The sequence below is a fragment of the Aminobacter carboxidus genome (genome assembly GCF_014863355.1).
Taxonomy (GTDB): Bacteria; Pseudomonadota; Alphaproteobacteria; order Rhizobiales; family Rhizobiaceae; genus Aminobacter; species Aminobacter carboxidus.
In genome coordinates this window covers 1-103,998 of record NZ_JACZEP010000014.1, presented here as the reverse complement: position 1 = coordinate 103,998, position 103,998 = coordinate 1, and the positions used below count along the sequence as shown (strand labels likewise).

The window sequence follows — 103,998 nt, the reverse complement described above, 5'->3', positions numbered from 1 at the left end:
CATCGAACGAACGCGCCAAAGCCATTCACCACTGGGCAGCAAACTACAACCTAACGCGCCCACACTCTGCACTCGGCGGCATCAGCCCGTTCCAAAGACTGAACAACCTTCTTGGAAACGACAGCTAGGGCGCCCGGCGCGCCAGCGGCGCGAAGCTGCTCAAGCCGAGCCAGGCCTGCATGGCGCGGGCGATCTTGTCGTCGCCATCGAGTTCCAAGCGGCCGGAATCGAGTTCCTGATTGAGCTTGGACAGTCCCATCCAAACCGATGTCATGCTGCGCAGCGATCCCCTGACCTCGAGGTCGATATCGAAGCCCGGGTCGGAATTGCACAGGTCGACTGCACCGTCGGCGACCACCAGCCACCAATTCTGCTGCGCTTTCGCCACTTCGGGATACAGAAAGTGAATCGTGCAGCGTTTTGGCGGCAGGGGCTGCGGGTTGAGGTTGCGGCGCATGTCCCACATCAGCAGCGAAGGATCGAGATTCCTGAGGGTTAGCTGGGATTCGACCCAGCGATGGCCCCAGTCGCCAAGGCCGAGGATGATCGGCCGCAAATCCTCTCCGGCTTCGGTCAGCCGGTATTCGACGCTGCCCGCGCCGCCACGCTCGGTCTGGATCACGCCAGCGCGCTCAAGTTCCTTCAGCCGCTTGGACAGCAGCGCCGGCGACATGCGTGGCACGCCGCGGCGCAAGTCGTTGAAACGGCTCGACCCCATCAGCATTTCGCGCACGACCAGCGTCGTCCAGCGCGTGCACAGCACTTCCGACGCCATCGAAACCGGGCAAAACTGGCCGTAACCGCCGCGATCGCTCATCTCGCACCATTCGCAGGAGACCCGCGCCTTATAGCGCAAAAGCAGCATGCTCGCACCTAGCCCATAGGGACGACAGGCTCGGTTGGCGATTCAGTTCCTGAACTGGACCGGAGCGGCCGTTGGCGCGATCCTTGGGCCTGACCTGCCGGTCAACAGGAGACGACTTGATGAGAAGTCTTGATAACGCTGCGCTGGCACCTGCCGGCGTGACAGGTGCAATGCCGATCGATGTGGTCGCTGCGGCTCACGATCTGGTTCCGGCCCTTTCCGAGCGGGCACGGCAGTTTGACGAGGGCGACTTCTTCGTCGCCGACAATTATGCCCTCTTGAAAAAGGCCGGCCTCGCCAGTGCCGGCGTGCCGCTCGAACTCGGTGGTGGCGGCGCCGACATGGCCGAGCTTGCGGAAATGCTGCGCATCATGGCGCGTGCCTGCGGCTCGACCGCGCTCGCCTTTGCCATGCACACCCATCAGGTGGCCATTCCCGCCTGGCGCTGGCGCCACCAGAAGGTCGCCGCCGTCGAACCGCTGCTCAAGCGCGTCGCCGCCGAAAACCTCATCCTGCTGTCATCAGGCGGGTCCGACTGGATCGGCGGCTCGGGCAAGGCAGAAAAGGTCGAGGGCGGCTATCGCATCACCGCGCGCAAGGTTTTCACCTCGGGCGCTGCCTCTGGCGACATCCTGATGACTGGCGCGATCACTTGCGAAGCCGATGGCACTGAAAAGGTCATCCATTTCGGCGTGCCGATGCGAGCGCCCGAGGTCAGCGTTGCCGACAACTGGCGCACGCTTGGCATGCGCGGCACCGGTTCCAACGATGTCGTCATCGACGGGCTGTTCGTGCCGGACGCGTCGGTCAGCTTCTCGCGCGCGGCGGGTCACTGGCACCCGGTGTTCCAGATCATCGCCACCGTCGCCTTCCCGCTGATCTACGCCGTCTATCTCGGCGTCGCCGAGAGCGCGCGCGACATCGCCGTCGAGATCGCGAAGAAGAAGCCAACGAGCGAGACGGCGCTCAACCTCGCCGGCCGCATGGATACGGCGCTGCGCGCCGCCCAGATGGCTCATCACGCGATGATCGAGGAGGTCGGGCGCAACAGCCCGTCGGCGGAAAGCGTCAACGAGGTGATGATCGGTCGCGCGCTGGTCGCCAGCCACGGCCTCGAGGTCGTCGAACTGGCCATGGAACTTGCCGGCGGCTCGTCCTTCTACCGCGACAAGGGGCTCGAACGCCGCTTCCGCGATATGCAGGCCGCGCGCTTCCACCCGCTTCAGGCTGGCCCACAGGCGCAGTATGCCGGCGCCATGGCGCTGGGGCTGCCGATCGACACGATCTTTTGAGTCAACTCCCTCCCAGGACAGCCGGCCGCCGCGACTTATCGCGGCGGCCATATCCATTTCCAGCATCATTTCAGCACCCTTGACCCTCACGCGGCGTGAGGGACTACTCATCTGGTCCTGCGGAGGCATGGTCGGATGAAGGCGTATACTGTGGGTGAACTGGCGCGGCTTGCCGGCGTGACGGTCCGGACGCTGCATCACTATCACGACATCGGTCTGCTCAAGCCCGCGGTGGCGATGAAGGCCTGGGCGCGCCGCCAGGCCGCCTGAAATCGAAAGGGCAAGGCCTGCAGGCCTTGCCCTTTTTGGTTGCTGCAAGCTTGTTCCTAAGCTCAGAACAGTCCTTCGATCTGGCCCTGTTCGTTGAGGAAGATCTTTTCCGATGACGGTGCCTTGGGCAGGCCGGGCATGGTCATGATCTCACCGCAGATGGCGACGATGAAGCCGGCACCGGCTGCAAGGCGGACCTCACGCACCGGCACGACATGGTCGACAGGCGCGCCGCGCAGGTTCGGGTCGGTCGAGAACGAGTATTGCGTCTTGGCCATGCACACCGGCAGGTGACCATAGCCGGCGGCTTCCCAGGCATGCAGCTGGTCGCGCACCGACTTGTCGGCGATCGCCTCCGAGCCGCGATAGATGCGCTTGACGATGGTGTCGATCTTGTCGAACAGCTTCATCTCGTCGGGATAGAGCGGCGAGAACTGCGAGGCACCCGATTCAGCGAGCTGCACCACCTTGTGGGCGAGCTCCTCGATGCCGGCCGAACCCTTGGCCCAGTGCTTGCACAGGATCGCTTCGGCACCCATCGAAGCGACATAGTCCTTCATCGCCGCGATCTCGGCGTCGGTGTCGGAAACGAAGTGGTTCATCGCCACCACGACCGGCACGCCGAACTGCTTCACATTCTCGATGTGGCGGCCAAGGTTGGCGCAGCCCTTCTTCACCGCATCGACATTTTCCTTGCCGAGCTCTTCTTTCTTGATGCCGCCATTCATCTTCATGGCGCGCACGGTGGCGACGATGACCGCAGCTGCCGGCTTGAGGCCCGCCTTGCGGCACTTGATGTCGAAGAACTTCTCCGCACCAAGGTCAGCGCCGAAGCCGGCTTCGGTGACGACATAGTCGGCGAGCTTGAGGGCGGTGGTGGTGGCGACCACCGAGTTGCAGCCATGGGCGATGTTGGCGAACGGGCCGCCATGGACGAAGGCCGGGTTGTTTTCCAGCGTCTGCACCAGGTTGGGCTGGACCGCATCCTTGAGCAGCACCGCCATTGCGCCGTCGGCCTTGAGGTCGCGGGCATAGACCGCCGTCTTGTCGCGGCGATAGGCAACGATGATGTCGCCCAAACGCTTTTCGAGATCCTTGAGGTCGGTCGCCAGGCACAGGATTGCCATGACTTCGGAGGCAACTGTGATGTCGAAGCCGGCTTCACGCGGAAAACCGTTGGCAACGCCGCCGAGCGAGCAGTTGATCTCGCGCAGCGCCCGGTCGTTCATGTCCATCACCCGGCGCCACACCACGCGGCGGGTGTCGATGCCGAGCTCGTTGCCCCAGTAGATGTGGTTGTCGATCAGCGCCGACAAAAGATTGTGCGCGGTGGTGATGGCGTGGAAGTCGCCGGTGAAGTGGAGGTTCATGTCCTCCATCGGCACGACCTGGGCATAACCGCCACCGGCAGCACCGCCCTTGACGCCGAAGTTGGGTCCGAGCGACGCCTCACGGATACACACGATCGCCTTCTTGCCGATGCGGTTCAAGCCGTCGCCAAGGCCCACCGTCGTCGTGGTCTTGCCTTCTCCTGCTGGCGTCGGATTGATCGCGGTGACCAGGATCAGCTTGCCGTCCTTGTTCTTGCGTGCATTGGCGATGAACTCGGCCGAGATCTTCGCCTTGTCGTGGCCATAAGGCAAAAGATGCTCGGACGGGATGCCGATCTTGGCGCCGACCTCCTGGATCTGCTTCTTCTTCGCCGCACGCGCGATCTCGATGTCGGTCTTGAATTCGGCCATGACGGCTCCTCCGCAGTGTTTACGCTAATGACGTCGCCGCCTTCGCTGTCGCGGCCATAGAAGCGCGACATCGGCGTTTCTTGCCGTCTCAAAACAGCCGCCCAATGCACGGATTGCGACAGCGGCGAGAGAGCGAACAGGGAGCAGGGACTAGTGAGTAGGGGGCCGTGGGTGCACAGCGCGTTATCCCATGGCTCCCTATTCGCTACTCCCTATTCGCCATTCGCTACCTGCTCAGCACGTTGCTGATCTCGACCAGATTTGAGCGCACGCGCAGGATGTAGAAGCCCATGGTGATCAGGTGCGAGGGCATGAACCAGCCGTCTTCGGCGCCGTTGGAGACGATGAAGGGCTGGATGTTCAGCGCCGAGCGTGTCTGCTGTTCCATCGTGTCCCACAGATTGTCGAGATTGCGGGTGCGCAGCACGTCCTCGAAGTCGGCATGGGTCGCCTTGAGCAGGCCGTAATAGCCGTAGAGCTGGCCATAGGCGAACCAGAAGCGGTCGTCGGCGCGCGGGTCGAACCAGCCATTGTTGAAGTTCTCGGCCCGGTCCTTGAGAATCGCCGAAGTGGCGCCGATGTCGTTGGAGATGCGGTCGATGAACTGGATCAGATTGTCGGCGCGGGCGTCGAACACCGCCTGGCATTTCTCGAGGCGGCCGTTGAAATTGTTCAGGCTCTTGATCGCCGAACGATAGTAGCTTGGCGTCGGCGTCTTCGGGCCGAACGGGGTCAGGCCGAAATACCAGGTGTATTCGTCGAACTGCATGTTGCCGCGCGCATCCTGGAGGTCGGAATCGACCTGGCTGGTGCCGCGCACGCGGCCAAGATTGTCGGCGAGTTCCGTCGTCGTGCGGCGGATCGCCTGGTTGATGCCGCGCTGGAACGAGGCCTTGTTGTCGAGGAACGGCGTGTGATCCCACGGCAACCCGAACAGGCCGGTCTTGTAGAGGATCATCGACGAGATCCAGGCGTTCTCGTTGACGTTGAAATTGGTCAGTTCCGCCGAAATGTCGGCGATCGCCGAGCGGCCGCAGGTCTTGGCCGTGTCGGTGCCGGCGCCGGCGACGATCTGCTCACCGGCCGAAACGTTGCGGTTCTCGAAATTATGCTTGGCGACGTAGTCGGGATCGAAATTCGTCCAAGCCTGGGTGTTCCAGACGAAATAGCCATACAATGCCACCAGGCCGGCGATCGCCGCGCCAACCACAGCCTTGAGGATGAAGCCGCGCTGCAGGTACCAGCGGCCGAGCCACATGAACGGCCACAGCAATATGCCGATGACGAAGCCGAGGCCGCGGCCGATCAGCTGGAACATCCGGGTGAAGAAATTCACGATCGGATCAAGCATATGGAACCCCCTCAGTCGGTCAGGCCGTAGAGCTGTGCGCGGAACGCCGCCTTGTCTTTCAGATATGTGCTTTTCAGCGTGTCGACAACATTGGATCGCCAGGTCTCGTTGAGCTCTTCATAGTCCTTGTAGAAGCCCTGCTTGTTGAAGACGTAGCGCGAGACGAAGTCCGACGGCACGAATTCGGAGATCAGCCGGTTGGTCAGCCAGGCGTCGGGATGGTCGGTCTTGGCCCGAACCACCAGGAAGCGATGCAGCGGAAACACTTCTTCGAGCCTTAGCTGGCCGAGCTGGGCGATCTCGCGCTTGGCGGCGTTGAGGAAGGGGAAGTTGCCGTCGCGGTTGATGACATCGGCGTGGCTGTGGATCCAGGTCTGCAGCCAGACCTTGTCGACCTTGCCGATGTCGCGCTTCGGTTCGGCTTCGCGGATCAGCGCCCGCACCGCCATTTCGGCGCGGTGCTCGAGATAGCCGGAGCTTTCGATCCACGAGGCGCGCGGCAAATCGAGCCGCCCGGTCGAGGCCAGGAACTTGAACACCTTGTCGGCGTCCTTGATCGAGAGATAGCTCACCTGCCACGGTCGCGAGCGGCGGAAGCCGGGTGCCGACGGGTCGGAAATGACTGTCGTCACATCGGGATCGACAAAGACGTACAGTCCGCCGAAATGGCTGGTCCAGAACGCGTTGTGGCGAAAGATCACCTGGTCAGGCACCAGCGCGTTCTCGCGGATGTCGCCGCAGACCTTGGCCAGCTCGACCATGCGTTGGAGCATGGCGTCGTCGCGCCAGGCCTCGGGTTCCTGCTTGAGCTTGTCGACTAGCTTGCCGAGCTCGGCTGCCTTGCCCAGCACATCCTCGGCCGAAAGCACGCGGAACTCGACCTGGTTGATCGACAGCAGGTCCTCAATGTCCTCGACCTTGGACACCGAGTCCTCGATCTCGCCATAGATCACGTCCTTGATCGTCAGCGCGTCGATGGCACGCTGGTTCTTTGACATGAACTCGAACAGCAGCTGCGAGGTGTTGGAAAACGCCGTGTGCACCACCGGCAGGTCGATCTGCGACGGCGTCAGGATGATGAAGCGGCGGTTGATCTCGTTGGGATCGAGATACTGGTAGTCGCCGAGTTCCTCGGCGATCTCGGGCGAAAAGCCGGTTCGGTCGATCTCGAAACTCTTCAGCTTCGTCGGCTTGAGCCCGAACGCCGTCAGCGCCTTGTTGTAGCGGTCGATCAAATGCGGTTCGTCGACCGGAAGCAGTCGCCCGTAGATGAGTTCGTTGTCGCGGAGGAGGTCCATCTATTCCTTCTCCCCGTTTACGGGGAGAAGGTGCCCAAAGGGCGGATGAGGGGCGGCACCAAGTTTCACAGGTGATCCTCGTTCGAATGCGCAGGAAGAAACTTAAGACCCAGGGCAATTGTCTTGCTGTCGAGCCGACCGTCAAGCACGGCAACAATCGTGTCCAGCACCTGCTTGCGTTGCTGGAGCACATCGATGTGCCAAACTCTGATCACTGACCATCCGTTTCGATTCATAGTCTCGTCACGATGCGCATCCCGTGTGTCGTGCGCGTGTTGGCTGCCATCAACCTCGACCACGAGATTGGCTTCTCGGCAGGCGAAGTCAGCGAAATAGGGTCCGATTGGCATCGGGCGAATGAACTCATAGCCGTTCAAGCCCTTCGGGCACCTTCTCCCCGTGTACGGGGAGAAGGAAAGATCAAGCATTCCACAGCCCCTTGGACTTCAGCTCTTCCATCTCCTTCGCCGCGCGTTCGCGCAGCCTTGCGTCGCGGAGCAGCTTCGACACCGCAGCATCGTCTGATTTGTCGGAATAGCGGAATTCGCTATCGGCGTAGCGGTTGATCTCCTGCATCACCATGTCCATCGAGAACGGCCCGCGCAGCTCCTCGATCATCGCCTTTTTCTCGTCGTAGCCCTTGTGCATGAAGGCTTCGGGCTTTTCAAACCACTCGTCCGGCAGCTCGATGTCCATGGCGCGCATCTTGATCGCGTCGGTGACGTTCTTGATGGCGCGACCGGTGAAGCGCGGCTCGGCTTCCTTGATCATGTGCAGGTAGGTGCCGATATCGGCCAGCGTCTTGGGCGCGCCATTGTCCTTCATGAAGCGCTCGAACACCTTTTCCAACCCGTCTTCCTGCGGCTTGGCATGCTCCTCATAGGCTTCGGTCACGGCGCGCTGGATTTCCTGCGCGGCGTAAAGCTCATGTTCGCCCAGCGGGATCTTGTGGTTCTTGCCGGCGAGCAGGACGAAGATGTCGATGTAGTCGTCGCGCGTCTGCGGGCCGTCGACCAGCCAGCGCGCACCGGCGCGCTGGCGCAACGCGTCGTCTACGTTTTCGGGATAGTTGGAGAACATGCCGAACGAGCAATTGCCGCGCACAACGGTGCCGGCACCGGCAAAAGCGTCCATCAGGACGCCGGTGATTTCCTGCTGGCCGGCGGAAGCGCGGTCGTCGGAGCGCTTGGCCGCCACCTGGTCGATGTCGTCGACGGTGCCGAAGCCGATGGCGCGTGGGTTCAGTACGTTGTTGATGAACTGGCGGCAGTTCTGGCCCGATTTGCCCTGATAGGACGAGATCTGGTCGACGCCGAAATTCTCATAGGAGAAGGGATAGCCGGCGACCTGGCAGTAATTGTTGACGAGGCCGGCGATCATCTGGATCAGCGTCGTCTTGCCGGTACCTGGCGCGCCGTCGCCGATGAAGGTGAACAGGAAGCCGCCGAGCTCGACGAACGGGTTCAGCTCGCGCTCGAAATCATAGGCCATCAGCATCTTGGCGAGGCGGACCGACTGGAACTTGGCGATGTGGTTGCCGACGACCTCTTGCGGCTGCTTGAAGGTCATCACCAGCGGCTTCGACTTCTTGCCTGGGGCGACGTCGAAGCCGTCGAGGGTGAAGTCGTCGGCGTCGATGCGGATATGGGCATTCTCGAAGGCGCCGAGCCCGTCGAAACGGCCCTTGCGCTGGAGCAGGCCCTCGATCGCGACGCGCGCAAAGGCGCGGCCGCGGGTCAAAAGGTCGGCGTCGTCCTTGGCACCCGAAAGCGCCCGGTCGAGGCCCGAGACGATCGACTTGACGGCGTCCTGCGGCGTGTCGAACAGGAAGTCGGGCTCGTTGACGTCATTGGGCGCCTCGCCGTCGCTGTCGATCAGCTGGGCGAGGTAGGAGGCAAGCGTGAAGGCCGCGACATAGGCCGATGCTGACAGCAGCTTCTTGAAGTGGCTGGCCTCGTCGCCTTCGAGCGGGGCGCGCGCGTTCTTTGCCTGCAGCGCTTCGAGATCGGACGAGCGCGAGAAGATGTCGGAGACGGCAAGCGCCACCGCGATGCCGCGTCTGGCGCGGAACAACAGCGTGTGCTGCGGGATCGACATCAGCTGGTCGTCGGGGCGGATCGCGGTGACGGTCTTCTGCAGCTCGACTTCGCGCGTCTTGCGGATCGAGCCGGCCGACACCGTCGAAACGAAGCGGCGGTTGGTGCCGGCAAGGGCGGTGCCCGACTGGCCGGAGGAATCCTCCAGCACGACGATGCGGGTGATGAAGCTCTGCGCGGTGGCGCGATGCTTTTCGATGTCGGCTTCGGAAATCGTGGTCAGGCCGGTGTCCATCAGATTTCTCCCGCTATCGGTGCGTTAATCCTGCAAGGGCTTCCCCACTCCGCCTCGCCCCGCTCAGCACCTCTCCCCCCTTCGGAGGGAAAGCAAAGGCGCGGCGCTGGATGTCGGCATTTCCTCTCCCTCGTCGAACGGGGGAGAGGTGTCGAGGCGAAGCCGAGACGGAGTGGGGGTCGATGCCTTTGCCCTCAGACATCGCTAATCACCTGTCCCTTCGACAGGATGTGCACCTTGTAGCCCGCGAAGATCTTCTCGGCTTCGCCGGCGGCATACAGCGCCTGGTAGGCCTCGTGAGGGATCAGCGCGTGCTTCTCGTAGCTCGACACGCCCTGGCGTGCGGCTTCGAGATCGTCGGTGTTGATGAAGAATTCCTCGCTCGCCGGCTCGCTCGACCACAGCCCCTTGCGTCCGGGCTTTTCGGCCTTGGAGTAGACCTCCTGGATGGTCCAGGTCAAAAGCCAGGCGTTTTCGGCCTTGCGCACCTTGGACAGCACTTCGCTGACCGTCGAATTATGCTCGGTGATGCCGGCCGAATAGAACGGCCCCAGCACCATGCGCCTGAGCTGCTTGGGGTGCAGCTCGGGGAAATCCTTGTCGAGATTGGTCGCGACCGTCAGCGGCGATAGCGAGTAGGCCGAGTTCTTCTCGGTGAAATCGTCGAAGCGGTGGGCGAGTTCGGGATTGAGCAAGCCGTCAACGGGCAGCGGGATCTCGATCCCATCGTTGAGCTTGCCGCTTTCGGTGTCGACTAGCTGTTCGACCATCGCCTCGGAGGAATCCTCCACGGTCGCCATATAGATCAGCGGCAGGTTGGCGGTGCCGTCGAAGCTGCCCCAATGGACCAGGTAGTAGGGCCGCATCGACTTCGGATTGACCGACACCTTGGCCGTCTGCGCCAGGATGAACGGCGAGAAGGTTACGCCGTCCTTGACGTCTTCGAGATAGAGCCGCTCGGCCATCGAGCGCTGCAGCGCTTCGGGAAACTCCTTGTGGCGCAAGATGAAGTCGGCCATCTCCTCGCGCAACTCGCCCGATGGCGGAATGGAGGCCAGCCGCTGCGCAGCCGTCTTTCGGTCGTTTTCCAGTTCGAGCACGTTCTGGAACACCGGAAAGCCGCTTTCGGCGCGCGAAATCTTGAACGTCTCCATGAAGCCGAGCCGGTTGCGCCAGCAAGCGAAGGAGCGCTCCAGCCGCGAGATGTAGGCAGCCGCCACCTTGGCGACGATGCCGTGCCGGTAGAGCGGCGAGCGGTCGTCGCGCATGAAGATTTCGAGCCCGCTCAGCGCTGCCGCTATGGCGTCGAAATAGCGGACGGCGGGATCGTCGGTGGGGGTCATGCTGCCGTGCCTGCTGTGCTTGCGTTCCGTCCCACCCCCCTCTGTCCTGCCGGACATCTCCCCCGCAAGGGGGGAGATTGGCCTTCAGCTCGGCCTCGGCCAATCTTCGGCGTTCGAGAACTGGCAGGGCGGAGGTTGCAGCTAATCTCCCCCCTTGCGGGGGAGATGTCCGGCAGGACAGAGGGGGGTGTCATAGAGCGCGAAGCTTTTATCTATGTTGCCGTCTCAGCTCTGCACGTAATCCGAGGCGTTGTGCTTTTTCAGCACATCCTCGAAGCGACGGGCGAAGGCGTCGTCGGCCAGCTTCTTGCGGCGCTGGATGTCGGCGGTCGCCACCATGTTCTTCTCGTGCAGTTCAAGCAGGTCGCCAATGTGCTTCTGGGCGGCAGCACCGATGCCGGCCATGGTCTCCTCGGCGGTGTTGTCGACCTTCGAGCCCAGCGTGTTGATCTTGTGGGCCACGTCCTGCTGCGCTGCCGTCTTCAGCGAATCTTCGAGCGCCTTGTAGAGCACGATGCGCTGCTCGGTATCGATGGTCAGCTTGTTGATCAGCGTTGCCTGCGCCGCGATCTGGTTGTTGAGCGAATCGACGAAGGTCTGGAACATCGAGGTGTAGCGTTCGAGCGTCTGGCTTTCGGCCAGGATCTCCTGCTCCTTGGCCTGCTTCTCGTTGTATTCGGTGGCGAGCTTGGAGCGCTCGGATTCGAGCTCGGTGCGCTCTTTCTGGCTGGTCGATGCCGCGATCTTGTTTTCGATGTCGAGCAGCAGCGGGTTCAGTTCCTCGATGCGCTTCTGGGTTGCTTCGAGGTTTGACATCGTCACCTTGCGGCGCTCGATCACCTGGGAAAGGCTGGCCTCTGAGGTCTTGTAACGCTCGTCGAGCACCTGCTTCTGGGCCTTCAGGATACCGACGATGGTGTCGGACTTGACCAGCAGTTCCTGCAAGTTGCCCGCCAGCGACATGTTGCGGACGCGGTCGGTGCGCATGCGCTGCTTGCTCGAATCCGAGAAGATGCCGACGAAGGTTTCCCAGCCGGTGAAGCTCTTCATGCTCTCGAATTCGGTGCCGAATACGTTGGTGGCATCCTCGAGACCGATGATCAGGTCGGCGATGTTGCCTTCCATCACCTTCTGCTGCTTGAGCACGTCCTGGATGCGCGCGTTCTCGATGTCGAAGTCGGAGGCGCCGATCTTGGCGTCGGTCGTGGCAATCTTGTCGAGCACGGTGCCCGATTGCTCGATCTTGCTCCGCATGTCCTCCACGACCTGCTTGGTCTTGGCGATCTCGGCATCGAAATTCTGCAGCGTTGCCATACGTTCCTCCGGTGTCGAATGCGGGACAGTGCCGCCGAATATATGTGGCGCATCTTGCGATTGAAAGACGCTAGCGCCCGGCGAAAAGATTTAAGGTGAAGCTACTTAGCTGCGCGTGGCAAATCCGATGAAGTCGTCGGGCTGGGCGCGGCCCATCTCTTCTTCCCAGTGACGCCGGCATAGCGAGACATAGACGTCCTTGCCGATCGCAACCTGCTCGCCCTGGCGCGCCACTTTGCCGTCGGGGCCGAGGCGCACGACCATCGTCGCCTTGCGGCCGCAGCGGCAGATGGTGCGCACCTCGCGCAGGTCGTCGGCAATGGCGAGCAAGGCGCGCGAGCCGGAGAACAGATTGCCCTGGAAGTCGGTACGCAGGCCGTAGCACATGACCGGTATGCCAAGCCGGTCGGCGACGCGCGCCAGCTGCCAGACCTGCTCTTCCTCCAGGAACTGCGCCTCGTCGACGAAGATGCAGTGCACATTGGTGTGCTGGTGGTGCTCGGCGATGCGGGCATAAAGGTCGTCGCCGCTGCGGAACATCTCAGCACCCGCTTCGAGCCCGATGCGCGATGAGATGTAGCCGGTGTCGCCCTTGGCGTAGTGGCCGGCGACGAACAGCATCGTCGTCATGCCGCGCTCGCGGTAGTTGTAGGACGCCTGCAGCAGCATCGTCGTCTTGCCGGCATTCATCGTGGCGTAGTGGAAATAGAGCTTGGCCATGGTTCTTCTAATCAGAAGCCGTCGGGCGCGGGGAGGGGCCAGCCCTGCCATCCACCGCAAAAAACCTCTGCGATGTCGCTGATGGATCAGCCGGCGGCGTCTGTCGTTGCGTCATGTCACTTGAATCCAAAGGAAAATGGTGTTTGGCTCGCGACAAAGACGAACAACAACAATACCGCGTTGCCGTCAAAAATACGAATGGGAGATTCCATATGTCGCGCATGAAACTACTCGCCGCCGCAATCGGCGTATCGGCGGTCATGACTGCTGGTGCCGCCTTTGCGGGCGACGCCGAAAGTTGCAAGAAAGTGCGCCTGTCCGATGTCGGTTGGACCGACATTCAGGCCACCACCGGCGTCGCGTCGGTGCTTCTGACCGTGCTCGGCTACGAGCCGGAAGTCATCCAGCTCTCGGTTCCGGTCACCTATGCTTCGCTGAAGAACAAGGACCTCGACGTCTTCCTCGGCAACTGGATGCCGTCGATGACAGCCGACATCAAGGAATATGTCGCCGACGGCTCTGTCGAGACCATCGGCGAAAACCTGTCTGGCGCCGGTTACGGCATCGTCGTGCCGAGCTATGTCGCCGAAGGCGGGGTCAAGACGCTGACCGATCTCGGCAAGTTCAAGGACAAGTTCGCCGGCAAGATCTACGGCATCGAAGCCGGCAACGACGGCAACCGCATCATCCTCGACATGATCTCCAAGCCCGAGAACAATCTCGCCGGCTTCGAGCTGGTCGAATCGTCGGAAGCCGGCATGCTGACCCAGGCCGAACAGTCGATGAAGGCCAATGAATGGATCGCCTTCCTGGGCTGGACGCCACATCCCGTCATGGGCGCCATGAAGATCGCCTATCTCGATGGCATGGGCGACTCGGGCTTTGGTGCTGCCACCGTCAGCACCAACGTGCGCAAGGGCTACGTCGCCGAATGCCCGAATGTCGGCAAGCTGCTCGGCAATCTGAAGTTCAACCTGGAGATGGAAGGCACCATGATGGATGCCATCCTCAAGGGTGGCAACGCCAATGACGTTGCCAAGGACTGGCTCAAAGCCAACCCGGATGCGGCAACGCCCTGGCTCAACGGCGTCACCACCTTCGATGGTGGCGATGCTGCGGCTGCGGTGAAGGCTGCACTGGCGAGCTGATCTGCCGTTATTGCCTCAAAATGACATGAAGAAGGGCAGCCAAGCGAGACAGCTGCCCTTTTTCGTATCAAGTTAAGCGAGAAGCGCCGGCGCGACCGGTGCCTGCGTAAGCAATAGAGAGGGGACAGATGGATCCGGTATCGAACTTGCTGGCTGCCTACAAGATTCCGATCGGCCTGTGGGGCAAGGCGTTCTTCACCTTCCTGACCGACAACTTCAACGCCATCTTTCGCGGCTTTTCCAACGGGCTCAACCTGTTGCTCGACGGGCTTGTCGACGGGCTGCTGCTGCTGCCTCCGGTGGTGGTCGTGGCGCTGGTCGCGGCTCTCGCCTGGTATCTGCAGCGTTCGCGGGCACTGGCTATCGGCGTGGCGCTCGGTCTGCTGTTTATCATCAACCAGGGCCTGTGGAAGCAGACGGTCGAAACGCTGGTACTTGTCGTTGCCGCCGCCGCCGCCTCGATGGCCATCGGCGTCCCGCTCGGCATCTGGGCGGCGCACAAGCCCAAGGTCTACCGCATCATGCTGCCGGTGCTCGACTTGATGCAGACGCTGCCGACCTTCGTCTACCTGATCCCCGTGCTTACCTTGTTCGGCCTCGGCAACGCGCCTGGCCTCATCGTCACCATCATCTTCGTCATTCCGACCGCAGTGCGCCTGACACATCTCGGCGTCACCTCGGTGCCGACTGCGATCATCGAGGCCGGCCAGGCCTTTGGCGCCACCAAGCGGCAGCTGCTGTGGAAGGTCGAGCTGCCGGCCGCCCTGCCAACCATCATGGCGGGGTTGACCCAGTGCATCATGCTGTCACTGTCGATGGTGGTGTTCGCCGCCCTCATCGGCGCCGGCGGCCTCGGTACTGAAATCAACCGTGCGCTCGGTTCGCGCAAGATCGACCTCGGACTTGAAGCGGGCCTGGCGATCGTCGTGCTCGCCATCGTTCTCGACCGCATGACGCGCATCGGCGTGGGAGGCAAGAAATGAACGTTGCCGTCGATTTTAAGAATGTCGACATCGTCTTCGGTGCCGATACCACCACGTCGCTCGCCATGCTCGACAAGGGTGCCACCCGCGCCGAGATCCTCGAAAAGACCGGCAACGTGCTGGGCTGCGCCGGCGCCAACCTGACCATCAACGAGGGCGAGATTTCCGTCCTGATGGGGCTGTCCGGCTCCGGCAAGTCGACGCTGCTGCGCGCCGTCAACCGTCTCAACATCGTTTCGCGCGGCCAGGTCATGGTCAAGGACGGCGACAAGATGGTCGACGTCGTATCCTGCGACGAGGCTACTTTACGCCGCCTGCGCCAGCATCAGGTCGCCATGGTGTTCCAGCAGTTCGGCCTGCTGCCCTGGCGCACCGTCGAAGAAAACGTCGGCCTCGGCCTCGAACTCGCTGGCATGCCGGACCCCGAGCGCAAGGAGAAGGTCGGCAAGCAGCTCGACCTGGTCAACCTGACGCCATGGGCGAAGAAGTACGCCCATGAGCTGTCGGGCGGCATGCAGCAGCGCGTCGGCCTGGCCCGGGCCTTCGCCACCGAAGCGCCGATCCTGCTGATGGACGAGCCGTTCTCGGCGCTTGATCCGCTGATCCGCACCAAACTGCAGGACGAGCTTCTGCAGCTGCAGAAGACGCTGAAGAAGACAATCATCTTCGTCAGCCACGATCTCGAGGAAGCGCTCAAGATCGGCAACACCATCACCATCATGGAGGGCGGCCGCATCGTCCAGTCCGGCCCGCCCGAAGACATCGTGCTGCGCCCGGCCAACGACTATGTCCGCGACTTCATCGCCAATGTGAACCCGCTGTCGGTTCTGACGGCGTGGAACGTCATGCGCGACCGCCGCGACCTCGAAGATGCCGGCGAGGGCTGGCTCTGGCTCGACCGGCGCAAGACCACGCGCTTCAAGATCGATGCGCAGGGCCTTGTCGCCGCCGCCGAGCGCAACGGCCAGCCGGCCGTCTGGGTTTCGGTCGACGACATCGACAAGTCGGCCGACGAGACCTCGCATGTCTTCTGGGCCAAGCCCGGCACCTCGCTCAAGCTGGTCATGCTCGCCATGCATCGTTCGCAGACATCGCCGGTGGCGCTGTTCGACGACCAGTCCCGCTTCGTCGGCGCGATCGGCATCCGCGACGTGTTGTCAGCGGTGCTGAGGCGGTGACAGCTTTCTTCATCCCCGGGAACGGGGAGAAGGAAAGAAGCCTCACTCGTCATCACCCAGCAACTCGTTCAGCCTCGCCGCATAAGGCTGAACGGCGTCGACATAACGCGCGCCTTCGGCGCGCAGGGCTCGCGTCTCGGCGATCTTGGTTTCGACGAAGCTGCGCATCTCGGCCTTCTGATCGGCGTTCAGGTCGCTGGCGTCGACCTTTTCCGTCAGGCCCGAGAAGGTCGCCTCGAAGTGTTCTGCGGCGATCGTCGCGAGATAGCCGCGAAAGGTGGCGCCGAGCGCCTGCTTCCAGCTTTCCCTGTCGAAGCCGGCCTTGGCGATGCGGCCTTCAAGTCCGGCATCGTCGTCGAACCACTGGTCGGCTTCTTCTTCGTCATAGGCGAGGCGGCCGAGCTCCGGCTCAAGCTCGCCGAGCAGCTGCACCACCTTGCCGGCTTCTTCCAGCGTCAATGCGCGAGCCGGCAGCACCAGCGCGCCGAGCGCCAGGCTCGCTGCCAGCAGGCCGCCGGCAATGTGGCGTTTCAGGTTGGCGCTCATCCCATGCACTCCGTGTTCAGCGCCGTGTCGGCGTCGTTCTGCGCCTTGGCCTGAACCAGCGAGCCGCCGACCGAGGCCACCGAGCCGGCGATCGCGCCGCCGCGGCCAAAGCCGCCCAGGCCGCCGACCATCGACAGCGCGCCGCCGAGCATGGCGGCGTTTGTCTGCGCCTGGGTTGCCTTGCGCATGGCTTCCTCGCAGCGCTGTGCTGCTGTCAGTTTCTTGCCCTTGGGGGCCAGTTGCGCCGCGGCCTTTGGCGCGCCGGCTGTTTTGGTGGTGCTGGTTGTCGACGTCGTCTGGCTGCATGCGGCGAGCACGCCGCACATCATCAATGCAATCGCTCTTTTCATGGAACTCTCGATTTCGCTGGAGAAGGCGCGAACTCCGTAGGGCGGGCCATGCGCGGACCGTCGACTCTGCCCAGTCGACGGTCCGGCGATGGCCGGCCTCGCATGCCTTCGAAGAGCGCCCCCGCCCGTCGGATGCATCGGTCCGCCACGACGCTGCTTTACGACGGCGCAAAGGCGGTCGTCTTGGCGTGGGGCGCACAGACGCGGACTGGAGCGAACTGAGGTTGCGGTTGGTTGCGGTTACTGGCAGCGACGCAGCGCCGCGGCCTTGATCTCGGTCGGCGTGGCGCCGAAGCGCTGGCGGAAGACGCGGTTGAAATGCGACAGGTCGTTGAAGCCCGCATCGAAGGCGATCGCCGACACCGTTGCAGCGCCGGGCGCGTCGAGTGACTTGCGGGCGAGGTCGAGCCGAGCGTCACGCAGGAATTCGGAGAAGGTCAGCCCTTCCTGCTCGAACAGGCGCTGGATGTAGCGTGGCGTGATGCCTTGGCGTCGGGCAATGGCACCCACGCTGAGCTCTGGGTCGGTTAACTTGCGCAGCATCTCGGCCTTGACCAGTTCGAGCCGTGCCGCGCCCAGGCTCGGCCGCGCCTGCTCGGCAGTATCAGCGCTGCCGCCATGAATCACCAATGCGGCAAGATCGTAGAGGTGGCTGCCGGCCAGCCGACACCCGGCCTCGCCGTCTGGTGCCGTCGTCCGCAGCAGGTCGGCATAGCCTGACAGCAGGCCTACGCCCGCGGCACTCGCCGATATGTGGTGGAGCGCGCCCATTCGTACCCGCGGCGCAAGAGCCGCCAGCCGTGCCTCTTCGAACGACACCACCTTGAGCAATGTCGCGGGCAAGGCAAAGGCCATGGCGGAGGCCTCGTTGACGAGGGTGATGTCACCGGCCTTGATGAGGAGCGGGCTCTTACCTTCCATGGCCACCTCGTAGTCGGAGGTGTGGATGGTCATCAGGTAGTCCTGCCGGCCGTCCGCCGCCAACAGATCCTTGGGGCGTTCACCTAGTACCGCCGAATAGCAGGCGGTGCCCACCGTCGTACGACCGTCGAGAAAATAGGCCGACAGGTTGAAGGCGAAGCTGTCGGCGTCTTCAGGCCGGAAGCGCAGGCCGGCAACATGGCGGGCAACGAAATCGTGCAAGTAAGCCAGGCGGTCGCGCGGTGGTACGTCGTAAGTCGACAAGCGCTGCATCGAACGGTTCCGTCTCAGAATGCACCCGCCGGCTACCTATGCGGGAAGTGGGTTGCATGTTCAGCCTATGCGGGTTGTCGCATCCTTATTCACGGAACGGTTGTTGTGGTCAAGAAGGCGGCCGCCGGTACCTGCCAGCAACCGCCATTGCTACAGCCGCGATCAGATTTCGATGAACGGCTTGAAGCCGCCATAGATCATGCGCTTGCCGTCGAACGGCCATGACGCCGGATCGCCCTCCAGGCGCGGGTCGGCCATCACCTTCTTCATGATCTCGTCGCGTTCCTCGCGCGAGCGGTAGACGATCCATGAGAAGACGACAATCTCGTCGTCCGTGGCCTGTACCGCCCGGGGAAAAGAGGTGACTTCGCCATAGGGCACGTCGTCGGCCAGGCACTCGACATAGGCGATTGCACCGTGGTCCTTCCAGACCTCGCTCCCGAGGCGCGCCATCTCCTTGTAGGCTTCGATTTTGCCTTTCGGCACTGCGAGCAGGAACCCATCGACATAAGACATGCTTCTTCTCCTCGTGTTGTGACGTTGCAAGGACGAATGACGGCCGGCTGATCCTACAAAGCGGTCAAGATTTCTTGCAGGCGTCCTCCCGGACACAATGGCCGGGGAGGGCGCCGGTTCCGAAATCGTTGCGGCGCGCCTTGATCGACCTCATACTGCGACAACGTGAGCATGAGGCGAAATTGCCATGCCCGAGACGAGAGCGGTTCCACGCACCAAACTCCGACCCAAGACCGAGCGGCCGAAGCTGCACAAGGTCATCCTCGTCAATGACGACTTCACGCCGCGCGACTTCGTCGTCACGGTGCTCAAGGGCGAGTTTCACATGTCGGAGGATCAGGCCTACCGGGTGATGATCACCGCCCACCAACGCGGTGTCTGCGTTGTTGCCGTGTTCACCAGGGATGTCGCCGAGACCAAGGCCACCCGCGCCACCGAGGCCGGCAAGGCCAAGGGTTATCCGCTGCAGTTCACGACGGAACCGGAGGAGTGAGGCGTGCGCCGCTTAGCGACCACCAAACTGGATTTCGAGCAATGCCCGTTACGAGCTGAAGCGTAGGGCAGGGCGCCCGCAGGCTTGCGCGCCTAGGGCGTTGCCGGCTCCGTGCCCGAGGCCGGGCCGGCGTAAAGTTCGCGTCCCGCCCTGTCGCAGACACGGACCTGGTCCGGAACCTGCGGCATGGCGAGCGTGTGGAAAAGCGAGCCGGCGAGTTCGACGGCCGCCCTGAGATCCAGCGCTTCGAGCGAAACACGATCGAGCGTGGCGTGGGCGCCGTCTTGTTCGCGCAGGCGATAGAATTCGATGACGAAATTCACATCCGCCTCCAGGCGCCCGTGCGGACAGATCAGCCTTTCGGCTTGCCCTTGTAAGAAGAAGTCTCGGCCTGCTTGACCTGCGAGCCGAAGGCGGAAGCGGCTTTCACCTCGACCTTTTCCTTCTTGGGCTTCCTGGTTTCGCGGTTGCTGCGTTGCTGGCCTTTGGCCATGGTCGTGTCCTTCCTGTTGAGAAACGAGGCCTATTCGGCCACCGTTTCGACCCCCTCGAGATTGTCTTCCGTGGTGACCCGTTCGTGGTTTTCGCGGTCACTGCGGATGCGGTATTGCGGCGAGCCGTCCTTGGCCGGCAGCGTTGCCTTGACGTGGAAGGTTTCCACGTCCTTCACGGCCATGCCGATCCGGCTTTTGATCCGCACCATCTGGCCGATGGCGAAGCGATGCGACGGCTTTTCCACGCGTGGGGCCGACGCCGGCCCTTTTGTGAACCTGATCATGCGGCCTTTTCCTGGTCCTGCCGCAACGCGGCTTCGAGTTCGGCATAGTCGATGGCGAGAACCTGGCTGGTCAGCAGGTTGGAAGAGCGCGCGGGCAGGTGGATGTAGGTGGCGACGCGGCGGTAGGCGATCCACGAGATGCCGTCGATCAGTTCCTCGTCCTGATCGATGTCGTAGTCGCCTGCCGGCTGGGTCTCTTCAATCCCGCGCAAGGCGAACGGCCTGTCGAAGTGGACGGTTGAACGTTTGGTACGCCCGGTCATCAATACCTCCCGAAATGAACGAAAAGCGGAGCAATGCCCCGCTTTCCTCACTTCAAACCCGCTCGAAACAGACCGGATAGACGCTACCAGTACATCCGTGGTCAGCGTCCGTCGATCCGATCAAATGAAATCAGAGCAGCTGAAGATTGGTGGCCGACTCGCGGCCCTTGTTGTCGCGCTCAAGCTCGAAATTCAGCTTCTGGCCTTCGGCGAGGCCGGAGAAGCCTGCACGCTCAAGCGCGCTGACGTGGACGAACACGTCCTTGCCGCCGCCGGCCTGCTCGATGAAGCCAAAACCCTTCTGGCCGTTGTAGAACTTTACGGTTCCAGTGTTCATGTGAGTATCTTTCGAATGAGAAAAGTCGTCGCGCGGCAAGTATTGCCGCACATCAAAAAGATCGACGATTTGGAATGAGTTTGGCGGGTCGAGAACCTCTGACTCCGCGATAGCCAAGCTTGGCCCAAAAAACGATACGTTACTAGTAACCTCTAATTGCGGTTTATGTAAGGTGCTTTTTACAGGCCACGTTTTATTCCGATTTTTATTTTGGATCGTGCCCGTCTAGCAGCGGTCATGGAATGCTGATACGGTTTCAGCACTAGCAGACAATTGGCAGTTGCTTATCCGCAGGACCGTTTGGTTCTTCGCGACGGACTGCATTTCCCATGCGAGGACAAAGCCATGATATTCACGAGAAGGCCGAAGACCTCAGCCGTCAAGTTGCCTGTAACGCTGGTCAAGCCGGTCAAGCTGACCGCGCGCAAGGACGAAATCGCGCGCCTGCGGCTTGCCGACAGCGACGGCTCGCGACGCCGAGAGCTGCAAATGATGGAAGACAACCGTCTGCGTTGACGGACTTCGAGCGGCGCTGGAACAATATCCCGAAAAGCGGCAGCCGTTTTTCGGGATTTTGCTTTAGCAGCAGCGACAGCGCCCCATTCAACCGTAAATGAACTACCGCCCCTCGCGGTACCACATCGCGCCGAGCGCCAGCAGCAGCAGGCCGAGGCCGAGGAAGCCGCCGAACAGCGGCACGCGCGACACCGACTTCAGCACGCTGTCGTCAGTGGTGCGGAAGCCGAGCCAGTCGCGGCCGGAGGCCTCGGCGTTGCCACGCACCGGCACGACGCTTGGCAGCGAGATGTCGTTGGCCAGAGCCGTGATGCCTGTAGCGGCGAGGCGGCGCACGTCGCCGCCGGTTGCCTCGGTCGCCGGGCGCAGCACATTCTCCGTCGACACCACGTCGGCGAATTCAGGCGCGTTGACCGGCCCGACATGGGCGAGCGCGGTCAGATCGCCATTGCCGACCTGGTAGAGGCCGATTTCGCTGGTTTCGACGCTGCCGGTGAAGATGCCGGGCTCGCTCTTGTTCAGCTGCACGTCGAGCGTCTTGCCAGATGGCGTGATGATGCGGGCCGGCCCGGCTTCGTCGCGCATGGTCTGGCGGCGGATGTCGAGCACCATGCCGCGGCCGTCGGCGGTCAGGCGTTCTTCCTCGAGTTCGGGCTCCTTCATCAGCCAGTGCGCGATGCGGCGGTACAGTGAGACATGCGGTCCGCCGCCCTCGTAGCCGCGCGCCCACAGCCAGCCCTGGTCGGACAGGAACATGCCGACACGGCCTTCGCCCTTGCGGTCGAGCAGCAGCAGCGGCCTGTCGTCCGCACCCTTCATCACGACCTCGCCTTCCGGCTGCTCGATGCCGATTTGGCGGAACCAGCGGCTCCAGCGTGGCGGCTCCTGGGCCGAGCCTTCTAGACCACGCGTCACCGGATGGCGTTGGCCGAGATCGGTCAGGCGCGGATAGAACGCCTTTTCGATGACGTCGCCATTGGGCATGGCGGGCAGGGCGGAGATCAGTGGCGTGTTGGCGATCGACTGCTCGCCGGCATATTCCGGCCCGGCGGCGATCAGCAGCGCGCCGCCCTTTTCGACATATTCGGCGATGTAGTCGTAATAGAGGATCGGCAGCACGTCGCGGTGCTGGTAGCGGTCGAAGATGATCAGGTCGAAGTCGTTGATGCGCTCGACAAACAGCTCGCGCGTCGGAAACGCAATCAGCGACAGCTCGTTGATCGGCGTGCCATCCTGCTTCTCCGGTGGCCGCAGGATGGTGAAATGCACCAGGTCGACCGAAGCGTCCGACTTCAGCAGGTTGCGCCAGGTGCGTTCGCCGGCATGCGGTTCACCTGACACCAGTAGCACGCGCAGATTCTCGCGGATGCCGTCGACAAGGGCGATGGCGCGGTTGTTGGTGTCGGTCAGTTCGCCTGGAACGCGATCGATCGAAAGCTCGACGATGTTGCGCCCGGCACTCGGAATGGTGATCTGCAGCGACATTTCCTGGCCGATGAAAGCACGCTGCACCGACACCTGATTGCCGTTGATCGAGACACGCACGTCGACCGATCCGGCCTCGCCGCCGGTGTCGATCACCCGGTAGGTCATGTCGAGCGGCTTGCCGACGATACCGAAGCGCGGCGCGCTTTCAAAGCGGATGCGGCGGTCGCGTTCGTCCTCCTCGCCGGTAATCAGCGCATGCAGGGGGCCGGTAATCGCGGAGGCACCCGGCACATCATGCACCTGACCGTCGGTGACCATAACGGCTCCGCCGATACGCGATGGCGGCACGTCGCGAAACGCGCTTTCGAGTGCCGCAAACAGCCGCGTTTCGGTGCGGTCGTCGGCGGCGTCGGCACGGCCAGCCTCGACCACCCGCACCTCGAACTGCCGGAAGCGCGCCAGCCGCTCCTTGAGGCCCTCGACCGCAGCATTGGTCTGGGCGGTGCGGTCGCCGATGTCCTGGCTCTGGCTGCGGTCGACGACGATGGCAACTACGCTTTTCAGCGGCTCGCGCTCCTCGTCGAGGATCACCGGGTTGGCGAGCGCCAACCCCAGCGCGCCAAGCGCCACAAGCCGCAGCCAGGCGCCGCGCTGGCGAAACCACAGGCCGACAACCGCCAGCAAGACAAGGGGTACCAGCAGCGCGGCCAACAGCGGCCATGACAGCAGGGGTTCGAAGGCGACGGACCAGTTCATGCTATTGCCCCAGCCGTTCGAGCAGCACGGGCACGTGTACCTGGTCGGATTTGTAGTTGCCGGTCAGCATGTACATCATGATGTTGACACCGGCGCGCAGGGCGTAGACGCGCTGCATCGGATCCGAAGGCACCGTCGGCAGCATCGCCTCGCCGTTCTCGTCGATGGCCCAGGCCCCGGCGAAATCGTTGGCGGTGATCATGATCGGGGTCACGCCGTCGCCGGTCCGCACCGGCCGGCCCTCGGCGTTCGACGCTTCAAGCGAAGCCTCGACCCAAAGCGGGCTGCCGTTGAAGCGTCCGGGGAACTCTGGAAGGATGAAGAACGCCTTGGTCAGCACGTGGTCGGCCGGCACCGGCTCGAGCGGGGGCACGTTGAGGCTGGAGAGGATGTCGCGCAGCCGCTCGGTGGCGGGGCTCGCGGCATCGGCGCCAATGCCGTTGGCAAACTGGTCGCGAGTGTCGAACAGTACCGTGCCGCCTTGCTTCATATAGGCGTCGACGCGGGCGATCGCCGCCTCGCTCGGCATCGCGGCCACCGGGTCGATCGGCCAGTAGATCAACGGGTAGAAGGCAAGCTCGTCCTTGGCGATGTCGACGCCGGCCGGCTCGCCCGGTTCGAGCGCGGTCTTTTCGATCAGGAACTTGGTCAGCCCGGCGATGCCGGCGCGGCTGATCGCGTCGACCGAAGCTTCGCCGGTCAACACATAGGCGACGCGGGTGCGCGATATCGCTTCCACCGCCTCGATGTCGCCCGGCTTGGCGTCATCGGCTCTGACGTGATCCGTCTGCGACAGCAGCATCCCGAGGCAGAGCATCACCGAGGCTGCGGTGCCCGTCATGCGGGCGCGTCGGCCGCCGAGGCGCGAGAACATGCCGCCCATCCACAGCACGGCGAGGGTGTCGAGCGCCATCAATGCCAGAGCTGCTGCCACAAGCGAGCCTTTCAGGTCGCGCGATTCGTCAAAAGCGTAGCGTATATCGGTCACCGGAGCAGAAATCTGCGGCCGCACCAGCGGCACGAGCGCGCTGTCGGCGTTGAGCAGGTTGTGGGCAAGCACGCCTTCCTCGCCGCCATACAGGCCGGGAGGGTTTTCAAGCGTCACCGGCAGGGCGGCCGCACTTGCAAGCAGCGGCCGGGCATCCGGCGTCGGCGGCACGATGCGTCCCTCCGCCGAAATCATGCGGTAGGGCGCCAGCGACGCCGGTTGGCCTTCAACACTGGCATTCGCCGCGCCCTGGTTGCGCGACAGCTGCACGATGCGGCGCAGCATTTCAACGAAGCTGCCCGAGATCGGCAGGTTCGACCATGTCGCCTGTGGCGCGATATGAAACAGCACCAGCGTTCCCTTGCCGCGCCGGGCACCTGTCACCAGCGGCGTGCCGTCGGCGAGATTGGCCCAGGTGCTGGCAGCAAGGTCAGGTGTTGGCTCGGCCAGCACCTGCTTGCTCACCGTTACCTCGTTGGGCGGCGAAAGGTCGGCAAACGGACCGGTTCCGGGGAAATCCGACACCGGCTGAGGTGCTGTCCACGACAAGGCGCCGCCGAGGGAACGTTCGCCGAGCCTGAGCCGCACCGGCAGCAGTTCCTCGTCATTGCCGGCTGCGGCAAGGCGCGAGCCGGCGAAACGGACAAGCGTGCCGCCCTCCTTGAGCCAGGTCAGCAGCTTTTCGCGCGCTTGCGGCGGAATGGTGCCGACATCGGCCATGACGATCATCGCCGGTTTCTGCTCGAGCATCTGCGGGATCGCCTCGGCGAGGTCCGAGCTCGCCGGTTCACTCAGGTCGGCAAAGGGTTCGAGCGCGCGGCGGATGTAATAGAGCGGTGCCAGCAGCGGCTGCGAGTCGTCGGCATCCGACTGCGACAGCAGGCCGACGCGGCGGCGCTTGGCACTGTCGTCGAGCACCCGCACCGCGCCCGCCTGGCCCTGGCCGTCGAGCGCGATCGAGGCGAAATCGTTGCGCAGTTCGAAAGGCACCGTCATCGTGCCGGTCGCCACCGTCTCGCCCGGCGCAAAGGTCAGCGTGGCGTCGGCGATGCGGCGGCCCTTGTCGTCGAAGGCGCCGGCGGTCACGGCACCCGGGGCAGGGTCGCCCGGCGCGCGGATCGCCGTCAGCGCAAAGCCTTCCATCTCGTTTTCGGCCGCCGTCAGGCCCTTGGCGTCGAGCCGCTCTGGCGAAGCCCACAGCACATTGGCCGGGTTCTGCCCCAGCAGCGTCGAAAACGCCTGCTCGTCGCCCGCACCCGCCAGCCCGTCGTCGAGAACGGCGATGCTCGTGCCGGGCAGCGTTGCCAAAACGGTGGCGACGCGGGCGTAGACGGGCCCCCTGTCGGTCGGCACCGGGCGCGGCTCGGCCGCACGCAGCCGGTCGAGCGCTGCCTGCGCGTCGAACGGACCGATCTCGGCATTCGGCTTCTCTGCGGTGAAGGCCAGCACGACAGGCTGTCCGGCGGCACCGGCATCGGCGATCAGCCGTTCGGCAGTGGCAACCCGGCGCTTCCAGTCCGGCGCGCTCGCCCAGCCATTGTCGACGACAAGCGCCAGAGCCGCGCCGCCGGTCGGCAGCTTCTCGCGCGGATTGAACACAGGTTCGGCCAGCGCCAGCACCACCAGCGCCGCCATCAGCAGCCTGAGCAGCGTCAGCCACCACGGGCTCTGATGCGGCGTTTCTTCCTTCTTGAACACCCGCGCCAGGATCTTCAGCGGCGGAAAAATCTCGGCCTGCGGCTTGGGCGGGGTCAGCCTCAGCAGCCACCAGATGACCGGCAGCGCCAGCAGCCCCCACAACACCGCTGGAAATCCGAACGAAAGCGGCAGCCAGCTCATCGCCGCCCTCCCGGTCCGTGGCCTTCGGCGGTCATTGCCATATGCACATGCACCAGCGCGTCCGAGGCGAGGCGGTCGGTGTGGTTGACCGTGTAGCTCCAGCCCAGCCGCTTGCACCAGGCTGCCAGTTCCTCGCGGCGCGCGGCATAGAGGTTGCGATAGGCATCCGACAATTGCTCGGCGCGGCCGGCGGTCAGCTTTTCGCCGGTTTCAGGATCGGTGAATTCGGTGCGGCCGGCATAGGGAAAGCTCTCCTCGGCCGGGTCGGCGACCTCGATCAGATGGGCGCGCGCGCCGTGGCGGGCGAGCGTATCGAGCCAGGCCATCGTCTCTTCGACAGGGTCGAGGAAGTCGCCGATGATGACGATGTCGGAAAAGCGGCGGATGCTTGAAAGATCGGGCTTCGCCGGCAGCGAGACAGCTTGCGCCAGATGCGAGGCCAGGCGCTCGGCGCCGTTGCGGGCGCTGAACGGATCGGTCAGTCCCGGCCAGGCGATGCGTTCGCCGCTACGCGACAGAAGTTCCGCCAGCGCAAATGTCAGCACCAGCGCGCGCGATTCCTTTGACGCGCTTGCCGTCTTCGACTTGTAGAGCATCGAGGGCGACAGGTCGGCCCACAGCCAGACTGTGTGCGCCGCCTCCCATTCGCGGTCGCGGACGTAAGTGTGGTCATCGCGGGCCGAGCGGCGCCAGTCGATGCGGGCCATCGCCTCGCCCTGCACATAGGGCCGGAACTGCCAGAAATTCTCGCCGATGCCGCGTTTCTTGCGGCCATGCCAGCCGGCAATCACCGTGTTGACGATGCGGCGGGCCTCGACCAGCAGGTCAGGTACCAGCGAGGCGCGCAGCCTGCCGCGGGCAAGCGCATCGCTGGTCGTGACCGGTGCCGATGCCTCGCCGATGCGCGCCATCAGATGTCCTTGACCAGCCGCGCCACCACGTCGCGGACCGTCATGCCTTCGGCGCGGGCGGCGAAGGTCAGCGCCATGCGGTGCTGCAGCACCGGCTCCGCCAGCGCGCGGATGTCGTCGATCGACGGGGCGAGGCGTCCGTCATAGAGCGCGCGCGCCCTGGCGCACAGTGTCAACGCCTGGCTGGCGCGCGGGCCGGGACCCCACGACACGTGCTTGTCGGTTTCGGCATTGCCCTGGCCGGGGCGCGCCGAGCGCACCAGCTTGAGGATCGCCTCGACGACGGTTTCAGGCACCGGCATGCGCCGGATCAGATGCTGGATGTCCTTCAACCGCTCGGGGTCGAGGACGTTCTGTGCCTTGGCGTCCTCGATGCCGGTGGTTTCCAACAGGATGCGTCGCTCGGCTTCGAGCTCGGGATAGAGGATGTCTACCTGCATCAGGAAGCGGTCGAGCTGGGCTTCGGGCAGCGGATAGGTGCCTTCCTGCTCGAGCGGGTTCTGGGTCGCCAGCACATGGAAAGGGGCGGGCAGGTCGTGGCGCTCGCCGGCGACGGTGACATGGTATTCCTGCATCGCCTGCAGCAATGCCGACTGCGTGCGCGGGCTTGCGCGATTGATCTCGTCGGCCATCAGCAATTGCGCGAAGATCGGCCCCGAGATGAAGCGGAATGAGCGCTTGCCCTGGTCGTCCTGCTCCATCACCTCGGAACCGAGGATGTCGGATGGCATCAGGTCGGGCGTGAACTGGATGCGGCGCGAGTCGAGGCCGAGCACGATGCCGAGTGTCTCGACAAGCTTGGTCTTGGCCAGGCCGGGCACGCCGACGAGGAGCGCATGGCCGCCGGCCAGGAGCGCCACCAGCGTGCGTTCGACGACGCTTTCCTGACCGAAGATGACGCGGCCGACGCCGGCGCGGATCTTGGCGATGTCGGCAAGCGCACGTTCGGCTGCGGCGATCATCTCGCTCTCGCTCATCGCCGTTTCCTTGATCATCACGCTCATACGGGCCGGATCCTTCTTCTGGCGCCGGATCCTGAAAATCGAAACCGATTCTCGGACCGCAATGCGCTCGCTCAAAATGCTACAGCGTGCCTCTCACGTCCATCCGAACGCGGCGCCGCTTCGTAAATCTACCTGGATTATTTGCCTCTTGGTCCGGTGCGTCGTCCGTCTGGACGTGCCTGCCGCCCAATCCCCAGAGGTCAAACGATCCCGGGCGTCGCGATCTCCATGTCCGAACCTTGGCCTCGCACCTTGGCGATGCCATGGCATTGAACTTAAATCACTTGCCTATGCTGACAAGCGCAACAACAGTGACTATTTCGTGACCATGACTGGCGACCCCGACCATAGCCGCGAGGCGACAACTGACCTTGGGCTCACCCGTGCCGGCGACGCGGCCGGCCTCGAGGCGCTGATTTCGCGCGCCGCCCGCGCCGGCAAGGGGTTGCCACCGGTCGAACGCTGGAATCCCGATTTCTGCGGCGACCTCGATATGGAAATCCGCCCCGACGGGACCTGGTTCTATTTGGGCACGCCGATCGGCCGCATGCCGCTGGTGCAGCTGTTTTCGACCGTCCTGCGCAAGGACGAAGACGGCAAGACCTATCTCGTCACACCGGTTGAGCGGGTCGGCATCCGCGTCGTCGACGCGCATTTCGTCGCCGTCGAGATGAATGTCATGGGTTCGGGCACTGAGCAGGTGTTGACCTTCCGCACCAATGTCGGCGATGTCGTCGAGGCTGGCCCACAGCATCCGCTGCGTTTCGTCGACGAGCCGGAAACCGGTGGCCTCAAGCCCTATCTTCTTGTCCGCGGACGGCTCGAGGCGCTGGTGGCGCGGGCGGTGATGTACGAACTCGTCGAACATGGCGAACGCATCGACATATCAGGCAATGACATGTTTGCCGTGCGCTCCAACGGCGAGGTCTACCCTGTCATGCCCTGGGACAGGCTGGAGCGGCTGAGCGCGTGATGGTTCATGCCCCGACAGCTCATTATTCGGCGCAGGATTTCCGCCAGCGCGCGGCACAGGAGCATCTCAACGATGCCGTCGCCGACTATGGCGATCACGTGCTCAACCCTGATATGCGCGAGCTGTTCGTGCACGACCGGCTGCGCGACGCCGCCGTGCTGATCCCGGTCGTCGACCATGGCGACGCCTCGACAGTCATCCTGACCAAGCGCGCCGAGAAGCTGAAAAGCCACTCCGGCCAGATCGCCTTTCCCGGCGGGCGCATCGACCCGACCGATGTCTCGCCCGAGGCGGCAGCGCTACGTGAGACGGTCGAGGAGATCGGGCTAACCTCCGACTACATCGAAATTATCGGTCGCTTGCCCGACTATGTCACCGGCAGCGGCTATCGCATCGCACCGGTGCTCGGTGTCGTCAGCCCTGGGTTCCAGCTCACCGTCAACGAAGGCGAGGTCGACGATGTCTTCGAGGTGCCGCTCGGCTTCCTGATGGACCCGGCCAACCACGGCCGCGCCAGCCGCACCTGGCAGGATAAGGAGCGCTTCTTCTACGCCATGCCCTATGAGGAGCGCTACATCTGGGGTGTCACAGCCGGCATCATCCGCGCGCTCTATGAAAGGCTCTACACATGAGCGTAACGATCGCCGATGCCGGCTGGCTGAACGACCCGCAGCTGCAAAAGCTGCTCGCAGTTCTCAATGCCGATGGCGGCGAAGCGCGCATCGCCGGCGGTGCGGTGCGCAACGCGCTGCTCGGCGAGCCTGTCGCCGATGTCGACATCGCCACCACCAACCTGCCCGAAGAGACTGTGCGCCGGGCCGAGGCGGCCGGGTTCAAGACCGTGCCCACCGGCGCTGAGCATGGCACCATCACGGTCATATCGGGCGGCAAGCCGTTGGAAGTCACCACCTTGCGCGCCGATGTCGAGACCGATGGCCGTCGCGCCAAGGTCGTGTTCGGCAGTGACTGGAAGCTCGACGCAGAGCGGCGCGACTTCACCATCAACGCGCTTTACGCCCTGGCCGACGGCAGCGTGATCGACCTGGTCGGTGGGATCGCCGATCTGGAAAGCCGCACGCTGCGCTTCATCGGCGACGCCGAAACCCGCATCCGCGAGGACTATCTGCGCATCCTGCGCTTTTTCCGTTTCTTTGCCTGGTACGGCAAAGGCCGTCCGGACGCCGAAGGCCTCAAGGCCTGTGCCCGGCTGAAGGATGGTCTGTCGCGTCTGTCGGCCGAGCGTGTCTGGTCGGAACTCAAGAAACTGCTGTCGGCTCCCGATCCGTCGCGCGCGCTGTTGTGGATGCGCCAGTCAGGCGTTCTGACCGCGGCGCTGCCGGAGAGCGAAAAATGGGGCATCGATGCTATCCATGCGCTGGTCCGGGCGGAGAACGACCTCGGCTGGAAAGCCGATCCGCTGCTGCGGCTCGAATCGGTCGTACCGCCGGATGTGGCGCGCATGAAAACACTCGGCGAGCGGCTCAGGCTCGCCAATGCCGAGACAGACAGGCTGGTCCAGTGGGCGGCGACGGCCAAGGTCGAGCCTGCTGTCACCGAGGGCGAACTGGCCAAGCGGCTCTATCGCGGCAACGTTGAGGGCACCATCGATCGCCTGCGTCTCGATCTCGCTTCGGCGCGCGGCAGGGCTGAACAGGACGACAAGGCGCTGATCGAGGCGGGCGGCTATTTCCGCCTGCTTTCCTTCACCGGCAAATGGCACAAGCCCGATTTTCCCTTGCGCGGCGGTGACCTCTCGCCGCTCGGCGTCGAGGGGGCGGCGCTCGGTTCGTTGCTCAAGGCTCTGGAAGGGGAGTGGGTCGACAGCGGTTTTGCGCTGGAGCGCGACGCGCTGCTCGAGCGCGCCGCTGAAAGGCTGAAAGCCTAGGGCATAGGCCCGAAAATCGGTGTCGATTTTCGGAATGCACTATGCGCAAGATTCAGAAGGTCAGGCCGCGTCGCGGACCTTTTCGATCCGCGAACGGATCGCTTCGATCATCGTTTCGCGGATGATGGTTTCGCCATGCGTTTCGCGCATGTGCTCGGCCACGCGGCGAATGATTTCAGCTTCGTCCTCGTGGCGGGTATGCCACTGGCAGCCGGGGACAAGCGACCCGCATTGAAATTCCTTCATCGGATGTCTCCTTCCTCGTCCGTTTCGGGGGTGCACTATAACACGCAATCACGCGATTGGTTGCGCTCGCTGGTGGGCCAGCCGACAGTTTGAGATCGCCCGCCTGCTTATCTTCGAAAAAGTCCCGCTTTGTCAGTGCATTGCGGCTGGGCGTTGAAAAAATGATTCCGATCGCTCGCGATCAATGGAAAAGGGCGGAACCTCGTCCGCCCTTTCCAGCGCGGTGTGGCGCTATTTCATGATCTTCGCGGATTCCGCCACCTTGTTCTTGCCGCTCATGTCCCACATGAGCGAGACCTTTTCGCCTGCCTTGAGGCCGGGATCCTTGAACTTCTTGGACAGTACGAAGGGTGTGCCGTCGTCGAGCGTCAGGCGCATCGCCTTGGCGTCGAACGTCTTGATCGTCCCGTCCGTATGCTGGACGGCGGCGAAGGCTACGGCAGAGGTTGCAAAAATGGCAGCAGCGGCTGCCGGAACAAGAAGCTTGCGCATGGCATGCTCTCCGACGAATGCGGGCGCCCGAACGGGGCTAACCCGCCTTGGTGAAGGGCCGTCCGGTCACGTCGCGTCGCGGTCGAGGAGGTCGAACCGCCGGCGTTTCCCGGCCCCGGCGACAGAGATAGACCTGTCTCGCCGGAGGCATATTAGACGAAAAACATATTTCGAAACGGCGACTTAGCCACATTCGACGCCAGATTTTCGCTTTGTGGCATCGATTGTGGCAAACGCCGGTGCAGCCAAAAGCCGCAGCCGGCAGGCGTCGTTATTCGCCGAACTTCTTCTTCGGCTTGTACTTCTTGGCCGCGCCCGCTGGCTTGTCATAGGCCGGCTTGTCGTAAGCGGGCTTGTCGCCTGCACGGTTTTCGTACGGCTTCTTTTCGTACGGCTTTTTCTCGTAAGGCTTCTTCTCGAAGGCCTTCTTCTTGAAGGGCGGCTTGTCGGAAGGGTCGTACTGACCCTTGCGGTGCTGCTTCTTCGGCTTGCCGGCACTGTCGCCGCCGCCGGGTGCGCCCGCGAGCCGCTTGATGTCGACACCTTTTTCGCCTGACCCGTTCTGTTCGACGGTGCGGGCGTAGTTGTCGGCGCGGTTGGCCACGATTTCGAAATGTGATTCGGTGTCGAAGATGCGGATCGAGCCGATCTCGGTCTTGGTCACGTGACCCGCCTTGCACAGCAGCGGCAGCAGCCAGCGCGGCTCGGCGCGCTGCTTGCGGCCGACCGAGACGGAGAACCACACGCCGTCGGTGAAGCGGTTGTCGGGACGCTCGGCCTTTGCTGCATCGAAAGCCGGGATCGGGCGATCGGAAAGCTCTTCAGCCGCCGGGCGCGATGCCATCTGCTGGCGCAGCCAGGCGAGAGCGAGTGTCTCGGGCGAGTGTGCTGCCAGGACCTCGGCGACGATTGCCGCCTCGTCCTCACCCGCCGCCTCGATATCGTTGAGTTCGGCCAGCATGCGCTCGCGGTTGCGCGCGTCGATCTCGGCCGGTCCGGGTGCCGACTGCGTCGTTGCCTCAAGCTTGGCCAGCTTGAGCAGGCGGGTCGCGCTGCCACGGCGATGGAACGGCACGATCAGCACGCACACACCCTTGCGGCCGGCACGGCCGGTACGGCCAGAGCGGTGCAGCAGCGTGTCCGGGTTGGTTGGCAGGTCGGCATGGATGACCAGGTCGAGATTGGGCAGGTCGATGCCGCGGGCGGCGACGTCGGTAGCAACGCAGACACGGGCACGGCCATCGCGCATCGCCTGCAGCGCGTTGTTGCGCTCGGCCTGGCTCAGTTCACCCGACAGTGCCACCACGGCAAAGCCGCGATTGGCAAGCCGGGCCGAGAAATGCTTGACCGCTTCACGGGTCGCACAGAACACCATGGTGCTCTGGGCATCGAAATACAGCAGAGTGTTGATGATGGCGTTCTCGCGCTCCGGCGGCGCGACAAGAACCATGCGGTATTCGATGTCGTCGTGCTGGCGGCTTTCGCCGGCTGCGGTGATGCGCAACGCGTTGCGCTGGAAGCGCTTGGCCATCTGGGCGATCTGCGGCGGCACGGTTGCCGAAAACAACAGCGTGCGGCGTTCCTGCGGTGCTGCCGCCAGAATGAATTCCAGGTCTTCGCGGAAGCCGAGGTCGAGCATCTCGTCGGCTTCGTCGAGGACCACGGCGCGCAGGCCGGAGATGTCGAGCGAGCCGCGGGTGATGTGGTCGCGCAGGCGGCCCGGCGTGCCGACGACGATGTCGACGCCGTCGTTGAGCGTGCGGCGTTCCTTGCTCATGTCCATGCCGCCGACGCAGGAGGCGATGCGCGCGCCGGTCCCGGCATAGAGCCATTCGAACTCGCGGCGCACCTGGATGGCGAGCTCGCGGGTCGGTGCAATGATGACGGCACTTGGGGCGCCGGCACGGTCGAAGCGCTCGCGGCCGTCAAGCAGCGTCGGCGCGATCGCGATGCCGAAGGCGACCGTCTTGCCCGAGCCGGTCTGCGCCGAGACCAGAAGGTCGACGCCGTCGGCCTCCGGTGCCAGCACCGAGGACTGCACGGGGGTGAGCGTTTCGTAGCCACGCGCGGCGAGCGCCCCGGCCAGCGCCGGAACCATGTTGTCGAAAATCGTCACGAAAATCTTCCAATGAGAGCAAGGCCCGTCACATGAGGACGAGGGCCAAGGAAAGCGGGCTCTCTAAAGGTTTGCTGCCCGCACGTCAATGCAACGGCGGGCAGGGCAGCCATGCGTCGGGCTCACGGCCACCTGACCTCGGGCGGCATGCTCGACAGGATCGAGGCGATGTTGCCGCCGGTCTTCAGCCCGAAGATCGTACCGCGATCGTAAAGCAGGTTGAATTCGACATAACGGCCGCGGCGCACCAGCTGTTCGTCGCGGTCGCCATCGGTCCAGTTGGTGTTGAAGTTCTGCCGCACCAGATGCTGGTAGGTGACGAGGAATGCGCGGCCGACGTCCTGGACGAATCGGAAGTCGGCGTCCCAGCCGCCCTTTTCCTCCGGCGAATGCTGCCAGTCGAAGAAGATGCCGCCGGTGCCGCGCGGCTCGTTGCGGTGCGGCAGGAAGAAGTACTCGTCGCACCAATCCTTGTATTTCTGGTGGTCGGCGACGCCCGCGTGCTTGGAGCAGGCAAACTTCATTGCCTTGTGGAAGGCGACCGTGTCGGTGTCTTCCTGGTTGCGCCTGCGCTCGAGCACCGGCGTCAGGTCAGCACCACCGCCAAACCACCAGCGCGAGGTCGCCACCATGCGCGTGTTCATGTGCACGGCCGGCACGTTCGGGTTCTGCGGATGGGCAATCAATGAAATGCCAGAAGCCCAGAAACGCGGGTCTTCTTCAGCGCCAGGCATCTGCTTGCGGAACTCGGGCGAGAATTCGCCATGCACCGTTGAGGTGTGCACGCCGACCTTCTCGAACACCCGGCCATGCATCATCGACATGATGCCACCGCCGCCCTTGCCTTCGTCGCGCTGCCACGGCGTGCGCTCGAAGCGCCCCGGTGCCCATGACGCCAGCGGCCCCTCTACCTGGTCTTCCAGCGCCTCGAAGGCGAGGCATATGCGGTCGCGCAGTTCCTCGAACCAGGCGCGGGCGCGCATTTTCCTGTCTTCGATGTCGGCCGGCAGTCCGGCCGGAATTTCGGGACGCTGCAATTTAAGCTCCGCACAAATGACTCGTAATTGTCCGGCGCGATCCCTAATCTCCTTCTCGCATGGGTCAAGGAGTTCTTTATGGGCACACCGACCAGACCGCCGCTGGAGGACCTCGCCAAGAGGCTCCAGCGCAGCCGGGCCGAACGTGAGCGCAGGCCGCGCGACGGGTTCCTGCGCGAGACCTTCGTATTGCCGCGCAACGATGCCCGGCTGAAGGCGCAGGAATGGTTCTCGCGCTGGCCCAAGCAGGCTTACTGGACCGAGATCGAAAGCTGGTTCGAGCGCCCCGGCGACATCATCGAGTTCACCATCCGCCGCCTGCCGACATCGGACTGATCATTCCAAGGCCGTTCACTTGTATGGCATATGAGACGTCGAGGTTAACATGGTAGAGACGCCCGTCAGGCTCCCACATGTTCGTTCAGAAGCCGCGCAAATGATCAGGTTTCTTGCAGGTTCTGATAAGTTGATGGTCGTAAAGCGTGAAGACGAGAACGGAAAAATAATCGAGTACATGGATTTTCATACCGCCGTGAATTGGTTTTTCGACCATCTCGACGCAGGCGCTTCATCTGAAGATGACTTGCTGGGAGATGTACTTCGTTCGGAGCAGGAATTAGTAGCTGTCGGGGATCTTCGCATGGCCCTGAACGAAGTCCTTGGGGTCGATTATCCGATATATTTGGACGCGGAATACGTGCAAACCGATCGCTGGAAGCAGGTCGTCGCTTCGGCCAAGCATGTGCTCTCGGTTCTCTCTTAGGTAGCCGGGCAGAAGGTGCGCGCAGGCCGTGCAACAAGTTTCTGCTCGAGATCTTGGTATTGCTGCGCAAGCGCTGCTCAAGGCGCAGGAGTGTTTCCCGTGCTGGCCGAAGCAGGCCTGCTGGACCGAGATCGAAAGCTGGTTCGAGCGTCCAAACTACGTCATCGAGTTCACCATTCGCCGCCTGCCGACATCGGACTGATCTTCTCTAAACCGAGACTGAGTCGGGCTGCCGCGCAACCGCAACTGGTGGCTGCAAGCCATTGGTGCGGGATTCAAAACAGCCTTCGGTGCCCTGGCTAACCAGCCGGCCGTTTCGCAAATCCCTTGACCAGGATCGGTCCCGTCGGCTTGCCGGTCGGCGAGCCGGGGCGCGGTTCGAGCGTGATCTCGTAGAGCTGGTCGGCCGCGGGCACAGGCAGCGCCTGGCCCTTCAGCGTGGTCACCTCGGCGCTCGACAGCGTGCCTAGCGAAACCGGGCCGACCGAGGCGTCGTAGAGCGTCCACACCTGCATGATCTTGTCCTGCGGCACATCGAAATCGGCGAGCGGGATGATCTTGAGGCTGTTGTCGGCAAAGGCCTCGAACACCGCTCCCGTGGTGTTGTCGGGCGTCTGCAGCACCACGAGCACAACCGGCTCGGGCGTCGTCTTCATGACGAAGCCGCCAGCATAGCCGAGGCCGAACGCGGCCGCGAGCGACGCTGCCAGGGCGAGTTTGCGCCAGGGGGGCGCCTGCGTCGCGCTGTTTTGATTGGCAGCGCTTTGTTCCGGCGGCGAAGCGCCGTTGTGGTCCTGCGGCAGTGTTGCGATCGTGCCCAAAATTTCGCCCCACATGCCGGCGGGCACATCGGCTGGCTTGGCGGTGTCGTCGAGGCTGGACATGCGTTCGGCGAGCCGTCGCACGGTCTCGGCAAATTCCGGGTCGCGCTCCATCTTGCGCTCCGCTTCGGCGCGTGCGTCGTCGTCCAGCAGACCGAGCACATAGTCGCCGGCGTGGGCAAGGCGTTCGCTGTCGCTGCTCATGACAGGCACTCCTGCAAGGCGATGACTCCGCGGCGAATCCAGGCTTTGACGGTGCCCAGGGGCGCGTTCAGTTTCGCTGCGATCTCGCCATGTGTGTAGCCCAGCACATAGGCCAGCAGTATCGACCTGCGCCGCGGCTCGTCCAACTGGCTCAGGCAATGCTTGAGCGCGTCGGCCTCGTCGAGAGCCTCGAAGGCCGCGTCGGCGCTGCTGTCGCTTTCGCCGTGCCTGGCCATGTCGTCGCCTGTCAGACGGAGGCGCTGGCCGTCACGCAGTATGTTGAGCGCGCGGTTGCGGACGATGGTGGTCAGCCAGGCGCGGGCACTGCCGCGCGCTGGATCGAAGCGCGGCGCATGCTTCCAGGCGGCGATGAAGCCTTCCTGCACTGCTTCCTCGGCGAGATCCTTGCGGCGCAGGATGCGGCGGGCAATGGCGATCAGCCTGCCGGCCTCGCTGGCGAAAAGGTCGCCGAGCGCCTCGCGGTCGCCGCTTGCGACCCGAAGCATCAGGCCGTCACAGAATTGGTCGCTTCGTTCGACAGCCGACATGCGGTCCCTTCTCGCCCGTTTGCAATGATACACGCCGGATGCATCAGGGGATGCAAGCTCTTCTGAGAAAATTTGCGGTGTCCTGCATCCAGAACCCGATCCCGTGGGTAAGGCCGGCGAGCGACGCGAAATCACCTGCGCTCACCGACCAACGAGAAGGAGATCGACATGAACCGCATCGCACTGCATATCGCCCTTGCGGGCACAATGCTCGCCGGCTTTTCCGCAGCGGCAGTGGCTGCTCCGGCGCTTGGCCTTTCCGGCGACAAGACCTTGATCTGGTTCGACACCGACAAGCCGGGCGAGGCCAGGAAGATCGAGGTGACCGGGGTCGACAAGCTCCATGGAATCGACATGCGTTCGTCCGATAACATGGTCTATGGCCTGGCCGGCGACGGCTCGCTGGTCACCATCAATCTCGACACCGGTGTGGCTACGGCGGTGTCGAAGCTGTCCAAGCTGCCGCCCGAGGGCGCCAAGGTCAGCGTCGACTTCAACCCGGCAGCCGACAAGCTGCGCGTCATTGCGTCCGACGGCACCAATCTGCGTGCCGATCCCGCGACCGGCGCGGTGACCGAAGACGGCAAGCTCGCCTTCGAGGCAGGCGATGCGAGCGCCGAGATGCCGACCGAGATCATTGCCACCGCCTATACCAATTCCTTCGGCAAGCCCGAAAAAACGGCGATGTACGACATCCATGCCGGCGGGCTGTTCCTGCAGCAGACCAAGCCGAATGAGGGTGCGCTGAAGACGATCGGCAAGCTCGGCATCGAGCCCGGCGACGCCGTCGGCTTCGATATCCAGACGTCGGAAGGTGGCGCCAACACCGCGTGGCTGGCCACAGGCGGCATACTCTACAAGGTCAACATGGAGAGCGGTGCAGCTGAAAAGGCGGCCGAGGGCCTCGATGCCGGCCTGCGCGACCTGGCTATCCTGCGCTGACGAATCGAACACCACCGATCCGGGACGGCAACGCCCCGGATCGGCCGTTTTCACTCCACCAGCAGCCGCCGCGGCCCTGGGCCCTGGCGCGCCAGCCGGTCCTCGCGGTTGCGCAGCGGGCATTTGTCGATCGACATGCAGCCACAGCCGATGCAGTCGGTCAGTCCGTCGCGCAGCTTCTTCAATTGTTCGATGCGGTGGTCGAGGTCGTGGCGCCAACCCGTTGAAAGCAGACTCCAATCCTCTCGTGTCGGCGTGCGCCCGTCGGGCAGGGCGGCGAAGGCCGCGGCGATGTCTGCCAGCGAGATGCCGACATCCTGCGCGATCCTGATCACCGCCACCCGGCGCAGCACATCCCTGGAATAGCGGCGCTGGTTTCCTGAAGTTCTGTGGCTGTGGATCAGCCCGCGCGTCTCATAGAAATGGAGTGCTGAAACGGCGACGCCGCTGCGCTTGGCGACCTCGCCGACAGTCAATTCGCTAGCCATCGAAATTCCCGCTTGACCTCAATATTAGTTGAGGTTGTACGAGGATATCCTTCACCGTGCAAGGAAGGATGACGACATGGCGAGACCGGCTTCAGACGATTGGAAGGACAGTGCGCCGGGAGGCTGTTTCACTGCGGCAGTGCAGCGTATGGCGGCCGCCTTGTCAGCCGAGCTGGCGCATCGCCTCGCCGGTCACCATCGCCGCACTCAACGCGACGTTGAGGCTGCGGCCGCCGCCGGGCATCGGGATCAGCAGCCGCTCGAAGGCGAGATCGTGGACGTGGTCGGGCACCCCGGCCGATTCGCGGCCGACCATGACGATGTCGCCCGGTTCGAAGCGGAAATCCGTGTAGGCCACGGTGGCTTTGGTCGACAGCAGCACCAGGCGACGGCCTTCATGCTTACGCCAGTCCTCGAAGCGGTCGAAGTCGATGTGCCGGGTCAGGGCCGCCATTTCGAGATAGTCCATGCCGGCGCGTTTGAGTGCCCGGTCGGAAATGTCGAAGCCGGCGGGCCCGATCAGGTCGATCGCGATGCCGAGGCAGGCGGCCATGCGCAGGATGGTGCCGGTGTTGCCGGCGATGTCTGGCTGGTACAGAGCGATGCGCAGATCCATGTCGATTTCCTAATCTGTGGCGGCAAAGCAACAGCAAGTCGTGCCAAAGCAAAAAGTGAAGATGAGGCGGTAGCGTTCGGCCGCGAATGGGCGTATACGGCCGTCATTGTCAACTCGAACCGATGGAGGGGTATATGATGCTGCTTGACATTCACCGCCCCACCTGTGGGCGACGTACTGCCTGAGGGCGGACCGGTTCGACGACTTTACCTGACATCACCAGGCATTTTCGCATTGCGGTCCGCAGAAGCCCTTATCCGGTTTTCGAAGGACAATTCCGATGTTTGTCAATTTCTCAAACGAGCACCACGCTCGTAACGAACCCGACTCTGTATTTTTCGTTCACCGCAACGACATAGCCGACGTCAGGCACCATGCCATGATGCTGGCGCTCGGTGCGCATCAGCCCAAGGCCAACCCGCCGGTGCGGCAGCGTCCGCATCGCGGCATGCTGCCAGACGTCGACATGAGCAATGTCGTCGTCGACCCCAGCTACCGGCCGCTGTTTGGCCGCGTCAAAGCCCTGATCGGCCGGCTTGTCGGCCGCTCGGGTGCGGCCAGGCCGGTGTCAGGAGGCAACCGCTGAGGATTCGCCGAATCCTCAGCGGTCTTCTACATTCCAAGGGCGCCCGCCGTGGTTACGATGATCCGGCGAATAATGGTCGTACCAGTGGCCCTCCAAGATACGCTCACGCGGAATTCGCTGCGTGCCGCACACCGAACTGAGAGACTGAAATGTTCCGCTGGTTTGAAAACAGACTGAATCCGTTCCCCGTGGAGGAGCCGGTCGAGCCGCCGAAGACGCTCGTCGCGTTTTGCCTGCACTACACCAAGGGCGCGTGGACCTACATCGTCATCGCCGCAGTGCTGACGTCGCTCATCGCGCTCGCCGAAGTGTGGATGTTCGGCTTCCTCGGCAACATCGTCGACTGGCTGTCGAACCAGAACCGCGAGACCTTCCTGCAGAACGAAGGCTGGAAGCTTGCCGGCATGGCCTTCATCGTCATGTTCATCCTGCCGGGCATGGTCGTGCTGCAGTCGTTGGTCAACCAGCAGACGCTGATGGGCAACTATCCGATGCGCATCCGCTGGCAGGTCCACCGCTACCTGCTCAAGCAGTCGATGAGCTTCTACCAGGACGAGTTCGCCGGCCGCATCGCCACCAAGCTGATGCAGACAGCGCTCGCCGTGCGCGAATGCGTGGTCAAGCTGATCGACGTGCTCAACTACGTCATCGTCTATTTCCTCGGCGTGCTTTTCATCGTCGGCTCCGCTGACATCAGGCTGGCAGCACCTTTGATCGTCTGGCTCTGCTGCTACGTGCTGTTGCTGCGCTATTTCGTGCCGCGCTTGGGCAAGCTCGCCGAGGAGCAGGCCGACGCGCGCTCGACAATGACCGGCCGCGTCGTCGACAGCTACACCAACATCCAGACCGTCAAGTTGTTTTCCCATTCGCGCCGCGAGGCGTCGTTCGCCCGCGAAGGCATGTCGCTGTTCATGGACACCGTCTACCGCTCGATGCGGCTGGTGACCTCGCTCTATGGCGCGCTCTACCTGCTCAACTCAACGCTTCTGCTGTCGGTCGGCGCCCTGTCGATCTCGCTGTGGCTCAATGGTGCGGTCTCCATCGGCGCGGTCGCCGTTGTGCTCGGCCTCGTGCTGCGCCTGTGGGGCATGTCGCAATGGATCATGTGGGAGGTCTCGGGCCTGTTCGAGAGCATCGGCACCGTCCAGGACGGCATCACCTCGATTTCGATGCCGCGCCTGGTCGAAGACAAGCCCGATGCCAGGGAGATCGTCGTCGACAAGGGCGCAATAGCCTTCGACAACGTGCGCTTCCACTATGGCAAGAAGAAAGGCGTCATCGAGGATCTCAGCCTTACCGTCCGTCCGGGCGAAAAGGTCGGCATCGTTGGTCGTTCGGGTGCGGGCAAGTCGACGCTGGTCAACCTTTTGCTGCGCTTCTACGACATCGAGGGCGGCCGCATCGTCATTGACGGGCAGGACATTTCGACTGTTCAGCAAGACAGCCTGCGCGCCAATATCGGTATGGTCACGCAAGACACCTCGCTGCTGCATCGTTCGGTCGCCGACAACATCCTCTATGGCCGTCCCGACGCCACCGAGGCGATGATGATCGAGGCGGCACGCCGCGCCGAGGCAATCGACTTCGTCGCCACCCTTGCCGACCCCAAGGGTCGCAAGGGTTTCGAGGCGCATGTCGGCGAGCGTGGCGTCAAGCTGTCCGGTGGACAGCGCCAGCGAATTGCGATCGCGCGTGTCATGCTCAAGGACGCACCGATCCTGATCCTCGACGAAGCGACCTCGGCGCTCGATTCTGAGGTCGAGGCGGCGATCCAGGAGAACCTCTACCGCCTGATGGAAGGCAAGACCGTCATCGCCATCGCCCATCGGCTCTCGACCATCGCCGCCATGGACCGCCTGGTGGTGATGGACAAGGGCCGCATCGTCGAACAGGGCAGCCATGACGAACTCGTCGCCAAGGGCGGGCTCTACGCCTCGCTATGGCAACGCCAGTCCGGCGGCTTCCTGCTCGACGACATCGCCGGCGAGGCAGCCAACGACGCCGAGGCCAAGGGGCAGGCGGCGGAGTAAGGCAGACAAAGATCGAGGCCTCCTGCCGCTGCGGAGGCCTCTTTCATTTCAAGGGCGAGATCAGCCCTCATCGTAATGTGAACAGACCGCCCGAAAATCGCCCTGGTTGCGGGCAGGCTCCTGCCAAGCAGCGGTTGCCTCGCCGGTCGGTTTGGGCCGAAAATAGTGAGTCGTTGCCGCCAGATAACCCAGAGTGTTGATGAACAGAATCTACAAATGGTTCGAAAGCTGGGTCTATCCCTTCCGCGAGCCACAGAATCTCCGGCCTCCCGCCACCGTCTGGGGCTTCCTCTGGCATTATGTCGGCCAGGCAAAGTTTGCCTTCTTCGCCATGCTGGTCATTGGCGGTATTGCGCCTCTGGTCGAAGCGGGGCTGTTCTATTTCGTCGGCCGCCTCGTCGACATCCTCGACGGCCTGCCGACCGACCGCAGTTGGGCAGCACTGTGGGATGTCGCCGGTCCCGAAGTACTGTTCATGGCGGTCGTGGTGCTGGTGGTACGTACGCTGATCGTTGGCCTCTCAGCACTCGTCGACGAGCAGACGATCACGCCCGGATTCTACAACCTGGTGCGCTGGCAGGCGCACCGCCATGTCTCGCGCCAGTCCTATTCCTTTTTCCAGAACGACTTTGCCGGCCGTATCGCGACAAAAGTCTGGCAGGCCGGGCAGGCGACCGGTGACCTGATGGAAAGTTTCATCGAGGTCGTGTGGTTCATGCTGGTCTACACCATCACCACCCTTGCGGTGGTCGCCGGCCTCGACTGGCGGTTGGCGGCGCTGGTGATGGTGTGGATCGTCGCTTTCGGCTTTCTCGCCAACCATTATCTGCCGTCGATCCGCAAGCATGCCGAGGCGACCGCCGAAGCCGGTTCGATGATCAACGGCCGCATCGTCGATTCCTATTCCAACGTGCAGACGCTGAAGCTGTTTGCCGCCGATGGCGACGATCGTTACATCCGCTCCGGCTTCAACATCTATCTCGACGCGCTGCGCCCATTCACGCGCCGCCTCACCGGCGTGCGGCTGGCACTGACAGCCCTTTCGGGCGTCATGATCACGGCGATCGCCTGGTATTCGATCCATCTGTGGATCGAAGGCGCCATTACTGTCGGAGCTGTGGCCTTCACGCTGTCGCTGGTGCTGCGGCTCAACATGCTGCTTGGGCGCCTGATGATGCAGCTCAACGGCATCCTGCGGAACCTTGGCGTGCTCGAGAACTCCAAGGCGCTGATCTCCCAGCCGCTCGGCCTGACCGACAAGCCGGGTGCTGCCGAGCTGGAGGTCAAGGGCGGTGAAATCCATGCCGACAAGGTGGTCTTCCACTATGGCAAGGGTGGCGGGGTGCTCGACGGCATCGAGCTGACGGTCAAGCCAGGCGAAAAGGTCGGCATCGTCGGCCCCTCGGGTGCCGGCAAGACCACGCTCGCCAACCTCATCCTGCGCCTCTACGACCTCGAAGGCGGCCGCATCCTGATCGATGGCCAGGACATCTCGACCGTCACCCAGAATTCGCTGCGCGGCTCGATTGGCGTGGTCAGCCAGGATACCGCGCTATTCCATCGCTCGCTGCGCGACAACATCAAGCTCGGCAAGCCCGATGCATCGGACGACGAGGTCATGTCAGCGGCGCGCAAGGCCGAGGCGCATGAGTTCATCGGAACACTTGCCGACAATCGCGGTCGCCAGGGTTACGATGCCTTCGTCGGCGAGCGCGGCGTCAAGCTGTCGGGCGGCCAGCGCCAGCGCGTGGCGATCGCGCGCGTCTTCCTCAAGGACGCGCCGATCCTGATCCTCGACGAGGCGACCTCGGCGCTCGATTCCGACATCGAGGCGGCGATCCAGCAAAACCTGCACGCACTGATGCAGGACAAGACCGTACTCGCCATCGCGCACCGGCTGTCGACGATCGCTGCGCTCGACCGGCTGATCGTGCTCGACAAGGGCGGCATCGCCGAACAGGGCACGCATGATGAACTGCTGGCGCTCGACGGGCTTTACGCCCGCCTGTGGAAGCGCCAGTCCGGCGGTTTCTTGTTTCACGAAGACGGCGTTCTCGACGAATCGAGGCCGGCGTGATGGTGGTGATCATTGCGCCAGGTACCCTGCGTGGAGTGCCTCGCGTCAACCTGCGGGGAGCGCGCCATGACCCCTGATCCCTTCCAGCAGAAATTCTGGCGGCGCTTCGAAGGCGCCATCGACCCGTTCCAGGACACAGACCGCGAGGTCCTGCCCGAGAGCGCCTGGGCGTTCATCCTCTACTTCGCCCGGCAGGCGAAGGGGCCGTTCACGCTGCTCCTGATCAGCGGCTTCCTTGCGGGTGCCATCGACGCGGCGCTGTACTGGTCGGTCGGCTGGCTCATCGATCTGCTCGATGCCACCAGTCCGCAACGGCTGTTTGCCGACCACTGGCCCGAGCTTGCCGGCCTACTGGTGCTGATCCTCGTTGTCCGCGCCGTCATCATCATCGGCTCGGCCATCGTCGAGCAGCAGGTCGTGGTGCCCGGCTTCTTTTCCATGGTGCGCTGGCAGGCGTTCCGGCGCGTCATCGAGCAGCCCTACGATTTCTACCAGAACGATTTCGCCGGCCGCATCGCCACCAAGATCGTGCAGGGCGGCGAGGCCGTCGGCGATTTCATCGTCAACGTGCTGCAGACGATGTGGGCCTTCCTCACCTTCGTGCTTCTGTCGCTGACTATCCTGGTCTCGCTCGACCCGCTGATGGGGGCCGTGGTTCTTGCCTGGTTCGCCGGTTATGCCGCGATCATCTATTATCTGCTGCCGGAGATGCGCCGCGCCGGCCGTGCCACCGCCGACCAGCGCTCGATCTTCAACGGCCGCCTTGTCGATGCCTTTACCAACATTATGGCGGTCAAGCTGTTCGACAGCGGCCGGCGCGAGCACGCCTATGTCCGCGACGGGCTCGAAAGCTATCTCGGCGCGGTCTTCCGGCTGACCCGTTCGATCACCACGGTGCGCTCGGCGGTGGCGGTGATCAACGGCGCGATGATGGCCGCGGTCGCCGCCATCTGCATCCTGAGCTGGTCGCGCGGCGAAATCTCCACCGGCGCGATTGCAGCAGCTCTCGGCCTGGTCTTCCGGCTCAACCAGATGTCGGGCTGGATGATGTTCAACATCAACGGCCTCGTCCGCAACTACGCCACCATCCAGGACGCTACCCGCACGATCTCGGTGCGCCCGGCGATCCGTGACGCCGAAAATGCCGCCGTTTTGCCGCGCGCCAAAGGCGACATCATCTTCGACAACGTCTCCTTCCACTACGGCAAGGGCGGCGGCGTCATCGAAAACCTCAACCTGCACATCCGCCCCGGCGAGCGCGTAGCCCTGGTCGGCCCGTCGGGTGCCGGCAAGACCACGATCGTCAACCTCGCGCTGCGCCTGTTCGACGTCGAGCAGGGCCGCATCATGATCGACGGACGCGACGTGCGCGACATCACCCAGGCGTCGCTGCGCGCCCAGTTCGGCGTCGTCAGCCAGGACGCGATGCTGATGCACCGCTCGATCTCCGACAATATCGGCTACGGCCGGGCAGGGGCGTCGCAGACCGAGATCGTCGACGCCGCCAGGCGCGCCGCTGCGCACGACTTCATCGTCGACGTCGCCGATCCGCGCGGCCGCAAGGGCTACGACGCCCATGTCGGCGAGCGCGGCGTCAAGCTGTCGGGCGGCCAGCGCCAGCGCGTCGCCATCGCCCGCATGATGCTCAAGGATGCGCCGATCCTGATCCTCGATGAGGCGACCTCGGCGCTCGACAGTGAGGTCGAAGCGGCGATCCAGGACAATCTCGACAAGCTGATGGAGGGCAAGACGGTCATCGCGATCGCTCACCGGCTGTCGACCATCGCCGCCCTCGACCGGCTGATCGTGCTCGACGAGGGCCGTATCGTCGAGGAGGGCAGCCACGAAGCGCTGATCGCCAAGGGCGGGCTTTACGCCCAGTTGTGGAAGCGCCAGTCCGGCGGCTTCCTGGCCGACCGGCTTGCGGCGGAGTAGGATCGTCTGATGTCGGTCCTCAGCCTGCGGCCATTGGTGCCCGATGCGGCGACCTTCCAGGTGCTGCGAGGAAAGAGCATGGCGGAGGGCTTCAGCATGCTGCGGCGCCTGCAGGATCATTGGCGTGACGGCAGCAACACTTTTGCAAAGCCCGGCGAGGCGCTGTTCGGTGTTTTTGAGGGCACGTCCCTGGTGGGAATGGGCGGGCTGAATGTCGATCCCTACTTCGCCGATGGCGGTTCCGGCCGCGTGCGACACGTCTATGTCGATCCGGAGTTTCGGCGTCATGGTGTCGGCCGGCTGCTGATCGAGGCCATCGCCTGCCACGCGCGGGCAAGGTTCGCTCTGCTGAACCTCCGCGCGCCTGATGCAGCTCACGCGTTTTACGAAGCCCTGGGTTTCGAGCCGGTGAAGGGCGAACAGTTTGCCACCCATCGCCGACTGCTCACTATGCCTAATGAGGGGAGCTGATGTCGTTCGTCCGCCCGCCCTCGATCCTCTCGAACCGTTCCGAGCAGACGCTCAACGTGCTCGAATACGAGCTTCTAGCCGAAAAGGCCGCCGCGCTTGGCCGCTCTGGCGAGCGCGTCGGCGAAGCGCTCGGCAGGCTCAATGCGCATCAGGGCGATGCCGAGCAGCGTCGTGTGCTCGTCAAGGCTGCGGCGGACGCGGTCTATGCCTATTTCATCCAGCGCGAACTGTGCGGCCTGCGAAAGCATGACGACGCCATCCGCGATTACGCCATCCCGCGCGAGGTGCTGGTGCGACTCGGCGCGAGCTGAGCCTCCCGGCGTGCATTTCCGGCGCAAGGGGGGCCCGCCGTCCCCGCTGTCCAAGCGCGCTCATGTCGGGGCTGCTGATGAACCCGCAAACCCGCCGTGGCAGGCGCTTTGGCCGGGGTTTTCCACTGCTTTGCATCGTCCCCGCGACAATCTGCCCATGTGCCGTGTGCCGTCTGGACAAAAAGAGGCTTCACGCATAAACCGAAGTCCAAATGCCGGAGGAATTCGCTAGCCTGGTTGCCATGCGCTGTCGGGCGTGCATCGTTGAGCGGGGACAATTGCTCAGCCTCCGGTTGGAATTGAGGCAAAAGGATCAGTCCCGTGAGCGCAACCGATACGAGCGAGCCAAATCGCCGCGATTTTCTCTATGTCGCTACCGGCATGGCCGGTGCAGTCGGCGCCGCCGCCGTGGCTTGGCCCTTCATCGACCAGATGCGCCCGGACGCCTCGACGCTCGCCGCTTCGTCGGTCGAGGTTGACGTCTCGTCGCTGACGCCTGGTATGTCGCTGACCGTCAAGTGGCGCGGCAAGCCGGTGTTCATCCGCAACCGCACCCCCGAAGAGATCAAGGCGGCGAAAGAAGTGCCGATGGCCGATCTCAAGGATCCGGTCGCGCGCAACGCCAACATTTCCTCCGACGCCCAGGCGACCGACATCGACCGCACCGCTGGCGAAGGCAAGGAAAACTGGCTGGTCATGGTTGGCGTCTGCACCCATCTGGGCTGCGTGCCGCTCGGCCAGCAGGGTGATTTCGGTGGCTGGTTCTGCCCGTGCCACGGCTCCCACTACGACACGGCCGGCCGCATCCGCAAAGGACCGGCGCCGGAAAACCTTCACATACCGAATTTCCAGTTTCTTTCCGACACGACGATCCGGATAGGCTGAGGCAGGGGGACATAATTCCATGAGCGGTGGACACTCGACCTATTCGCCCAAAACCGGCATCGGCCGCTGGATCGATGCACGCATGCCGCTGCCGCGGCTGGTGCACGACTCGTTCGTCTCCTATCCGGTTCCGCGCAACCTGAACTACGCCTACACCTTCGGCGGCATCCTCTCGATCATGCTGGTGGCGCAGATCCTTACCGGCGTCGTGCTCGCCATGCACTACGCCAACGACACGACGCTGGCCTTCCAGTCGGTCGAAAAGATCATGCGCGACGTCAACTCCGGTTGGCTGCTCCGCTACATGCACTCCAACGGTGCGTCCTTCTTCTTCATCGCCGTCTACATCCACATTATGCGCGGTCTCTACTACGGCTCCTACAAGGCGCCGCGTGAGCTTTTGTGGATCCTCGGCTGCATCATCTACCTGCTGATGATGGCAACCGGCTTCATGGGCTACGTTCTGCCCTGGGGTCAGATGTCGTTCTGGGGCGCTACCGTCATCACCGGCTTCTTCACCGCCATTCCCCTTGTCGGCGAATGGGTGCAGCAGCTGCTGCTCGGTGGCTTTGCCGTCGACAACCCGACGCTGAACCGCTTCTTTGCGCTGCACTACCTGCTGCCGTTCATGATCGCCGGCGTCGTCGTGCTGCACGTCTGGGCCCTGCACGTCACCGGCCAGACCAACCCGACCGGCATCGAAGTGAAGTCGAAGACCGACACCGTCGCCTTCACGCCCTATGCGACCATCAAGGATGGTTTCGCCATGGTCGTGTTCCTGGCGGTGTTCGCCTACTTCATCTTCTACATCCCGAACTTCCTCGGCCATCCCGACAACTACATCGAGGCCGACTCGCTGAAGACGCCGGCGCACATCGTTCCGGAATGGTACTACCTGCCGTTCTACGCGATCCTGCGCGCCATCACCTTCAACATCGGGCCGATCGACTCCAAGCTCGGTGGCGTGCTCGCCATGTTCGGTTCGATCGCCGTGCTGTTCGTCGTGCCGTGGCTCGACACCTCGAAGGTTCGTTCGGCCGTCTATCGTCCTTGGTACAAGCTGTTCTTCTGGCTCTTCGTCATCAACGCGATCTTCCTCGGCTGGCTCGGTTCGCGCCCCGCTGAAGGTGCCTACGTGATCATGTCGCAGCTGGCCACGCTCTACTACTTCGCATTCTTCCTGGTCATCATGCCGGTTCTTGGCCTGATCGAGACGCCCCGTCGCTTGCCCAACTCGATCACCGAAGCGGTGCTCGAGAAGAACAAGTCGGGTTCGGCTCATCCGGCCGGTGCAACCGCTGCGCCCGAAACCCGCGGCTGAACCAACGAGAATCTGAAAGGGATTTTGGAATGAAAAAGATTCTCAACGGTCTGGCGGCTATCGGCTTCCTTCTCGCCGGCACCGCCGGCGTGGCGGTCGCCGCAGAGGAAGCGAACCACGCTGCCGAGCCGACGCACTTCCCGATCCACAAGCCGAAGGAAATGGACTGGACCTTCGCCGGCCCGTTCGGCACCTTCGACAAGGGCCAGCTGCAGCGCGGCCTGAAGGTCTACAAGGAAGTGTGCTCGGCCTGCCACTCGATGAACCTGGTGGCGTTCCGCACGCTCGAGGACCTCGGCTACTCCGAAGCGCAGGTCAAGGCCTTCGCCGCCGAGTACGAAGTTCAGGACGGCCCCAACGCCGATGGCGAGATGTTCACCCGCAAGGCACTGCCGGGTGACTACTTCCCGTCGCCCTTCGCCAATTCGGCTGCTGCCGCAGCCGCCAACAACGGCGCGGCTCCGCCCGACTTCTCGCTGATCGCCAAGGCGCGCGGCGTCGAGCGTGGTTTCCCGACCTTCGTCTTCGACATCTTCACGATGTATGCTTCGAACGGCCCTGACTACATTCATGCGCTGCTCACCGGCTATGACGAGCAGCCGCCGGCCGGCATGGAGATCGCCGAGGGCACGCACTACAACCCGTACTTCGTCGGCGGCAAGTCGCTGGCCATGGCCAAGCCGCTTTCGGACGGCCAGGTGACCTACGAGGACGGTTCGCCCGAGACGGTCGAGCAGTATTCGCGCGACGTTTCGGCGTTCCTGATGTGGGCTGCCGAGCCGCATCTCGAGGCACGCAAGCAGACCGGCTTTGCCGTCATGATCTTCCTGGTGCTGTTTGCTGGCCTCGTCTACGCCACCAAGCGCAAGGTCTGGGCCAACGTCGCCCACTAAGCCGCACCGCAGAACGATAGTGAAGGGCGCTCGCAAGGCGCCCTTTTCTTTTGCCGTCCAAACCGTCACAACTTCCGCTGCATCTTGCCTGCGCCGAAGCCGGCTTCAGGGACGATGCGCGAACCACAGCGCCAGGGCGTTGGTTGCGGGGAAGCCCCTGCGGCACCGCCGGCAACGGAGCCCCCGCCGATGAACACCTCGCTCGAACAGACGCTGCTTGGCGCCATCAGGACGATCCCCGACTATCCGCGCCCGGGCGTGATGTTCCGCGACATCACCACGCTGCTCGGCAATGCGCGCGCCTTCCGCCGCACCATCGACGAGCTCGTCCATCCCTATGCCGGTGCCAAGATCGACCAGGTCGCCGGCATCGAGGCGCGTGGCTTCATCCTCGGCGGCGCCATTGCCCACCAGATGTCGGCCGGCTTCGTGCCGATCCGCAAGAAGGGCAAGCTGCCGCACGAGACCGTGCGCATCGCCTACAGCCTCGAATACGGGCTCGACGAGATGGAGATGCACAAGGACGCGGTCAGGGCAGGCGAGAAGGTCATCCTCGTCGACGACCTGATCGCCACCGGCGGCACCGCCGAAGCCGCGGTCAAGCTGCTGCGCCAGATCGGCGCCGACATCGTCGCTGCCTGCTTCATCGTCGATTTGCCGGACCTTGGCGGCCGCAAGAAGCTCGAAGCGCTCGGCGTCGACGTCCGCACGCTGATTGCCTTCGAAGGCCACTGAGCAGCCTCTGAGGCCGTTCAGCGTAGAGAATGTCTCCACGCTGTCTTTATTTTCGATTGAAGTTGTGGCCGGGGGCAGGATCGTCCGGCTGTCCCCCACACGCCCGCATGCCGGGCGATCGCGGCTAGCTGATCGCGTAGATCAGTCTCACGCGTCCGTTCGTGAGCTGTTCGACCTTGCGCAGATCGAGCCCATGACGGCGCTCAGTGGTGGCAAACAGCGCCTTACCTTCACCGGCGATCAGCGGATAGACGATGACGCGGAGCTCATCGACCAGCCCGGTCTCGATCAGGCTTGTCGTCGTTTTGGCGCCTCCGACAAGGTAGATGTCCTTTCCGGGCTGCTCTTTGAGCGCCTTGACCTCGTCAAGGCGCCTGAGAAAGCGCGTGTTTGGCCACAGCGTCGTGGTCAGGGTGTTCGACAGCACATAATGCGGGATCTGCTTGATGAAGCCTGCCCATTCGAGCTCGGCTGGCGTCGGCGGCGTGCCGGTGATCCAGGCGGGCGTGCCCGGCTCGTTCTGTAGCGCCGTCCAATAGTTCTCGTAACCCGGGTACATGCCGCCGCCAAGCAGGCATGCGTCGATCTGCGGTGTCAGGCCGTAGTCCTCCGACCATGCTTCAACCCAATCCGCGGTGCCTTCCGGTCCCTCCATCTTGCCATCGACGGAGATCTTCATTCCAGCAATCAACTTGCGCATTTCACTCTCCACAGCCAGGGCCGGCATGACCCGACGGGACATTCAGCCATATGGTTGAATATAGGCTGTTGCAAAAATAGTCAACCATATGGTTTAATGTTATCGTGACTGCAGCATCTGCTCCTTGGCCATAGGCCTCCACGTCCGGGCCTTGCTGCGGCGGGCAAGAGCATCGGGTATGCGGCGGACAGCGCCGGGTGCCGCGGCCTCCTGGGTCTCCGCCGCACGCTTGTCGCTGAAACAATCGAAACACTCCCGCGCCGGTACAGAAAAACACCTGAAATCGATCCGGCGTAGGAAAGGACGTGCCGCGAGTGCGGCAGGTTCAACCGGCCAAGCGCGCCCTCCACCGCCGGGACCGAAGTGGCTCCGGCAGCAGCAGTGCGTCTTGCTCCCAAACACGAGTGTTCCAAATAATGCTGAAGTCAACTGCTTCGCACGAGTTTCCCGACCGGCTCTGTACCAGCCTCATTGGCCAGGACCATCCCGGCTATGAGGCGACCCGCGCGCTTTACAACGCCATGATCGACAAGCGGCCACGCTGGATCGTCCCCTGCGCCGACGTCGGCGATGTCGTCGCGGCGGTCAATCACGCCCGCGACAGGCAGCTGCTCGTCGCCATTCGCGGCGGCGGCCACAACGGCCCGGGCTTCGGCAGCTGCGACGGCGGCATGGTCATCGATATGTCGCCGATGAAACACGTTGATGTCGACCCGGCCGCGCGCAAGGTTCGCGTCGAGGCTGGCTGTACCCAGGGCGATGTCGACCGGGCGACCAGCGCGCATGGGCTGGCGGTGCCGGCCGGTATCGTCTCGAGTACGGGCATTGCCGGGCTGACGCTTGGCGGCGGCACCGGCTATCTCACGCGCAAGCACGGCCTGACCATCGACAACCTGCTCGCGGCCGAGGTCGTTCTGGCCGATGGCAGCGTCGTCACGGCAAGCGCGGACGAGCATCCCGAGCTTTTCTGGGCGCTGCGGGGCGGCGGCGGCAATTTCGGCGTGGTGACGCGCTTCACGTTTCAGGCGCATCCGGCGAAGGATGTCTATGCCGGGCCGATCTTCTACGACATCGCGCATGCGGCCGAAATCATGCGCTGGTACCGCGACTTCCTGCCGGGGGCGCCACGCGAACTCGGCATGTTCTTCGGCATGAAGACGGTGCCCTCCTGCGATCCGTTTCCACGCGAAATCTGGGGACGGCGCATCTGCACGCTGATCAGCTGCTACAATGGCACAGAGGAGGACGGCCTCCGGGCCATGCAGCCGGCGCGTGACGCGCTCCCTAAACCGCTGATGGACGGCATGATGCGGCTGCCCTTCGTCGACCTGCAGGGGCTGTTTGATCGGCTGCTGCCGAAGGGGCTGCATTGGTACTGGAAGGGCGACTATGTCGACGAGCTGTCCGATGCCGCCATCGCTGCCCATGTCGCACACGCCTCGATGAGTCCGAGCGAGCTGTCGCTGATGCATCTCTATCCCATCGACGGCGCCGTCCATGACGTTGCTTCAGAGGCCACTGCGTGGGGCGCGCGACAGGCGCGCTGGTCCATGGTCATCGCCGGCATCGACCCCAATCCGGCGAAGGCGCCGGAGCTGAAGCAGTGGGCAAGCGCTTACTGGGCCGCTGTGCACAAGCACAACCAGCATGGCGGCGCCTACATCAACTTCATGATGGACGACGAGGGCGAGGCGCGCGTGCGTGCCGCCTACGGTGCCAACTACGAGCGCCTGGTCGGCGTCAAGCGCCGCTACGACCCGGCAAACCTCTTCCGGGTCAACCATAACATCCGGCCGTAATCCGGCGCTCTATCGCGACGGACACGCGACCACACGTGGAGACGTTTTCCACGTGTGGTCGGTTTTTTCTAGTGGCGCTCGCTTCGGCCTTCGACATGTCTCCGAGACTTGCCTCGTAAGGCACAAGTGCCTTTCACCGTCTGTCACCAACCATCGTGGATAGCCGCCCCTGTTTCTCCACCGTAAACGGAGCGAAGGAGAAGCGCGCTACGCCACTTTCACCAGCACGGCGCTGTCGAATTCGATGACCTTGTCGCCGGTCGAGTCGAACCCTTCGGAGTGCAGCGTCATCATGCGCCAGCCGGGACGGGTGGCAAGCGGCCGGTGGTCGAGGCCGCGGCGCGTGAATGTCACGGTCTCGCCGGCGAAAACCGGCTTCAGCCATTTCAGGTTCTTGAAGCCGGGCGAGGGGCCGAATTCGGGTTTCGATCCCGGACCGTCCCAGGCGCGGCCACGATGCGCCAGGTTGAGCTTCATCCACGCCGCCGTGGTGTGCCAGCCCGAGGCGCACAGGCTGCCGAACACGCTTGCCTTGGCAGCCTCCTCATCGGTGTGGAAGGGCTGGGGGTCGTATTTGCGGGCGAAATCCTTGATCGCCTCGGCGCTGAAGTGATGGCTGCCGAGCGTGATCGTGACACCGATGCCGAGATACTCGTCGAGGGTCATAACGCGGCCTCGCGGGTCAGGAACATACAGGTGTTGACCAGTTCGAAGACGGGCTCACCCTTCTGGTTGGCCAGTTCGGCGCGCCAGCTGACGAAGCCGAGCCCAGGCTTGGAGCGCGACGGGCGGCTGGACAGGATGGTCAGCTTGCCACCCAGCACGTCGCCGGCCAGCACCGGCTTTTTCCACTTGGCGTAGTCGATGCCCGGCGCGCCTTGCGAGGTCGAGTCGAGCAGCAGGGCATCGCACAGCATGCGCATGAACATCGAGCAGGTGTGCCAGCCAGATGCCGAGAGCCCATCGAGAATGCTCGCTTTGCCGGCCTCTTCATCGAGGTGGAAGGGCTGGGCGTCGAATTCCGAGGCGAATTCGATGATCTCCCGGGCCAGAACGGTCTTGGTGCCGAGGTCGATGACGAGGCCCTCGCCAAGATCCTCAAATGCCCATGTCTTGGTGCTCATCGGCAATCCTGTTCAAGCTTGTACGATAACCTTGGACCGGCCCCGCGGGTCACGCAAGGCCGGTCGCCGGGCAATCGTTGGCTCAGAGCCAGCCGCGGCGGCGGAACCACCAGAACGGCAGGATGGCGGAGACGACCATCAGGCCGAGCGCCACCGGATAGCCGAGGTCCCATTTCAGCTCAGGCATCAGGTCGAAGTTCATGCCGTAGATCGAGGCGACCAACGTCGGTGGCAGGAAGACGACGGCGGCGACCGAGACGATCTTGATGATGCCGTTCTGCTCGATGTTGATCATGCCGAGCGTGGCATCGAGCAGAAAGGTGATCTTCTGCGACAGGAACGAGGCGTGGTCGGTGAGCGACAGCACGTCGCGCGACAGCGTCTTCACCCGTGCCTTTGCGTCCTTGCCGTTCTTGCCCTGGGCCAGCGCATTGGCGAGGAAGCCCGCCAGGCGCTGCAGCGAGGTCAGGCTGTCGCGGATGTTGGAGGTCAGCGACTCCTTGCGGCCGAGGTCCTTGAGGATCTGCTGGAAGTCGCGGTCACGCTTCGATGCCTTGGTCGCGGTTGGGTTGAAGATGTCCTTCGACAACAGCTCGATGTCGCGCGATACGCGTTCCAGCACGTCGGCGAGGCGGTCGACGATTGCCTCCAGCAGGCCGACGAGGATCGTTTCGCCCGAGGTGCAGCCGATCGCCGCCTTTTCCGCGCGCAGCGGGAACGCCAGGAATGCCTTCGGCTCATGATAGCGGATGGTCACCAGCAGGTTGCGGCGCAGGACAAATGTCACCGGTGACATCACCGGGTCGTCGCTGTCGGCCTGCGAGGGCAAGGTGGCGGTCATGAAGTAGGCGCTGTCCTCGACATAGAGGCGGGACGAGATCTCGATCTCCTCCATCTCCTCGCGTGTCGGAACGCCCACGCCGAGCCACTGCTCGACCTCGGCCTCTTCCTGCTTGGTCGGATTGAACAGGTCGGCCCAGACAATGCTGTCCTTTTCGGCCGAAATGGAGTCTGCAAGGCGCAGACGATCGTTTTCCACGACGAATGCCTTGATCATCGCCGGTCTCCCATACTGGAGCTGATATCGTGCCCGAACGCGGGCGGGGTTGCTGGATTGCGCCGGCGGGGTCTCGAATGGCCGGGCCAGCGCCTAGGCGCGATAGACCTGGGCGGCTGTGACGTCAAGTTGCAAATCGGCAAGGTAGCGCTGGGCAGACGGCCGCTCAGAAGAATTCGTCGAGCAACTGGTAGTAGGAGAGCTTGTTCGCATCCGCCTCGGGCAGGCCGTAAAGCGCGAGGAACGGGGCCACCCACTCTTCCCCAAGATTGTACTGGATGCTCCAGCAGGCAAGCGCCAGGTCCTGGTGGAGATCTGCGACGCCAAGCCGGCTGCAGTCGATGAAGCCGGTGAAGCGGCCGCCATCGGCGATGAAGTTCGGCATCGAGGCGTCGCCATGCGTGACAACCAGCGTTTCGGACACCGGCCGCCGCGCCACAAGCTGCTCAAACACCTGCTGCGCGGTTTGACCCAGCCGTTCGTCGTCGAAATCGTCTTCGTCGACCTCGCCGGCGTCGGCGCGGGCTTTGGCCACGGCGATACGTTGCCCAAGGCGGTGGTCGAAAGGGCAGGCGGCGATATCGAGGGCGTGCAGCCGCCGCAGCGCTTCGGCCATGATGGCGATGGCCTCGCCGGGCTCGGATTGTTGCGAGACGAGGTCCCGTCCGGCAACCGCGCTCATCAAAAGCCAGTTGTGACCGGCATGAGTCTCGTAGACGATGACTTCAGGGCAAGGGATGCCCTGGCTGCCCAGCCAGCGCAGCCGAACGATCTCGTCTGGCAGCTCGGCGAAGTCGCCTGACACCTCGGTCTTGAGAAACAACGTCGGTTTGCCGCCAGCGGCAAGCTTGAACACACCCGCATCCGAATGGCCGATGGTTTGCTGCTGCCAGTCGTAGCCGGCCAGCGCTAAACACAACGACGCGGGAAGATCGATCTCGAAATGTGCGTGCTGCGTCATCTGTCCCCTCAAGGATACGCTTGCTGCGCCGGGCAGCATCGCTGCTGTTCTTGCTTGGGGCGCAGATAGGTATTCGAAGGTGGGCCGTCGAGAACAATCTGGTCAGGCGGTCTACGTTTCGTGATGACGCAGCCAGTGCTTGAAGTGAACAGAGTATCGAGCCGGTCCAGGTGCTGGATTTGGCCGCATGACGTCGCCGTCCTGACCGTGCGAAAACAAAAAAGGCCGGGGTGACCCCGACCTTTCTCTAGCGTCTCAACATCCAGTGCCAGTACATCCGTGGTCAAAGCTGGAGACGATCTGCAAATCTCCAGACGACCGTAGCCAAGGTTGGTTAGCAAAAGGTTAACTCCTCGGGATGCGCGTAGACCGAAAGCCGGACGTGCAACTGGCTCATCGCCCGCGCCAAAAGAAAAAGCCCCGCGACGCGGGGCTTTTCGTATGCGGACGCGACGGCCAGGTGATCAGGTGTTGAACTTGAACAGCATCACGTCGCCGTCCTGGACGACATATTCCTTGCCTTCGTCGCGCGCCTTGCCGGCTTCCTTGGCCGGGACTTCGCCGCCAAGCGTGACGAAGTCGTTGAAGGCGATGGTCTGGGCGCGGATGAAGCCGCGTTCGAAGTCGGTGTGGATGACACCGGCCGCCTGCGGCGCCTTGGCGCCCTTGTGCACGGTCCAGGCGCGCGTTTCCTTGGGGCCGACGGTGAAATAGGTGATCAGGTGCAGCAGCTCGTAGCCGGCGCGGATCAGCTTATCGAGGCCCGGCTCGTCGAGGCCGAGATCGGCGAGGAATTCCTGGGCTTCCTCGTCGGGGAGTTGCGCCACTTCGGCTTCGATCGCAGCCGAGATGACGACCACGCCGGCACCTTGCGCCTCGGCCATCTTCTGGACGGCCTGGGTGTGTTCGTTGCCGGTCGCAGCGTCGCTTTCGGCGACGTTGCAGACATAGAGCACCGGATGCGAGGTCAAAAGGTTCAGGCCCTGCAGGATTTCGAGGTCTTCGGCTGATATGCCCTTGAGCAGCAGGCGCGCCGGCTTGCCGTCCTGCAACAAAGCGAGCGCCTGCTCCATCATCGGCAGGACGGTTGTCGCTTCCTTGTCCTTGCTGGCGGCGCGCTTGCGGAACTGCACGATGCGACGCTCGAGGCTTTCGAGATCGGCGAGCATCAGTTCGGTCTCGACCGTCTCGGCGTCGGCGACGGGGTCGATGCGGCCTTCGACATGGGTGATGTCGTCGTCTTCGAAGCAGCGCAGCACATGCACGATGGCGTCGACCTCGCGGATGTTGGCGAGGAACTGGTTGCCCAGGCCTTCACCTTTCGAGGCGCCGCGCACCAGGCCGGCAATGTCGACGAAGGAGATGCGGGTCGGGATGATCTCCTTCGACTTGGCGATGTTGGCCAACTGCTTGAGACGCGGATCCGGCACCGCGACCTCGCCGGTGTTCGGCTCGATGGTGCAGAACGGATAGTTCGCCGCCTGTGCGGCGGCGGTGCGCGTCAGCGCGTTGAAAAGCGTCGATTTGCCAACGTTGGGCAGGCCGACGATGCCGCATTTGAAACCCATGGTCTTCTGGTCCTATCGGGAAATCGGAATTTGCTCAGGGCTATGGGCGATAGGGCCTAAGATCGTCAAGTCTTTCAGCGTCGCACGCGGTACTGCATATGCACTGCACCGTTGGCCAACGGCTTGGCAAAGGCGAGTTCGAGCCAGCGATCTGCCTGTTTGCCGCCGAAAGCCTGCAAGCCCGAGCCGAGGATGAGGGGGATGGTGCCGATCTCGATTGTGTCGAGCAGGCCGGCATCCATGAACTGGCGGGCCAGGTCGCCGCCGCCAAGCAGCCAGATGCGGCCGGTGGCGCCTCGCGCGCGAAGATTGGCAAGCATTTCGGCTGGCGTGCCAGCCATGGCTTCGGCGTTTTCGGGCAGGTCCTCGAGAGGACGTGAGGTGGCAACCAGGCAAGGGTAGTGGGCGTACGCCCATTCCGGTTCGCGGCTGACGACATCATAAGTTGCGCGGCCCATGACGATGCCGCTCAGCGACGCCATGAACGCGGAAAAATCGTAGTCGTCGTCAGGTGGAAAGTTGTCGAGCCAGTCAAACGCGCCGTCCTCGCGGGCAATGAAGCCGTCAAGCGACATCGCAAACATGTAGATGACGTCGTCAATGCGCGAAGCGACCATCGAAACCGTTCCTTGTTGCCACAGAGTGTTTCCTACCATGAGGCCTGTCGGGCTTATGTCAGGAGCCTTCACCGGGCGCACAAGGCATTGGATGGCGCTTGTCAGTCCGGATCCTTGTCGTAGGCCTTGGTACCCGGAGGCAGGAGGACCCATGAATGGCGGCGGCAGTCGTAGACGGAGTCCTCGGGAGGCGGAAACTGCGGATCGGCGAATGCGCCGACCGCCATTGCCACGAACGCGCGCTCAGCGCCGACTTCGGTGTGGAACAGGTTGGTGCCGCAGACCGTGCAGAACCTGAAAGTGTAGCGCGAGCCCCTGTCGCCGACGCCCAGATATTCGGTTGCCTTACCCGTGACCGCATAGGGCGGGGCGAAGGCAGCGAGGGCGGCAAAGACGCTGCCGGTGCGGCGCTGGCAGGCGAGGCAGTGGCAGATGCCGACGCCCAGTGGTGCGCCGTTGACCTCGATGCTCAGCTGCCCGCAGGAGCAGGATGCGGTTTTGGTTTGCATGGTGACACCTCGCCGGACGGTTGCGTCGGACTGCGGGGGGCATTGCGCGCCCTTATCGCATGGATCGAGGCGAAAGTCTGTGCGGGGTCGTTCAGTCCTTGCCGAGCAGCTTCTTCAGCATCGCGGCCATCGGGCCGGTTTCGGGAACCTTGATTGCAGGTTGGTTCGGGCGGGCCTGGCGGATGTGGCTCTGGGCCTTCGGCGCCTGCGGCTTGGCAACCTTCGGCGGAGGGGTGTCATTTGCGCCCGTCGGCTGAAGTTTGTCGCGGAGGCCGACAGTGACCTTGTTCATGAAGCCGTTGTCGTCACCCTTGGTCAGCAGATCGGAACTGTCGGCAATGAGGTCGAGCAGCGCCTCAAGCCATTCCTTGTCGGCCTTGGCGAAGTCGCCGAGCACATGGCCGTGCACCATTTCCTTGACGCCGGGATGGCCGATGCCGATGCGGACGCGGCGATAATCCTTGGGAATGTGCTGGTCGATCGAGCGGATGCCGTTGTGACCGCCGGCGCCACCGCCGATCTTGACCCGCACCTTGCCGGCGACGAGGTCGAGCTCGTCGTAGAAGACGGTCACGTCCGAGGGTTCGAGCTTGTAGAAGCGCAGGGCTTCGCCGACCGACTGGCCGGACAGGTTCATGAAGGTCTGCGGCTTGAGAAGGATGACCTTTTCGCCGCCGATGTTGCCTTCAGCGATCAAACCCTTGAACTTCTTCGTCCAGGGCGAAAACGAATGGCGGCGGGCAATTGCGTCCGCCGCCATGTAGCCGACATTGTGCCGGTTGTTCTGGTATTGCGTACCCGGATTGCCGAGACCTGCAAAGAGCAGCATGTTCGGGGTTCTCCGGGTATGCGCCGATTATGCCTCGGAGGCAGCCTCGGTTGCGCCTTCTTCCGACTTCGATGCCGAGGTGCCGGCGATCGTTGCGATGGTGAAATCGCGGTCGGAGATGACAGGCTTCACGCCCTTCGGCAGCTTGACGGCGGAGATGTGGATCGAATCGCCGATGTCGGTGCCGTCGAGATCGACGGTGATGAACTCGGGGATCGCGTTGGCCGGGCAGTGGAACTCGACTTCGTGACGAACGATGTTCAGCGTGCCGCCGCGCTTGATGCCGGGCGACTTCTCTTCATTAATGAAGTGAACCGGAACCTGGACGTTGACTTCGGTGTTGGCGCCAACGCGCAGGAAGTCGACGTGCATCGGGAAGTCACGGACCGGATCGAGCTGGTAGTCCTTCGGCAGAACCTTGATCTTCTTGCCGTCGACTTCGATCGTCGCCACGGTGGTCAGGAAGCCGCCGCCATGGATCTTGTAGAAGATGTCCTTGTAGGACAGGGCGATGGCCAGGGGAGGCTGCTTGTCGCCGTAAATAACTGCAGGCACTTTACCGTTGCGACGAACTTCACGGGCGGACCCCTTACCGACCAGTTCGCGTGCTTCGGCCTTGAGCTCGTATGTTTCGCTCATGGCATTTCCTTTCGGTTATATGGAGCGCCTACGGCGGGCATGAAGCCTGATCCGTAAACGTCGAAAGCCGCCGGGTGAGGCGGCCTTCCGCCGCGTTGCCTCCAAGGGTGTCTACGCGGGTGGCGGCTCTATATCCGAAGGTGGCAAAAAGTGCAACCGCCGGGGTCTTTGGGGCTGGTCCCCCGTTGGCGGCGCCGTGGCTGCTCGCATATGTGCCGCTATGCCTGTATCACGCCGGGCTGAAACAGCCAGGACCTGCCGACTTACCCATGCAAGATCTTCTCCCGCTCCATCTGCCGACCGCCACCATCGTGGTGCTTGTCGTGGCCGCATTCATTGCCGGCTGCGCGCGCGGCTTCTCGGGCTTCGGTGGGGCGTTGATCTTCGTGCCGGTGGCAAGCTCGCTGATCGGCGCCAAGCTTGCGGTGCCGCTGCTTTTGATCGTCGACCTGGTCCTGACGCCGGGGCTCATTCCCAATGCGTGGCGCGGTGCCGACCGCGCCAATGTCGGCGTAATGGCGCTCGGGGCCGCCGTCGGCGTGCCCACGGGCACCTACCTGCTCACCCATGTCGACGGCGTGGTGATCCGCTGGGCGATCGTTGCCATTGTCGTTGGGTTGCTTGCGCTGCTGATGTCGGGCTGGCGCTACCATGGCCGCCCGCATGCCAGCCTGACAGCCGCTGTAGGCGTGACCTCGGGGCTGTTTTCGGGTGCCGCCCAGGTCGGCGGGCCGCCCGTCGTCGCCTACTGGCTCGGCGGGGCGATCCCGCCGCTGACGGTACGGGCCAACATCGTGCTCTATTTCGCCATATCGAGCGTGCTGTCGATTTCGAGCTACCTCGTCGCCGGATTGCTGACCTGGGAGACGGTGGGGCTGTCGCTGACCATAGGGCCGACCTTCGCGATCGGCCTGTACATCGGCTCACACCTGTTCAGCCGCGCCAACGAGGCGACCTTTCGGCGCATCTGCTACGCGCTGATCGCGACGGCGGCGATCATCGGCCTGCCGGCGCTCGATGGCGTGCTCAGGTGATTGAACCGGCGGCCGCTTTCAAATAGAATTCACATACCGGGGGCATGGTGGACTCCCCGTGAGGCCCGGTGGCCCAAGTTCCGCCTTCGCTTGGTATGCGGAGGAAAACCATGCCCAGGATGATCACACCCCAACAACTGATCCCGCTTCTCGGTACCGACAGGTGCCCGCTGATCGTCGATGTTCGCAGGGCGGCAGCCTTCGCGGCGGCGCCGACGCGCATTGCAGGTGCTGTGTGGCGCGATCACATGAAGTCGGCCGAATGGCTGCGGCAATTGCCCGCCGCCCGCCAGCTCGTCGTCTACTGCGCCCACGGCCACAATGTCAGCGAGATCGCCGCAGCGCTTCTGGCTACCGAGGGGGCAAACGTCTCGATGCTCGAAGGTGGCATCGATGCGTGGATTGCCGCCGGCGGGCTGGTCGTTGCCCGCAAGGCGCCGGGACTTGAACCAGGCTTGCCGGTATCAAGCGTTTGGGTGACACGGTCGCGACCCAAGATCGACCGCATCGCCTGTCCCTGGCTGATCCGGCGTTTCATCGATCCGCTAGCGGTCTTCCATTTCGTCTCGGCCGAATGGGTCAAGGACGTCGCTGACGAGATCGGCGCCATACCCTATGATATCAAGGACGTGCACTATTCGCATCGCGGCGATGAATGCACTTTCGACACGCTGATTTCGGAGTTCGGGCTGAGCGATCCTGCGCTGCTGCATCTTGCCCGCATCGTGCGCGGTGCCGACACGGCCCAGCTCGACCTGGAGCCGCAAGCAGCCGGTCTGCTTGCTATATCTCTGGGCCTGTCGGCGATCGAGGACGATGACCTCGCGCAGCTGGAAAAGGGTATGGCGATCTACGACGCGTTGTATGGTTGGTGCCGCTACGCCAGGTCGGAAACCCACAACTGGCCGGCAAAGGCGATCTGACATGGACACGACGCCTTTCAAGGCTCCCTCATTCGGGGAGGCGACGCGGACCTTCGCCAAGATCGGGCTTTTGTCGTTCGGCGGACCGGCCGGACAGATCGCGCTGATGCACAAGATCCTCGTCGACGAGAAACGCTGGCTCGACGAGCCGCGTTTCCTGCATGCGCTCAACTACTGCATGCTGCTGCCTGGGCCTGAGGCGATGCAGCTGGCGACCTACTCCGGTTGGCTGATGCACGGCGTCAGGGGCGGGCTGGTCGCCGGGCTGCTGTTCGTCTTGCCCGGCGCATTGGTCATATCAGCACTTTCGGCGATCTATCTGACCGTCGGCCATGTCACTTTGGTGCAGGGGCTGCTGTTCGGGCTCAAGGCGGCGGTGCTGGCCGTCGTGCTTGAGGCGCTGATCAAGGTGTCGAAGCGGGCGCTGAAGAACGGCAGTATGGTCATTCTTGCCATCGCAGCCTTCGTCGCCATCGCCTTTCTCAAGCTGCCGTTCCCGCTGATCATCGCGGCTGCGGCGACGTCAGGCGCGCTGATGCATGTGCTCGGGGTCACCACGAGCAAGGCATCGTCGAAAGTCGAGCCGGAAATCGCCTATGCCATGCCGGAATGGACGAAGCCGAGTGCCCGGCGGTTCTTCTCCACACTCGCCGTCTGGCTGGCGATCTGGTTCGTGCCGCTGATCGCCTTGTGGCAGTTGCTTGGACCCGGTCACGTCTTCACCGCCGAAGCGACGTTCTTCTCCAAGATGGCGGCAGTGACCTTCGGCGGCGCCTATGCGGTGTTGGCCTATGTCGCCCAGCAGGCGGTCGAGGTGCATGGCTGGCTCAAGCCGGACGAAATGCTGACCGGCCTCGGCCTTGCCGAGACGACGCCGGGGCCGCTGATCCTGGTGCTGGTCTTCGTCGGCTTCCTTGGCGGTGCCAGGCTTTCGGCCTTGGCCCCGCTCACTGGCGGTGTCGCCGGAGCCGCAGTCACGCTGTGGTTCACCTTCGTGCCGTGCTTCCTGTGGATTTTCGTCGGCGCGCCCTATGTCGAGACCCTCCGCAATGTGCGTTGGCTGGCCAGCGCCTTGTCCGCCGTCACCGCCGCCGTCGTCGGCATCATCGCCAACCTCGCAGTGTGGTTTGCGCTGCATGTGCTGTTCGGCAATGTCGGGGAGGTCAATTGGGGGCCGTTCGCGCTGCCGGTACTCGATTTCGGCAGTTTTGACTGGCTTGCGGCAACCATCGCCGTCGCCGCCGGCGTGGCGCTGATCCGCTTCCACGCCCACATGATCGCAGTCCTCGCCGTCTCGGCGCTTGCCGGCATGGCGTGGCAGCTGTCCTGAACGGCATAGGCGCAACGAAAAGCCCCGCCTCGGATGACCGGGCGGGGCTTTGAAATGGTCTGCTGGGGGCAGGAGGCTCAGTCGAACAGGCTCGACACCGATTCTTCGGTTGCCGTGCGCGAGATCGCCTCGCCGATCAGGTCGCCGATCGAGACGACGCGGATGTTGTGCGCGTCCATCACCGCCTGCGTCGGCTGGATCGAGTCGGTGATGACAAGTTCCTGCAGCTGCGAACCGGCGATACGGGCAGCAGCTCCGCCCGAAAGCACGCCGTGGGTGATGTAGGCAGTGACTGAGGTGGCGCCCTTGGCGAGCAATGCGTCGGCTGCGTTGCACAGCGTGCCGCCGGAATCGACGATGTCGTCGATCAGCAGGCAGTCCTTGCCGTGGACTTCGCCGATGACGTTCATCACCTCGGATTCACCGGGGCGTTCGCGGCGCTTGTCGACGATGGCGAGTTGGGCGTCGATGCGCTTGGCCAGCGCACGGGCGCGCACCACGCCGCCGACGTCAGGCGAAACCACCATGACGTTGTTGAGTTGCTTGTACTTGGCCTTGACGTCGCGAGCCATGACCGGAACCGAGAACAGATTGTCGGTCGGGATGTCGAAGAAGCCCTGGATCTGGCCGGCATGCAGGTCGAGCGTCAGGACGCGGTTGGCGCCGGCGCGCGCGATCATGTTGGCGACGAGCTTGGCCGAGATCGGCGTGCGGCCGGAAGCGCGGCGATCCTGCCGGGCGTAACCGAAGTAAGGAATGACCGCCGTGATGCGCCGAGCCGACGAACGCATGAAGGCGTCGATCATGATGAGCAGTTCCATCAGGTGATCGTTGGTCGGGTAGGCGGTCGACTGGAGGATGAAGACGTCCTCGCCGCGCACGTTCTCCTGGATCTCGACGAAGATTTCCTGGTCAGCGAAGCGTCTGACGCTGGCCTTGCCCAGGGGGATGTTGAGATAGCGAGCGACCGCCTCTGCTAGCACCCGATTGGAATTGCCCGCGAAGAGTTTCATGTACCGATCCTGGTAGAGATTATGAGCGGGCTTTTAGCGGTCCTTGCCGCTATTGCAAGCGGACTCGCCGCTGAATCCCAAAAAAGCGACATCGTGGGCGGGAATGTCGCGGTCTAACCGGGTTTTGCGGCCAGCCACTGGGCCAATTGATCGATGGTGCTGTCGGCTATTGCCTGCATGGTCGCGGGCGCGACCGCCGGCCAGCCGTCGCCGCTGCCGGCCGAAGCCGCCGTCTGCTGGCCGTTGATGCGGTGCAGCCTCGTGCCTGCCGGGTCGTAGACGTCCCAGACATAAACGACAGTCGTGTCCTTGCCTTCGGTCATCGCCGAGAAGTAGCCGCGCATGATGATGCCGGGCGGCGTGGTATCGGTGCTGCCGGCAAGCGTGATGCCGCGTTCGCGGGCGCGGGCGCCGAGCCGCTGGGTCAGCGGCGTCGCTGCCTCGACGGTTGCACCGACGATCGGGGCGAATTGCACGCGCGCCTTGGTCATGATGGCGGCCGTCTGTGCCGGAACGGCCGTTGCAGCGGCAGATGCGGCGCCTGTCACCGCCGGTGCGGCGACGTCGGTGCCTTCGGTCTTGGCAAGCGCTGCCGATTGCTCGGTAGGTGCCACCGCCGACGGTTCGAGGACATCCTTGGCGCTGTTGCAAGCGGACAGGGCAGCAGAAGCGGACAGGCAGGCTGCCGCAAAAATCCAACGTCTCATTTGCCCGAACTCCATGGCAAACGCCCCTCAGCGCTCTGCGCAATCATCGTACGATCAAGTCGAGATCATGGCGGGAAAGCGGCTTGGGGGCGGAATCGGTGGTCAGATAGGTACGACCCAACGTCATCGCGGTCTCGGTTTCCGAATCCATGATGATCATGTGGGCAAACAAGGTCATGTTGGGCGCGATCGGCTCGGGATTGCCCTGGTAGAACATCGGCATGTCCATCCACGACGGCGTGAAGCGCGCGCCGACCGAGTAACCGCAGGCATTGAGCCGGTGCTTGGTCAGGTCATGCGCCTCGAGCGTGCGGGCATGCGCGTCGAAGACGTCGCCGAAGGTGTTGCCGGGCGTCATCGCCTTTTCGACGGCGACAAGTGCCGCCAGCGAGGCATCGTAAAGCTCCTGGTGGCGCCGCGAGACCTTGCCGGTCAGTGCCGTACGCATCATCGGCGCATGGTAGTGATTGAACACGCCGGCCCATTCGAGCGTCAGCTGGTCGTTCTTGTTGAGCTTGCGGCGGCCGGACTTGTAGCGGCACAAAAGCGCATCAGTGCCGGAGCCGATGATGAACTCGTTGGCTGGATAGTCCCCGCCACCTTCGAAGATCGCGCCCTGCATGGCGGCCAGTATCTTGGCCTCGTCGCCGCCTTGCTTGATCAGCGGCAGCGCCGCATCGAGCGCGTCGTCGGCGAGGCTTGCGGCCTTTTCGGCCTTCTCGATCTCGGCCGGGCTCTTGAACAGGCGCAGGCGGCCAACGATACCTGAGGCGTCAACGATCTGGCCGAAGGTCTGCAATTGCTCATCGAGGCGGCGGCCGTTGAAGGCGGTCAGGCCATGGGTGTCGTATTCGACGCCGATGCGGGCGCCGAGCAGGCCAAGGTCATTGAGCAGGTTGCGCAGGTCGAGCGTCGGATTGGCGTTATCGCGGTCGGTCCACAAGACAATGTTTTCGATGATCGAGGTGTGGCGTGCCTGGCGTAGGTCGGCCGAACGCGTCAGCAGCGTCATCGAGCCGTCGGCCATGACCACCAGCGACTGGAAGAAGCAGAAGCCGAACGTGTCGTAGCCGGTCAGCCAGTACATGCTCTCCTGCGCGAACAGGACAACCGCGTCGAGCTTCTTCTCGGCCATCTCGATCATCAGCCGGTCGCGCCGGGCATCGAATTCGGTTCGTTCGAAATGCAGCGCCATGCTGTCAGTCCTCCAGTGCAATTGCCGAAATCTGCCGCCCGTAGTCAGCTTCCTTGCGGTGCGTGGTGCGCCGATAGGAATAAAACAGGTCCTCTTCCGCGTAGGTGCAGCGGTTCAGCGCCTCGGCCACGACGCCAGCGCGGCGCAGCCGGTCGACCGTATAGAGGTTGAGGTCGAACATGTGGTGGCCGGCATTGGCCGACGGGGCGAAGTAACGTGCATTGTCCGCATCCGCCTCGCTGAAACGGGCGACGAATTCCGGGCCGACCTCGTAGTTGGCGGCACTGATCGACGGGCCGAGCACGGCCAGGATGCACTCGCGCCGCGCGCCGAGGCCTTCCATGGCGGTGATGGTGTTTTCGAGCACGCCCGTGAAGGCACCCTTCCAGCCGGCATGGGCGGCGCCGATGATGCGCGCCTCGGGGTCGGCAAACAGCACGGGGCCGCAATCGGCCGACGAGGCGCCCAGCGCGATGCCTGGCCTGTCGGTCACCAGCGCGTCGGCCTTGGGGCGACCGTCGGCGAACGGACCGGTGGCGACAACGACATCAGGCGAATGGACCTGATACAGGCTGAGCAGATGGTCGGCCGGCACGCCCATCCAACTTGCGACGCGGCGGCGATTCTCGGCGACGTGGGTCTGGTCGTCGTCGGAGCCGACGCCGATATTGAGACCTTCGTAGATGCCTTCGGAGACCCCGCCGGTGCGGGTGAAGTAACCGTGGCGGATGCCGTTGGCTTCCGCGCTGGCGAGCAAGTTGGACCGGATCGGATCCGGTTTCGAGTCGTTCAGCATTGCCGCCTTGTCTTCCTCGTCAGCGATTTCGTCAAGGCTGGGGCCAGCCGCCACCGGTCGCCTCGCCGTTTCGAGCGCGGACAGTGGGGCAGGCGCAAGCTCACTGTCAACTGACGGCGGGGAAAGGAAGTTTTGTGCCACGCGGCGCAACGGCAAGCACCTTGAACAAGCTTCCCATGGCGTCCGGACCGGCGAGGCGTTCGACGTCGCTGCTGATCTTTTCACGCCCCATGGCGTCGGCACCGGCGCCGAGTTTGCCGGCACGTTCGAGCAGGCCCATGGCGAGCAGGAACTCGCCTTGCGTCGCCAGATGCGCGTCAAGCCCGTGCGCGCGGCCAGCAAGCGCCAGAGCCGAGAAATCGACATGCGAGGTGAGATCGGCCTCGCCCGGATGGGCGAGCACGTCGTCATGCCGGTGCTTGCGCAATGCTTGCAACGTGTCGCCGATGCCTGGCTTGAGATGGCCGTAGTCGAAAAACAGGCCTGCGCCGCCCGACGCCGCGATGCGCTCGGCGACGGCTTCCATGGTGGCTGTCCGGGCCGGTGCGAATTCGAAGATCGACCCGTCGGACGCGGTTGCGGCGTCGGGTGGCAGCACTGCCGCGTCAAGGGTCGCCGGGCCGGCAACGAAGGCAAGCTCGCCAGCTTCACCGACGCCGACAGCGCGTTCGTGCCATGCAGCGCCGATCTTGATGAATTGGCGTGTCGGAATGGCGTCGAACAGCTCATTGCCGACGATGAATAGCGGGGCGTCAGGCAAGGTCGAGACAGTGTCGTGCCAGCCGATCGGCGCGTCGCTGTTTGCCAGCGTCCGCTGCTGGATTTCGCGCAGGCGCGGGCTGGTCTCGATCATGGCCGTGTTGGCGAATGCCGGCTCGAGCTTGTGCAGCGATCGCAGCATGTCCTTCATCAACGTGCCGCGCCCGGGGCCTATCTCAGCCAGCGTTGCATTCGCCGGGCGCCCGGCCGCCTGCCAGGCGGCGTAGAGCCAGACGGCGACAAGCTCGCCGAACATCTGGCTGATCTCGGGCGCGGTGGTGAAGTCACCTTCCGCCCCGAATGGCTCGCGCGTCGTGTAGTAGCCGTCAGCCGGGTCGAACAGGCACAACGCCATGTATTCAGCAACGCTTATCGGCCCCGATGCGACGATCAGGCTTGCGATGCGCGTCTTGAGCGCGGTCATGCCGGCCTTGCGGCCTGGCTCACAGGCTTGGCCGACAGCATCGCCCAGACGCCGATCAGCACCATCGGTACCGACAGCACCATGCCCATGGTCAGCCAGCCGCCGAGGATGTAGCCGATCTGCTGGTCGGGTTCGCGGAAGAACTCGACGAAGATGCGCGACAGGCCATAGCCGCAGACGAAGGCGCCGGCGACGAAGCGTGGCGTCTTCAGCTTGAGGCGCGAGTGGGTGAGCAAGCGCAATACGAGGAACAGGACCAGGCCTTCAAGCAGCGCTTCATAGAGCTGGCTCGGGTGGCGCAGGAACGGGCCGCCGGTAGGGAATTCGACCGCCCATGGCACGTCGGTCATCCGCCCCCAAAGCTCGGAATTGATGAAGTTGGCGACACGCACGAGGCCAAGGCCAACCGGAACGCCGGCCGCGACCACATCGATCAGCGACCAGACCAGGATGCCGTGCTTGCGGGCGAACAGCGCCATGGCGATCGTGACACCGAGCAGGCCGCCATGAAACGACATGCCGCCTTGCCAGACAGCGAAGATGTCGAGCGGATTGGAGATGTAGCGGGCGAGGTCGTAAAACAGGATGTAGCCGACGCGGCCGCCAAGCACGACGCCGACAGCGGCCCAGACGAGGAAGTCGTCGAGCGCCTCGGGCTTCATCGGCAGGTTGCCGTTCGGCCACAGGCGGGCGTTGGTCACCAGCCGCTTGCCGTACCACCAGGCGAACAGGATGCCAACGATGTAGCCCAGGCCATACCAGTGGATGGCCAGCGGCCCGAGCTGTACGATCACAGGATCGATGTTCGGAAAGGGCAGGGCTGCCAGCGGCAGGGCAAGGTATTCGCTCAAATCAGTCTCCAGGGCATGCAATCGCGGCGGACCATGCGGCAGGCTTTTGGCACGGTCAAGGCGGGCAATCCTGAGGTAACCGAGAAGTCATTGCGTGCAGAGCGGCATCTTTGCCGCAGCATTTGGCACCTCGCCAGGGCTACGATATCCTTGCATTCGTCGCCTTGCGCCACTACGTCGAATGGACAACGCGAGGGTTTGCCATGACGACCGGACCGAACCGCATTCTGGATGAGTTCGCCAAGCTGATGACCGATGCCGCAGGTGCCGCCCAGGGCGTCCGGCGCGAGGTCGAAACCGCGTTCCGCTCGCAGGCCGAACGGGCGATGAATTCGCTCGAGTTGGTACAGCGCGAGGAGTTCGAAGCGGTGCGCGACATGGCGATCAAGGCACGCGCCGAAAACAAGGCGCTGGTCGCCCGCATCGAGGCGCTCGAGTCGAAGCTTGCGGCATTGGGCGGTGAAGACGCCGACAAGGCCTCACCGGCGGCTCCGGCCAAGCCTCGTACAAAGAAATAATTCGTTAACTTTTCCACAAAGCGCCATCCGAAAAAGTGCTTTGTCGTGAATCGCTTACCGGCGCTTGATGAATCTGCGCCGCAGCCTGTTTCCACATCCGAATGGGACGTTGCGAAAAATTGGGCTGTTCACGCGACTCCTGATCAATACACTGAATTTACTGCACGATTCGAAACGTGATCGTGCAGCGGATGGTGCGGTCCGGCTGGGGGGTATTGAGTCCGGCAGCGCTGGTCGTCCGAGTTCAAGAATAAAGTTCGTCGTGTGTGTCCCCCGCGCGGAGCGCGATGACGCGCCCGGAACGACAGGAAGCATTTATGGAACTTCTCGAACTCGAGTTCTCCCGCGAAATCCATCCGGTGGATGTCATCGAGCAGGTGGCTCATAACAACGACTGGGCGTTCGAGCGTGCCGGCGACGACGAAATCTCGATTTCGGTCGTCGGCAACTGGACCGAATACCAGGTTTCGTTTTCCTGGATGGAAGACTTCGAAGCGCTGCACCTGGCATGTGCCTTCGACGTCAAGGTGCCGGAAAGCCGTACGCTTGAAATCCTCAGGCTGCTGTCGCTGATCAACGAGCAGATGCTGTTCGGGCATTTCGACCTTTGGGAAACCGAAGGCGCGATCATGTTCCGCCAGTCGCTGCTTCTGGCCGGTGGCGTCGAGCCGACCAGCCAGCAGGTCGAAGTCTTGCTGTCGTCGGCGCTCGAAGCCTGCGAATGTTATTTTCAGGCGTTTCAGTTCGTCGTCTGGTCGGGCACCTCGGCCAAGGATGCGCTGGCGAGCGTGCTCTTCGAAACGCACGGCAACGCCTGAGCCTGCCGCATGAGTTCGCAGAACGAGCGCAAGCCCGAGATCACCTTTGCGGATTTCGACAAGGTCGATATCCGCACCGGTACGATCGTCGAGGTCGAGCCGTTTCCCGAAGCGCGCAAGCCGGCGTTCAAGCTGAAGATCGATTTCGGTGCGGCGATCGGCATCAAGAAGTCGTCGGCGCAGGTCACCAAATACTACACGCCCGAGACGCCATTGGGACGGCAAGTGTTTGCCGTCGTCAATTTCCCGCCGCGCCAGATCGGCCCGTTCATGTCGGAAGTGCTGACGCTCGGCTTTCCTGATGAGGACGGCGACGTCGTGCTTGGCGCCATCGAACGCAAGGTTCCGGACGGCGGCCGCCTGTTCTAGGACGACCGTCTACGCCGTGTAGGCCGCTTTCACATTGTCCAGGAACATCTCCGCACACGCGCTCCAAGTGTAGCGCATGGCGCGCTCGCGTGCCTCGGCGCGATCGATCTTGAGCGCGCCCAGCGCTGCCTCGCGTAGATCATTTGAAACCACACCACCGATGCCGTCACCGACGATGTCGATCGGTCCCGTCACCGGGTAGGCTGCGACCGGTGTGCCGCTGGCCAGTGCCTCGATGATGACATTGCCGAAGGTGTCGGTGCGGCTGGGGAAGACGAAGACGTCTGACGAGGCATAGATATCAGCCAGTTCGTCGCTAGGCCGGCGCCCGAGGAAATGGGCGTCCGGGTACTTTGCCTTCAGCCTTTCGAGCTCCGGCCCGTCGCCGACCAGCACCTTGGTGCCGGGCAGGTCGAGGTCGAGGAAGGCCGGCAGGTTCTTTTCCACCGCGATGCGGCCGACGCACAAAAAGATCGGCCGCGGCAGGTCCATCTCGGCCTTCTTGTCGGGGTGGAAGTGGTTGATGTCGACGCCACGCGTCCATGGCCTGAGCTTGTCGAAGCCGCGCGCCGCCAGATCGTCGGCGAGCGACTGCGTAGCGACCATGCAGCCCTGGCCGGAATTGTGGAAATTGCGCAGCAGCCCATAGGTCCAACTCTCCGGCAGCGGCAGGCGGGCGCTGACATATTCGGGAAAGCGCGTGTGGTAGCTGGTGGTGAAGGGGCGCTTGCGAGCGAGGCAATAGCGCCGCGCCATCATGCCGAGCGGTCCTTCGGTGACGAGATGGATGTGGTCGGGCCGCCGCTCCTCGATGATGCGGGCGACGTTGCCGGGCGTCGTCAGCGCCAGCCGGATATCCGGATAGGTCGGCATCGGCAGTGTGCGGAAGATGTTCGGCGTCAGGAAGTCGGCTTCGGCGTCGAACCGCGTCAAGGTTTCGGCGAGACGTTCGAGCGTGTGGACGACGCCGTTGATCTGCGGACGCCAGGCGTCGGTGACCATCAGGATGCGCAAGGGCCGTCTTCCCCGTTGTCCGCGTCCCAGGCCTGCCGGGAATCAGCGGTCCTCCATTCGTTGCGTCGGCCTTTGAGCAGCATTGCATGACGTGCCGATGACGGCCCACTCTTCTCGCAGCTGCGAAGGGCGAGGTCGGTTCTGCCCGAACGGGCATTTTCTTTAAGACGATTTTCCTGCGCGTGAGCCTTGAGTGAAATCCGATCCTTTGCCGAGAGAAGGGCATTTGCGGAGGATATGGCCAAGCTTCGCGATTGGCGGGGCGAGCCATCCTCCCAACGGCTCTCAGCGAGAATTCGAAATGACCGACATCACCAAGTCGCTTTCCAACCGCAACACGATCAGCCGGCGCACGGCATTTGCCGCGCTGCTCGCCTCTGTCGTCACCGTCATCAGCTTCACCGTTCCGCACCATGCGCTGGCCGCCGACAAGACCGCGATCAAGGTTGGCATCATCTCCGGCGAGGACGAGGACGTTTGGCGCGTGGTGAAGGCCGAGGCCGCCAAGCAGGGCCTCGAGGTCGAGACCGTCGTGTTCAACGACTACACCCAGCCCAACGAGGCGCTCGAGCGCGGCGAGATCGACGCCAACGCCTTCCAGCACCAGCCCTATCTCGACAACCAGATCAAGACGCAGGGCTATCACATCACGCCGGTCGGCTATACCGGCCTGTGGCCGATCGGCCTCTATTCCAAGAAGCACACCAAGATCGAGGCGCTTCCCGAGGCTGCCGTCATCGGCGTGCCCAACGATCCGTCCAACGAAGGCCGTGCGCTGCGCGTGCTCGCCGACGCCGGCCTGATCAAGCTCAAGGACGGCACCGGCATTCTGGCGACGGTTGCCGACGTCGTCGAAAACCCCAAGAAGTTCGAGATCAAGGAACTCGACGCCGGCATCGTCGGCCGTTCGGTCGAGGACCTCGATGCAGCGGTGGTCAACACCGACTGGGCCCTGAAGAGCGGGTTGAGCGCCGACAACCGCATCGCCCAGGAGCCGGTCACTGACAATCCCTATCGCAACTTCATCGCCGTCAAGACCGGCAGCGAGAACGAGGGCTGGGTCAAGAAGCTTGTCGCCGCATATCAGAACGAGACCGTCAAGGCCGAGTTCGACCGCGTCTACAAGGGCACCGGCGTCGCCGCCTACTGAGCCAGACGACGTCTAACAAACCGGGGCGGCCTGCCATTTGGTGGCGGGCCGCCTTCGGCATTACCGAGGGGATTTCATGACCCAGCATTTTGCACCCATCGAAGGGGTGTCACCGCCTTTCGATGCCGCGCTGTCGGAGACGGTCGTGCGTATCGTCGACCTCAAGCGGCGGTTCGGCCAGACGCCGGCAGTCGATGGCGTTTCGCTGACCGTGCGCAAGGGCGAGGTGCTTGGCATCATCGGCCGCAGCGGCGCCGGCAAGTCGACGCTGATCCGCTGCCTGAACGGGCTGGAGCGGCCCGACAGCGGCCAAATCTTCGTCGAAGGCCGTGAAATCACCGGCCTCGGCGAGCGCGAGCTGCAGCCTTTGCGCCGGCGTATCGGCATGATCTTCCAGCACTTCAACCTGCTGTCGGCTAAGACAGTCGAGGAAAACGTCGCCTTGCCGCTCAAGATCGAGGGCCGGCCCAAGTCCGAGCGGCTCAGGCGCGCCGCCGAACTGCTCGATCTGGTCGGCCTTGCCGACAAGGCCAAGGCCTATCCGGCGTCTCTGTCGGGCGGGCAGAAGCAGCGCGTCGGCATCGCTCGCGCGCTCGCTGCCGGGCCAGCGGTGCTGCTCTCGGACGAGGCGACCTCGGCGCTCGATCCTGAGACGACCCGCTCGATCCTCGCGCTGCTGAAGGATATCAACCAAAAGCTCGGCCTGACCATCCTTTTGATCACCCATGAAATGGAGGTGATCCGCAGTATTGCCGACCGTGTCGCCGTCATCGACGCCGGGCGCATCGTCGAGGAGGGGCCGGTGTGGTCGACCTTCGCTGATCCGCGCACCGAGGTCACGCGCAGCTTGCTCGCCGGCATCCGGCCGCAGCTGCCGCAGGCGATCGCCGCCCGCCTGGCAAGGACCGGGCGCGAGGCGATCCTGCGCGTCGATATAGCGGGCGCGGCGGCGCGCCGTCCGCTGTTGTCGGAACTGGCGACGTCGATTTCAAGCCGTTTCCGCCTGATCCACGGCGGTATCGATAACATCCAGGGTGAGCCGGTCGGCACGCTGTTCCTCGGTGTTGCGACCGCGTCCGGCGGCGTCGCTGAAGCCGTCGAATTCCTGAATGCCCGCAATGCCCGGGTCGAGGTGCTTGGTTATGTCACAGATAATGCTTGAGCTGCTGCTGCGCTCGCTTTGGGAGACAGTGCTGATGACGGCGGCATCGGGCGCGATCTCGCTCGTCTTCGGCCTGCCGCTAGGCCTCGCGCTCGTTGTCACCGACCGCGGCGGCATCGCCGAGCAGCGCTGGATCAACCGTATCCTCGGTGCCGTGGTCAACGGCTTCCGCTCGGTGCCGTTCATCATCCTACTGGTGGCGCTGATCCCGCTGACGCGGCTGATCGTCGGCACCTCCATTGGCACCTGGGCGGCGATCGTGCCGCTGGCGATTGCCGCCACGCCCTATTATGCGCGTATCGCCGAAGTGTCGCTGCGCGAGGTCGACCGTGGGCTGATCGAGGCGGTGCGTGCCATGGGTGGCGGCCGCTGGGCGATCATCCGCGAGGTGCTGGTGCCAGAAGCGCTGTCGGGCATCGTTGCCGGCTTCACCGTCACGCTGGTGACGCTTGTCGGCGCCTCGGCGATGGCGGGTGCCATCGGCGCGGGCGGGCTCGGCGACCTCGCCATACGCTACGGTTACCAGCGTTTCGAGACGGCTGTCATGGTTGCTGTGGTGGCAGTGCTGATCGTGCTCGTCTGCGGCATCCAGTGGATCGGCGACAGGCTGGTGACGCGGCTCGACCGCCGCGCCTGATCAGGCCGGTACGCGGATCATCGCGCGCAGGCCGCCCAGCGGGCTGTCGCTCAACTTGATGTCGCCGCCATGGCTGCGGGCGATGTCGCGGGCGACAGCCAGGCCGAGGCCGGTGCCGGTCGAATCGAGATTGCGTGCCTCGTCGAGCCGGAAGAATGGCTTGAACACCTCTTCGCGCTTTTCCTCAGGAATGCCGGGGCCGTTGTCGTCGACCATCACCACCAGCATGCCGCGATCGTGGACGGCCTTGACCTCGACCTCCTTGGCGTAGCGGAAAGCGTTGCCAACGACGTTCTGCAGCAGTCGGGCAAAGGCGTTCGGGCGCACATGTACCTCCGGCTCGCCGACAAGTGTGACCTTGAGCTTGCGCTTGCGCAGCCGGGCTTCCTCGCCGATTTTGTCGAGATAGCTGGTGAGGTCGAAGCGGCCGGGGTCCTCCGTCGCTTCGCCGCGGGCAAAGGCGAGATAGGCCTCGAGCATGGACTGCATGTCGTCGACATCCTGGCTCAGCGCCTCGGTGTCGACCTTGCTGCCCGACAGCGCGAGCTGCAGCTTGAAGCGGGTCAAGATGGTGCGCAGGTCATGGCTGACGCCGGTCAGCATCGCCGTGCGCTGGTCGATCTGGCGTTCAATGCGTTCGCGCATCTGGATGAAGGCGAAGCCGGCGCGCCGCACTTCCTCGGCGCCGCGCGGCCGGAAGTTGGGCGGCATCGGCCGGCCCTTGCCGAAGCTTTCGGCGGCTTCGGTCAGCTGCAGGATCGGGCGGATCTGGTTGCGCAGGAACGGAATGGCGATCGTCAGCAGCACCAGCGAGGTGCCGACCATCCACAACAGGAAAATGTGGGTGTTCGAGGCATAGGCCTGGCTGCGGCGGACGAAGACACGCAGCACCTTGTCGTCGAGCTGGACGCGCACCTCGACGATGTTGGAGTTGCCGACGGTGTCGAGCCAGAACGGCTTGTTGATCTGCTTGCGGATTTCGCTCGAAAGCGCCTGGTCGAGGATCGAGAAAAACGGTTTTGGACCAGGCGGCGGCAGGGGTTCGGCCGGCAAAAGGTCGATCTTCAGCGACATGCGCTCCTGGGCGATGCGGATGATCTGGGCATAACTGTCAGGCTGCGGAAAGGTGTCGAGCAGGTCGATGATGCCGGCGATGTCGCGCGTCACCGCTTGGGAAAGCCTGACCGTAACCGTCTGCCAGTGCCGCTCCATGAAGACGAAGGCGACGACCGACTGCAGCAGGATCATCGGCGTGATGACGATGAGCAGCGAGCGGGCGTAGAGCCGCTTCGGCATGTAGAGCGCAACGCGGCGCCAGAAGCGGTTCCAGCTGCGCGGTACGGCCGTCAGCGCACGCCAGCTGCGTGTGCCAAAGCCGCCTCCGCCGGGCCGTTCCATGTCGGTGGTTGCCATCCGCCCTTCCGTTCGCTGCCAGCGGTGATGCGCGCCGGCTGCTCGCCTCGATCCTAGCCCACGCCAGATCGTTCTGAAACTGTCTTTGAAGTTCAACAGCTTACGTTGTCAAACTCCGTCGCGCCCAGTGCTGAAAACATAGGGCTTTTTCGTTGAGAATCCAAACCTGGCAAGGCATCCACCAGCCTGGGGAGGATTGACGGGAAACTGTGCCGACACTGTGTCAGGGTGATCACAAGGGCGTTCCTGCGCACGAGCGCAGCACTGCAGGCGTTGGCCTTTGCAGGATTGGTGGTGGCGCAAGCCCAGGCAGCCGTGGCAGAGGGCTCCAGCTTGCCAATGGCATGCCAAAGCCGACCGCAGCGACGCTGCCGGATGAACGCTGATGACCAAGGTAGTGGGCTAATCCAGCCCACTACGCGTTCAGATGCCGAGGATCTTCTTGGCTTCGTTGAGAGCTGCTTCCGATCCCATGTGATCGCCTGAGGCGTGCAGCTCTTCGCCCTTGGCGCGCAGTTCCTTGACCTTCGTCATGTCCGCTTCCGCCAGTGTGGAAGTGGGCATGGCGGCGTCGATCGCCGCCATGATGCTCGGGCAGGAATGAGCGAAAGCGGTGGCTGGAAAGACAGACAGGGCAAATGCAAGCGTGATTGCGCGTAACATGGCCGTTCTCCCACGCCGGCCCGCGGAATGCGGCAGTGCTGTCGCCGGCGCGCCATCTTACATCGGAGCAGCCGGCTTCAACAACCGGCCCTGCAGCAGGGCCAGGGAAAGGCGTTCAGGCTAAAGGCCTCTACTCCACGCTGAGCCGATAGCCGATGCCGCGCACAGTCTGCAGCCAGACGGGATTGGCTGGATCGCGTTCGATCTTGCGCCGCAGGCGGTTGATCTGAACGTCGATGGTGCGTTCGCCGACCTCGGAATCACCCGTCACCAGCTCGTGGCGCGGGATGGTCTCACCGGCTCGCGCGGCGAAGATGGCAAGGATTTCCTGTTCGCGGTCGGTAAGCTTGAGGGCTTCGCCGCCACGCTTGAGTTCGCGCCGCGCGATCTGGAAAGTATAGGGGCCGAACACCAGCTGCTCGAGCTTCGGCGTCGTCGCCGGGCCGCCGCGGCGCAGGATGTTGTTGATCCTGAGGATCAGTTCGCGCGGGTCGAACGGCTTTGGCAGATAGTCGTCGGCGCCGGCTTCAAGGCCGGTGATGCGGCTGTCGGTTTCCGACAGCGCCGTCAGCATCAGGATCGGCACGTCCTTTTGGTCGCGCAGCGACTTGGTCAGCTCAATGCCGCTTTCGCCCGGCATCATCACATCGAGGATGAGAAGGTCGAAGTCGAGCCCGGCGAGCTTGCGCCTGGCTTCGTCGGCATTGCCGGCGACTGTAACGCGAAAGCCGTTCTCGGTCAGATACTGCTTGAGCAAGTTGCGGATGCGCGTGTCGTCGTCGACGACCAGCAGATGCGGAGCATCGTCGCCCAGTGTGGCCGGATTGGCCGTCTTGTCGTTATTCTCCATGGTCTTTCCCCGGCGTGTTTCCGGGCAGATGATCAATCTGCGCCCTTAATTCGGGATTGACCATCGCCTTCAGGAATCTTTCGATCCAGGCGCGTTCGGTCTCTCCCGCGCCCTCCAGTGCCGCATGGATACGGCGTGACTGTGGCCGCGCCAGCGCCAGTGTCAATGTCCGGCCCTTGGGGGTCGGGTAGAGCTCGCGCTGGCGCCGGTCGCGCGGTCCCTGGACCTGAACGATGTAGCCGGCGTCGATGAGCTGCTTGAGCACGCGCGCCAGGCTCTGCTTGGTGATCTTGAGCACATCGAGCAGTTCGGCGACGGTCAGCCCGGGCAGGCGGTTGACGAAGTGCAGCACGCGGTGATGGGCGCGGCCAAAACCATATTCGGCGAGGATCTGGTCCGGGTCCGAAGTGAAGTCGCGATAGGCGAAATACATCAGCTCGATGATTGAGAAGTCGATGCCTTCGTCTGCCGTCACGGCGGTGCGGATCGGTTGGGCGGTTGCGCCGCTGCGTTGTGCCATGGAATTCCTGTCCGTCAATTTATGTCAGCACTGTTGACATAAATTAGGTGCGATGGTAATTTTTGCCAAGCTTTTCGGCGGATTGCGAACGAAAAGGCAAGGTACGGTGGTTTTTTCCGAAACATCGTGAGTTTGCTTTGGTATTCTGACCCGCCTACGCTTTATCCATCCGGCCCTTTTGGGGCCATCAAGAACGATACGAAACGATAGGCAGGCTCCCGCCTGCGGGAAGGTTTACCATGGCATCCGTTCCTTTCGACCAGCTCGATGGATTCATCTGGATGAACGGCGAGTTCGTCCAGTGGGCCGACGCCAAGATTCACGTACTAACCCATGGTCTGCACTATGCAAGCGCGGTGTTCGAGGGCGAGCGCGCTTATGGCGGCGAGATCTTCAAACTGACCGAGCACACCGAGCGCCTGCATGAATCGGCCCGGCTCCTCGGCTTCACCATTCCCTATTCGGTCGAGGTGATCGACGACGCTTGCCGCGAGTTGCTCAAGAAGCAGGGCTTCAAGGACGCCTATGTGCGCCCGATCGCCTGGCGCGGCAGTGAGGAAATGGGTGTCGCCGCCCACAAGAACCGCATCAATGTCGCCGTCGCCATCTGGCAGTGGCCGAGCTATTTCGACCCGGCGCAGAAGCTGAAGGGCATTCGCCTCGACATCGCCGAATGGCGCCGCCCCGACCCGCGCACAGCACCGTCGAAGTCCAAGGCCGCCGGCCTCTACATGATCTGCACGCTGTCCAAGCATGCAGCCGAGGCCAAGGGCTATGCCGATGCGATGATGCTCGACTGGCGCGGCCAGGTCGCAGAAGCCACCGGCGCCAACATCTTCTTCGTCAAGGACGGCAAGGTGCACACGCCGAAGGCCGACTGCTTCCTTGACGGCATCACCCGCCGCACGGTCATCGGCCTTGCCAAGGATCGCGGGCTCGAGGTCATCGAGCGGGTGATCATGCCCGAGGAACTGGCAGGCTTCGAGCAGTGCTTCCTGACCGGCACGGCGGCTGAAGTGACGCCGGTTTCCGAGATCGGGCAGTACCGATTCGAGGTCGGCGAAATCGCCAAGACGCTGATGAACGACTATTCTGCGGCGGTTCAGCCCAAGCACGCGATTGCTGCAGAATAACGAGTAGAATCAATATATTGATGTTGCGGAAGGGCGGTTTTCGAACCGCCCTTTTTGCTTGTTCTGCGTCCAATTTGACATTCCCCGATTTCGAGGTCTGATGTTGTTGTCGGCATACTGAGGGCCGGCATGCAATTTGGAGGGAATTGTTATGGAATCGCTTCTTCCTATCATCATACAAATTGTGACCGGCGTTATCGGTGGACAGGCCGTCGGCGCGGCGATCAAGACGGCGGCGATGGGGCAGGTGACGAAGCTGATCGCCGGTGGCGTCGGCGGTATCGCTGGCGGACAGATCCTCGGCAGCCTTCTCGGCGGTGCGGCTGATCCAGCAACGGCGGGTGCGCTCAGCGGCATTCTCGGCGACGTGGTTGGTGGTGCTGGCGGCGGCGCCATCGTGACGGCCATCGTTGGCGCGATCATGGGTGCCATGAAGAAATAATCCTCGCTTCAGATTGGAATTCGGATTGGGCGGCTGCGGCCGCCCATTTCATTTTAGGGATGAGGCGAGCCACCAGACCCACCCCACTGGCCGGCCCACCAGATTGTGCATGGACGAAGCGCTGATCAGTCCTTATGTCGAGGCCAACTCAACGCATCGGCCCGAAATCGGCGTCGATTTTTGAAAAGCACGATGCGCAGATTCACAGAGTTGCAGCGTCCTTTGTGCGTCCATTCGGACGCACGGCGCTCCAAGGAAAGGACCCGCCATGGGACAGCTCAATGCCGGGATCGTGCCGGTTACACCCTTCCAGCAGAACTGCACGATCCTCTTCGATACCGACGAAAAGACCGGCGTCGTGGTTGATCCCGGCGGCGATGTCGAAACCATCATGTCGGTACTCAAGCAAAACGTCATCAAGGTCACGGCGATCTGGCTGACGCATGGCCATATCGACCATGCAGGTGGTGCCATGGAACTCAAGGATGCGCTCGGCGTCGACATCATTGGCCCGCATGAGGCCGACAAGCCGCTGCTCGACAATCTGGTGACCCAGGCGCAGAAGTTCGGCATGGATGGGTCCGTGCGTAATTGCGTGCCGGACAGGTTCCTCACCGAGGGCGAGACGGTGTCGTTCGGCCCGCATGTCTTTGAGGTGCTGCATTGCCCCGGCCATGCGCCGGGCCATGTCGTTTTTTACAACCGCGAGGCGAAGTTCGCCCATGTCGGCGACGTGCTGTTCCAGGGTTCCGTCGGCCGCACCGACCTCTATGGTGGCGACCATGCAACGCTGATCCGCTCGATCAAGGAAAAGCTTCTGCCGCTCGGCGACGACATCGGCTTCATCTGTGGCCATGGCCCGGGCAGCCGTTTCGGCGACGAGCGCCGCAGCAATCCCTATCTGGTCTGATTTGCCATCGATCAGAGGTGACCGCCAAGCAGGCCACCTTGTCATGAAAAACGGCGCCAACCGCAGGGGGTGGCGCCGTTTTTGTCGTTGCTTCAGGCTTTGCCGGTGCGGCCGGGCAGGGAAGGCAGCTTCAGCTTGAGCCTGTGGCTGCGTTCAACGCATAGGCCCGAAATCGGAATCGATTTGCGGAAAGCGTGATGCGCAGATTCAGCGAATTAGAGCGCCCTTTGTGCGTCCATCCGGACGCACGGCGCTCTAATTGGCGGTGCAGAAGTGCTCCAGGCCGTCATAGCCAGTAAAGGTGCCGGTGCGCGGCTTGAAGCTGCGGTAGCGGTCCGAGCAGTAACTGTACCATTCGGGTGTCCACGGCTCCATGCCATAGCTTTCGCGATAGACCACGCGGCGCTGCACCGGGGCGGGGCGGTAGTAATCCTGGCGGTATTCCTGACGATAGACACGGCGCGGCTGCGGCTCGTAGTCGTAATAGTCGTCATAGACCGGCTGCGGGCGGTTGCTGCCAGCGATTACGGCGCCGGCGATCAGGCCGAGCGCGCCGGCAGCGACGATCGCGCCGGTGTTGTCGTGGCGGTTGTGGCGGCGCCAGCGCTCGCCGGCCTCGGCCGCCGGCAGGGCGGTCAGCGTGGTGGCGGCAACGGCTGCCGAAAGGACGATGGTTTTGAATAGGCGGTTCATGTCGGTCTCCTTCGCCGTCCGGCCCGTATCAAGGCCAGAAGTTAGCGTCGACAATATGTCTAGGGGGGCGAGCCTGAACGCAAGCTGAACGGATTTTCAGACGCAAAGGGTCAAACAACCACCACCGAAAAACGCCAATATGCGTTGCGGCGAATACAGCAGTTGCAAGGCCGAAGTGGAAAACTCCGGCCGCTTCGAAGGCTCTCAGCCGACGGTCAGATTGACGGCCTTGGGACCCTTGCCGCGCTTGTCCGGCTCGGTGTCGAAAGAAACCTTCTGCCCATCCTCAAGACCGGGAAGCCCCGACGCCTGCACGGCCGAGATGTGAACGAAGACGTCCTTCGCTCCGTCGTCCGGCGTGATGAAGCCGAAGCCCTTGGCATGATTGAAGAACTTGACGGTGCCGGTCTGCGGCATGGGAAACTCCTCTGATCCCATTATTTCAAGTCTTCGGGCCGGCAAATGCCCGAAGTGGAAATTTGTCGTTCATTTTTGGATCATCGGCAAGCGAAAGTTTTGCGCGCAGGCAGGGCCGGAAACGGCCACTTAAGCCCGGCAAGCGCCAGGCTTAAGTGGCCGTCGGCAAAGCGTTTCCGGCTTAGTATTCGCAGTAGCGGATCGGGCCGATCTGGATGCAGGACGGCGGCCGCGGACGATGCGGATCGAACCTGCTGAAAACGCGCACGCGGCAATTGGGGCCGACATGGCGGTGGGGCACGTTGCCGTAGCGTGGCAGGAAGTGGCGGCGCACCTCGCGATGGCAGTCGCGCACCTGCACCGGCGGGCGGACCCGGATTGGTCGGCAGTCGGGCCGGCGGTGGGCATGCCATTCAGTGCGGCCGAACTGCGGAACGTGGTGGCGCTGCGGATCGCCGTGGCAACCGCGGACCTGGATCACCAGCCCGCCTTCGGCCTGTGGCGCATTGCCTGCCGGCATGGCCGTTGCCGGGCCGCCATATCCAAGCCCTGCTGCCAGCAGGATTGCGCCCAGAGACTTCAGCAACTTCATGGTCTGCCTCCTCTGCATGGAAGCTTTTCTCGCTCCCGGCGCCGACTATGCCATGGTTCTTTTCGGCTCGCCAGAGCGCAGCCGGATGGCATCGTGCAGCTATCCCGTTGATTTGGCGAGAGATAGTGGCGGAGCCATCCACCAAAGAAGAAGGGCGCGGTGGTGATCCACCGCGCCCCTCTTCAAAGCATAAAACCTTGCGCGGCTTAGCCGGCGCGGAGGTTCACAGCCTTAGGACCCTTGCCCATACGGTCTGGCTCGACGTCGAAGCTGACCTTCTGGCCGTCGACGAGCGTGCGCAGGCCCGAAGCCTCGATAGCGGAGATGTGGACGAAAACGTCCTTCGCGCCGCCATCCGGCGTGATGAAGCCGAAGCCTTTGGTTGCGTTGAAGAACTTTACGGTACCGGTCTGGGTCATTGGGAGAACTCCTTCACCCGTTCAGTGGTCTGGACATGCCGACCGCCTGGCGTCGGCGGCACGTCGGTGGTTTTGCTTGGCGGTCATGCATTTGCGCATGATTAAACCCCCCGCCGAGTCACGGGGTCGTCAGAGATTCACAGTTATCGGGGAAAGGGTCGTACAAAACGTTCCAGTCTCCGGGTCAGCAAACGCCCGAACTGAGACTGATATTGCATGGAAACGCGTAGGTTGCAAGATGTGGGGGGCAAGCCGAAGGCACTTCGCAGCGTCGCATAAATATACGACATTTCTAAAAGCGCCATTGGCCAGATTGCCGCGCCTGTCGGGTCAAGATGCGCGGTTGACGATTGCATTCGTTGACAGAATCGCGAGGATCGGGGCAGGGGCTGGAACAATTCCCGCACGGGCGGGAACGAGAGGGAGCTATTTCCATGGTTTTTTCGGCAAAGACCTTTGCACGAAAAGCAACAGTGGCCTCGTTGCTGTCGCTGATGCTGGCCTCCTGCGTTGTGGTCGAGGACGGCCCCGGGCCCGGCCCGCGTCCACCGCGCCCGGATCCGGGTCCGCAGTTCTGCACGCGCGAATATGACCCGGTCTGCGCGCGGCGTGGCGGCGATCGTCAGACCTTCGGCAACTCCTGCATGGCTGAAGCTGCGGGCTACCGCATCATCCGTGGCGGCGAGTGCCGTGGCGGTGGCGACGATGGCTGGGGCGGCGGTGGCGGTGGTGGCCGCGAAGAGCAGTTCTGCACCAGGGAGTATCGCCCTGTCTGCGGCCGCCGCGGCGGCGCGCTCCGGACCTTCCCGAACGCCTGCGAAGCCGATTCCGCCGGCTACCGTGTCGTCGACGACCAGGGTCCCTGCTGAGCAGATCCGACCGGCACCTCCCGGCAGCCAATGCCGGGAGGTGTCGTCAGGCAAGCTCATTTGCGGACCGACAAGCTTCTCACCTCGCGAATCCGGCAATCGTCGCCGACATGGCGGTGCCTCAGCATGACGCCGTCGACACGGTGGGTGCGGACGTTCCGATGACAATCCGCCGAGGGCCGGTGGCGCGTCTCGCGCTCGGCGAAAACGCGTGGATCCATCCACGGTCTATATGCCGCCGCCGCCTCCGCTCGCCAAAACAGAGCCCGCGCCAACGGCAACAAGGCCGCCGAGCTTGTCGCGATTGACCGATGCGCGGGCGGTCAGCAGCCGTCTAAGGGTGAATAGCAACACCACAGGCATGGCGACCGCGAAAATGCTGCTGCCATCGTATGTAAACGCCGAGATTAGGAGCGTTGTGTGTTTCTAAGTGTTCACGTATTGTTCTTTTTTAGATTTGCATTCTTGGCAAGGGGACTACCTGATGATCAATGGAAGTTGTTGCTGCGGGGCAGTCAAATTCGAGCTGCTGCGCCAGCCGTCGATGATGGGCACCTGTCATTGCTCGAGGTGCCGCAAAGTCGGCGCGAGCGCCATCGTGTTTGTCAGGAAGGAAGACCTGAGGTGGGCCGAGGGACAGGAGCATGTCCAGCTGTTCAAGCCCAAGGCACCCTACAAATATGAACGATGCTTCTGCAGGATTTGCGGCACGTCGCTGGGCGAGATCCTGTCCGATATGGACAGCTTTCCGATCGCGGCCAATGCCCTCGACAGCGATGTGGAGGTCAGGAACAGCCTCCATGAGTTCGTCGATGAAAAGCCCTCATGGTACGAGATCTGCGACGATGCAAAGCAATCGACGGGGCATCCCGCCGGTTCGTAGCGGTATGGCTCAAGGCCAACGGCCGCTTTGTTGCCATAGCCGTCCTGTTCGGCCATGGATCCCGCTTCGAGATCCATGGTGGCATGTCGACTGGTCTCAGCTCTCGACACCATCCGGCAGGAAGCCGTTCTGGCCGGCGACGATCTTCCAGCCGTCTGACATCGGTGCGGCAATGTAGATCGTGAAGCCCCGCGCTCCTTCCACCGGGTTCCCGTCGTGATCGGTCGGCGTCTGCAATACGTTGATGACCAGTACGTTGTCGGCGATCGCCAGAAGATTGGTGATTGCGTATCGAACCTGGCTGTCGCCCATGCCGACGCTTCCGGTTAACGTTGGAACGGGTCACATTCCGGTGCCTGCTCTATAGTATTTTCTGCTCTACCATACGCGTCGCCACCTTTTTTCAATTGAGATGCACTGTCGATAGCTTCTGCTCGCCTGGCTCAGCTGCGGAGGAGGCCGAGATCGGCTATGCCGATTTATTGCGCTCGTCGTCTCGGGTTGCGAGGCATCAACCCTGCCGGACTATGGTGCCGATGACATTGACCAGAAGGCGCGAGGCGGTCAGCGCCGACAGGCCGTCAATGTCGGCGGGAGGATAGAGCTCGACGAGGTCAAAGCCTGCGATCCTGGCCCGCCGGCCAAGGCCCGCGATCAGGTCGATCACCTGCGTGTAGGTGAGGCCGCCGGGCGAGCGGGCCCCCACGCCCGGCATGATGCCGGGATCGAGGCCGTCGCAGTCGAGCGTGACGACGACGCGCGCGGCTTCGGGAATGTGGCGGAGAGCCGCTTCGACGCCGTTTGCGTGGACCTCGCGGGCGGTGACGAAGCGGCTACCATAACGCTGCGCTGCCTCGATCTCGCTGCGCCGCGCGCTGCCGACACCACGGATGCCGACCTGGACGATGCCGGCGACATGCGCCATCTCGCTCGCCCGGCGCATCGGGTTGGAATAGCCATAACGTTCGCCCAGCACCTCGTCGCGCCAATCAAGATGGGCGTCGATCTGCAGGATCCAGACCGGTCCGTGACCGGCAAAGCCGGCCAGGAAGGGGATGGGCACCGAATCGTCGCCGCCGAGCAGGATCGGTACCGCCGGCAACGCCAGGATCTCGCGCGTCCTGGCCTCGATAAGGGCCCGGTTGCCGGCATTGTCATGCATCGTGGCGGGGATGTTGCCGGTATCGATGCAGCAGGCCGGCTTGCCGTCGAACAGCGGGCCGCCAAGATCGAAATCCCAGTGTTCGACGAGCGCGGCATCCTCCTGGCTGGCAGCGCGGATGGCGTCGGCGGCCATGGCATAGCCGCTGCTGTCTTTGCCGGGATAAGTGGTGCCGTGACCGGCGGCGAAGATCACCGCACGGGGCGTGCCGCCGTCGGCGAGGTGATCGGGAAAGCCGAGGAAAGAAGGCGATGCGGTCATGTCGTGATGATCCCGATGATGGGCTGGGGGAACTTCAGTTGCAGGCTGCTTGCGTGTCGGCGGGGTCCTTGCCGCCGCAGATCAGGTCGATCGCTGCCTTGCTCAGCAGGTCCAGTGCCGCTCGTGGTTCGCCGGCGCGGGCGCGCACGGCCAGGGAATGCATGACGGCCGAGGCGACCGAAGCGAGGCCTGCCGCATCGGCGCCGGCGCCAAGCTCGCCTTGGGCAATCGCCTTGCGCAGGCGCTCCTCCAGTATGGCGTTGAACATGCCCAGGCTTTGCTGGAGGACCTGGCGCACCGCCGGGCGATGCACGGCCTCGACGGAGGCGGTGCCAATCAGCAGGCAGCCGCGCGCCGCGTCATCAGGTGCCAGATAGGAATCCGTCGACTTGGTGTAGACCTCGGCCAGTTCGGTTCGCAGCGGCCGCGCGGCACTCAAGATGGTGGTCATCGCCGCGGCGCTGGTGTCGCGGTAGCGCTCGAGCGTTGCGATGTAGAGCGCTTCCTTGTCACCGAAGGCGCCCGACAGGCTCGGCCGCGTCATCTCTGTCGCCTCGCTCAATGCGTCGAGCGAACTTGCTCCAAAGCCGACCGACCAGAAAAGGTCGCCCGCCCGCTGCAAGGTGAGGTCGCGGTCGTATTCGATCGGGCGTCCACGTTTGGTAATGCTCATTATATGCGGCCTCGCATAAAAATATTGACAGTCCTGATTAATATATGCGACATCGCATAAAAGTCGAGCCGCCAATCACGGTTCGTCGCGCAGCAGAAGATGGACCAGAATGAAGCTCTATATCCACCAGGCGGCGTGTTCGCTGTCGCCCCATATCGTTGCCCGGGAACTCGGGCTCGACGTCGAAATCATCCATGTCGAGCGGGCCACGCACCGGACCAGTGACGGCGAGGATTTTCTTGCCATCAATCCGAACGGCTATGTTCCCGTGCTGGTGCTCGACGATGGCGAGATCGTCATCGAAGGGCCGGCGATCGTCCAGTATCTTGCCGATCTCAAGCCGGAAGGCGGGTTGGCGCCACAGAGCGCGCAGGAGCGCCGGAAAATCCAGTCGCTGCTCAATTTCATATCAACTGAAATCCACAAGCCGATGGGGCAGATGTTTGCGCCTGCCTACGCGCCGGTGAAGGAGGTGCTGCACAAACATGTCGCAGCGAGGCTCGACTGGGCGGCGGCGCGGCTCGAGGACGGCCATCTGACCGGCGGCACGTTGAGCGTGGCCGACATCTACCTGTTTGTCTGCCTCAACTGGTCGCAATGGCTCGGCATCGACCTGTCGTGCTGGCCGCAACTGGAAGCCTTCATGAAAGCCATCGGCGCGCGGCCGAGCGTGCTTGAGGCACTCAAGGCGGAAGGTCTCTACCCCAGTTCGAACGGCGTCTTCTTTGCGCCGCGCTTTGCGGCCTGACCCAGGAAATGGAGCCCATCATGACAAACGGAAGTTTTTCCGACGCCGAGAGTCGGCAGACCGAAACGATCCTTGAGCGGTTCAACCAGGTGTTCCTGAGCCACGATCCCGCTGCACTTGACGATCTCGTCGCCGACGATTGCGTCATTGAAAACACGCAGCCGGCGCCCGACGGCTCGCGCCATGAAGGCAAGGCTGCCTGCATCGCGCTGTGGCGTGGGATAGCGACGATGCGAGGCGCGCATTTCGAACCGGAAAGCATCATCGCCCGCGGCGACCGTGGTGAGATCAGGTGGCGGCTGGTGTGGGGTGCTGACCACGCAAGTTCGGTACGCGGGGTCAATCTGATGCGCGTGCGCGACGGGCGGATCGTCGAGGCCCAGGGCTACGTCAAGGGCGCGTGAGGCCGGCAGGGCCGGCTCAGTCGGCGACGCGCCGCAGCGTGCCAAGTCCGTTGCCGTCGAGCGACTCGATCGTTACCGCCGATGCTTTGCCGCCGGGGCCGGTCTCGAAGCTGACGGCGGCAGGCATGTCGGGTAGCTCCGCATAAGGCAGGCTCAGGAACAGGTCGCGATCGAAATGGCGCAGCGGATAGGACTTGGCGCCATCGGGGCCGACCTTGAGCACGAGGCCGTCCGCGCTGGCGGTGACGACGGCATCGCCGACGAAGTCGTTGGTGTAGCGGCCGGCATAGGCCTCGCCTGAAAGGGCTGGCGTCGCCGGCGAGGGCGGCGTGGCATAGGTTGCCTTGGCTGCGGCGACCGCCGGTCCGAACAGGCCGGCATAGATCGCGTCCCAGTCCTTGACCCAGTCCTTTGCGACCTTGCCAGTGAATACGAGGTCGGCGAAGCTGTCCGACAGGCCTTCGGGCACGCCGGTGGGGAAGCCGTTGGCCAGGATGACGATGCCGACCTGCTGTTTCGGAAACAAGGTGACGAGGCTGCGGGCGCCAACGCTGAAGGCGCCGGCATGGCCCCAACTCAGGCCATGGCGGCCGAACTCGACATTCCAGCCGAGGCCGTAGAAGGACTGGCCGCCGCTGACCGGGTTAAGGCCGCGTGCCATCAGCGGGACATGGGTCTGGTCGAGTGCCGCGGCTGCGATCAGCCGCTTGCCGTCATGGCTGCCGTTGGCGAGTTCGAGGCGCAGCCATTGGACGAGGTCGCGCACCGTCGAGCTGACGCCGCCTGCCGGTGCCTGGGCGTCCGGCCAGCGCTCGACTTTGGCTGTCCAGGCGCCGTTGTCCTTGATGTGAAGTGCTGCGCGGTTTACGCGGCCGAGGAAATCGGCATGGCGAGAGCTTGTCGAGGCCATGCCGAGCGGACGGTAGAGCTTGTCCTCGGCGATCGTCTCCCAGGCCTTTCCCATCGGCTTGGCTGCGGCGACCGCCCCCTCGGTCAGGCCGAAATTGCTGTAGGAATAGCCGGCACGGAAGCTCGACGACGGCGATACGAACCGGAGGCGGCGCAGGATCTCGGCGCGGTCGTAGCCGATCTCCTCGAGATCGTCGCCGGCGGTGCCGGGAAGCCCGCTACGGTGGGAAAACAGGTCGCGGACGGTGAGCTCGCTGGTCGGATACGGCCCGGCAAGCCGGAAGGCCGGGTCGAGGTCCGAAATCTTCGAATCCCAGGACATGATGCCGTCGCTGACAAGGGCCGCCACGACAGTCGCCGAGATCGGCTTGGACATCGATGCGATCTGGAACACCGTGTCGGCATCGACCTTTTCGGCTTTGCCTGCTTCGCGGACGCCGAAACCCTTGAGGAAGACGACCTTGTCGTCGTGCACGACGCCGATGGCGAGTGCCGGCACGCCGCCATCGGCAATGGTGGCTTCGGCCAGCTGTTCGAGTTTCACCAGTGCTGCGGTGACCTGCTCGGCCGTCACGGTCTGGGCGGACGCGGGGAGGGGTGCCAGTGCGATGGCAGGCAGGAGCCATATCAGGCAGCGGCGGACGAACGACCTTGCGGACAGCTGCATGCGCCGGCTCCTCTGCAATGTGGCCTGCGCTCGAAGCTACAGCTTGCAGCGGGCGAAGCCAAGCATGGTGCCACCGTCCGGCTATCTCACTGAACCGGCTGGCTCCTTGCCGTCGAGATAGCCGAGGTCGCGGTTGAGGTGGGCCGACACGTCGCGCGGATCGAACCTGCCGCGACGCCGGCCGCGGCGTGTGCTCGTCACGAGCAACCTCAGCCATGTCTGGAGCGGCCTGAGAGCCGAGCTGATGGTTGTGCGGGTCATTTTCCTAATTTCCGTCGGTCAAATTCTACTGAGGGGTATCGCAACTTTCGCTTTGTTTTTGCTATGAATCCAACTGAACGTCGGAATGAGCGCATAAGGAAAACTTATGACAAAAAATCAACTGCCGCCGCTGACGGCGATCCGAGCATTCGAGGCGGCGGCGCGGCTTGGCAATTTCACCCGGGCGGCGGAAGAACTCGGCACGACGCAGGCCGCGGTGAGCTATCAGATCAAGCTTTTGGAGGAGCGCGCCGGCACGCCGCTGTTCCTGAGGCGGCCCAAGCAGACCGAGCTGACCGATGCGGGCAGGGCGCTGGCGCCGAAGGTCAGCGCTGCCTTCGAGATGCTGGGCGAGGCCTGGGGCGAAACCCGCGGCGGGGCGCGCGGGGTGCTGGTGGTCAGCACGCTGCCGACATTCGCTGCGAGCTGGCTGGCGCGCCACCTCGGCGCTTTCCAGATGGTGCAGCCGGACCTTGCCGTGCGGCTCGAGACGACGACACGGTCCACCGACTTCCGCACCGAGCAGGTCGATGTCGTCATCCGCAGGGATGACGGGCAGCTGCCGCCGGGACTTATGGGCCACCTGATCGTGGCGACCGATTTCGCGCCGATGCTGAGCCCGAAGCTCGCGGCAACCATCGGCGGCGTCAAGGAACCGAGCGACCTGCTCAGGCTGCCACAGATCGACCCCGGCGACCTGTGGTGGGGCCTGTGGTTCAAGGGCGCGGGCCTGCCGGCCGACATGCTGCCCCAGCGCCAAGCGCCGAAGATGGGCTCGCAGGCCTATGAGGCGATCGCCGCCATCGCCGGCCATGGCGTGGCGATGCTGACGCCGATCTTCTACCGCGAGGAACTTGCCAACGGCACACTGATCCAGCCGTTCGAACATGTCGGCTCGGACGGTTCGGGCTTCTGGCTGGTCTATCCCGAAGAGCGTCGCAACGTCCCCAAGATCAAGGTTTTTCGCGAGTGGATTTTAGGCGAGGTCGAGCGGACGCTGGGGCCGGGCACGAGGTTCTAGAATCTGAGCGTTGCCTCCGAAAATCGATGCCGGTCTTTGGGGCTCTGCCTTAGGCGCGCGGGACGAGGGCTTCGATGGCCTTCATCGCCATGTCGAGGCCATGCTCGGCGCCGATCGCCTGACCCATTGCAGTCGCCGCCTGGCGCATAGCAGGTGCATCGGTGACGGTGAATGCTGCAGCGAGCGCCGCTGCGGTCAGGGATTCCCGATCCAGTGGGGTGGGCCCCGCGCCGAGGTCGGCGACGCGGCGGCCCCAGAATGGTTGGTCGCCGAAAAACGGGCAGATGATCGTTGGCAAGCCGGCGCGTAGCGAAGCAGCGGTCGTGCCGGCACCACCGTGGTGCAAGGCGGCGCTCATCTGAGGCAGCAGCCGGTCATGCGGCGCCGCGGTCATGACATGGATATGCGCCGGGGGTGAGGGGACCTCGAGGGCGCCGCCGCCGAGCGCCAGAACGCCGCGCTTGCGGGTGCGGGCCAGCGCCTCGATGACATCGGCGGCCAGCTTGCCGGGGGCGAGACCGGGCATGCTGCCGAAGCCGACATAGATGGGCTTGTCGCCAGCGGCAAGGAATGCCCTGAGATCGGTCGGCAACTGCCAGTCATCCTCGTCGAGAAACCAGTATCCGGTGACAAGGACATCGCCGCCCCAATCGGTCGGCCTGGGGACGACGGCTGGGCTGTAAGCGTAGAGCGTCACAGCCGGCGCGCCGGGCCGATGGCCGGACGGAACGCCGAGCGACTGCGCGCGCCAACTCGCGAGTTCCTTCCGAAACAGCAGGCCCGGGCCGCGCGTTGCCAGCAGATGGCTGAGGCGGTTGAGCGGGCCTAGGTTGGCGAAAGGCAGGAGCGGGCTTGGAAACGCGGCGGTCGGCGTGAAGCCGGGCAGTGGCGAGGCGAGGACCGCCGGTCGGCCCAGTCGCGCGGCAATGTCTGGAGAGGCGATCGATTTGGGGTGATGAATGATGACATCGGGACCGAAACGGCCGATTGCCGCCCATTCGGCATCGAGCAGGCGGCGCATCAGTGGGCGGACATGCTTGAGCAGCTTCAGCCCGGCGCCGAATCCCCGACTTCCTGCAATCGCCGCCTTGCCCTCGGGCGTGTCCATCAACGCCAGGAACTCGCCCGGCAAAGGCCAGAAGTCGATGCCGTGGCGGGTGACCATCGCCTCGAACTGCTCGGGCGCCGCGAGTTGGACTTCGTGACCACGCCGCAAGAGGCCGCGAGCCAATGCAACATAGGGCTGGACGTCGCCCCGCGTGCCAAGCGTCTGGATGGCGATGCGCATAGGGCTCCCTGTGCAGACTGACCAGTAGTCAGTTATACCGACTGGCGGTCTGTAGCAAGGGGCGATAAGGTAGGAACAAGCGGCATTGGCGGTGAGTGGAGGTGAGATGCCCCGGATTGTCAGGCATCCTGAAGTAAGACGGGCGGAACTGCTTGCGGCGGCGGGTCGGCTGTTCAGCGCGCGCGGCTATGAGGCGGCATCGGTCGACGACATCATTGGCGAAGTCGGGCTTTCGAAGGGTGCGTTCTATTACTACTTCCCTTCGAAGGACGCGTTGCTGGAGGCGTTGGCACGTCAGGCCGCTGAGCGCGCCCGGGCCGAACTCGAGGCGATACTTGCAGCGCCCGCGATGAGCGCAGTCGAGCAACTCAACGCCTTCCTGCGCCGCGGCCGCGGCACTGACAGGGCGGCCGAGGCGATTGCCACCTTCGCCAGCATCTTCTCGCCTGAAAATATCGTGCTCTACCACCGCATGCACCGAACGGTGATGACCGTGATGGCGCCAGCGCTGGCGCGCATCATCGAAAAGGGCCGGCGCGAAGGCAGCATGGCAAGCAACGATCCTTTGATCTCGGCCGAACTGGTGCTGCTGCTCGGCGCGGTCACTCATGGCGCCGTGGCCGACCTGCTCGCCGCCGAAGGCGCCGATGCCTTGAGCCAAGCGATCGCCGCCTTCGAGCGCCGACTGGCCGAGCAGGGATTGGCCGTCGACCGCATTCTCGGCCTGCCCGACGGCACGGCACGGTTCGTGGAACCGGGGTTCGTCGCGGCGATGGCGGCAGCCAGGCCGAACCGGAACCCGCTTGGCGCGACCGTTGCCGCAGGCTAGTGCTTGGGTTCGGATTCGTCACCCAGGAGGCTGGGATATGCCACAGAAGGTTATCGGTCTTATCGGCGGGTTGAGCTGGGAAAGCTCGGCCGAATACTACCGCATCATCAACGAGCAGGTGCGCGCGCGGCTGGGCGGCCTGAATTCGGCGCGGATGCTGATGTGGTCGTTCGACTTCGCCGGGATCGAGGCGCTGCAGAGTGCCGACCGCTGGCAGGAGGCGACGCTGGAGATGATCGATGCGGCGCGGCGGCTGGAGCGCGGCGGCGCCGACCTCGTCGTCATCTGCTCCAACACCATGCACCGCATGGCGTCAGAGGTACAGGCGGCGATCGGCATTCCATTGCTGCACATCGCCGACCCGACCGCCGAGCGCATCCGCGCTGCCGGGCTCGGCCGCGTCGGCCTGCTCGGCACCGCCTTCACCATGGAGCAGAGTTTCTACAAGGGAAGGCTGGCCGAGCGCCACGGGCTGGACGTGCTGGTGCCCGATGCGGAGGACCGGGCCGTGGTACATCGCATCATCTATGAGGAACTGGTGCAGGGCCGCGTCGAGGCTTCGTCGCGGCAGGCCTATCGCGAGGTCATCGCGCGTCTCGTCGCCCGCGGCGCCGAAGCGGTGATCCTTGGCTGCACTGAGATCATGCTGCTCGTCGGGTCCGAAGACAGCGCCGTGCCGCTGTTCGACACCACCGGCATTCATGCCGAAGCGGCGGTGGCGTGGGCGCTGGGCTGAGCTAGCGGCTGGGCCGGGCCTTACTCGCAGGCAGATCGCCCGGCGAAGCGGCGCGTTTTGCACCGCAATTGACAAAGGCGGGCCGGGCGGGGCAGGATTTCGGGGCTGCGTAGGGCGCATCGGCGAGGGCCGAAAGGGCAATGCCCGCCTACTGTCAGGTATCGTCCAACAGTTGCGCCATGCCGAACCTCGAAAACCTCAAGAAGCAGGCCAAGCAGTATCTGCGCTGGCATCGCGAAGGCTATTACCCGGTCGCCGCCGAGATAAGGGCGGGCTTGCCGCGATTTCATCACCTCGACGACATCGAGGTGATGCAGGCTTCCTTCAAGCTCGCCGACGCACAGGAACTCGTCGCGCGACAGCAAGGTTTTGTCGGTTGGCAGGCGCTCAAATCAGGAGCTCCAGCAGTGAGCAATCCAGCCAAGCAGACCAAACCTCCCGTTCTCAGTTCGACCGCGGCGCAGCTGTTCGTTGCCGATGTCGTGGCGTCATGCGTGTTCTTTACCGAAAAGCTCGGTTTCGCCGTCGACTTCGTCTATGGCGAGCCGCCGTTTTACGGGCAGGTCGTCAGGGACAAGGCGCAGCTTGCGTTGCGGCTGGTGTGCGAGCCGGTGTTCGCAGGCGATGTCCGCGAACGCGAGCATCTGCTGTCGGCCGCAATCACCGTCGACGGTGCGGACGAGATCAAGCAGCTGTTCCTCGATTTCCAGGCAGCAGGCGTGCGCTTCCATCAGGCGCTGCGCAAGCAGCCTTGGGGTGCGAGGAATTTCATCGTTGTCGATCCCGACGGAAACCTGATCCTGTTTGCCGGCCCGGCCGACTGAGGGTCGGGCGATCGGGGGAGCCCGAATTCACGGCAATCTGAACAGCGGATATGCACAAATGCCGCCGCGACATGTATCGTATGGGACCAGCCTCATAGAGTTCTTTGACGCATAGCGTTTGACGGTGTCCGCGCGGACGCCAGAACAGGGAGGAACAGGACATGGCTTCAGTTTCGATACATCCGGCACTCGACGGCGGGATCAAACCCGGCAGCGCTGCCTTCAACGGCGGCACGCTTGTCTGCGCCTGCGCCGAACGGCCAGTGAAAGTGGCGATCAAGGGCCAGGTCGCCCACAATCACGCCTGCGGCTGCACCAAATGCTGGAAGCCCGAGGGCGCGAAGTTCTCGGTCGTGGCGGTCACCGCGCATGAGAATGTGACCGTGCTGGAGAATGGCGACAAGCTTGCGGTGGTCGACCCTTCGGCGCTGATCCAGCGCCATGCCTGCAAGGCCTGTGGCGTGCACATGTATGGCCCGGTCGAGCGCGACCACGCCTTCAAGGGCCTCGACTTTATCCACCCAGAGCGCTTCCAGGAAGCAGGCTGGGCCGAGCCCGGCTTCGCCGCCTTCGTGTCATCGATCATCGAGGCGGGTGTCGATCCCTCCGCGATGGACGGCGTGCGTGGCCGGCTGAAAGAGCTTGGGCTCGAACCTTACGATTGCCTATCGCCCGGGCTGATGGACTACATCGCGACCTGGACGGCGAAGAAATCAGGTGTGCTGAAAGCTTGAGACGCTGCTTTGACGAGCCGGGGCGGGCCTGTGTTGGGCCTGTCCTAGCTCCTAAAGCCTATGCCCGGCCTGCATCCAGCCACCGCGACCCGTGCTAGGGTGCCGGCGGGAGAAACGGCGGCAACGCCTGATGCGCCCGCACGCCTCCTCAACAGAGGGAGGTCAGCATGGCATATTATGTTTTCCTGACGAACTTCACGGACCAAGGCGTCAAGTCGGTACGGGAGACGACCAAACGGGCCGATGCGTTCCGGGCCATGGCCGATAAGAGTGGCGCCAAGGTTCACACGCTGTTGTGGACGCTCGGCAAGCATGACGTGGTCGCTATTGTCGAAGCGCCCGACGACCTGACGGCAACGGCGCTCAGCCTGTCCATTTCCGCGCTCGGCAATATCAAGACACAGACACTCAAGGCCTTCGATGCCGCTGACATGAACAAGATCCTGGCCAAGATGGCCTGATTTTCTTGCCCATAGCGGGGCGGGAGCCTTTCGTTTGCCAGCCCTTCCGGCTGCTGCCCCGCACTAGAAGTTCCCGCTTTTCTTCGAAACGCGGAATCTCTCTATGTTATTGTTTTTGCGCAAGTCCGGACGGAAACCATTGCACACTTTTCTGGAATTGCTCTAGTTCAGCGGATCATAATCGGGGATGTGCCCGAAGCGGTAACCTCGCTGCCTCAGTCCGTGAATGAGGGCGGTGAGATTGGCCGTGCCATCGAAGGTCTCCTGGAACATCTCGTCATGCATCAGCAGGATCAGCTTGTTTGGGCTGACAAAGCGGAGCTTGCCGCTGAACATATGGTCGATTTCGCTGACGAGCCTGGTGACGCTTTGCACCGGTTTGCCGGTGCCGTCATGAACCCATTCGTGGTCCCAGCCATAGAGCCAGAAGCCGGTGGCGGCGACGAACTCGTAGTCGGGCTGCTCGATGCCGATCTCGATCCGGTCGATCGACAGGTCGTTGGTCGAGATGTTGGGCAAGCGAAAGACGTTGCGGCCGGGCAGCCGGGCATGGGTAGGTGCTGCGAGCCCGAGCACCGCATTGGCCCGCACCATGTCGGCGACGACGGCCTCGGTGTCGGCGTAGAACTTGCGGTACCTGTTGTAGGCGTGGCTGTAGCTGTGGTTGCCGACGGTCACCAGCGGCATGGATTTGGCGCGGGCGACCAGCGCCATGCTTTGCGGGCTGGATTTGGCGTGCAGGCCAACCATGAACATGGTGGCGGGCACATTTTCCGCCTCAAGCACGTCAAGGATGTTGCCGGTGCCGTCGAGCGGACCGTCGTCGAATGTCAGGTAGATGGTGCGTTCGGCCGCGTGCGCCGGCCAGCACGCCATGGCGAAGGCGGCGAAGAACCACAGGACGGCAATGCTGAAGGCGGTGACGCCATGCCTTTTGCTTGCTGTAATCAGCATCGTTTCGCCTGTTCCTCCAACTGATGTCACCGGCGATATCGGTATCCTGTCATCGTCGGCTGTGCAAAGGGCGGCGGTACGGGCCGTGCTTTTCAGCGGCACGCGTGGCCGGCCGCGTGCTAAACGTCAGTGCATCATAACTTCAGGACCGGACATTGAATCACCAGGGTATTGGGCAAGACAGACAAACCGATGTCGCAGACTTCATCCGCGCCAACATGCATGTCGTGGCGGTGCCATCGGTTCCCGAGATCAGGCTCTATGCGGCGCATCCGGGCAGCGGGCTGTGGCGGCTCGCCGACGATGCCGAGGGTGACGATCCACCGCCGCCCTATTGGGCCTATCAATGGGCCGGTGGGCTGGTGCTGGCGCGGCATTTTCTTGACAGGCCCGAAGCGGTGAGGGGGCGACGCGTGCTCGACCTTGGTGCGGGTTCGGGGCTGGTCGGCATCGCAGCTGGTATGGCGGGTGCCAGTGCTGTGCTCGCGGCAGAAGTCGATCGCAACGGTGTGGCCGCGATCGGGCTGAATGCGATGCTGAACGGTGTCGAGGTCACCGCTGTCAGAGGCGACTTGACCGCTGATCCGGTGCCCGAGGTCGACATCGTTGCTGTTGGCGACCTGTTTTACGAAGCCGGCCTTGCCGAGCGTGTGACCGCCTTTCTCGACCGCTGCGTGAGCGCTGGCATCGATGTGCTCGTCGGCGATCCCGGCCGGGCGCACCTGCCGCACCCACGGCTAAAGACGGTTGCCGAATATGCCGTGGCGGATGTCGGCACCGGCAATGCCGCGACGACAAAGCCGAGTGCCGTGTTTTCGTTCGGCTGAGAGCTCAGCGAGCCCGGCGAGCTTTGGCGGTGGCGCTATTTCCCGAAGCTCCTGAGCATCCTGACGGTCAGGACGGTGGTCAGCACCGACAGCGGGAATTGGGCGATCCCGGTGATTTCGAAGAACAGGTTCTTGGGCATTTCGTAGGGCGGGGTCGGGAAGATGGCATGGAAGGCCGCTTCGCCGAAGCCGAAATAGACGATATTCTTGACGACGTGGTTGTAGCCGCCCTCGACATAGCCGACCAACACGATGGGCACGACGAAGACGACCGCCGCCGCCGCCCAGGTCAGCAGGCGCGCCGACCGCGCGGTATTGGCAACCCAGCCGGCGTAGAGCAGCACGGCAATGACGATCGCCGCCGGGACGACGAAAAGCAGGATATGCAGGCGCCAGGGCGTGCCGAAGGCCATGGCGCCATAGGCGTGATGCAGCGAGGTCAGTGCGAGCAGCAACAAGGCGCTGGTGGCGACGCGCAGGTGGGTGTTGACCGAGATCGCCGGCGTCGAAGGGGATGTTGTCATGGCAAATTCTCCTGGATTGACGGAATGCGCCCGAGTAATCACGATACCGAACACAGTGTTCGGAAATTGCCGGACAGCGGCGTGGCCAAAGTTCCGAAACGGACTGGTGACAGGTAACGTCCGGAAAAATCGGAGACGGGGATGGGCATCGATCGCCGGGTGGCGCGGACACGCACGGCGCTTTACGACGCGCTGGTGGCGCTGATCCGGCGCAAGGACTACGCCACGATCACCGTCGAGGACATCCTCGCCGAGGCCAATGTCGGGCGCTCGACCTTCTACGCGCATTTCACCTCCAAGGACGACCTGCTGCAGCGTAGCCTCGAGCGGTTGCGCGACCTGCTGATCGAGGTCCAGCAAGGCAGCGGCCACGGCGCCGATGCGACCGGCTGGGATCCGGCGCGGACGCTGTTCGAGCACGTCAGCGAATATGCCGACGTGCAGGCGGCCCTTGCCGGCGGGCATGGCGGCGCGGTGTTGCGCGAGGCGGTGGACAAGGTGCTGGCTGACGTGCTGCGCCAGGCGATGGGCACCGGCCTCGTCGGCGGGCTGCCGCGCGAATTGGTCATCCAGCATGTGGTGGCGACCTTCAACACGACGCTGCACTGGTGGTTCGAGCACCGGCCGGAGATGGCTCCTGCCGAAGTGGACGCGCTGTTCAGGCAGTTGTTGTTGCGTGGGTTGCCGGCGGGTGCTGCCGCGCCGTTTATCGTGATGGCCGATCCGGCCTAGCTCCGACAGCGACACACGAAGCTCTTGACTTGATCTCTATTGTGAGAATAATTCTCATATATGGGGAAATCATCACCTGACGAAACCGGCATCGACCGGCGTATCGCCCAGCGGCTGCGCTCGCTCAGGGCCGAGCGCGGCTGGCCGCTCGATGAACTGGCCAAGCACAGCGGCGTCAGCCGGGCGACGTTGTCGCGGCTGGAAAATGCCGAGGTCAGCCCGACGGCGAGCGTGCTCGGCAAGCTGTGCGCCGCCTATGGCCTGACCATGTCGCGGCTGATGCACATGGTCGAAGGCGAGTTCGCGCCGCTGATGCGCCGTGAGGCGCAGGCGATCTGGTCCGATCCGGAAATCGGCTTTCGCCGCCGTTCGATTTCGCCACCGGCGCAGACGCTGGCCGGCGAGGCGCTGGAATGCGAGCTAGATGCGGACGTTCAGATCACTTATGACGCGCCGCCGCGGCCGGGGCTCGAGCATCATCTGGTGCTGGTCGAAGGACAGCTAAAGGTGACCGTTGACGGCAGTGCCCATGAGCTCAAGCCCGGCGACTGTCTGCGCTACCAGCTGTTCGGGCCGAGCGCCTTTGCGACGTCAGCAACTGCTGGCGCGAAATACTATCTTTTTGTCGTGTGAGGCATCATGAGCGCAACCGTTTCCATCTTTTCCGCCGATGACATCGCAAGCCATCTCGTCGAGCTTGGCGGGCTGCTGCATGCCTGCGTGCATGATGGCGCGAGCATCGGCTTCGTGCTGCCCTATAGGCAAGGCGAGGCCGAGGCGTTCTGGCGTGACAAGGTGCTGCCAGGCGTGCGCGAGGGGACGCGGATCATGCTGGTGGCCAGCAAGGACGGGCATATCGCCGGCACCGTGCAGCTGGGCTGCGATACCATGCCGAACCAGCCGCACCGCGCCGACGTCAACAAGTTGTTGGTGCATCCCGACTTCCGGCGCCAGGGCATCGCGCAATTGTTGATGCGGGAGCTCGAGGCGCGGGCGCGGGAGCTCGGACGTCGCCTGATGACGCTGGATACGCGCACCGGCGACAATGCCGAGCCGCTGTATACGGCACTTGGCTACCAGACTGTCGGCGTCATCCCGGCCTATGCGCGCGATCCGTTCGGCAGCGACCGGCTCGATGCGACGACGGTGATGTACAAGCTGCTTTAATTCGCAAGCAGCATCCATGCGCCAGCGGCGATCAGCCCGACACCGGCCACCCGTGACAGCAGGCGGCTTGGACCGACGAGCTTTTCCAGCAGGATGAAGGCGGCGATCGCCGCGACCCAAAGCAGGTTCATGATGCCGACGGCGAACAGGATCGCCATCAGTGCCCAGCAGCAGCCGATGCAGTAGATGCCGTGCTCCGCGCCCAGGTTCATTGCACTGAGCGGGTCCGGGCGGAAGCCGCCATGGCGCATGATGAACTGCAGCGGGCTCTGGCAGGCCGACAAGCAGACGTCCTTGAGCAGGGTGCACTGGTAGACGCCGGCCACGATGAGCACGATGCCGCCGAGCGCGGGGCTGATGCCGGTCATCGGCGTCAGCAGCAGGGCGCTTTCGAGCGCCCATTGCGCCGATGTGGCGAGCATGGAGAAGGCTGTCCAGGCGAGCAGGTAGCCGGTGGCGAACCATGCCGTGGCGGCAAAGGGCTTGCCACGTGAGCCGGCCTGGCGCGCGACACCGGCATAAATGAGCAGCATCGGTGCCACTGAAGGCAACATCATGCCGACCATCATGATGGTCCACATGGCGAACATGAAGGCGAAATCACCGACGCTCCAGCCGCGCAGGGCAGGCGCGAGCGCGGTGCCCATCTCCATCCCCGGCATGGCCATCCCGGGCATTTCCGGGCTTGGCATGGTCATTCCAGGCATAGTCGTGCCAGGTATCGTCATGCCGGGCATGTCGGCGCCCGCAATGGGCGATGCCCCCATGTTCGCGGCAAACCAGATCACATAGACCCAAGCCAGCGTGGCAACGGCGGCGATGGCGCCAAGGATGACGGCCCGATCCCGCCTCAACATGAGTTCGAGGCGGGAGGTGCTCATTGGGTTGGGCGGACAACCCCGCTTTCGGTCATGTGCAGGTGGGCGAAATGCGCGTGCGAGTCGTTGAGGTCGAGCTCGATCGAGCCCGACGTCTTGACCCAGCCGCGCCCGACTTCGGCGATGGTGTATTCGAAGCCGTTGGGAAGATTGATGCGGGCGCGATGGGCTTCTGAAGTCACCGGGTTCAGGATCGGCTCGCCGCGTGCGTCCATCACGCCGGGAATGTTCACGCGGGCAGTGCGCCCGTCGATGTCGACCTGAATGTCGATCTTGGCAAAGACCGGGTCGTGGACCTTGTCGAAAGTCGTCGAAAAGACCTGGAAGAAGGTCGCGCCCGGCTCGGTATCTTCACCGCTCATGATCCGCAGCAGCGCTTCGCGCTGGTCGGGCGTTGCCCGTTCGTCGACGATCGCAACAACTTGCCCGTGGCCGTGATGGATGGCGCCGGGCCAGGCCACGATCATGGCGATGCGCAGGCCATCAAGCTTCGTTGTGCCATGATGACCCTGTTCGATGTCGATCGCGCCGATGGCGCGGCATTGGCCCTGGGTTGGCAGCGCATTGAACTGGCACGGGCAGCCATAGGCGCAGTTGCAGTGCAGGAATTCACGTCCCTTGAGTGTCCATGTGACGGCCGGCATCTTCACCTCCTTGCGTTTGCAAGCGCGGCAAGTCGTTTGTGGCTTCATTCCGGTGGCTGGAATTAGCCACACCGGAACGTTCGGCACCGTCCCCAGAAGTCAGGCAGTGTAACAGAAAATGGCGGTCGCCATAACCGCCCTACGGAGAGCTTGCCCCAGCAAGTCCTTCGCGTGATCAGGCAGGAACGTAGGTCAACCTGATGACGTCATCGCCAATCAGTTCGCTGGCCACAAAGCGAAGCCGTGGTCGCGCGGCGGGGAAGAATGGCTTGCCACGGCCGAGCACGACCGGCTGGAAGTAGAGTTGATACTCATCGATAAGGCCAAGGTCGGTCAGGCTTCGCGCCAGTCCCGGTCCGGAGACTGAAATCTCCCCAATGAGTTGGGCTTTGAGCCCGCGTGTCACCGCCTCGACGTCATCCGAAACGAGCGTGGCGTTGGGGCCAACCGACGTCAGCGAACGCGACACGACCCATTTCGGCTGGCTTCGCCACGCCGCCGCGAATTCGTGCTGCTCCGCGCTCCACTCGGGACGGCCTTCGTCCCAATAGCGCATGACCTCGTACATGCCGCGACCGTACACACTGCCGGCCAGGTCGCGCACTTGCTCTGTCCAGTGACGAAAGATGGTCGGGCCTGCCGACATTTCCTGGTGGTCGACGTAGCCGTCGAGGGACAGGTTCATCCTGAAAATGAGCTTTGCCATGCCCGAGATCTCCAACCAGGGTCTTCAAGATAGTTGGGGCCGCGGTTACGTAAAAGGGGAGGTCGGCGCAAACCGGGCTCTGCCGGCGGCTATCCTGATAGATGGCAGCTGATGTCAGTTTTTGCAGTGCAGCGGATTGACGGCGGGCGATTTACGTTTTACGAATGACGAAATTTGAAAATCGTCATTCGTAAAATCGAGCGGCCCTAGATGAGCGATGTAGCCGAAAACCCCGTGGATCTGGCGCGACAGGAGACTGTCGGGCGCATTCTCGATTCAGCCGAACGGCTGTTCCTGCACTATGGCTACACCAAGACCAACGTCGCCGATATCGCCCGCGACCTCGGCATGTCACCGGCCAACATCTATCGCTTCTTTGCCTCCAAGGTGGAAATCCACCAGGCGATCTGCGGCCGCATGCTTGGCGCCGTCTACCAGATGGCTTGTGAGATCCTGCGCGCCGAAGGCAGCGCCACCGAGCGCTTGCGCCGCTTCATCTACGCCCAGCATAATTTGACCGTCGAAACCATGCTCGACAAGGAAAAGGTGCATGAGATGGTCGTCGTCGCGCTGGAGCGCGATTGGCACGTCATCGAAAAACACATCGACCGGCTGCATGAGCTTATGGCGGAAGTCATCTCCGAGGGCATTGCCGCCGGCGAATTCTCCAAGCAGGACCCTCAGATAGCCGCGCGCTGCTTTGGTGCTGCAACCTCGACACTGTGCCATCCGCAGATGGTGTCGCAGTGCGTCAACAAGCCGAACCGCGCGACCTATAGGGAACTTACTGAATACGCCCTGAGGGCGCTGAAGTAGCAAGCGGCCAGCGGCCGGAATCCAGATCAACAGTCAATCGGGAGTGCGAACGATGATTTCGTTCAAAACCTTCAATGCGAACCTGCGTCCTCTTGCCAGCCTGGCTTTGGTGTCGCTGCTTGGCGTTGGCCTTTCCGCCTGCTCCGAAGCCAAGACCGAGACGGTCGAGGCGATCCGCCCCGTCAAGGTCGTCGAAATCGCCAGCATGGGCACGACCCGCGAGCTCGACTACTCCGGTGCCGTGAAGGCGCGCACCGAAATGAATCTCGGCTTCCGCGTCGCCGGCAAGATCACCGAACGGGTGGTCAACATCGGCGACAAGGTGAAGTCGGGCGACCTGCTCGCCCGTATCGATGCGACCGACTACCAGCTTGGTGTCAGCACGGCGGAAGCCAACCTGCAGGCAGCCGAAAAGCAGGTCGAGACGGCGCGCCTTGTCGACGATCGCGCCGCCCAGCTGTTTGCCAAGAAATTTGCGTCCGAAGCCCAGCGCGAGCAGGCTTCGCTTGCCTACAAGCAGGCCTCGTCGCAGCGCGACGCAGCGCTTTCTTCGCTGCGCCAGGCCAGGAATCAGGTCGGCTATGCCGAACTTCGTGCCGACCAGAACGGCATCGTTACATCAGTCAATGCCGATAGCGGCCAGGTGGTGGGTGCCGGAACGCCCGTCGTTGCCGTTGCCGTCGACGGTGACAAGGAAGTGCAGATCGCCGTTCCCGAACTGGAGATCGCCCAGTTCCAGCCCGGCAAGCCGGTCAAGGTGAGCTTCTGGTCCGACGACAAGCTGGTGCTCGACGGCACCGTACGCGAGGTCGCCGGAAGTGCCGATGCGCAGTCGCGGACGTTTTCGGTGCGCGTCAGCCTGCCCGACGACAACAGGGTGCTGCTTGGCATGAGCGCGACCATCGAGGCATCGGTCAACAACGGCAAGGAGTTCGTTTCGATCCCACTCAGCGCACTGGCCAAGCAGGATGGCAAGGACATTGTCTGGGTCGTCAACGACGAACAGGTGCATGCGCGCGGCATCAAGGTGGCGAGCTTCGCCGATGCCGGTGTCCAGGTCGCCGACGGGTTGAAGCCGGGCGACATCGTCGTTGCAGCCGGAACGCAGTTCATGGCCGAAAACCTGAAGGTCAAGCTGCCGACGCCGGAGCAGCGCGCCGCGTCGAACGAAGCCACAGCGGCCATTCGCTAAAGACAGTGCCTGCCGCGGGGGGGGGGGGGGGGCCGGCGGGGGGGCGCGGGGGTGGGGGGGGGGGGCGGGGGGGGCGGGTGGGGCGGGGGCGGGGGGCGGGGGGGGGGGCGGGGGGGGGGGGGAGGGGGGGGGGGGGGGGGTGGG

The 103,998-nt window shown here is 63.6% G+C and carries 120 protein-coding genes; 54 read left to right on the top strand and 66 right to left on the bottom strand.

Annotated features, from left to right (window positions below):
- Positions 1 to 128, top strand: a 128-nt coding sequence (locus IHE39_RS31195) for an integrase core domain-containing protein (RefSeq protein WP_192568641.1), incomplete at its 5' end; no start/stop codon positions are given.
- Here the strand turns inward: IHE39_RS31195 and IHE39_RS26870 are convergent.
- A complete protein-coding gene (locus IHE39_RS26870; protein ID WP_184769837.1) occupies positions 125 to 817 on the bottom strand; it encodes a winged helix-turn-helix transcriptional regulator in 693 nt (230 codons plus the stop codon). The genes IHE39_RS31195 and IHE39_RS26870 overlap by 4 nt on opposite strands.
- A gap of 218 nt (positions 818 to 1,035) precedes the next feature.
- On the opposite strand from IHE39_RS26870, the gene IHE39_RS26865 reads away from it, so the two are divergent.
- Both IHE39_RS26865 and IHE39_RS26860 read left to right on the top strand, forming a co-directional pair.
- On the top strand, positions 1,036 to 2,157 hold the full coding sequence (locus IHE39_RS26865; RefSeq protein ID WP_192568646.1) for an acyl-CoA dehydrogenase family protein: 1,122 nt from the start codon (positions 1,036 to 1,038) through the stop codon (positions 2,155 to 2,157).
- Positions 2,158 to 2,292: 135 nt separating this feature from the next.
- The gene (locus IHE39_RS26860) at positions 2,293 to 2,427 is read left to right on the top strand and encodes a MerR family DNA-binding transcriptional regulator (protein WP_184769814.1); all 135 of its coding nucleotides are present in this window, start codon (positions 2,293 to 2,295) and stop codon (positions 2,425 to 2,427) included.
- 62 nt (positions 2,428 to 2,489) lie between these two features.
- Here the strand turns inward: IHE39_RS26860 and IHE39_RS26855 are convergent, their stop codons facing one another.
- The 8 genes from IHE39_RS26855 to IHE39_RS26820 form a co-directional block, all read right to left on the bottom strand.
- Entirely contained in the window at positions 2,490 to 4,169 is a 1,680-nt protein-coding gene (locus IHE39_RS26855; RefSeq protein ID WP_192566947.1) for a formate--tetrahydrofolate ligase, read from the bottom strand.
- Between the two features lie 226 nt (positions 4,170 to 4,395).
- The gene (locus IHE39_RS26850; RefSeq protein ID WP_184766783.1) at positions 4,396 to 5,520 is read right to left on the bottom strand and encodes a DUF2333 family protein; all 1,125 of its coding nucleotides are present in this window, start codon (positions 5,518 to 5,520) and stop codon (positions 4,396 to 4,398) included.
- A gap of 11 nt (positions 5,521 to 5,531) precedes the next feature.
- Positions 5,532 to 6,818 (bottom strand): DUF6638 family protein, encoded by a 1,287-nt coding sequence (locus IHE39_RS26845; protein ID WP_184766784.1) that lies wholly within the window; start codon positions 6,816 to 6,818, stop codon positions 5,532 to 5,534.
- 65 nt (positions 6,819 to 6,883) lie between these two features.
- A complete protein-coding gene (locus IHE39_RS26840) occupies positions 6,884 to 7,246 on the bottom strand; it encodes an endonuclease domain-containing protein (RefSeq protein ID WP_246470495.1) in 363 nt (120 codons plus the stop codon).
- A complete protein-coding gene (locus IHE39_RS26835) occupies positions 7,239 to 9,149 on the bottom strand; it encodes an AAA family ATPase (protein WP_192568640.1) in 1,911 nt (636 codons plus the stop codon). Before IHE39_RS26835 ends, IHE39_RS26840 begins: the two co-directional genes overlap by 8 nt.
- Positions 9,150 to 9,343: 194 nt before the next feature.
- Positions 9,344 to 10,492, bottom strand: coding sequence for a hypothetical protein (locus IHE39_RS26830; protein WP_192568639.1), 1,149 nt, complete (start codon positions 10,490 to 10,492; stop codon positions 9,344 to 9,346).
- 225 nt (positions 10,493 to 10,717) lie between these two features.
- Positions 10,718 to 11,806 carry a hypothetical protein gene (locus IHE39_RS26825; protein WP_184766787.1) on the bottom strand — a complete coding sequence of 363 codons (1,089 nt, stop codon included), beginning with the start codon at positions 11,804 to 11,806 and terminating at the stop codon, positions 10,718 to 10,720.
- Between the two features lie 105 nt (positions 11,807 to 11,911).
- Positions 11,912 to 12,526, bottom strand: coding sequence for a thymidine kinase (locus IHE39_RS26820; RefSeq protein WP_192568638.1), 615 nt, complete (start codon positions 12,524 to 12,526; stop codon positions 11,912 to 11,914).
- Positions 12,527 to 12,738: 212 nt separating this feature from the next.
- On the opposite strand from IHE39_RS26820, the gene choX reads away from it, so the two are divergent.
- The 3 genes from choX to choV all read left to right on the top strand — a co-directional run bounded on the left by choX (position 12,739) and on the right by choV (position 15,835).
- The gene (choX, locus tag IHE39_RS26815) at positions 12,739 to 13,674 is read left to right on the top strand and encodes a choline ABC transporter substrate-binding protein (RefSeq protein ID WP_192568637.1); all 936 of its coding nucleotides are present in this window, start codon (positions 12,739 to 12,741) and stop codon (positions 13,672 to 13,674) included.
- 128 nt (positions 13,675 to 13,802) lie between these two features.
- Positions 13,803 to 14,657 carry a choline ABC transporter permease subunit gene (gene choW / locus IHE39_RS26810; RefSeq protein ID WP_184766790.1) on the top strand — a complete coding sequence of 285 codons (855 nt, stop codon included), beginning with the start codon at positions 13,803 to 13,805 and terminating at the stop codon, positions 14,655 to 14,657.
- A complete protein-coding gene (gene choV / locus IHE39_RS26805; RefSeq protein WP_184766791.1) occupies positions 14,654 to 15,835 on the top strand; it encodes a choline ABC transporter ATP-binding protein in 1,182 nt (393 codons plus the stop codon). Before choW ends, choV begins: the two co-directional genes overlap by 4 nt.
- Before the next feature lie 42 nt (positions 15,836 to 15,877).
- On the opposite strand, the gene IHE39_RS26800 is transcribed toward choV, so the two are convergent.
- The 4 genes from IHE39_RS26800 to IHE39_RS26785 all read right to left on the bottom strand — a co-directional run bounded on the left by IHE39_RS26800 (position 15,878) and on the right by IHE39_RS26785 (position 18,441).
- Positions 15,878 to 16,381 (bottom strand): hypothetical protein, encoded by a 504-nt coding sequence (locus tag IHE39_RS26800; RefSeq protein ID WP_192568636.1) that lies wholly within the window; start codon positions 16,379 to 16,381, stop codon positions 15,878 to 15,880.
- Entirely contained in the window at positions 16,378 to 16,731 is a 354-nt protein-coding gene (locus IHE39_RS26795) for a hypothetical protein (protein WP_192568635.1), read from the bottom strand. Before IHE39_RS26795 ends, IHE39_RS26800 begins: the two co-directional genes overlap by 4 nt.
- A gap of 240 nt (positions 16,732 to 16,971) precedes the next feature.
- Positions 16,972 to 17,925, bottom strand: a complete 954-nt coding sequence (locus IHE39_RS26790; protein ID WP_192568634.1) for a helix-turn-helix transcriptional regulator — start codon at positions 17,923 to 17,925, stop codon at positions 16,972 to 16,974.
- A 162-nt stretch (positions 17,926 to 18,087) separates the two neighbouring features.
- A complete protein-coding gene (locus IHE39_RS26785) occupies positions 18,088 to 18,441 on the bottom strand; it encodes a DUF1428 domain-containing protein (protein ID WP_184766795.1) in 354 nt (117 codons plus the stop codon).
- Between the two features lie 187 nt (positions 18,442 to 18,628).
- Here IHE39_RS26785 and clpS point away from each other — a divergent pair, with 187 nt between their 5' ends.
- Entirely contained in the window at positions 18,629 to 18,934 is a 306-nt protein-coding gene (gene clpS, locus IHE39_RS26780) for an ATP-dependent Clp protease adapter ClpS (RefSeq protein WP_184766796.1), read from the top strand.
- Between the two features lie 92 nt (positions 18,935 to 19,026).
- Here the strand turns inward: clpS and IHE39_RS26775 are convergent, their stop codons facing one another.
- The 5 genes from IHE39_RS26775 to IHE39_RS26755 all read right to left on the bottom strand — a co-directional run bounded on the left by IHE39_RS26775 (position 19,027) and on the right by IHE39_RS26755 (position 20,312).
- Positions 19,027 to 19,257, bottom strand: coding sequence for a hypothetical protein (locus IHE39_RS26775; RefSeq protein WP_184766797.1), 231 nt, complete (start codon positions 19,255 to 19,257; stop codon positions 19,027 to 19,029).
- A 29-nt stretch (positions 19,258 to 19,286) separates the two neighbouring features.
- The gene (locus IHE39_RS26770) at positions 19,287 to 19,427 is read right to left on the bottom strand and encodes a hypothetical protein (RefSeq protein WP_184766798.1); all 141 of its coding nucleotides are present in this window, start codon (positions 19,425 to 19,427) and stop codon (positions 19,287 to 19,289) included.
- A 30-nt stretch (positions 19,428 to 19,457) separates the two neighbouring features.
- Positions 19,458 to 19,712 carry a hypothetical protein gene (locus IHE39_RS26765; RefSeq protein WP_184766799.1) on the bottom strand — a complete coding sequence of 85 codons (255 nt, stop codon included), beginning with the start codon at positions 19,710 to 19,712 and terminating at the stop codon, positions 19,458 to 19,460.
- Complete coding sequence (locus IHE39_RS26760) at positions 19,709 to 19,975, bottom strand: hypothetical protein (protein WP_192568633.1); 267 nt, start codon at positions 19,973 to 19,975, stop codon at positions 19,709 to 19,711. Before IHE39_RS26760 ends, IHE39_RS26765 begins: the two co-directional genes overlap by 4 nt.
- A 130-nt stretch (positions 19,976 to 20,105) precedes the next feature.
- Complete coding sequence (locus IHE39_RS26755; RefSeq protein WP_067959320.1) at positions 20,106 to 20,312, bottom strand: cold-shock protein; 207 nt, start codon at positions 20,310 to 20,312, stop codon at positions 20,106 to 20,108.
- Positions 20,313 to 20,657: 345 nt separating this feature from the next.
- Between IHE39_RS26755 and IHE39_RS26750 the strand changes: the two genes are divergently transcribed.
- Positions 20,658 to 20,828 (top strand): hypothetical protein, encoded by a 171-nt coding sequence (locus IHE39_RS26750; RefSeq protein WP_184766801.1) that lies wholly within the window; start codon positions 20,658 to 20,660, stop codon positions 20,826 to 20,828.
- Between the two features lie 102 nt (positions 20,829 to 20,930).
- On the opposite strand, the gene IHE39_RS26745 is transcribed toward IHE39_RS26750, so the two are convergent.
- Genes IHE39_RS26745 through IHE39_RS26730 form a run of 4 tightly spaced genes read right to left on the bottom strand, consistent with a single transcriptional unit; the run spans position 20,931 to position 27,754 of the window.
- Positions 20,931 to 23,012, bottom strand: coding sequence for a hypothetical protein (locus tag IHE39_RS26745; RefSeq protein WP_192568632.1), 2,082 nt, complete (start codon positions 23,010 to 23,012; stop codon positions 20,931 to 20,933).
- 1 nt (position 23,013) lies between these two features.
- Positions 23,014 to 25,839, bottom strand: a complete 2,826-nt coding sequence (locus IHE39_RS26740; protein WP_192568631.1) for a DUF4159 domain-containing protein — start codon at positions 25,837 to 25,839, stop codon at positions 23,014 to 23,016.
- Positions 25,836 to 26,750 (bottom strand): DUF58 domain-containing protein, encoded by a 915-nt coding sequence (locus IHE39_RS26735; RefSeq protein ID WP_192568630.1) that lies wholly within the window; start codon positions 26,748 to 26,750, stop codon positions 25,836 to 25,838. The genes IHE39_RS26740 and IHE39_RS26735 overlap by 4 nt, the downstream gene beginning before the upstream one ends.
- Positions 26,750 to 27,754 carry an AAA family ATPase gene (locus IHE39_RS26730; protein ID WP_184766805.1) on the bottom strand — a complete coding sequence of 335 codons (1,005 nt, stop codon included), beginning with the start codon at positions 27,752 to 27,754 and terminating at the stop codon, positions 26,750 to 26,752. The genes IHE39_RS26735 and IHE39_RS26730 overlap by 1 nt, the downstream gene beginning before the upstream one ends.
- Before the next feature lie 328 nt (positions 27,755 to 28,082).
- On the opposite strand from IHE39_RS26730, the gene IHE39_RS26725 reads away from it, so the two are divergent.
- From IHE39_RS26725 to IHE39_RS26715, 3 genes are read left to right on the top strand one after another with little or no spacing between them, the layout of a single operon-like run.
- Positions 28,083 to 28,727 carry a DUF1285 domain-containing protein gene (locus tag IHE39_RS26725; protein ID WP_192568645.1) on the top strand — a complete coding sequence of 215 codons (645 nt, stop codon included), beginning with the start codon at positions 28,083 to 28,085 and terminating at the stop codon, positions 28,725 to 28,727.
- Positions 28,727 to 29,359 carry a CoA pyrophosphatase gene (locus tag IHE39_RS26720; protein ID WP_192568644.1) on the top strand — a complete coding sequence of 211 codons (633 nt, stop codon included), beginning with the start codon at positions 28,727 to 28,729 and terminating at the stop codon, positions 29,357 to 29,359. Before IHE39_RS26725 ends, IHE39_RS26720 begins: the two co-directional genes overlap by 1 nt.
- Entirely contained in the window at positions 29,356 to 30,612 is a 1,257-nt protein-coding gene (locus IHE39_RS26715; RefSeq protein ID WP_192568629.1) for a CCA tRNA nucleotidyltransferase, read from the top strand. Before IHE39_RS26720 ends, IHE39_RS26715 begins: the two co-directional genes overlap by 4 nt.
- Before the next feature lie 60 nt (positions 30,613 to 30,672).
- On the opposite strand, the gene IHE39_RS26710 is transcribed toward IHE39_RS26715, so the two are convergent.
- The 4 genes from IHE39_RS26710 to hemF form a co-directional block, all read right to left on the bottom strand.
- The gene (locus IHE39_RS26710; protein ID WP_115731123.1) at positions 30,673 to 30,858 is read right to left on the bottom strand and encodes a DUF1059 domain-containing protein; all 186 of its coding nucleotides are present in this window, start codon (positions 30,856 to 30,858) and stop codon (positions 30,673 to 30,675) included.
- 231 nt (positions 30,859 to 31,089) lie between these two features.
- Positions 31,090 to 31,350, bottom strand: a complete 261-nt coding sequence (locus tag IHE39_RS26705; RefSeq protein WP_192568628.1) for a DUF1344 domain-containing protein — start codon at positions 31,348 to 31,350, stop codon at positions 31,090 to 31,092.
- Positions 31,351 to 31,621: 271 nt separating this feature from the next.
- Positions 31,622 to 33,466, bottom strand: coding sequence for a DEAD/DEAH box helicase (locus IHE39_RS26700; protein WP_192568627.1), 1,845 nt, complete (start codon positions 33,464 to 33,466; stop codon positions 31,622 to 31,624).
- Positions 33,467 to 33,588: 122 nt separating this feature from the next.
- Positions 33,589 to 34,503, bottom strand: coding sequence for an oxygen-dependent coproporphyrinogen oxidase (gene hemF / locus IHE39_RS26695; protein ID WP_192568626.1), 915 nt, complete (start codon positions 34,501 to 34,503; stop codon positions 33,589 to 33,591).
- Positions 34,504 to 34,581: 78 nt separating this feature from the next.
- Between hemF and IHE39_RS26690 the strand changes: the two genes are divergently transcribed.
- Genes IHE39_RS26690 through IHE39_RS26680 form a run of 3 tightly spaced genes read left to right on the top strand, consistent with a single transcriptional unit; the run spans position 34,582 to position 35,468 of the window.
- On the top strand, positions 34,582 to 34,839 hold the full coding sequence (locus IHE39_RS26690) for a hypothetical protein (RefSeq protein WP_192568625.1): 258 nt from the start codon (positions 34,582 to 34,584) through the stop codon (positions 34,837 to 34,839).
- A gap of 49 nt (positions 34,840 to 34,888) precedes the next feature.
- Positions 34,889 to 35,266 carry an SCO4402 family protein gene (locus tag IHE39_RS26685; RefSeq protein WP_434781344.1) on the top strand — a complete coding sequence of 126 codons (378 nt, stop codon included), beginning with the start codon at positions 34,889 to 34,891 and terminating at the stop codon, positions 35,264 to 35,266.
- 28 nt (positions 35,267 to 35,294) lie between these two features.
- Positions 35,295 to 35,468, top strand: coding sequence for a hypothetical protein (locus tag IHE39_RS26680; protein ID WP_434781343.1), 174 nt, complete (start codon positions 35,295 to 35,297; stop codon positions 35,466 to 35,468).
- A 97-nt stretch (positions 35,469 to 35,565) separates the two neighbouring features.
- On the opposite strand, the gene IHE39_RS26675 is transcribed toward IHE39_RS26680, so the two are convergent.
- Positions 35,566 to 36,291: an anti-sigma factor gene (locus IHE39_RS26675; protein ID WP_192568623.1), complete on the bottom strand. Its 726-nt coding sequence runs from the start codon at positions 36,289 to 36,291 to the stop codon at positions 35,566 to 35,568.
- Positions 36,288 to 36,839 (bottom strand): sigma-70 family RNA polymerase sigma factor, encoded by a 552-nt coding sequence (locus tag IHE39_RS26670; RefSeq protein WP_246470496.1) that lies wholly within the window; start codon positions 36,837 to 36,839, stop codon positions 36,288 to 36,290. Before IHE39_RS26670 ends, IHE39_RS26675 begins: the two co-directional genes overlap by 4 nt.
- A 168-nt stretch (positions 36,840 to 37,007) precedes the next feature.
- On the opposite strand from IHE39_RS26670, the gene IHE39_RS26665 reads away from it, so the two are divergent.
- Positions 37,008 to 37,781, top strand: coding sequence for a DUF4394 domain-containing protein (locus IHE39_RS26665; protein ID WP_192568622.1), 774 nt, complete (start codon positions 37,008 to 37,010; stop codon positions 37,779 to 37,781).
- 50 nt (positions 37,782 to 37,831) lie between these two features.
- Here IHE39_RS26665 and soxR read toward each other — a convergent pair whose 3' ends face one another.
- Complete coding sequence (soxR, locus tag IHE39_RS26660; RefSeq protein WP_192568621.1) at positions 37,832 to 38,269, bottom strand: redox-sensitive transcriptional activator SoxR; 438 nt, start codon at positions 38,267 to 38,269, stop codon at positions 37,832 to 37,834.
- 163 nt (positions 38,270 to 38,432) lie between these two features.
- Positions 38,433 to 38,885 (bottom strand): tRNA (cytidine(34)-2'-O)-methyltransferase, encoded by a 453-nt coding sequence (locus IHE39_RS26655; protein ID WP_192568620.1) that lies wholly within the window; start codon positions 38,883 to 38,885, stop codon positions 38,433 to 38,435.
- A 280-nt stretch (positions 38,886 to 39,165) separates the two neighbouring features.
- On the opposite strand from IHE39_RS26655, the gene IHE39_RS26650 reads away from it, so the two are divergent.
- The 10 genes from IHE39_RS26650 (at position 39,166) to IHE39_RS26605 (ending at position 50,129) form a co-directional block, all read left to right on the top strand.
- Positions 39,166 to 39,471, top strand: a complete 306-nt coding sequence (locus tag IHE39_RS26650; protein ID WP_192568619.1) for a hypothetical protein — start codon at positions 39,166 to 39,168, stop codon at positions 39,469 to 39,471.
- Between the two features lie 149 nt (positions 39,472 to 39,620).
- Complete coding sequence (locus IHE39_RS26645; RefSeq protein WP_192568618.1) at positions 39,621 to 41,501, top strand: ABC transporter ATP-binding protein; 1,881 nt, start codon at positions 39,621 to 39,623, stop codon at positions 41,499 to 41,501.
- Positions 41,502 to 41,700: 199 nt separating this feature from the next.
- Positions 41,701 to 43,578, top strand: a complete 1,878-nt coding sequence (locus tag IHE39_RS26640) for an ABC transporter ATP-binding protein (RefSeq protein ID WP_192568617.1) — start codon at positions 41,701 to 41,703, stop codon at positions 43,576 to 43,578.
- 66 nt (positions 43,579 to 43,644) lie between these two features.
- Positions 43,645 to 45,513 (top strand): ABC transporter ATP-binding protein, encoded by a 1,869-nt coding sequence (locus IHE39_RS26635; protein ID WP_192568616.1) that lies wholly within the window; start codon positions 43,645 to 43,647, stop codon positions 45,511 to 45,513.
- A 9-nt stretch (positions 45,514 to 45,522) separates the two neighbouring features.
- Positions 45,523 to 45,984 (top strand): GNAT family N-acetyltransferase, encoded by a 462-nt coding sequence (locus tag IHE39_RS26630; RefSeq protein WP_192568615.1) that lies wholly within the window; start codon positions 45,523 to 45,525, stop codon positions 45,982 to 45,984.
- Positions 45,984 to 46,295 (top strand): DUF6665 family protein, encoded by a 312-nt coding sequence (locus IHE39_RS26625; RefSeq protein ID WP_192568614.1) that lies wholly within the window; start codon positions 45,984 to 45,986, stop codon positions 46,293 to 46,295. Before IHE39_RS26630 ends, IHE39_RS26625 begins: the two co-directional genes overlap by 1 nt.
- A 321-nt stretch (positions 46,296 to 46,616) precedes the next feature.
- Complete coding sequence (gene petA / locus IHE39_RS26620) at positions 46,617 to 47,180, top strand: ubiquinol-cytochrome c reductase iron-sulfur subunit (protein ID WP_184766821.1); 564 nt, start codon at positions 46,617 to 46,619, stop codon at positions 47,178 to 47,180.
- Positions 47,181 to 47,199: 19 nt separating this feature from the next.
- Complete coding sequence (locus IHE39_RS26615) at positions 47,200 to 48,501, top strand: cytochrome b (RefSeq protein WP_184766822.1); 1,302 nt, start codon at positions 47,200 to 47,202, stop codon at positions 48,499 to 48,501.
- A 29-nt stretch (positions 48,502 to 48,530) separates the two neighbouring features.
- Entirely contained in the window at positions 48,531 to 49,394 is an 864-nt protein-coding gene (locus IHE39_RS26610) for a cytochrome c1 (RefSeq protein ID WP_184766823.1), read from the top strand.
- 189 nt (positions 49,395 to 49,583) lie between these two features.
- The gene (locus IHE39_RS26605) at positions 49,584 to 50,129 is read left to right on the top strand and encodes an adenine phosphoribosyltransferase (protein ID WP_184766824.1); all 546 of its coding nucleotides are present in this window, start codon (positions 49,584 to 49,586) and stop codon (positions 50,127 to 50,129) included.
- 124 nt (positions 50,130 to 50,253) lie between these two features.
- Here IHE39_RS26605 and IHE39_RS26600 read toward each other — a convergent pair whose 3' ends face one another.
- A complete protein-coding gene (locus IHE39_RS26600; protein WP_192568613.1) occupies positions 50,254 to 50,829 on the bottom strand; it encodes a dihydrofolate reductase family protein in 576 nt (191 codons plus the stop codon).
- Between the two features lie 416 nt (positions 50,830 to 51,245).
- Between IHE39_RS26600 and IHE39_RS26595 the strand changes: the two genes are divergently transcribed.
- The gene (locus IHE39_RS26595; RefSeq protein WP_192568612.1) at positions 51,246 to 52,628 is read left to right on the top strand and encodes an FAD-binding oxidoreductase; all 1,383 of its coding nucleotides are present in this window, start codon (positions 51,246 to 51,248) and stop codon (positions 52,626 to 52,628) included.
- Between the two features lie 207 nt (positions 52,629 to 52,835).
- Here IHE39_RS26595 and IHE39_RS26590 read toward each other — a convergent pair whose 3' ends face one another.
- The 9 genes from IHE39_RS26590 to IHE39_RS26550 all read right to left on the bottom strand — a co-directional run bounded on the left by IHE39_RS26590 (position 52,836) and on the right by IHE39_RS26550 (position 59,932).
- Positions 52,836 to 53,294, bottom strand: coding sequence for a MaoC family dehydratase (locus tag IHE39_RS26590; RefSeq protein ID WP_184766827.1), 459 nt, complete (start codon positions 53,292 to 53,294; stop codon positions 52,836 to 52,838).
- The gene (locus IHE39_RS26585) at positions 53,291 to 53,752 is read right to left on the bottom strand and encodes a MaoC family dehydratase (protein WP_192568611.1); all 462 of its coding nucleotides are present in this window, start codon (positions 53,750 to 53,752) and stop codon (positions 53,291 to 53,293) included. The genes IHE39_RS26590 and IHE39_RS26585 overlap by 4 nt, the downstream gene beginning before the upstream one ends.
- Before the next feature lie 82 nt (positions 53,753 to 53,834).
- Positions 53,835 to 54,809 carry a magnesium/cobalt transporter CorA gene (corA, locus tag IHE39_RS26580; protein WP_192568610.1) on the bottom strand — a complete coding sequence of 325 codons (975 nt, stop codon included), beginning with the start codon at positions 54,807 to 54,809 and terminating at the stop codon, positions 53,835 to 53,837.
- 166 nt (positions 54,810 to 54,975) lie between these two features.
- Entirely contained in the window at positions 54,976 to 55,770 is a 795-nt protein-coding gene (locus tag IHE39_RS26575; RefSeq protein ID WP_192568609.1) for an APH(3')-II family aminoglycoside O-phosphotransferase, read from the bottom strand.
- A 464-nt stretch (positions 55,771 to 56,234) separates the two neighbouring features.
- Positions 56,235 to 57,338 (bottom strand): redox-regulated ATPase YchF, encoded by a 1,104-nt coding sequence (gene ychF / locus IHE39_RS26570; RefSeq protein ID WP_184766831.1) that lies wholly within the window; start codon positions 57,336 to 57,338, stop codon positions 56,235 to 56,237.
- Positions 57,339 to 57,412: 74 nt separating this feature from the next.
- A complete protein-coding gene (locus IHE39_RS26565) occupies positions 57,413 to 57,955 on the bottom strand; it encodes a dihydrofolate reductase family protein (protein WP_184766832.1) in 543 nt (180 codons plus the stop codon).
- Positions 57,956 to 58,056: 101 nt separating this feature from the next.
- Positions 58,057 to 58,464 carry a GFA family protein gene (locus IHE39_RS26560; RefSeq protein ID WP_192568608.1) on the bottom strand — a complete coding sequence of 136 codons (408 nt, stop codon included), beginning with the start codon at positions 58,462 to 58,464 and terminating at the stop codon, positions 58,057 to 58,059.
- A 91-nt stretch (positions 58,465 to 58,555) separates the two neighbouring features.
- On the bottom strand, positions 58,556 to 59,293 hold the full coding sequence (gene pth / locus IHE39_RS26555) for an aminoacyl-tRNA hydrolase (RefSeq protein ID WP_192568607.1): 738 nt from the start codon (positions 59,291 to 59,293) through the stop codon (positions 58,556 to 58,558).
- A 27-nt stretch (positions 59,294 to 59,320) separates the two neighbouring features.
- The gene (locus IHE39_RS26550) at positions 59,321 to 59,932 is read right to left on the bottom strand and encodes a 50S ribosomal protein L25/general stress protein Ctc (protein ID WP_184766834.1); all 612 of its coding nucleotides are present in this window, start codon (positions 59,930 to 59,932) and stop codon (positions 59,321 to 59,323) included.
- A 269-nt stretch (positions 59,933 to 60,201) separates the two neighbouring features.
- Here IHE39_RS26550 and IHE39_RS26545 point away from each other — a divergent pair, with 269 nt between their 5' ends.
- The 3 genes from IHE39_RS26545 to chrA all read left to right on the top strand — a co-directional run bounded on the left by IHE39_RS26545 (position 60,202) and on the right by chrA (position 63,219).
- Positions 60,202 to 60,966 (top strand): sulfite exporter TauE/SafE family protein, encoded by a 765-nt coding sequence (locus IHE39_RS26545; protein WP_184766835.1) that lies wholly within the window; start codon positions 60,202 to 60,204, stop codon positions 60,964 to 60,966.
- A 119-nt stretch (positions 60,967 to 61,085) separates the two neighbouring features.
- Positions 61,086 to 61,889 (top strand): chromate resistance protein ChrB domain-containing protein, encoded by an 804-nt coding sequence (locus IHE39_RS26540; RefSeq protein WP_434781345.1) that lies wholly within the window; start codon positions 61,086 to 61,088, stop codon positions 61,887 to 61,889.
- A 1-nt stretch (position 61,890) separates the two neighbouring features.
- A complete protein-coding gene (chrA, locus tag IHE39_RS26535) occupies positions 61,891 to 63,219 on the top strand; it encodes a chromate efflux transporter (protein WP_192568605.1) in 1,329 nt (442 codons plus the stop codon).
- A 77-nt stretch (positions 63,220 to 63,296) separates the two neighbouring features.
- Here the strand turns inward: chrA and IHE39_RS26530 are convergent, their stop codons facing one another.
- The 6 genes from IHE39_RS26530 to lgt all read right to left on the bottom strand — a co-directional run bounded on the left by IHE39_RS26530 (position 63,297) and on the right by lgt (position 68,964).
- Positions 63,297 to 64,232 carry a ribose-phosphate pyrophosphokinase gene (locus IHE39_RS26530; RefSeq protein WP_115731152.1) on the bottom strand — a complete coding sequence of 312 codons (936 nt, stop codon included), beginning with the start codon at positions 64,230 to 64,232 and terminating at the stop codon, positions 63,297 to 63,299.
- A gap of 113 nt (positions 64,233 to 64,345) precedes the next feature.
- Positions 64,346 to 64,939, bottom strand: coding sequence for a hypothetical protein (locus tag IHE39_RS26525; RefSeq protein ID WP_192568604.1), 594 nt, complete (start codon positions 64,937 to 64,939; stop codon positions 64,346 to 64,348).
- A 43-nt stretch (positions 64,940 to 64,982) separates the two neighbouring features.
- Positions 64,983 to 66,134, bottom strand: coding sequence for a M24 family metallopeptidase (locus IHE39_RS26520; protein ID WP_192568603.1), 1,152 nt, complete (start codon positions 66,132 to 66,134; stop codon positions 64,983 to 64,985).
- Positions 66,135 to 66,138: 4 nt separating this feature from the next.
- The gene (gene pgeF / locus IHE39_RS26515) at positions 66,139 to 66,930 is read right to left on the bottom strand and encodes a peptidoglycan editing factor PgeF (RefSeq protein WP_192568643.1); all 792 of its coding nucleotides are present in this window, start codon (positions 66,928 to 66,930) and stop codon (positions 66,139 to 66,141) included.
- A gap of 106 nt (positions 66,931 to 67,036) precedes the next feature.
- The gene (locus tag IHE39_RS26510; protein ID WP_192568602.1) at positions 67,037 to 68,113 is read right to left on the bottom strand and encodes a class I SAM-dependent methyltransferase; all 1,077 of its coding nucleotides are present in this window, start codon (positions 68,111 to 68,113) and stop codon (positions 67,037 to 67,039) included.
- Positions 68,110 to 68,964: a prolipoprotein diacylglyceryl transferase gene (lgt, locus tag IHE39_RS26505; RefSeq protein WP_192568601.1), complete on the bottom strand. Its 855-nt coding sequence runs from the start codon at positions 68,962 to 68,964 to the stop codon at positions 68,110 to 68,112. The genes IHE39_RS26510 and lgt overlap by 4 nt, the downstream gene beginning before the upstream one ends.
- Positions 68,965 to 69,167: 203 nt before the next feature.
- On the opposite strand from lgt, the gene IHE39_RS26500 reads away from it, so the two are divergent.
- The 3 genes from IHE39_RS26500 (at position 69,168) to IHE39_RS26490 (ending at position 70,669) form a co-directional block, all read left to right on the top strand.
- A complete protein-coding gene (locus tag IHE39_RS26500) occupies positions 69,168 to 69,482 on the top strand; it encodes an accessory factor UbiK family protein (protein WP_192568600.1) in 315 nt (104 codons plus the stop codon).
- A 317-nt stretch (positions 69,483 to 69,799) separates the two neighbouring features.
- Complete coding sequence (locus IHE39_RS26495) at positions 69,800 to 70,300, top strand: type III secretion system chaperone family protein (protein ID WP_067959436.1); 501 nt, start codon at positions 69,800 to 69,802, stop codon at positions 70,298 to 70,300.
- A gap of 9 nt (positions 70,301 to 70,309) precedes the next feature.
- Entirely contained in the window at positions 70,310 to 70,669 is a 360-nt protein-coding gene (locus IHE39_RS26490) for a tRNA-binding protein (RefSeq protein ID WP_192568599.1), read from the top strand.
- Between the two features lie 9 nt (positions 70,670 to 70,678).
- Here the strand turns inward: IHE39_RS26490 and IHE39_RS26485 are convergent, their stop codons facing one another.
- On the bottom strand, positions 70,679 to 71,683 hold the full coding sequence (locus IHE39_RS26485; protein ID WP_192568598.1) for a glycosyltransferase family 4 protein: 1,005 nt from the start codon (positions 71,681 to 71,683) through the stop codon (positions 70,679 to 70,681).
- A gap of 301 nt (positions 71,684 to 71,984) precedes the next feature.
- Between IHE39_RS26485 and IHE39_RS26480 the strand changes: the two genes are divergently transcribed.
- The 3 genes from IHE39_RS26480 (at position 71,985) to IHE39_RS26470 (ending at position 74,632) form a co-directional block, all read left to right on the top strand.
- Positions 71,985 to 72,833 (top strand): MetQ/NlpA family ABC transporter substrate-binding protein, encoded by an 849-nt coding sequence (locus tag IHE39_RS26480; protein WP_192568597.1) that lies wholly within the window; start codon positions 71,985 to 71,987, stop codon positions 72,831 to 72,833.
- Between the two features lie 76 nt (positions 72,834 to 72,909).
- Entirely contained in the window at positions 72,910 to 73,995 is a 1,086-nt protein-coding gene (locus IHE39_RS26475) for a methionine ABC transporter ATP-binding protein (RefSeq protein ID WP_192568596.1), read from the top strand.
- The gene (locus IHE39_RS26470) at positions 73,976 to 74,632 is read left to right on the top strand and encodes a methionine ABC transporter permease (protein ID WP_184766847.1); all 657 of its coding nucleotides are present in this window, start codon (positions 73,976 to 73,978) and stop codon (positions 74,630 to 74,632) included. Before IHE39_RS26475 ends, IHE39_RS26470 begins: the two co-directional genes overlap by 20 nt.
- Here IHE39_RS26470 and IHE39_RS26465 read toward each other — a convergent pair whose 3' ends face one another.
- The 4 genes from IHE39_RS26465 to IHE39_RS26450 all read right to left on the bottom strand — a co-directional run bounded on the left by IHE39_RS26465 (position 74,633) and on the right by IHE39_RS26450 (position 78,078).
- Complete coding sequence (locus IHE39_RS26465; RefSeq protein WP_184766848.1) at positions 74,633 to 76,045, bottom strand: ATP-binding protein; 1,413 nt, start codon at positions 76,043 to 76,045, stop codon at positions 74,633 to 74,635.
- Between the two features lie 423 nt (positions 76,046 to 76,468).
- Positions 76,469 to 76,708 carry a PA2433 domain-containing protein gene (locus IHE39_RS26460; RefSeq protein ID WP_184766849.1) on the bottom strand — a complete coding sequence of 80 codons (240 nt, stop codon included), beginning with the start codon at positions 76,706 to 76,708 and terminating at the stop codon, positions 76,469 to 76,471.
- Positions 76,709 to 76,838: 130 nt separating this feature from the next.
- The gene (locus tag IHE39_RS26455) at positions 76,839 to 77,558 is read right to left on the bottom strand and encodes a response regulator (protein WP_184766850.1); all 720 of its coding nucleotides are present in this window, start codon (positions 77,556 to 77,558) and stop codon (positions 76,839 to 76,841) included.
- Positions 77,548 to 78,078: a MarR family winged helix-turn-helix transcriptional regulator gene (locus IHE39_RS26450; RefSeq protein ID WP_067959459.1), complete on the bottom strand. Its 531-nt coding sequence runs from the start codon at positions 78,076 to 78,078 to the stop codon at positions 77,548 to 77,550. The genes IHE39_RS26455 and IHE39_RS26450 overlap by 11 nt, the downstream gene beginning before the upstream one ends.
- Before the next feature lie 239 nt (positions 78,079 to 78,317).
- Between IHE39_RS26450 and IHE39_RS26445 the strand changes: the two genes are divergently transcribed.
- From IHE39_RS26445 to IHE39_RS26435, 3 genes are all read left to right on the top strand, one after another.
- Positions 78,318 to 79,211 carry a branched-chain amino acid aminotransferase gene (locus IHE39_RS26445; RefSeq protein WP_184766851.1) on the top strand — a complete coding sequence of 298 codons (894 nt, stop codon included), beginning with the start codon at positions 78,318 to 78,320 and terminating at the stop codon, positions 79,209 to 79,211.
- A 151-nt stretch (positions 79,212 to 79,362) separates the two neighbouring features.
- Positions 79,363 to 79,653: a hypothetical protein gene (locus tag IHE39_RS26440; protein WP_184766852.1), complete on the top strand. Its 291-nt coding sequence runs from the start codon at positions 79,363 to 79,365 to the stop codon at positions 79,651 to 79,653.
- Positions 79,654 to 79,921: 268 nt separating this feature from the next.
- On the top strand, positions 79,922 to 80,563 hold the full coding sequence (locus IHE39_RS26435; RefSeq protein WP_192568595.1) for an MBL fold metallo-hydrolase: 642 nt from the start codon (positions 79,922 to 79,924) through the stop codon (positions 80,561 to 80,563).
- A 255-nt stretch (positions 80,564 to 80,818) separates the two neighbouring features.
- Here IHE39_RS26435 and IHE39_RS26430 read toward each other — a convergent pair whose 3' ends face one another.
- The 4 genes from IHE39_RS26430 to IHE39_RS26415 all read right to left on the bottom strand — a co-directional run bounded on the left by IHE39_RS26430 (position 80,819) and on the right by IHE39_RS26415 (position 82,684).
- Complete coding sequence (locus IHE39_RS26430; protein WP_184766854.1) at positions 80,819 to 81,256, bottom strand: BA14K family protein; 438 nt, start codon at positions 81,254 to 81,256, stop codon at positions 80,819 to 80,821.
- Between the two features lie 204 nt (positions 81,257 to 81,460).
- On the bottom strand, positions 81,461 to 81,673 hold the full coding sequence (locus tag IHE39_RS26425; protein WP_018428999.1) for a cold-shock protein: 213 nt from the start codon (positions 81,671 to 81,673) through the stop codon (positions 81,461 to 81,463).
- Between the two features lie 181 nt (positions 81,674 to 81,854).
- Entirely contained in the window at positions 81,855 to 82,265 is a 411-nt protein-coding gene (locus tag IHE39_RS26420) for a hypothetical protein (protein ID WP_184766855.1), read from the bottom strand.
- A gap of 206 nt (positions 82,266 to 82,471) precedes the next feature.
- A complete protein-coding gene (locus IHE39_RS26415) occupies positions 82,472 to 82,684 on the bottom strand; it encodes a cold-shock protein (RefSeq protein WP_067959476.1) in 213 nt (70 codons plus the stop codon).
- A gap of 434 nt (positions 82,685 to 83,118) precedes the next feature.
- On the opposite strand from IHE39_RS26415, the gene IHE39_RS26410 reads away from it, so the two are divergent.
- Together IHE39_RS26410 and IHE39_RS26405 are read left to right on the top strand one after the other, a co-directional pair.
- Entirely contained in the window at positions 83,119 to 83,553 is a 435-nt protein-coding gene (locus tag IHE39_RS26410) for a Kazal-type serine protease inhibitor family protein (protein WP_192568594.1), read from the top strand.
- Positions 83,554 to 84,037: 484 nt separating this feature from the next.
- Entirely contained in the window at positions 84,038 to 84,436 is a 399-nt protein-coding gene (locus IHE39_RS26405) for a GFA family protein (protein ID WP_184766857.1), read from the top strand.
- Positions 84,437 to 84,532: 96 nt separating this feature from the next.
- On the opposite strand, the gene IHE39_RS26400 is transcribed toward IHE39_RS26405, so the two are convergent.
- The 3 genes from IHE39_RS26400 to IHE39_RS26390 form a co-directional block, all read right to left on the bottom strand.
- On the bottom strand, positions 84,533 to 84,748 hold the full coding sequence (locus IHE39_RS26400) for a hypothetical protein (protein ID WP_192568593.1): 216 nt from the start codon (positions 84,746 to 84,748) through the stop codon (positions 84,533 to 84,535).
- Positions 84,749 to 84,947: 199 nt separating this feature from the next.
- The gene (locus tag IHE39_RS26395) at positions 84,948 to 85,859 is read right to left on the bottom strand and encodes an agmatinase (RefSeq protein ID WP_192568592.1); all 912 of its coding nucleotides are present in this window, start codon (positions 85,857 to 85,859) and stop codon (positions 84,948 to 84,950) included.
- A 34-nt stretch (positions 85,860 to 85,893) separates the two neighbouring features.
- The gene (locus IHE39_RS26390; protein ID WP_192568591.1) at positions 85,894 to 86,532 is read right to left on the bottom strand and encodes a TetR/AcrR family transcriptional regulator; all 639 of its coding nucleotides are present in this window, start codon (positions 86,530 to 86,532) and stop codon (positions 85,894 to 85,896) included.
- Positions 86,533 to 86,641: 109 nt separating this feature from the next.
- On the opposite strand from IHE39_RS26390, the gene IHE39_RS26385 reads away from it, so the two are divergent.
- Entirely contained in the window at positions 86,642 to 87,280 is a 639-nt protein-coding gene (locus tag IHE39_RS26385; RefSeq protein ID WP_192568590.1) for a glutathione S-transferase N-terminal domain-containing protein, read from the top strand.
- 20 nt (positions 87,281 to 87,300) lie between these two features.
- Positions 87,301 to 87,684 (top strand): nuclear transport factor 2 family protein, encoded by a 384-nt coding sequence (locus IHE39_RS26380; RefSeq protein WP_246485646.1) that lies wholly within the window; start codon positions 87,301 to 87,303, stop codon positions 87,682 to 87,684.
- 16 nt (positions 87,685 to 87,700) lie between these two features.
- On the opposite strand, the gene IHE39_RS26375 is transcribed toward IHE39_RS26380, so the two are convergent.
- Positions 87,701 to 89,260, bottom strand: coding sequence for a serine hydrolase (locus IHE39_RS26375; protein ID WP_184766863.1), 1,560 nt, complete (start codon positions 89,258 to 89,260; stop codon positions 87,701 to 87,703).
- A gap of 81 nt (positions 89,261 to 89,341) precedes the next feature.
- Positions 89,342 to 89,521: a hypothetical protein gene (locus tag IHE39_RS26370; protein ID WP_192568588.1), complete on the bottom strand. Its 180-nt coding sequence runs from the start codon at positions 89,519 to 89,521 to the stop codon at positions 89,342 to 89,344.
- A gap of 106 nt (positions 89,522 to 89,627) precedes the next feature.
- Here IHE39_RS26370 and IHE39_RS26365 point away from each other — a divergent pair, with 106 nt between their 5' ends.
- Positions 89,628 to 90,542: a LysR substrate-binding domain-containing protein gene (locus IHE39_RS26365; RefSeq protein ID WP_192568587.1), complete on the top strand. Its 915-nt coding sequence runs from the start codon at positions 89,628 to 89,630 to the stop codon at positions 90,540 to 90,542.
- 49 nt (positions 90,543 to 90,591) lie between these two features.
- On the opposite strand, the gene IHE39_RS26360 is transcribed toward IHE39_RS26365, so the two are convergent.
- Complete coding sequence (locus IHE39_RS26360; protein ID WP_192568586.1) at positions 90,592 to 91,830, bottom strand: glycosyltransferase; 1,239 nt, start codon at positions 91,828 to 91,830, stop codon at positions 90,592 to 90,594.
- A gap of 106 nt (positions 91,831 to 91,936) precedes the next feature.
- Here IHE39_RS26360 and IHE39_RS26355 point away from each other — a divergent pair, with 106 nt between their 5' ends.
- From IHE39_RS26355 to IHE39_RS26335, 5 genes are all read left to right on the top strand, one after another.
- Positions 91,937 to 92,659 carry a TetR/AcrR family transcriptional regulator gene (locus IHE39_RS26355; protein ID WP_184766867.1) on the top strand — a complete coding sequence of 241 codons (723 nt, stop codon included), beginning with the start codon at positions 91,937 to 91,939 and terminating at the stop codon, positions 92,657 to 92,659.
- A 37-nt stretch (positions 92,660 to 92,696) separates the two neighbouring features.
- Positions 92,697 to 93,395, top strand: a complete 699-nt coding sequence (locus tag IHE39_RS26350) for an aspartate/glutamate racemase family protein (protein WP_184766868.1) — start codon at positions 92,697 to 92,699, stop codon at positions 93,393 to 93,395.
- A gap of 179 nt (positions 93,396 to 93,574) precedes the next feature.
- Positions 93,575 to 94,219, top strand: a complete 645-nt coding sequence (locus tag IHE39_RS26345; RefSeq protein ID WP_192568585.1) for a VOC family protein — start codon at positions 93,575 to 93,577, stop codon at positions 94,217 to 94,219.
- A gap of 161 nt (positions 94,220 to 94,380) precedes the next feature.
- Positions 94,381 to 94,953, top strand: coding sequence for an S-(hydroxymethyl)glutathione synthase (gene gfa, locus IHE39_RS26340; RefSeq protein ID WP_192568584.1), 573 nt, complete (start codon positions 94,381 to 94,383; stop codon positions 94,951 to 94,953).
- Between the two features lie 167 nt (positions 94,954 to 95,120).
- A complete protein-coding gene (locus IHE39_RS26335; RefSeq protein ID WP_184766871.1) occupies positions 95,121 to 95,414 on the top strand; it encodes a GYD domain-containing protein in 294 nt (97 codons plus the stop codon).
- 162 nt (positions 95,415 to 95,576) lie between these two features.
- Here IHE39_RS26335 and IHE39_RS26330 read toward each other — a convergent pair whose 3' ends face one another.
- Positions 95,577 to 96,368 (bottom strand): polysaccharide deacetylase family protein, encoded by a 792-nt coding sequence (locus IHE39_RS26330; protein WP_184766872.1) that lies wholly within the window; start codon positions 96,366 to 96,368, stop codon positions 95,577 to 95,579.
- Between the two features lie 155 nt (positions 96,369 to 96,523).
- Here IHE39_RS26330 and IHE39_RS26325 point away from each other — a divergent pair, with 155 nt between their 5' ends.
- Complete coding sequence (locus IHE39_RS26325; protein ID WP_434781342.1) at positions 96,524 to 97,195, top strand: class I SAM-dependent methyltransferase; 672 nt, start codon at positions 96,524 to 96,526, stop codon at positions 97,193 to 97,195.
- Positions 97,196 to 97,230: 35 nt separating this feature from the next.
- On the opposite strand, the gene IHE39_RS26320 is transcribed toward IHE39_RS26325, so the two are convergent.
- Positions 97,231 to 97,719: a hypothetical protein gene (locus IHE39_RS26320; RefSeq protein WP_192568583.1), complete on the bottom strand. Its 489-nt coding sequence runs from the start codon at positions 97,717 to 97,719 to the stop codon at positions 97,231 to 97,233.
- Positions 97,720 to 97,860: 141 nt separating this feature from the next.
- Between IHE39_RS26320 and IHE39_RS26315 the strand changes: the two genes are divergently transcribed.
- Genes IHE39_RS26315 through IHE39_RS26305 form a run of 3 tightly spaced genes read left to right on the top strand, consistent with a single transcriptional unit; the run spans position 97,861 to position 99,618 of the window.
- Positions 97,861 to 98,451, top strand: coding sequence for a TetR/AcrR family transcriptional regulator (locus tag IHE39_RS26315; protein WP_192568582.1), 591 nt, complete (start codon positions 97,861 to 97,863; stop codon positions 98,449 to 98,451).
- A gap of 60 nt (positions 98,452 to 98,511) precedes the next feature.
- The gene (locus tag IHE39_RS26310) at positions 98,512 to 99,084 is read left to right on the top strand and encodes a helix-turn-helix domain-containing protein (RefSeq protein WP_192568581.1); all 573 of its coding nucleotides are present in this window, start codon (positions 98,512 to 98,514) and stop codon (positions 99,082 to 99,084) included.
- 6 nt (positions 99,085 to 99,090) lie between these two features.
- Positions 99,091 to 99,618: a GNAT family N-acetyltransferase gene (locus tag IHE39_RS26305; protein WP_192568580.1), complete on the top strand. Its 528-nt coding sequence runs from the start codon at positions 99,091 to 99,093 to the stop codon at positions 99,616 to 99,618.
- Here the strand turns inward: IHE39_RS26305 and IHE39_RS26300 are convergent.
- The 3 genes from IHE39_RS26300 to IHE39_RS26290 form a co-directional block, all read right to left on the bottom strand.
- The gene (locus tag IHE39_RS26300) at positions 99,615 to 100,499 is read right to left on the bottom strand and encodes a DUF2182 domain-containing protein (RefSeq protein WP_192568579.1); all 885 of its coding nucleotides are present in this window, start codon (positions 100,497 to 100,499) and stop codon (positions 99,615 to 99,617) included. The two genes, IHE39_RS26305 and IHE39_RS26300, sit on opposite strands and share 4 nt — an antisense overlap.
- Positions 100,496 to 101,140 carry a DUF1326 domain-containing protein gene (locus IHE39_RS26295; protein ID WP_192568578.1) on the bottom strand — a complete coding sequence of 215 codons (645 nt, stop codon included), beginning with the start codon at positions 101,138 to 101,140 and terminating at the stop codon, positions 100,496 to 100,498. Before IHE39_RS26295 ends, IHE39_RS26300 begins: the two co-directional genes overlap by 4 nt.
- Positions 101,141 to 101,315: 175 nt before the next feature.
- Positions 101,316 to 101,846: a dihydrofolate reductase family protein gene (locus tag IHE39_RS26290; RefSeq protein WP_192568577.1), complete on the bottom strand. Its 531-nt coding sequence runs from the start codon at positions 101,844 to 101,846 to the stop codon at positions 101,316 to 101,318.
- A gap of 210 nt (positions 101,847 to 102,056) precedes the next feature.
- Here IHE39_RS26290 and IHE39_RS26285 point away from each other — a divergent pair, with 210 nt between their 5' ends.
- Both IHE39_RS26285 and IHE39_RS26280 read left to right on the top strand, forming a co-directional pair.
- Positions 102,057 to 102,662 (top strand): TetR/AcrR family transcriptional regulator, encoded by a 606-nt coding sequence (locus IHE39_RS26285; RefSeq protein WP_192568576.1) that lies wholly within the window; start codon positions 102,057 to 102,059, stop codon positions 102,660 to 102,662.
- Positions 102,663 to 102,714: 52 nt separating this feature from the next.
- The gene (locus IHE39_RS26280; protein WP_184766881.1) at positions 102,715 to 103,854 is read left to right on the top strand and encodes an efflux RND transporter periplasmic adaptor subunit; all 1,140 of its coding nucleotides are present in this window, start codon (positions 102,715 to 102,717) and stop codon (positions 103,852 to 103,854) included.
- Positions 103,855 to 103,998: the final 144 nt, after the last annotated feature.

What these genes read in the sequence shown, in the direction of transcription:
- IHE39_RS26870 (WP_184769837.1), bottom strand. Translation starts at nt 817, where the DNA reads ATGAGCGATCGCGGCGGTTACGGCCAGTTTTGCCCGGTTTCGATGGCG.
- IHE39_RS26865 (WP_192568646.1), top strand. Translation starts at nt 1,036, where the DNA reads ATGCCGATCGATGTGGTCGCTGCGGCTCACGATCTGGTTCCGGCCCTT.
- IHE39_RS26860 (WP_184769814.1), top strand. Translation starts at nt 2,293, where the DNA reads ATGAAGGCGTATACTGTGGGTGAACTGGCGCGGCTTGCCGGCGTGACG.
- IHE39_RS26855 (WP_192566947.1), bottom strand. Translation starts at nt 4,169, where the DNA reads ATGGCCGAATTCAAGACCGACATCGAGATCGCGCGTGCGGCGAAGAAG.
- IHE39_RS26850 (WP_184766783.1), bottom strand. Translation starts at nt 5,520, where the DNA reads ATGCTTGATCCGATCGTGAATTTCTTCACCCGGATGTTCCAGCTGATC.
- IHE39_RS26845 (WP_184766784.1), bottom strand. Translation starts at nt 6,818, where the DNA reads ATGGACCTCCTCCGCGACAACGAACTCATCTACGGGCGACTGCTTCCG.
- IHE39_RS26840 (WP_246470495.1), bottom strand. Translation starts at nt 7,246, where the DNA reads ATGCTTGATCTTTCCTTCTCCCCGTACACGGGGAGAAGGTGCCCGAAG.
- IHE39_RS26835 (WP_192568640.1), bottom strand. Translation starts at nt 9,149, where the DNA reads ATGGACACCGGCCTGACCACGATTTCCGAAGCCGACATCGAAAAGCAT.
- IHE39_RS26830 (WP_192568639.1), bottom strand. Translation starts at nt 10,492, where the DNA reads ATGACCCCCACCGACGATCCCGCCGTCCGCTATTTCGACGCCATAGCG.
- IHE39_RS26825 (WP_184766787.1), bottom strand. Translation starts at nt 11,806, where the DNA reads ATGGCAACGCTGCAGAATTTCGATGCCGAGATCGCCAAGACCAAGCAG.
- IHE39_RS26820 (WP_192568638.1), bottom strand. Translation starts at nt 12,526, where the DNA reads ATGGCCAAGCTCTATTTCCACTACGCCACGATGAATGCCGGCAAGACG.
- choX (WP_192568637.1), top strand. Translation starts at nt 12,739, where the DNA reads ATGTCGCGCATGAAACTACTCGCCGCCGCAATCGGCGTATCGGCGGTC.
- choW (WP_184766790.1), top strand. Translation starts at nt 13,803, where the DNA reads ATGGATCCGGTATCGAACTTGCTGGCTGCCTACAAGATTCCGATCGGC.
- choV (WP_184766791.1), top strand. Translation starts at nt 14,654, where the DNA reads ATGAACGTTGCCGTCGATTTTAAGAATGTCGACATCGTCTTCGGTGCC.
- IHE39_RS26800 (WP_192568636.1), bottom strand. Translation starts at nt 16,381, where the DNA reads ATGAGCGCCAACCTGAAACGCCACATTGCCGGCGGCCTGCTGGCAGCG.
- IHE39_RS26795 (WP_192568635.1), bottom strand. Translation starts at nt 16,731, where the DNA reads ATGAAAAGAGCGATTGCATTGATGATGTGCGGCGTGCTCGCCGCATGC.
- IHE39_RS26790 (WP_192568634.1), bottom strand. Translation starts at nt 17,925, where the DNA reads ATGCAGCGCTTGTCGACTTACGACGTACCACCGCGCGACCGCCTGGCT.
- IHE39_RS26785 (WP_184766795.1), bottom strand. Translation starts at nt 18,441, where the DNA reads ATGTCTTATGTCGATGGGTTCCTGCTCGCAGTGCCGAAAGGCAAAATC.
- clpS (WP_184766796.1), top strand. Translation starts at nt 18,629, where the DNA reads ATGCCCGAGACGAGAGCGGTTCCACGCACCAAACTCCGACCCAAGACC.
- IHE39_RS26770 (WP_184766798.1), bottom strand. Translation starts at nt 19,427, where the DNA reads ATGGCCAAAGGCCAGCAACGCAGCAACCGCGAAACCAGGAAGCCCAAG.
- IHE39_RS26765 (WP_184766799.1), bottom strand. Translation starts at nt 19,712, where the DNA reads ATGATCAGGTTCACAAAAGGGCCGGCGTCGGCCCCACGCGTGGAAAAG.
- IHE39_RS26760 (WP_192568633.1), bottom strand. Translation starts at nt 19,975, where the DNA reads ATGACCGGGCGTACCAAACGTTCAACCGTCCACTTCGACAGGCCGTTC.
- IHE39_RS26755 (WP_067959320.1), bottom strand. Translation starts at nt 20,312, where the DNA reads ATGAACACTGGAACCGTAAAGTTCTACAACGGCCAGAAGGGTTTTGGC.
- IHE39_RS26750 (WP_184766801.1), top strand. Translation starts at nt 20,658, where the DNA reads ATGATATTCACGAGAAGGCCGAAGACCTCAGCCGTCAAGTTGCCTGTA.
- IHE39_RS26745 (WP_192568632.1), bottom strand. Translation starts at nt 23,012, where the DNA reads ATGAACTGGTCCGTCGCCTTCGAACCCCTGCTGTCATGGCCGCTGTTG.
- IHE39_RS26740 (WP_192568631.1), bottom strand. Translation starts at nt 25,839, where the DNA reads ATGAGCTGGCTGCCGCTTTCGTTCGGATTTCCAGCGGTGTTGTGGGGG.
- IHE39_RS26735 (WP_192568630.1), bottom strand. Translation starts at nt 26,750, where the DNA reads ATGGCGCGCATCGGCGAGGCATCGGCACCGGTCACGACCAGCGATGCG.
- IHE39_RS26730 (WP_184766805.1), bottom strand. Translation starts at nt 27,754, where the DNA reads ATGAGCGTGATGATCAAGGAAACGGCGATGAGCGAGAGCGAGATGATC.
- IHE39_RS26725 (WP_192568645.1), top strand. Translation starts at nt 28,083, where the DNA reads ATGACTGGCGACCCCGACCATAGCCGCGAGGCGACAACTGACCTTGGG.
- IHE39_RS26720 (WP_192568644.1), top strand. Translation starts at nt 28,727, where the DNA reads ATGGTTCATGCCCCGACAGCTCATTATTCGGCGCAGGATTTCCGCCAG.
- IHE39_RS26715 (WP_192568629.1), top strand. Translation starts at nt 29,356, where the DNA reads ATGAGCGTAACGATCGCCGATGCCGGCTGGCTGAACGACCCGCAGCTG.
- IHE39_RS26710 (WP_115731123.1), bottom strand. Translation starts at nt 30,858, where the DNA reads ATGAAGGAATTTCAATGCGGGTCGCTTGTCCCCGGCTGCCAGTGGCAT.
- IHE39_RS26705 (WP_192568628.1), bottom strand. Translation starts at nt 31,350, where the DNA reads ATGCGCAAGCTTCTTGTTCCGGCAGCCGCTGCTGCCATTTTTGCAACC.
- IHE39_RS26690 (WP_192568625.1), top strand. Translation starts at nt 34,582, where the DNA reads ATGGGCACACCGACCAGACCGCCGCTGGAGGACCTCGCCAAGAGGCTC.
- IHE39_RS26685 (WP_434781344.1), top strand. Translation starts at nt 34,889, where the DNA reads ATGGTAGAGACGCCCGTCAGGCTCCCACATGTTCGTTCAGAAGCCGCG.
- IHE39_RS26675 (WP_192568623.1), bottom strand. Translation starts at nt 36,291, where the DNA reads ATGAGCAGCGACAGCGAACGCCTTGCCCACGCCGGCGACTATGTGCTC.
- IHE39_RS26670 (WP_246470496.1), bottom strand. Translation starts at nt 36,839, where the DNA reads ATGTCGGCTGTCGAACGAAGCGACCAATTCTGTGACGGCCTGATGCTT.
- IHE39_RS26665 (WP_192568622.1), top strand. Translation starts at nt 37,008, where the DNA reads ATGAACCGCATCGCACTGCATATCGCCCTTGCGGGCACAATGCTCGCC.
- soxR (WP_192568621.1), bottom strand. Translation starts at nt 38,269, where the DNA reads ATGGCTAGCGAATTGACTGTCGGCGAGGTCGCCAAGCGCAGCGGCGTC.
- IHE39_RS26655 (WP_192568620.1), bottom strand. Translation starts at nt 38,885, where the DNA reads ATGGATCTGCGCATCGCTCTGTACCAGCCAGACATCGCCGGCAACACC.
- IHE39_RS26650 (WP_192568619.1), top strand. Translation starts at nt 39,166, where the DNA reads ATGTTTGTCAATTTCTCAAACGAGCACCACGCTCGTAACGAACCCGAC.
- IHE39_RS26645 (WP_192568618.1), top strand. Translation starts at nt 39,621, where the DNA reads ATGTTCCGCTGGTTTGAAAACAGACTGAATCCGTTCCCCGTGGAGGAG.
- IHE39_RS26640 (WP_192568617.1), top strand. Translation starts at nt 41,701, where the DNA reads ATGAACAGAATCTACAAATGGTTCGAAAGCTGGGTCTATCCCTTCCGC.
- IHE39_RS26635 (WP_192568616.1), top strand. Translation starts at nt 43,645, where the DNA reads ATGACCCCTGATCCCTTCCAGCAGAAATTCTGGCGGCGCTTCGAAGGC.
- IHE39_RS26630 (WP_192568615.1), top strand. Translation starts at nt 45,523, where the DNA reads ATGTCGGTCCTCAGCCTGCGGCCATTGGTGCCCGATGCGGCGACCTTC.
- IHE39_RS26625 (WP_192568614.1), top strand. Translation starts at nt 45,984, where the DNA reads ATGTCGTTCGTCCGCCCGCCCTCGATCCTCTCGAACCGTTCCGAGCAG.
- IHE39_RS26615 (WP_184766822.1), top strand. Translation starts at nt 47,200, where the DNA reads ATGAGCGGTGGACACTCGACCTATTCGCCCAAAACCGGCATCGGCCGC.
- IHE39_RS26610 (WP_184766823.1), top strand. Translation starts at nt 48,531, where the DNA reads ATGAAAAAGATTCTCAACGGTCTGGCGGCTATCGGCTTCCTTCTCGCC.
- IHE39_RS26605 (WP_184766824.1), top strand. Translation starts at nt 49,584, where the DNA reads ATGAACACCTCGCTCGAACAGACGCTGCTTGGCGCCATCAGGACGATC.
- IHE39_RS26600 (WP_192568613.1), bottom strand. Translation starts at nt 50,829, where the DNA reads ATGCGCAAGTTGATTGCTGGAATGAAGATCTCCGTCGATGGCAAGATG.
- IHE39_RS26595 (WP_192568612.1), top strand. Translation starts at nt 51,246, where the DNA reads ATGCTGAAGTCAACTGCTTCGCACGAGTTTCCCGACCGGCTCTGTACC.
- IHE39_RS26590 (WP_184766827.1), bottom strand. Translation starts at nt 53,294, where the DNA reads ATGACCCTCGACGAGTATCTCGGCATCGGTGTCACGATCACGCTCGGC.
- IHE39_RS26585 (WP_192568611.1), bottom strand. Translation starts at nt 53,752, where the DNA reads ATGAGCACCAAGACATGGGCATTTGAGGATCTTGGCGAGGGCCTCGTC.
- corA (WP_192568610.1), bottom strand. Translation starts at nt 54,809, where the DNA reads ATGATCAAGGCATTCGTCGTGGAAAACGATCGTCTGCGCCTTGCAGAC.
- IHE39_RS26575 (WP_192568609.1), bottom strand. Translation starts at nt 55,770, where the DNA reads ATGACGCAGCACGCACATTTCGAGATCGATCTTCCCGCGTCGTTGTGT.
- ychF (WP_184766831.1), bottom strand. Translation starts at nt 57,338, where the DNA reads ATGGGTTTCAAATGCGGCATCGTCGGCCTGCCCAACGTTGGCAAATCG.
- IHE39_RS26565 (WP_184766832.1), bottom strand. Translation starts at nt 57,955, where the DNA reads ATGGTCGCTTCGCGCATTGACGACGTCATCTACATGTTTGCGATGTCG.
- IHE39_RS26560 (WP_192568608.1), bottom strand. Translation starts at nt 58,464, where the DNA reads ATGCAAACCAAAACCGCATCCTGCTCCTGCGGGCAGCTGAGCATCGAG.
- pth (WP_192568607.1), bottom strand. Translation starts at nt 59,293, where the DNA reads ATGCTGCTCTTTGCAGGTCTCGGCAATCCGGGTACGCAATACCAGAAC.
- IHE39_RS26550 (WP_184766834.1), bottom strand. Translation starts at nt 59,932, where the DNA reads ATGAGCGAAACATACGAGCTCAAGGCCGAAGCACGCGAACTGGTCGGT.
- IHE39_RS26545 (WP_184766835.1), top strand. Translation starts at nt 60,202, where the DNA reads ATGCAAGATCTTCTCCCGCTCCATCTGCCGACCGCCACCATCGTGGTG.
- IHE39_RS26540 (WP_434781345.1), top strand. Translation starts at nt 61,086, where the DNA reads ATGATCACACCCCAACAACTGATCCCGCTTCTCGGTACCGACAGGTGC.
- chrA (WP_192568605.1), top strand. Translation starts at nt 61,891, where the DNA reads ATGGACACGACGCCTTTCAAGGCTCCCTCATTCGGGGAGGCGACGCGG.
- IHE39_RS26530 (WP_115731152.1), bottom strand. Translation starts at nt 64,232, where the DNA reads ATGAAACTCTTCGCGGGCAATTCCAATCGGGTGCTAGCAGAGGCGGTC.
- IHE39_RS26525 (WP_192568604.1), bottom strand. Translation starts at nt 64,939, where the DNA reads ATGAGACGTTGGATTTTTGCGGCAGCCTGCCTGTCCGCTTCTGCTGCC.
- IHE39_RS26520 (WP_192568603.1), bottom strand. Translation starts at nt 66,134, where the DNA reads ATGGCGCTGCATTTCGAACGAACCGAATTCGATGCCCGGCGCGACCGG.
- pgeF (WP_192568643.1), bottom strand. Translation starts at nt 66,930, where the DNA reads ATGCTGAACGACTCGAAACCGGATCCGATCCGGTCCAACTTGCTCGCC.
- IHE39_RS26510 (WP_192568602.1), bottom strand. Translation starts at nt 68,113, where the DNA reads ATGACCGCGCTCAAGACGCGCATCGCAAGCCTGATCGTCGCATCGGGG.
- IHE39_RS26500 (WP_192568600.1), top strand. Translation starts at nt 69,168, where the DNA reads ATGACGACCGGACCGAACCGCATTCTGGATGAGTTCGCCAAGCTGATG.
- IHE39_RS26495 (WP_067959436.1), top strand. Translation starts at nt 69,800, where the DNA reads ATGGAACTTCTCGAACTCGAGTTCTCCCGCGAAATCCATCCGGTGGAT.
- IHE39_RS26490 (WP_192568599.1), top strand. Translation starts at nt 70,310, where the DNA reads ATGAGTTCGCAGAACGAGCGCAAGCCCGAGATCACCTTTGCGGATTTC.
- IHE39_RS26480 (WP_192568597.1), top strand. Translation starts at nt 71,985, where the DNA reads ATGACCGACATCACCAAGTCGCTTTCCAACCGCAACACGATCAGCCGG.
- IHE39_RS26475 (WP_192568596.1), top strand. Translation starts at nt 72,910, where the DNA reads ATGACCCAGCATTTTGCACCCATCGAAGGGGTGTCACCGCCTTTCGAT.
- IHE39_RS26470 (WP_184766847.1), top strand. Translation starts at nt 73,976, where the DNA reads ATGTCACAGATAATGCTTGAGCTGCTGCTGCGCTCGCTTTGGGAGACA.
- IHE39_RS26465 (WP_184766848.1), bottom strand. Translation starts at nt 76,045, where the DNA reads ATGGCAACCACCGACATGGAACGGCCCGGCGGAGGCGGCTTTGGCACA.
- IHE39_RS26460 (WP_184766849.1), bottom strand. Translation starts at nt 76,708, where the DNA reads ATGTTACGCGCAATCACGCTTGCATTTGCCCTGTCTGTCTTTCCAGCC.
- IHE39_RS26455 (WP_184766850.1), bottom strand. Translation starts at nt 77,558, where the DNA reads ATGGAGAATAACGACAAGACGGCCAATCCGGCCACACTGGGCGACGAT.
- IHE39_RS26450 (WP_067959459.1), bottom strand. Translation starts at nt 78,078, where the DNA reads ATGGCACAACGCAGCGGCGCAACCGCCCAACCGATCCGCACCGCCGTG.
- IHE39_RS26445 (WP_184766851.1), top strand. Translation starts at nt 78,318, where the DNA reads ATGGCATCCGTTCCTTTCGACCAGCTCGATGGATTCATCTGGATGAAC.
- IHE39_RS26440 (WP_184766852.1), top strand. Translation starts at nt 79,363, where the DNA reads ATGGAATCGCTTCTTCCTATCATCATACAAATTGTGACCGGCGTTATC.
- IHE39_RS26435 (WP_192568595.1), top strand. Translation starts at nt 79,922, where the DNA reads ATGGGACAGCTCAATGCCGGGATCGTGCCGGTTACACCCTTCCAGCAG.
- IHE39_RS26430 (WP_184766854.1), bottom strand. Translation starts at nt 81,256, where the DNA reads ATGAACCGCCTATTCAAAACCATCGTCCTTTCGGCAGCCGTTGCCGCC.
- IHE39_RS26425 (WP_018428999.1), bottom strand. Translation starts at nt 81,673, where the DNA reads ATGCCGCAGACCGGCACCGTCAAGTTCTTCAATCATGCCAAGGGCTTC.
- IHE39_RS26420 (WP_184766855.1), bottom strand. Translation starts at nt 82,265, where the DNA reads ATGAAGTTGCTGAAGTCTCTGGGCGCAATCCTGCTGGCAGCAGGGCTT.
- IHE39_RS26415 (WP_067959476.1), bottom strand. Translation starts at nt 82,684, where the DNA reads ATGACCCAGACCGGTACCGTAAAGTTCTTCAACGCAACCAAAGGCTTC.
- IHE39_RS26410 (WP_192568594.1), top strand. Translation starts at nt 83,119, where the DNA reads ATGGTTTTTTCGGCAAAGACCTTTGCACGAAAAGCAACAGTGGCCTCG.
- IHE39_RS26405 (WP_184766857.1), top strand. Translation starts at nt 84,038, where the DNA reads ATGATCAATGGAAGTTGTTGCTGCGGGGCAGTCAAATTCGAGCTGCTG.
- IHE39_RS26400 (WP_192568593.1), bottom strand. Translation starts at nt 84,748, where the DNA reads ATGGGCGACAGCCAGGTTCGATACGCAATCACCAATCTTCTGGCGATC.
- IHE39_RS26395 (WP_192568592.1), bottom strand. Translation starts at nt 85,859, where the DNA reads ATGACCGCATCGCCTTCTTTCCTCGGCTTTCCCGATCACCTCGCCGAC.
- IHE39_RS26390 (WP_192568591.1), bottom strand. Translation starts at nt 86,532, where the DNA reads ATGAGCATTACCAAACGTGGACGCCCGATCGAATACGACCGCGACCTC.
- IHE39_RS26385 (WP_192568590.1), top strand. Translation starts at nt 86,642, where the DNA reads ATGAAGCTCTATATCCACCAGGCGGCGTGTTCGCTGTCGCCCCATATC.
- IHE39_RS26380 (WP_246485646.1), top strand. Translation starts at nt 87,301, where the DNA reads ATGACAAACGGAAGTTTTTCCGACGCCGAGAGTCGGCAGACCGAAACG.
- IHE39_RS26375 (WP_184766863.1), bottom strand. Translation starts at nt 89,260, where the DNA reads ATGCAGCTGTCCGCAAGGTCGTTCGTCCGCCGCTGCCTGATATGGCTC.
- IHE39_RS26370 (WP_192568588.1), bottom strand. Translation starts at nt 89,521, where the DNA reads ATGACCCGCACAACCATCAGCTCGGCTCTCAGGCCGCTCCAGACATGG.
- IHE39_RS26365 (WP_192568587.1), top strand. Translation starts at nt 89,628, where the DNA reads ATGACAAAAAATCAACTGCCGCCGCTGACGGCGATCCGAGCATTCGAG.
- IHE39_RS26360 (WP_192568586.1), bottom strand. Translation starts at nt 91,830, where the DNA reads ATGCGCATCGCCATCCAGACGCTTGGCACGCGGGGCGACGTCCAGCCC.
- IHE39_RS26355 (WP_184766867.1), top strand. Translation starts at nt 91,937, where the DNA reads ATGCCCCGGATTGTCAGGCATCCTGAAGTAAGACGGGCGGAACTGCTT.
- IHE39_RS26350 (WP_184766868.1), top strand. Translation starts at nt 92,697, where the DNA reads ATGCCACAGAAGGTTATCGGTCTTATCGGCGGGTTGAGCTGGGAAAGC.
- IHE39_RS26345 (WP_192568585.1), top strand. Translation starts at nt 93,575, where the DNA reads ATGCCGAACCTCGAAAACCTCAAGAAGCAGGCCAAGCAGTATCTGCGC.
- gfa (WP_192568584.1), top strand. Translation starts at nt 94,381, where the DNA reads ATGGCTTCAGTTTCGATACATCCGGCACTCGACGGCGGGATCAAACCC.
- IHE39_RS26335 (WP_184766871.1), top strand. Translation starts at nt 95,121, where the DNA reads ATGGCATATTATGTTTTCCTGACGAACTTCACGGACCAAGGCGTCAAG.
- IHE39_RS26330 (WP_184766872.1), bottom strand. Translation starts at nt 96,368, where the DNA reads ATGCTGATTACAGCAAGCAAAAGGCATGGCGTCACCGCCTTCAGCATT.
- IHE39_RS26320 (WP_192568583.1), bottom strand. Translation starts at nt 97,719, where the DNA reads ATGACAACATCCCCTTCGACGCCGGCGATCTCGGTCAACACCCACCTG.
- IHE39_RS26315 (WP_192568582.1), top strand. Translation starts at nt 97,861, where the DNA reads ATGGGCATCGATCGCCGGGTGGCGCGGACACGCACGGCGCTTTACGAC.
- IHE39_RS26310 (WP_192568581.1), top strand. Translation starts at nt 98,512, where the DNA reads ATGGGGAAATCATCACCTGACGAAACCGGCATCGACCGGCGTATCGCC.
- IHE39_RS26305 (WP_192568580.1), top strand. Translation starts at nt 99,091, where the DNA reads ATGAGCGCAACCGTTTCCATCTTTTCCGCCGATGACATCGCAAGCCAT.
- IHE39_RS26300 (WP_192568579.1), bottom strand. Translation starts at nt 100,499, where the DNA reads ATGAGCACCTCCCGCCTCGAACTCATGTTGAGGCGGGATCGGGCCGTC.
- IHE39_RS26295 (WP_192568578.1), bottom strand. Translation starts at nt 101,140, where the DNA reads ATGCCGGCCGTCACATGGACACTCAAGGGACGTGAATTCCTGCACTGC.
- IHE39_RS26290 (WP_192568577.1), bottom strand. Translation starts at nt 101,846, where the DNA reads ATGGCAAAGCTCATTTTCAGGATGAACCTGTCCCTCGACGGCTACGTC.
- IHE39_RS26285 (WP_192568576.1), top strand. Translation starts at nt 102,057, where the DNA reads ATGAGCGATGTAGCCGAAAACCCCGTGGATCTGGCGCGACAGGAGACT.
- IHE39_RS26280 (WP_184766881.1), top strand. Translation starts at nt 102,715, where the DNA reads ATGATTTCGTTCAAAACCTTCAATGCGAACCTGCGTCCTCTTGCCAGC.